Source organism: Streptomyces sp. ME02-8801-2C (assembly GCF_033793965.1).
Lineage (GTDB): Bacteria > Actinomycetota > Actinomycetes > Streptomycetales > Streptomycetaceae > Streptomyces.
On the sequence record NZ_JARAXP010000003.1, the window covers coordinates 723,553 to 838,895 of the forward strand.

86 protein-coding genes and 2 pseudogenes (2 of these 88 only partly in view) are annotated in these 115,343 nt (G+C 71.3%); 43 read left to right on the forward strand and 45 right to left on the reverse strand.

Annotated features, from left to right (window positions below; all coding sequences use genetic code 11):
* The 5 genes from PV396_RS12235 to PV396_RS12255 form a co-directional block, all read right to left on the reverse strand.
* Positions 1-179, reverse strand: the 5' portion of a protein-coding gene (locus PV396_RS12235; RefSeq protein ID WP_319203574.1) for a hypothetical protein. 130 nt of this gene lie to the left of the window's left edge; the window shows 179 of its 309 coding nt (coding positions 1-179); its start codon is at positions 177-179; its stop codon lies off the left edge, out of view.
* A 2,755-nt stretch (positions 180-2,934) separates the two neighbouring features.
* Complete coding sequence (locus PV396_RS12240) at positions 2,935-3,093, reverse strand: DUF6760 family protein (RefSeq protein WP_319203576.1); 159 nt, start codon at positions 3,091-3,093, stop codon at positions 2,935-2,937.
* Positions 3,090-3,590 carry a hypothetical protein gene (locus PV396_RS12245; protein ID WP_319203578.1) on the reverse strand — a complete coding sequence of 167 codons (501 nt, stop codon included), beginning with the start codon at positions 3,588-3,590 and terminating at the stop codon, positions 3,090-3,092. The genes PV396_RS12240 and PV396_RS12245 overlap by 4 nt, the downstream gene beginning before the upstream one ends.
* Positions 3,587-4,027: a phage tail protein gene (locus PV396_RS12250; protein ID WP_319203580.1), complete on the reverse strand. Its 441-nt coding sequence runs from the start codon at positions 4,025-4,027 to the stop codon at positions 3,587-3,589. The genes PV396_RS12245 and PV396_RS12250 overlap by 4 nt, the downstream gene beginning before the upstream one ends.
* Positions 4,028-4,097: 70 nt before the next feature.
* The gene (locus PV396_RS12255; RefSeq protein ID WP_319203581.1) at positions 4,098-5,645 is read right to left on the reverse strand and encodes a phage tail sheath family protein; all 1,548 of its coding nucleotides are present in this window, start codon (positions 5,643-5,645) and stop codon (positions 4,098-4,100) included.
* 417 nt (positions 5,646-6,062) lie between these two features.
* Here PV396_RS12255 and PV396_RS12260 point away from each other — a divergent pair, with 417 nt between their 5' ends.
* Complete coding sequence (locus PV396_RS12260) at positions 6,063-7,772, forward strand: eCIS core domain-containing protein (RefSeq protein WP_319203583.1); 1,710 nt, start codon at positions 6,063-6,065, stop codon at positions 7,770-7,772.
* Between the two features lie 7 nt (positions 7,773-7,779).
* Here PV396_RS12260 and PV396_RS12265 read toward each other — a convergent pair whose 3' ends face one another.
* The 4 genes from PV396_RS12265 to PV396_RS12280 form a co-directional block, all read right to left on the reverse strand.
* On the reverse strand, positions 7,780-9,903 hold the full coding sequence (locus PV396_RS12265) for an ATP-binding protein (RefSeq protein WP_319203585.1): 2,124 nt from the start codon (positions 9,901-9,903) through the stop codon (positions 7,780-7,782).
* On the reverse strand, positions 9,903-10,607 hold the full coding sequence (locus PV396_RS12270; RefSeq protein ID WP_319203587.1) for a DUF4255 domain-containing protein: 705 nt from the start codon (positions 10,605-10,607) through the stop codon (positions 9,903-9,905). The genes PV396_RS12265 and PV396_RS12270 overlap by 1 nt, the downstream gene beginning before the upstream one ends.
* The gene (locus tag PV396_RS12275; protein WP_319203589.1) at positions 10,604-13,765 is read right to left on the reverse strand and encodes a hypothetical protein; all 3,162 of its coding nucleotides are present in this window, start codon (positions 13,763-13,765) and stop codon (positions 10,604-10,606) included. The genes PV396_RS12270 and PV396_RS12275 overlap by 4 nt, the downstream gene beginning before the upstream one ends.
* A gap of 154 nt (positions 13,766-13,919) precedes the next feature.
* Positions 13,920-14,591 carry a helix-turn-helix transcriptional regulator gene (locus PV396_RS12280; RefSeq protein ID WP_319203591.1) on the reverse strand — a complete coding sequence of 224 codons (672 nt, stop codon included), beginning with the start codon at positions 14,589-14,591 and terminating at the stop codon, positions 13,920-13,922.
* Positions 14,592-14,884: 293 nt separating this feature from the next.
* Between PV396_RS12280 and PV396_RS12285 the strand changes: the two genes are divergently transcribed.
* Together PV396_RS12285 and PV396_RS12290 are read left to right on the forward strand one after the other, a co-directional pair.
* Positions 14,885-16,315: a hydrolytic protein gene (locus PV396_RS12285; protein ID WP_319203594.1), complete on the forward strand. Its 1,431-nt coding sequence runs from the start codon at positions 14,885-14,887 to the stop codon at positions 16,313-16,315.
* A gap of 242 nt (positions 16,316-16,557) precedes the next feature.
* A complete protein-coding gene (locus tag PV396_RS12290; RefSeq protein ID WP_319203596.1) occupies positions 16,558-18,435 on the forward strand; it encodes a DNA/RNA non-specific endonuclease in 1,878 nt (625 codons plus the stop codon).
* A gap of 27 nt (positions 18,436-18,462) precedes the next feature.
* On the opposite strand, the gene PV396_RS12295 is transcribed toward PV396_RS12290, so the two are convergent.
* The 3 genes from PV396_RS12295 to PV396_RS12305 form a co-directional block, all read right to left on the reverse strand.
* Positions 18,463-18,711: a hypothetical protein gene (locus PV396_RS12295; RefSeq protein WP_319203598.1), complete on the reverse strand. Its 249-nt coding sequence runs from the start codon at positions 18,709-18,711 to the stop codon at positions 18,463-18,465.
* Positions 18,708-20,042: a S8 family peptidase gene (locus PV396_RS12300; RefSeq protein ID WP_319203600.1), complete on the reverse strand. Its 1,335-nt coding sequence runs from the start codon at positions 20,040-20,042 to the stop codon at positions 18,708-18,710. Before PV396_RS12300 ends, PV396_RS12295 begins: the two co-directional genes overlap by 4 nt.
* A gap of 603 nt (positions 20,043-20,645) precedes the next feature.
* Positions 20,646-21,062, reverse strand: a complete 417-nt coding sequence (locus PV396_RS12305; protein ID WP_319203602.1) for an ATP-binding protein — start codon at positions 21,060-21,062, stop codon at positions 20,646-20,648.
* Positions 21,063-21,306: 244 nt separating this feature from the next.
* Between PV396_RS12305 and PV396_RS12310 the strand changes: the two genes are divergently transcribed.
* Positions 21,307-21,477 carry a hydrophobic protein gene (locus tag PV396_RS12310; protein ID WP_319203604.1) on the forward strand — a complete coding sequence of 57 codons (171 nt, stop codon included), beginning with the start codon at positions 21,307-21,309 and terminating at the stop codon, positions 21,475-21,477.
* Positions 21,478-21,554: 77 nt separating this feature from the next.
* On the opposite strand, the gene PV396_RS12315 is transcribed toward PV396_RS12310, so the two are convergent.
* Together PV396_RS12315 and PV396_RS12320 are read right to left on the reverse strand one after the other, a co-directional pair.
* Positions 21,555-24,077, reverse strand: coding sequence for a SpoIIE family protein phosphatase (locus PV396_RS12315; protein WP_416071382.1), 2,523 nt, complete (start codon positions 24,075-24,077; stop codon positions 21,555-21,557).
* A gap of 76 nt (positions 24,078-24,153) precedes the next feature.
* Positions 24,154-28,422 (reverse strand): HAMP domain-containing protein, encoded by a 4,269-nt coding sequence (locus tag PV396_RS12320; protein WP_319203606.1) that lies wholly within the window; start codon positions 28,420-28,422, stop codon positions 24,154-24,156.
* Between the two features lie 409 nt (positions 28,423-28,831).
* Between PV396_RS12320 and PV396_RS12325 the strand changes: the two genes are divergently transcribed.
* Positions 28,832-30,778: a glycoside hydrolase family 5 protein gene (locus tag PV396_RS12325; protein ID WP_319203608.1), complete on the forward strand. Its 1,947-nt coding sequence runs from the start codon at positions 28,832-28,834 to the stop codon at positions 30,776-30,778.
* Positions 30,779-30,812: 34 nt separating this feature from the next.
* Here PV396_RS12325 and PV396_RS12330 read toward each other — a convergent pair whose 3' ends face one another.
* Positions 30,813-32,030: an acyl-CoA dehydrogenase family protein gene (locus PV396_RS12330; protein WP_319203610.1), complete on the reverse strand. Its 1,218-nt coding sequence runs from the start codon at positions 32,028-32,030 to the stop codon at positions 30,813-30,815.
* Positions 32,031-32,149: 119 nt separating this feature from the next.
* On the opposite strand from PV396_RS12330, the gene PV396_RS12335 reads away from it, so the two are divergent.
* The 6 genes from PV396_RS12335 to PV396_RS12360 all read left to right on the forward strand — a co-directional run bounded on the left by PV396_RS12335 (position 32,150) and on the right by PV396_RS12360 (position 39,031).
* On the forward strand, positions 32,150-32,938 hold the full coding sequence (locus PV396_RS12335) for an enoyl-CoA hydratase/isomerase family protein (RefSeq protein ID WP_319203612.1): 789 nt from the start codon (positions 32,150-32,152) through the stop codon (positions 32,936-32,938).
* 71 nt (positions 32,939-33,009) lie between these two features.
* Positions 33,010-33,642, forward strand: a complete 633-nt coding sequence (locus PV396_RS12340; protein WP_319203614.1) for a hypothetical protein — start codon at positions 33,010-33,012, stop codon at positions 33,640-33,642.
* Complete coding sequence (locus tag PV396_RS12345) at positions 33,639-36,239, forward strand: putative PEP-binding protein (RefSeq protein WP_319203615.1); 2,601 nt, start codon at positions 33,639-33,641, stop codon at positions 36,237-36,239. The genes PV396_RS12340 and PV396_RS12345 overlap by 4 nt, the downstream gene beginning before the upstream one ends.
* Positions 36,236-37,354, forward strand: a complete 1,119-nt coding sequence (locus tag PV396_RS12350) for an acyl-CoA dehydrogenase family protein (protein ID WP_319203617.1) — start codon at positions 36,236-36,238, stop codon at positions 37,352-37,354. The genes PV396_RS12345 and PV396_RS12350 overlap by 4 nt, the downstream gene beginning before the upstream one ends.
* Before the next feature lie 46 nt (positions 37,355-37,400).
* Complete coding sequence (locus PV396_RS12355) at positions 37,401-37,880, forward strand: Zn-ribbon domain-containing OB-fold protein (protein WP_319203619.1); 480 nt, start codon at positions 37,401-37,403, stop codon at positions 37,878-37,880.
* The gene (locus PV396_RS12360) at positions 37,877-39,031 is read left to right on the forward strand and encodes a thiolase family protein (RefSeq protein WP_319203621.1); all 1,155 of its coding nucleotides are present in this window, start codon (positions 37,877-37,879) and stop codon (positions 39,029-39,031) included. The genes PV396_RS12355 and PV396_RS12360 overlap by 4 nt, the downstream gene beginning before the upstream one ends.
* Positions 39,032-39,044: 13 nt before the next feature.
* Here the strand turns inward: PV396_RS12360 and PV396_RS12365 are convergent, their stop codons facing one another.
* A complete protein-coding gene (locus PV396_RS12365; protein ID WP_319203623.1) occupies positions 39,045-39,758 on the reverse strand; it encodes a TetR/AcrR family transcriptional regulator in 714 nt (237 codons plus the stop codon).
* 141 nt (positions 39,759-39,899) lie between these two features.
* On the opposite strand from PV396_RS12365, the gene PV396_RS12370 reads away from it, so the two are divergent.
* A complete protein-coding gene (locus PV396_RS12370; protein ID WP_319203625.1) occupies positions 39,900-40,505 on the forward strand; it encodes a helix-turn-helix domain-containing protein in 606 nt (201 codons plus the stop codon).
* A gap of 20 nt (positions 40,506-40,525) precedes the next feature.
* On the opposite strand, the gene PV396_RS12375 is transcribed toward PV396_RS12370, so the two are convergent.
* The 4 genes from PV396_RS12375 to PV396_RS12390 form a co-directional block, all read right to left on the reverse strand.
* Positions 40,526-42,358, reverse strand: coding sequence for a 2-oxo acid dehydrogenase subunit E2 (locus PV396_RS12375; protein WP_319203628.1), 1,833 nt, complete (start codon positions 42,356-42,358; stop codon positions 40,526-40,528).
* A gap of 5 nt (positions 42,359-42,363) precedes the next feature.
* On the reverse strand, positions 42,364-43,404 hold the full coding sequence (locus PV396_RS12380) for an alpha-ketoacid dehydrogenase subunit beta (protein ID WP_319203630.1): 1,041 nt from the start codon (positions 43,402-43,404) through the stop codon (positions 42,364-42,366).
* A 5-nt stretch (positions 43,405-43,409) separates the two neighbouring features.
* On the reverse strand, positions 43,410-44,438 hold the full coding sequence (locus PV396_RS12385; protein WP_319203632.1) for a thiamine pyrophosphate-dependent dehydrogenase E1 component subunit alpha: 1,029 nt from the start codon (positions 44,436-44,438) through the stop codon (positions 43,410-43,412).
* A gap of 104 nt (positions 44,439-44,542) precedes the next feature.
* Positions 44,543-45,013: a VOC family protein gene (locus PV396_RS12390; protein WP_319203634.1), complete on the reverse strand. Its 471-nt coding sequence runs from the start codon at positions 45,011-45,013 to the stop codon at positions 44,543-44,545.
* A 134-nt stretch (positions 45,014-45,147) separates the two neighbouring features.
* Here PV396_RS12390 and PV396_RS12395 point away from each other — a divergent pair, with 134 nt between their 5' ends.
* From PV396_RS12395 to PV396_RS12410, 4 genes are all read left to right on the forward strand, one after another.
* Positions 45,148-46,470: an aromatic ring-hydroxylating dioxygenase subunit alpha gene (locus tag PV396_RS12395; RefSeq protein WP_319203636.1), complete on the forward strand. Its 1,323-nt coding sequence runs from the start codon at positions 45,148-45,150 to the stop codon at positions 46,468-46,470.
* Positions 46,467-47,291 carry an SDR family NAD(P)-dependent oxidoreductase gene (locus tag PV396_RS12400; RefSeq protein ID WP_319203638.1) on the forward strand — a complete coding sequence of 275 codons (825 nt, stop codon included), beginning with the start codon at positions 46,467-46,469 and terminating at the stop codon, positions 47,289-47,291. The genes PV396_RS12395 and PV396_RS12400 overlap by 4 nt, the downstream gene beginning before the upstream one ends.
* A gap of 112 nt (positions 47,292-47,403) precedes the next feature.
* A complete protein-coding gene (locus PV396_RS12405) occupies positions 47,404-49,140 on the forward strand; it encodes a PEP-utilizing enzyme (RefSeq protein ID WP_319203640.1) in 1,737 nt (578 codons plus the stop codon).
* 77 nt (positions 49,141-49,217) lie between these two features.
* The gene (locus PV396_RS12410) at positions 49,218-49,532 is read left to right on the forward strand and encodes a putative quinol monooxygenase (protein WP_319203642.1); all 315 of its coding nucleotides are present in this window, start codon (positions 49,218-49,220) and stop codon (positions 49,530-49,532) included.
* Positions 49,533-49,571: 39 nt separating this feature from the next.
* Here the strand turns inward: PV396_RS12410 and PV396_RS12415 are convergent, their stop codons facing one another.
* The 4 genes from PV396_RS12415 to PV396_RS12430 are packed head-to-tail and all read right to left on the reverse strand — an operon-like array spanning position 49,572 to position 52,572.
* Positions 49,572-50,627 carry an NADP-dependent oxidoreductase gene (locus PV396_RS12415; protein ID WP_319203644.1) on the reverse strand — a complete coding sequence of 352 codons (1,056 nt, stop codon included), beginning with the start codon at positions 50,625-50,627 and terminating at the stop codon, positions 49,572-49,574.
* A gap of 4 nt (positions 50,628-50,631) precedes the next feature.
* A complete protein-coding gene (locus tag PV396_RS12420; RefSeq protein WP_319203646.1) occupies positions 50,632-50,847 on the reverse strand; it encodes a transposase in 216 nt (71 codons plus the stop codon).
* 7 nt (positions 50,848-50,854) lie between these two features.
* Positions 50,855-51,181 (reverse strand): 2Fe-2S iron-sulfur cluster binding domain-containing protein, encoded by a 327-nt coding sequence (locus tag PV396_RS12425; RefSeq protein ID WP_319203649.1) that lies wholly within the window; start codon positions 51,179-51,181, stop codon positions 50,855-50,857.
* Positions 51,166-52,572, reverse strand: a complete 1,407-nt coding sequence (locus PV396_RS12430; RefSeq protein WP_319203651.1) for an aromatic ring-hydroxylating dioxygenase subunit alpha — start codon at positions 52,570-52,572, stop codon at positions 51,166-51,168. The genes PV396_RS12425 and PV396_RS12430 overlap by 16 nt, the downstream gene beginning before the upstream one ends.
* A 341-nt stretch (positions 52,573-52,913) precedes the next feature.
* On the opposite strand from PV396_RS12430, the gene PV396_RS12435 reads away from it, so the two are divergent.
* From PV396_RS12435 to PV396_RS12450, 4 genes are read left to right on the forward strand one after another with little or no spacing between them, the layout of a single operon-like run.
* Entirely contained in the window at positions 52,914-54,056 is a 1,143-nt protein-coding gene (locus tag PV396_RS12435; protein WP_319203654.1) for a substrate-binding domain-containing protein, read from the forward strand.
* The gene (locus tag PV396_RS12440) at positions 54,053-55,600 is read left to right on the forward strand and encodes a sugar ABC transporter ATP-binding protein (protein ID WP_319203656.1); all 1,548 of its coding nucleotides are present in this window, start codon (positions 54,053-54,055) and stop codon (positions 55,598-55,600) included. The genes PV396_RS12435 and PV396_RS12440 overlap by 4 nt, the downstream gene beginning before the upstream one ends.
* Before the next feature lies 1 nt (position 55,601).
* Positions 55,602-56,711 carry an ABC transporter permease gene (locus PV396_RS12445; protein WP_319203658.1) on the forward strand — a complete coding sequence of 370 codons (1,110 nt, stop codon included), beginning with the start codon at positions 55,602-55,604 and terminating at the stop codon, positions 56,709-56,711.
* Positions 56,708-57,751: an NAD(P)-dependent alcohol dehydrogenase gene (locus PV396_RS12450; protein ID WP_319203660.1), complete on the forward strand. Its 1,044-nt coding sequence runs from the start codon at positions 56,708-56,710 to the stop codon at positions 57,749-57,751. The genes PV396_RS12445 and PV396_RS12450 overlap by 4 nt, the downstream gene beginning before the upstream one ends.
* A 61-nt stretch (positions 57,752-57,812) precedes the next feature.
* Here PV396_RS12450 and PV396_RS45095 read toward each other — a convergent pair.
* The 4 genes and pseudogenes from PV396_RS45095 to PV396_RS12465 form a co-directional block, all read right to left on the reverse strand.
* A pseudogene (locus tag PV396_RS45095) lies at positions 57,813-57,985 on the reverse strand (cobyrinic acid a,c-diamide synthase); the annotation flags it as partial.
* Between the two features lie 87 nt (positions 57,986-58,072).
* Positions 58,073-58,735: pseudogene (locus PV396_RS12455) on the reverse strand (ThuA domain-containing protein); the annotation flags it as partial.
* A gap of 3 nt (positions 58,736-58,738) precedes the next feature.
* Complete coding sequence (locus PV396_RS12460) at positions 58,739-59,503, reverse strand: SDR family NAD(P)-dependent oxidoreductase (protein WP_319203664.1); 765 nt, start codon at positions 59,501-59,503, stop codon at positions 58,739-58,741.
* Positions 59,504-59,703: 200 nt separating this feature from the next.
* Positions 59,704-60,939 carry an acyl-CoA dehydrogenase family protein gene (locus PV396_RS12465; protein ID WP_319203667.1) on the reverse strand — a complete coding sequence of 412 codons (1,236 nt, stop codon included), beginning with the start codon at positions 60,937-60,939 and terminating at the stop codon, positions 59,704-59,706.
* Positions 60,940-61,132: 193 nt separating this feature from the next.
* Here PV396_RS12465 and PV396_RS12470 point away from each other — a divergent pair, with 193 nt between their 5' ends.
* The 4 genes from PV396_RS12470 to PV396_RS12485 are packed head-to-tail and all read left to right on the forward strand — an operon-like array spanning position 61,133 to position 65,554.
* Positions 61,133-62,671, forward strand: coding sequence for an AMP-binding protein (locus PV396_RS12470; RefSeq protein ID WP_319203669.1), 1,539 nt, complete (start codon positions 61,133-61,135; stop codon positions 62,669-62,671).
* 29 nt (positions 62,672-62,700) lie between these two features.
* Entirely contained in the window at positions 62,701-63,306 is a 606-nt protein-coding gene (locus tag PV396_RS12475; protein WP_319203671.1) for a histidine phosphatase family protein, read from the forward strand.
* A 30-nt stretch (positions 63,307-63,336) separates the two neighbouring features.
* Positions 63,337-64,527, forward strand: a complete 1,191-nt coding sequence (locus PV396_RS12480; protein WP_319203673.1) for an acetyl-CoA C-acyltransferase — start codon at positions 63,337-63,339, stop codon at positions 64,525-64,527.
* Positions 64,528-64,546: 19 nt separating this feature from the next.
* Positions 64,547-65,554 (forward strand): PDR/VanB family oxidoreductase, encoded by a 1,008-nt coding sequence (locus PV396_RS12485; protein ID WP_319203675.1) that lies wholly within the window; start codon positions 64,547-64,549, stop codon positions 65,552-65,554.
* Positions 65,555-65,575: 21 nt separating this feature from the next.
* On the opposite strand, the gene PV396_RS12490 is transcribed toward PV396_RS12485, so the two are convergent.
* A complete protein-coding gene (locus tag PV396_RS12490; protein WP_319203678.1) occupies positions 65,576-66,175 on the reverse strand; it encodes a dihydrofolate reductase family protein in 600 nt (199 codons plus the stop codon).
* Between the two features lie 39 nt (positions 66,176-66,214).
* Positions 66,215-67,057 carry a metalloregulator ArsR/SmtB family transcription factor gene (locus PV396_RS12495; RefSeq protein WP_319203680.1) on the reverse strand — a complete coding sequence of 281 codons (843 nt, stop codon included), beginning with the start codon at positions 67,055-67,057 and terminating at the stop codon, positions 66,215-66,217.
* An 86-nt stretch (positions 67,058-67,143) separates the two neighbouring features.
* On the opposite strand from PV396_RS12495, the gene PV396_RS12500 reads away from it, so the two are divergent.
* A complete protein-coding gene (locus PV396_RS12500; RefSeq protein ID WP_319203682.1) occupies positions 67,144-68,844 on the forward strand; it encodes an acyltransferase in 1,701 nt (566 codons plus the stop codon).
* 122 nt (positions 68,845-68,966) lie between these two features.
* On the opposite strand, the gene PV396_RS12505 is transcribed toward PV396_RS12500, so the two are convergent.
* From PV396_RS12505 to PV396_RS12540, 8 genes are all read right to left on the reverse strand, one after another.
* Entirely contained in the window at positions 68,967-69,911 is a 945-nt protein-coding gene (locus PV396_RS12505) for a glycosyl hydrolase (protein WP_319203684.1), read from the reverse strand.
* A 7-nt stretch (positions 69,912-69,918) separates the two neighbouring features.
* Positions 69,919-71,448: an alpha-N-arabinofuranosidase gene (locus PV396_RS12510; protein ID WP_319203686.1), complete on the reverse strand. Its 1,530-nt coding sequence runs from the start codon at positions 71,446-71,448 to the stop codon at positions 69,919-69,921.
* A 43-nt stretch (positions 71,449-71,491) separates the two neighbouring features.
* Positions 71,492-72,562 carry a lactonase family protein gene (locus PV396_RS12515; RefSeq protein ID WP_319203689.1) on the reverse strand — a complete coding sequence of 357 codons (1,071 nt, stop codon included), beginning with the start codon at positions 72,560-72,562 and terminating at the stop codon, positions 71,492-71,494.
* 53 nt (positions 72,563-72,615) lie between these two features.
* Positions 72,616-73,584 (reverse strand): sugar kinase, encoded by a 969-nt coding sequence (locus PV396_RS12520; RefSeq protein ID WP_319203691.1) that lies wholly within the window; start codon positions 73,582-73,584, stop codon positions 72,616-72,618.
* Positions 73,581-74,252 (reverse strand): bifunctional 4-hydroxy-2-oxoglutarate aldolase/2-dehydro-3-deoxy-phosphogluconate aldolase, encoded by a 672-nt coding sequence (locus PV396_RS12525; RefSeq protein ID WP_319203693.1) that lies wholly within the window; start codon positions 74,250-74,252, stop codon positions 73,581-73,583. The genes PV396_RS12520 and PV396_RS12525 overlap by 4 nt, the downstream gene beginning before the upstream one ends.
* 86 nt (positions 74,253-74,338) lie before the next feature.
* Positions 74,339-75,160, reverse strand: a complete 822-nt coding sequence (locus PV396_RS12530) for a carbohydrate ABC transporter permease (protein ID WP_319203695.1) — start codon at positions 75,158-75,160, stop codon at positions 74,339-74,341.
* On the reverse strand, positions 75,160-76,206 hold the full coding sequence (locus PV396_RS12535; RefSeq protein ID WP_319203698.1) for a sugar ABC transporter permease: 1,047 nt from the start codon (positions 76,204-76,206) through the stop codon (positions 75,160-75,162). Before PV396_RS12535 ends, PV396_RS12530 begins: the two co-directional genes overlap by 1 nt.
* Positions 76,203-77,549: an extracellular solute-binding protein gene (locus tag PV396_RS12540; protein WP_319203700.1), complete on the reverse strand. Its 1,347-nt coding sequence runs from the start codon at positions 77,547-77,549 to the stop codon at positions 76,203-76,205. Before PV396_RS12540 ends, PV396_RS12535 begins: the two co-directional genes overlap by 4 nt.
* 501 nt (positions 77,550-78,050) lie before the next feature.
* Here PV396_RS12540 and PV396_RS12545 point away from each other — a divergent pair.
* The 12 genes from PV396_RS12545 to PV396_RS12600 all read left to right on the forward strand — a co-directional run bounded on the left by PV396_RS12545 (position 78,051) and on the right by PV396_RS12600 (position 94,793).
* Positions 78,051-79,136 (forward strand): LacI family DNA-binding transcriptional regulator, encoded by a 1,086-nt coding sequence (locus PV396_RS12545; protein WP_319203702.1) that lies wholly within the window; start codon positions 78,051-78,053, stop codon positions 79,134-79,136.
* On the forward strand, positions 79,133-79,900 hold the full coding sequence (locus tag PV396_RS12550; protein WP_319203704.1) for an SDR family NAD(P)-dependent oxidoreductase: 768 nt from the start codon (positions 79,133-79,135) through the stop codon (positions 79,898-79,900). The genes PV396_RS12545 and PV396_RS12550 overlap by 4 nt, the downstream gene beginning before the upstream one ends.
* Before the next feature lie 247 nt (positions 79,901-80,147).
* Entirely contained in the window at positions 80,148-81,293 is a 1,146-nt protein-coding gene (gene dgoD, locus PV396_RS12555; protein WP_319203706.1) for a galactonate dehydratase, read from the forward strand.
* 202 nt (positions 81,294-81,495) lie between these two features.
* The gene (locus PV396_RS12560) at positions 81,496-82,431 is read left to right on the forward strand and encodes a metal ABC transporter solute-binding protein, Zn/Mn family (RefSeq protein WP_319203708.1); all 936 of its coding nucleotides are present in this window, start codon (positions 81,496-81,498) and stop codon (positions 82,429-82,431) included.
* Complete coding sequence (locus tag PV396_RS12565; RefSeq protein ID WP_319203710.1) at positions 82,428-83,270, forward strand: metal ABC transporter ATP-binding protein; 843 nt, start codon at positions 82,428-82,430, stop codon at positions 83,268-83,270. Before PV396_RS12560 ends, PV396_RS12565 begins: the two co-directional genes overlap by 4 nt.
* Positions 83,267-84,148, forward strand: coding sequence for a metal ABC transporter permease (locus PV396_RS12570; RefSeq protein WP_319203713.1), 882 nt, complete (start codon positions 83,267-83,269; stop codon positions 84,146-84,148). Before PV396_RS12565 ends, PV396_RS12570 begins: the two co-directional genes overlap by 4 nt.
* A 164-nt stretch (positions 84,149-84,312) precedes the next feature.
* Complete coding sequence (locus tag PV396_RS12575; protein ID WP_319204086.1) at positions 84,313-85,875, forward strand: acyl-CoA carboxylase subunit beta; 1,563 nt, start codon at positions 84,313-84,315, stop codon at positions 85,873-85,875.
* A gap of 60 nt (positions 85,876-85,935) precedes the next feature.
* The gene (locus PV396_RS12580; RefSeq protein ID WP_319203715.1) at positions 85,936-87,681 is read left to right on the forward strand and encodes a fatty acyl-AMP ligase; all 1,746 of its coding nucleotides are present in this window, start codon (positions 85,936-85,938) and stop codon (positions 87,679-87,681) included.
* A complete protein-coding gene (locus PV396_RS12585; RefSeq protein WP_319203717.1) occupies positions 87,678-91,712 on the forward strand; it encodes a type I polyketide synthase in 4,035 nt (1,344 codons plus the stop codon). Before PV396_RS12580 ends, PV396_RS12585 begins: the two co-directional genes overlap by 4 nt.
* A 31-nt stretch (positions 91,713-91,743) precedes the next feature.
* Positions 91,744-92,685 (forward strand): alpha/beta hydrolase family protein, encoded by a 942-nt coding sequence (locus PV396_RS12590; RefSeq protein WP_319203719.1) that lies wholly within the window; start codon positions 91,744-91,746, stop codon positions 92,683-92,685.
* A gap of 71 nt (positions 92,686-92,756) precedes the next feature.
* On the forward strand, positions 92,757-94,046 hold the full coding sequence (locus PV396_RS12595; RefSeq protein ID WP_416071383.1) for a PucR family transcriptional regulator: 1,290 nt from the start codon (positions 92,757-92,759) through the stop codon (positions 94,044-94,046).
* 81 nt (positions 94,047-94,127) lie between these two features.
* Complete coding sequence (locus tag PV396_RS12600) at positions 94,128-94,793, forward strand: cutinase family protein (RefSeq protein WP_319203721.1); 666 nt, start codon at positions 94,128-94,130, stop codon at positions 94,791-94,793.
* A gap of 68 nt (positions 94,794-94,861) precedes the next feature.
* Here PV396_RS12600 and PV396_RS12605 read toward each other — a convergent pair whose 3' ends face one another.
* Positions 94,862-96,595, reverse strand: coding sequence for a hypothetical protein (locus tag PV396_RS12605; protein ID WP_319203723.1), 1,734 nt, complete (start codon positions 96,593-96,595; stop codon positions 94,862-94,864).
* 144 nt (positions 96,596-96,739) lie between these two features.
* On the reverse strand, positions 96,740-97,366 hold the full coding sequence (locus PV396_RS12610; protein ID WP_319203725.1) for a hypothetical protein: 627 nt from the start codon (positions 97,364-97,366) through the stop codon (positions 96,740-96,742).
* A gap of 239 nt (positions 97,367-97,605) precedes the next feature.
* On the opposite strand from PV396_RS12610, the gene PV396_RS12615 reads away from it, so the two are divergent.
* Complete coding sequence (locus PV396_RS12615; protein ID WP_319203727.1) at positions 97,606-100,806, forward strand: glycoside hydrolase; 3,201 nt, start codon at positions 97,606-97,608, stop codon at positions 100,804-100,806.
* A 72-nt stretch (positions 100,807-100,878) separates the two neighbouring features.
* Here the strand turns inward: PV396_RS12615 and PV396_RS12620 are convergent, their stop codons facing one another.
* The 5 genes from PV396_RS12620 to PV396_RS12640 form a co-directional block, all read right to left on the reverse strand.
* Entirely contained in the window at positions 100,879-103,041 is a 2,163-nt protein-coding gene (locus PV396_RS12620) for a beta-L-arabinofuranosidase domain-containing protein (protein WP_319203729.1), read from the reverse strand.
* Between the two features lie 56 nt (positions 103,042-103,097).
* The gene (locus PV396_RS12625; protein WP_416071384.1) at positions 103,098-105,071 is read right to left on the reverse strand and encodes a glycoside hydrolase family 127 protein; all 1,974 of its coding nucleotides are present in this window, start codon (positions 105,069-105,071) and stop codon (positions 103,098-103,100) included.
* A 14-nt stretch (positions 105,072-105,085) separates the two neighbouring features.
* Complete coding sequence (locus PV396_RS12630) at positions 105,086-105,907, reverse strand: carbohydrate ABC transporter permease (protein WP_319203734.1); 822 nt, start codon at positions 105,905-105,907, stop codon at positions 105,086-105,088.
* Between the two features lie 58 nt (positions 105,908-105,965).
* Positions 105,966-106,931: a sugar ABC transporter permease gene (locus PV396_RS12635; protein ID WP_319203736.1), complete on the reverse strand. Its 966-nt coding sequence runs from the start codon at positions 106,929-106,931 to the stop codon at positions 105,966-105,968.
* Between the two features lie 109 nt (positions 106,932-107,040).
* Positions 107,041-108,387, reverse strand: a complete 1,347-nt coding sequence (locus PV396_RS12640; protein WP_319203738.1) for a sugar ABC transporter substrate-binding protein — start codon at positions 108,385-108,387, stop codon at positions 107,041-107,043.
* 150 nt (positions 108,388-108,537) lie between these two features.
* Between PV396_RS12640 and tnpA the strand changes: the two genes are divergently transcribed.
* The 5 genes from tnpA to PV396_RS12665 all read left to right on the forward strand — a co-directional run.
* Entirely contained in the window at positions 108,538-108,966 is a 429-nt protein-coding gene (tnpA, locus tag PV396_RS12645; RefSeq protein ID WP_416071385.1) for an IS200/IS605 family transposase, read from the forward strand.
* Complete coding sequence (locus PV396_RS12650; protein WP_319203740.1) at positions 108,963-110,171, forward strand: transposase; 1,209 nt, start codon at positions 108,963-108,965, stop codon at positions 110,169-110,171. Before tnpA ends, PV396_RS12650 begins: the two co-directional genes overlap by 4 nt.
* A 263-nt stretch (positions 110,172-110,434) precedes the next feature.
* The gene (locus tag PV396_RS12655; protein WP_319203742.1) at positions 110,435-111,463 is read left to right on the forward strand and encodes a LacI family DNA-binding transcriptional regulator; all 1,029 of its coding nucleotides are present in this window, start codon (positions 110,435-110,437) and stop codon (positions 111,461-111,463) included.
* A 177-nt stretch (positions 111,464-111,640) separates the two neighbouring features.
* On the forward strand, positions 111,641-114,940 hold the full coding sequence (locus tag PV396_RS12660; RefSeq protein WP_319203744.1) for a discoidin domain-containing protein: 3,300 nt from the start codon (positions 111,641-111,643) through the stop codon (positions 114,938-114,940).
* A 14-nt stretch (positions 114,941-114,954) separates the two neighbouring features.
* Positions 114,955-115,343, forward strand: the beginning of a protein-coding gene (locus tag PV396_RS12665) for a family 43 glycosylhydrolase (protein ID WP_319203746.1). 1,114 nt of this gene lie beyond the right edge of the window; 389 of the gene's 1,503 nt are visible here — the first part of the coding sequence; its start codon is at positions 114,955-114,957; its stop codon lies off the right edge, out of view.

The window sequence follows — 115,343 nt, forward strand, 5'->3', positions numbered from 1 at the left end:
TCCTTGCCGCTCTCGGACGCCCTGGCCGTCTTCACCTCCGGCTTCCGCTGTACGTCGGCCCGGTGCGGCGTGGCCCGTGGCGTCAGCGTGTCGCGCTGGACCGGCGTCCTGTCGGTCGCGGGCCGCGCGACCACGGGTACGGCCGGCACGGGCGCCGGGGCGGCCGGCGCCTGCTCCACCTGCGGCGCGGTCGCGGGCAGGGGCCGCGCGGGAACGATCCTCGGGGGTGTCTCCTGGCGGGGAGGAGCGGGTTGGACCAGCGGGACGCGCTGAACTGGGCTGTGTGGGGCTGGAGTTGCTGCCGCGGGGTGTGGGGTCGGGGCCCGTTGGACGTACGACGCCGAGGGGCCCGGTTCCGGTCGTGCGGGCGGTGGCGGCGGGGTGCCCTGCGAGAGGGAGCCCTGACCGGCGGGCCAGCGTGCCGCCACCACCGGTCGACGGCTCGATGCCGGGGCAGCGGACGGCGCCATGCCCTGCGCGGTACCGGTGCTGAGGGTCAGGGGGCGGGCGGGGAGCAGCGGGAGAGCGCGGGGTGAGCGGGTCGGGGCGGGATCAGCAACAACCCTGTTGATGGCCCGGCCGCCGGCCAACGGGCCTACGGGGTCTGCGGATCGACGCCGAGCGGAGCCGACACCTGGACTGGCATCCACCGCCCGGGCCACGACCACCGGGGTCGGTGCGCCCGGCGCCTGGGGTCGTCGACGTACGCTGGCAGCCTGGTCCGGAGAACGCCGCGAGCCGGGCTCCGTAACGTCCCGGGTACGTTCCTCCTGCGAACGGGAACCAACACCCTCAGCCGATGCCCGGGCCACGACCAGCGGCCCAGGCGTCCCCACTCCACCGGAATCGGCACCACCCGCAACCGGGACGACAACCGGCCCCTGCGACGGGGACGGCTCGGGCCCCGGCCCGCCCCCAGCGACATCCCGAGGACCCGTCGACCCGCCCGGAGACGACTGCGGACCACGTCCGACTGCTTCACCAGCGGTGCGAGCAGCACCAGTTGAGGCTTGAGACCGCCGCGAACCGGTACCGGAATCACCCCCCGCGCCCTCGGCCAAGGACCGGGCCACGACCACCGGTCCCGGCGCCCCCGGCCCACCGGAAACCGCACCGCCCGCAGCCGGAACGACGACCGGCCCCTGGGACGGCGACCGCCCGGCTCCCGAGCCGCCCCCAGCGACATCCCGGGCCCCGGCGGATCCCCGAGGCGCCTGCTGCCCAGAACCAGCGCCCTCAGCATCAGGCTTCACAGCACCAGTGGCACCCTGAGCCGGCCGTGAACCCTGCCCCGACTCGTCTCCTGGTCCCTCAGCCAAGGCCCGAGCGACAACCACCGGCCCCGGAACCCCCTGCGGACCGGAGTCGGCCCCGGCCGGGGTGACCACTACCGATCCCATGTCGCCCGACCCCGGATCCCCGGAACCCTGCTCCCCCTGACGGCTGGCCCCCTCAACCACCCTCCGCTGCACACCAGTTGGCTCCTGGGACCGCTCACTCCCTGAACGCGAACCGGGATCCTCCCCCGACTCCCGAGCGACAACCGGCGCCCCATCGGTCCCGGTACGAGGCTCCCCCGCGCCCGCTCCCGCCGACGCCGAGGTCCGCAACGGCACCACCAACGGCGCTGTGGCCGACGCCTTTTGCCCCTCCTCGACGGACCCCACCAGACTGCGTTGAACCGGGCCGGCCGCAGCCCCCAACAACGGTGAGTCACCCGGCCCTACCGACGCCTCAGGCCCCGAACGCCGCTGAGGACGACTCCCCGGCAACTCGGCGCTGGCGGGCAACGCCGACATCGGCGCTCCCAGCCCGCCCCGGGCACGAGCACCGGAATCCCCGCGTGACACCGAGGAGTTGCCCGGCTTACCGGGATCCACCCTCCTCGGAGCACCGTCACTGGAACCCTCGCCCCCACCATCCACCTGACGCTGCACGACAGGCAACGCCGGACCAGCCGCAGGCGCAGCCGCAACGTCGAACGTGGAGTCACTCGGCGCCAACGGCCGTGCCGTGGCGGGCAGTTCACCGAGAGGCGCTCCGAGGGGACTCTCCTCACGAGAAGCCGCGCGCTGCACGGGAACATCGGGACGTGCCGGTGCCTCGGATTCCGAGCCGGATGCGACGGTCGGTCGTACCGCGCTCACCCGTCGCACGGGCCCCACCGGACGGCGGGCCACGGTCAGCGAGGGCCCTGCCGGGCGGGTCCGGACGGGGGGCCGGGAGGACGTGCCCGCGCCGGTGTCGGGCGAGGTCTCCGCGCGCCCGCCCTCCGACGCCGCCGGGGCGGTGCGTCGACCGGCATCGTTCGCGGGTCGGCCGGCGGCGCTCGGAAGCACAGCCACCCGCCGGACCACGGGAACCGGCGAGTCGACGGGCCGCACGGCCGCGCCAGGGACCACGGCCCGCTGGACAGCCGAGGGGGACGAGGACGAGGGCGAGGGCGAGGGCGGCACGGTACGAGAGTCCCCGGAGGCAAGGCCGCGCTCCTGCGGGCCCCCCGTCTCCGAATCCCCGTCCCCATCCCCGCGCACGGACCGCAGCAGCAACGGCCCCCCGTCACCAGCGGGCGCCGGCCGAGGCCCCGAAGGCCGCGCAACCCCTCGTACCAGCCCCGCCGGAGCCGAGGCCAGCACCGCGTGGCCGAGCCGGGAGCCGAACGACGGGTTCTGCCAAGCGGCCAGCCCGGAACGGAACGTCAGCCCGTCGCTGACCCCGAGCGGCGCCCGCGAGACAGTGAGCGTCGGCGGCGCGGTACGCCGCCACCCTCCGTCCCAGTCACCGGGCAGAGAGGACGCGGAACCACCGGGCCCGCCGGAGACCGCGTCGCCGGAACCATCCGCGCCGAACCCCGCCCCGGCAGCCGGGGCACCCGAAGGAGCACCCCCCTGCGCGGCGGCCCGGCCCCGCAGCCAGTCCCGCCATCCCATCTGCTCAACCGCCTTCGTTCACCCGGGTGTTGATACGGGCGATCTCGGCCACCCACTGCCGCCGCTCCTCATGGGTCAGATCGAGGATCTCCTCGCGCTGCCAGTGGAAGTGGTAGGCGACGTACGCGATCTCCTCCCGCAGCCGGGGAAGCGCGTACGTCACGATTCCCCCAGGCGCCCACCCGAGAGGTCGACCTCGAAGCCGCCGTCGCAGTGCGGACAGGTGACCGCCGCGCGGGTGTGGCCCTCGCTGTTGACGCGGCGGTAGAAGTCCTGGAGGAAGGCGACGTCGGTGGCGTACATCCGCTCGACGACGCCCGCGTGGACGTCGCTGATGGTGCCGAGCCGGGTGATGACCTGACTCAGGAGCACCACGCTGAGGTACGCGGGGTTCTCCTTCACCCGCAGGTCGATCTGCGGGCGCAGCTCGTCGCGGGCGGTGGCGAGGCGCATCACGCCGTGCCGGTGGACGGTGCCGGCCTCGTCGACGTACCCGCGGGGCAGCTCGAACTCGAACTCGGTGCGCAGGCCACTGTCCTGGGAGCGTGCCGGAGCGGGAGCGGCGGGCGCCGCCTGCTGCTCCGGCGGCTGTGCTGTGGCGGGCGCCGTCGCCTGGAGGATCTCCTCCAGATTGCCCGCCGTGACCGTACGGCGCCTCATTCGACGATGATCTCCTCGAACACGATCGTCACGGACTCGGTCGCCGCGGCCGACTCGCCCGCCTTTAGGGAGGGGCCCTCCCACTTGGAGGCCCAGCCCTGCATGAGCTGGATCCGGCGGACGGTGTTGCCCTCGGTGTCCTTGATCTCGATGGTGAGGTTCTGCCGGGCGGAGTTGACGGCCCCGTTGTTCAGGGTCTCCTTGATCCACGTGGTGAACTCGCTGCTCTGGTCGAGTCCCCGGGTGATCGTGATCTCGCCGGCCTGCCGGGCGCCCGGCTGCTTGCGGATGATCTGCTTGCCCTCCGCGCTGACCTGGCGGACCTCGACGACCTCCTCCTCGACGGTCAGCCCGCTGATCTCCTGGATCGACTCCACGAGATAGCCGCCGAGCTGTACGCCGAAGACGTGGGTGGAAAGAGCGTCACCTGTTGCCATGGCTGTCTGTCAACCTTCCTTGCGCTCTGCTGCGCGATCTTCTGTGCGGTGGCCGCTGTTCACTCGTCGATCACTCGTCGATGAGGCTGGTGCTGTCGGAGAACTGGGCCAGCCGGAAGACCACGAACTCGGCGGGCTTGACCGGCGAGACGCCGATCTCACAGACGACCCGGCCCTGGTCGATGGACTCCTGCGGGTTGTTGTCGCGGTCGCACTTCACATAGAAGGCTTCTTCGGCGGTACGGCCGAACAGCGCGCCCCGGCGCCACTCCTCGGTGAGGAACGCGGTGACGTTGCGCCGGATGGACGACCAGAGGCGGTCGTCGTTGGGCTCGAAGACCACCCACTGGGTGCCCAACAGGATGGACTCTTCGAGATAGTTGAAGAGGCGGCGCACGTTCAGGTAGCGCCAGGCCGGGTCGGAGGAGAGGGTGCGGGCACCCCAGATCCGGATGCCCCGGCCGGGGAAGGCGCGTACGCAGTTGACGCCGATCGGGTTCAGCAGGTCCTGTTCGCCCTTGCTGAGCCGCAGTTCGAGGTCGACCGCACCCCGGATCACCTCGTTCGCGGGCGCCTTGTGAACGCCGCGCTCGGCGTCGCTGCGCGCCCACACGCCGGCGACGTGACCACTCGGCGGGACGGTCGTGTTGCGCCCGACGGCCGGGTCGAAGACCCGCACCCACGGGTAGTAGAGGGTGGCGTAGCGGGAGTCGTAACCCGCCTCGTCGTTACGCCAGTTGCGCACCTGCTGCGCGTTGAGTCCGGGGGGCGTGTCGAGGACGGCGACCCGGTCGCCCATCTGCTCGCAGTGCGAGATGACGGCGAGCTGCACGGTCCGTACGCCCTCGGCGTCGATGTCGCCGCGCTGGTAGGCGCTCATCAGGTCGGGCACCGCGACCATCGTGATCTCGTCGATGGTCTCCAGGCCGCCGAAGCCGGTACGGGCGCCCGCGTCGCCGACGTACTCGGCCGGGTCGATGCGTACAACCTCGCCGCCGCCGTTCGCGGCGGGCGCGGCCGGGGCGTCGGGCACGGCCAGGGTCTGGCTCGCGGGACGGGTCTGCGGGGCGCCGCGCTGCTCGGTGACCTCGATCAGCTTGGAGGCACGGGCCTGCGTGACCAGGTACCCCTTGACGTTCTTGCGGGACGACGCCTCGTACGTCTCGGCGACCTGGTCGCCCCGGCGCACGAGCAGCTTGAAGCGGTCCTCGGGCGGGTTCTCGCCGTCCGCGTCGGCGACCTCCACCGACACACCGGTCACCCCGGCCTTGGCGGCGACCAGGAACCCGCCGACCTCGACGGGCTCGACAGCCTTCGGCTGGGCGGGGCCGGCGGAGTCCGTGCCCGCGTCGGAGGAGCCGCCGATCCGCACGATGTACGCGGCACCGCCCCCGTTGGAGAAGTACCCGTGGACCGCGAGGGACAGATACGTGCCCTCGACGAAGCCGCCGAAGAGCTGGGTGTACTGGTCCCAGCTGGTGACCAGCGTCGGCGTGTGGAAGGGCCCCTGCCCGGCGAACCCGACGAACGCGGCGACGGCGGTGCCGACTCCCTCGATCGGTCGGGCACCGGACTGCACCTCCTCCACGTACACGCCCGGGGTGAGGTACGTCGGCATGTTGGCTCCTTCGCGTTCCTTGCGGAGCCTGTGTCACATCCCCGGTCGGATCAGCGGCCGTCGTCCGGTGCGTGCGATCGCAAGGCGCCGGAGCGTCCTCGTGGCGGAGCCACGTGGGCGGTCCGGCAACGCGGCGAGCGTGCGTGCCAGACGACGGGCGCCGGCCGGGGATGTGACACAGGCTCCCTCACACCTGTGTCCAGGCCGAGTCTGCTGGTGGGGCCGCTGGTGCGGCAGGGACGCGGGGACATGAACGGGGCAACGCCGCTGCCTTTTCGTACGGTCGCCGTGACCCGCGGGGCTCCCCCGGGGATCTGGACACCCTGCCGCCGCGTGCGGTCGACTCTGGGCACGGAGCGCTGTGCGACGAGCGGACGAGCGGTCGCTCGGCGGAGGTGGCCGACGAGGAGGTAGTGGGTGCGGACGTCCAGGGCGCACGACGAGCAGGCTGAAGGTCCACGACCGGCGGCCGCCCGCCGGGAGACACCGTCGCGCGGCGCCGCAGTTCCGCCCCCGCTCACCGCCGACGTGCTCCGGGCCGTCCAGCGCGGCGCGGGCAACGCCGCCGTGGCCGGCATGATCGCCCGCCGGGTCCGCCCCACGCCCACGCCCGAGGCGGAAGAGCACGACACCGGGGTGCGGGAGGTGTTGCGCTCGGCCGGCAAACCCTTCGCGGGGAAGGTGCGGCAGGACATGGAGGCCCGGTTCGGGACCGACTTCTCCGACGTGCGGCTGCACACCGGGGCCGCGGCCGCCCGCTCGGCCCGTGCCATCGGGGCGCGCGCCTACACCTCCGGCAGTCATGTCGTCATCGGCGCCGGGGGCGGCGACCGGCACACCCTCGCCCATGAGCTCACCCATGTCGTCCAGCAGCGCCAGGGGCCGGTGTCGGGCAGCGACACCGGGCACGGGTTCTCGGTGTCGGATCCGGGCGACCGCTTCGAGCGGGCCGCCGAGGCCAACGCGCACAGGGTCCTGTCCGGCCCGGCACCGGACGTACAGCGTGCGCCGGAGGCCGGGCACGAGGCGATCCCGGCAGCGGCGGACACGGTGCAGCGGGCCAGCACCACCACGCTGGAGAACGCGGTCGTCACCAACTACACGCCCACCAAGGCCGGCGCCCGACATGCGCAGAACCTCACCGTCCGGCGACCCAGGACGGTGACCGGACCCGTCACCCCGACGGCGACGAAGGGCCGCAAGCAGGCACCCAACCCGATCGCGGTCAAAGCTCTCCACGCGGCCTACAAGAGCCAGATGGGTGCGCGCGGGGCGCCGAACGAGACGCAGGTGTGGGCGGACCTGTTCGGCGGGGCAGGCTACGACCGCGGCCACGTGATGGGTCTGGAGGTGGGTGGCAGCGACGTCACGGAGAACATCGTCCCCCAGTGGTCACTGAACCAGGGCACCGGCATGTGGCGCCGTATCGAGAAGGCCATGGTGGGGGTGGGCTCGGGCAGTCTCCGCTTCGAGGTGCACTACGAGACGGCCCAGGGCAACCATCGCCGGGTCATGATCCCGGTCAGCATCGACATCTTCCTCGACAACGTCTCCACCACCGTCCCCCACGGTCAGTGGGAGAACGAACCGGACGTCAACGACCTGATGAGGGCGGGCCGGGACCCGAGCGACGCGGCCGACTTCTACAGCGAGGCGAAGGATGCCCTGGGCGGCAACACGACGCTGACCGAGGACCAGATGCAGAATTTCGCCCTGGCGGCGCTGTCCGAGGACAAGGCGACCTTCCTCGCGTACCAGGACTACGAGGACAGCAGCGCGCAGGGGCAGACCCCGGGTGCCGGAACCAGTACCGCCGGTACGCACCGGCAGGGCATGACCCGCTCGGACTTCCCCAAGGAGCGCCGGGACAAGCTGATCGAGTCGTACATCACCGCGGGCTGGGTGACCAGGTCCGGCTCGGGTGCCACCGCCACCTACACCCTGAACGACGTCCCCGCTCCGGCAGCGGACAGCGACACCGACTCCAGCAGCGGGTCGGACACCGACATGTTGGACGCGTCGGCGCCTGCGTCGCCGGGGCAGCCGTTCATGAGCATCGACTTCGGCTCGCAGGGCAGCAACTCCGACCCGGAGTGGGAGGAGGACCGGATGTCGACCGGCTCCTGACGCCGGATCACGCCTCGACGGCCGTCGCCAGGTGGGGGCCGAACTCGCTCTCCAGGACGAGCCGTCCGAGTTTGCGGTACTCCTGGGCGATGGCGGTCACCAACTGCCGCATGGTGAGCGGCCCTTCGGACTCCGCCGCGAGGTAGGCGGCGGTCACCGCGCAGGCCCGGATCGAGCCCCCGGCGAGTTCGAAGCGGTCCGCGCAGAACATCAGGTCGAGGTCGTCCGCCCTGGGCAGGCGCTTGCCCAGACACCGTTCCCACAGGTCGAGGCGCTGGCCGGCGTCGGGCACGGCGAAGTCTGCGACGACGTCCAGACGGCGTGTGAATGCCTCGTCCAGGTTGGCGCGCAGGTTGGTGGTCAGCACGGCGATCCCGTCGAAGGACTCCATCCGCTGGAGGAGGTACGCCGACTCGATGTTGGCGTGCCGGTCGTGCGCGTCCTTCACCTCGGAGCGCTTGCCGAAGATCGCGTCGGCCTCGTCGAAGAGGAGCACCGCGTTGACGGCCGACGCCTCGGTGAAGATGCGCTCCAGGTTCTTCTCGGTCTCCCCGATGTACTTGTCGACGACCGTGGACAGGTCGACGACATACAGATCCATGCCGAGATCGGCGGCGACGACCTCGGCGGACATCGTCTTCCCGGTCCCCGACTCCCCCGCGAACAGCGCGATCACCCCGCGCCCCCGGCCGCCCCCGGGCCGCATCCCCCACTGCCCGAGCACCTGCTCCCGGTGCCGCGCCCGCAGGGCGAGTTCCCGCAGCCGCCGATGCGTGGCCGGCGGCAGCACGAGGTCGTCCCAGCCGACGCCGGGCTCCACGCGCCGGGCCAGCCGGTCGAGGCCGGCCCCGTTCTGCGCCCGTACGGCGGCCCGCAGATCGTCGGGCCCGACCGGGCGGCGGGCGAGAGCGGCCGTACGTACCGCCACGTCGGCGGCGCGCCGTACCTGCCCGGAGTCGAGGCGATGCGCGGACACGGCGTCGGCGAGGGCCGCGACATCCGTACCGAACTCCGTGTCGGCGTCGGCGTCGCGGGGGGCGTCGATCCCGGCCGCCGCCCGCTCCAGCGCGTACCGCCACCGCTCGGCCTGTCGCTCCGCGGACGCCACCGGCACGGTCAGGACGACCGGTGTGTCCTTCGCCCACCCCGGGTCCCAGCCACCACTGCCGTACACGAACAGCGGCACCCCGCGCAGCGCCCCGCACAACTCCCGCAGGGTACGGGCCCGTTCGCCGGGTTCGTCGGGGAGTGCCTCCAGCGGGCCGAGGACGACCCCGGCGCCGGTGAGCCGTGCCTCGCGGGCGGTGACCCTGGCCAGCAGCGGTATGTCAGCGACGCGTCGGGCGAGGGCGGCCGCGTCGAGGACGAGCGCGCGCAGTCCCGCCGTACGCAGGGCGGAGACGGCCAGCCCCTCGGCGTCGCCGCCACGGGTGCGGAGTTGGACGAGTCCGGTGCCGACCGCGGTCACCGCCCGGCTCAACTGGGCGTCGTCGGCGGTCGGATCCGCACGGCCCTCGCCCAGCACCCCGGCGAGCCGGGCATCGGGAACGGTGTTCCCCAGCAGATGTCCGGTGACCCGGTCGGGCACCACCAACACCCGTGACAGCGGCGGCCGTTCGGGCTCGGTGACCTCCACGAGACCGGCGTCGACCAGTGGCGCCCCGGGGGTGAGCCGGAAACGTGCGGCCGATGCTCCGGCGAGCCCGCACAGCTCCAGGGCGAGCCCGACGGTGGGCCGGCGCCGGGTCAGGTCGTCGTTGAGGTAGCCGTAGAGCCGCTCGAACCGCGGGTCCAGGTCTGGCGCCACGGCCACCAGCAGCAGGTCCAGATCGAGCGACGACAGCCCGAACCGTCCGGCGAGCGAGCCGAGCACGGAACCGGCGTCCGGGTCCCGCGGTTCGTGCGCGGGCAGGTCGAGTCCGCCCGGCCCGTCCAGGATCCGGTCCACCGCCTCGGGGGTGAGGTACTGCCCCCGGTACGGGTCGTCCGGATCGGGGTCACCGGCCCGGCGTACCGCGACGGCGTGCCGCACCCGCTCCTCGACGAGCCGCAGCCGATCCCACAACTCCCCGTCCCTGTCGATGACTTGGGCTTCCGCGCCGACGGTCTCGCGCTCCTCGACCCCGTACATCAAGGCTGCCGATCTCCTCGCCGACGCCGAGCGGGCGCCGCTCCTCGTTCCCGTGGTCCGGAGAAGCCGTCGCCTCCCGGATCGCTCACCTCGCGATACCGCAGCCGCCGTCCCGGCAGGGCCTCGCCGTCCTCGCCCCGCGCGGCGGACCGTACGACCAGGCCCTCCGTGACCGGGGGCGCGGACGCGCGGGTCGCTCCGGCGAGCGGCGCCCGTACCCGCAGTCCGAGCGAGGCCTTCAGCTCGCCCCCGAGCGCCGACCACACGTCGGACGCGGCGGGGCCGTCGAGCCCGGTGCCTCCGGTGTCAAGCCCGACGGTCAGGCCGAGTTCGGCGAGTGTGCCGGTCAACAGCCGTGCGGGCAGCGTGTCGTGGGCGACCAGGGTGGTCAACACCTGTGACAGCAGCCGGTGTTCGTCTTGTGGACGGTTGGCCCATGCCGTGACCAGGTACGTCAGGTCGAACCAGCGCGGCGGGGAGCGCCGTGCGACCAGGTGTCCGTCCTCGTCGTAGACCTCGCCCGAGCCGCTCCCGCGCCGGGTGGCGTCCTCGCGGATGTCGTGGAGGAAGACGCAGACGGTGGGTGCGCTGCGCCGCGCGGCCCAGTCGCGGGTGGGCGCGTCGAAGACGACCTCGACGCCCGACGCCTCGAGACCGGACTCGGCGAGCAGACGGCGCAGCCCTTCGTCGACTTCGTGGATCACCGGCGGGTCACCTCGTCGGGCGGCTGGATGGTCCCGGAGACCACGAGGAAGTCGGTCGTCACCGGGGAGAACCCGGGGCCGCGGGCGGTGATGATCCGGGGTCCGGTCTGGTCCTTGGCGAGGATCAGGAGCTGCCCGATGAAGGTGCCGTCGCGCAGCGGCACGGTCGGTGCGGCGGCCGCGGTGATCCCCGGCTTCCAGGTGAACCGCACGGGCACTCCCGGCGGGAAGTCCTTGCCGCGCACCGAGGTCACGAACCCGGGCTTGCCGATCTCCGGCACCGCGACGATCCGTGGCTGGAGGATCCGCAGCCGCTGCCGCGCGGTGTTGTCACGCCGGTCGGCGTCGGTCCCGGTGGTGGTCAGCGTCCCGGTGAGCTGGGCGGTGAGCGCCTTGTCCGGGCTCAGGACGACGCGTACGACGGTGCTGGCGCCCGGTGTCAGGTCGGGCAGCGCGCACACGAAGCTCGCGTCGCAGCCCGCCGGGGGCCCGTTGGCCGGGATGTTCGCGGGCAGGCCGATCCGCAGCCGCAGCCCGGTGGCGAGGGCGTTGCGGCCGTTGCGGACGGTGTACGTCACCACGACCCGCCCGCCGACGTACCCGGGGTTGGGCTGGGCGGTGAGACGCAGGCCGGGCCCTGCCTTGGGGGCGGGCGGTGCCGGAGGCGCGGGAGGCGCGGGAGGCGCCGGGGGCGCGGGCGGCGGTGTGGGCCTGGGGGTGGGTGAGGTGGGCGGTGTGGAGGGTGTGGGGCTGGGCGAAGGCGACGGGGGCGGCTCCTCGCCGACCGGCACCACGGTCCGCCCGGTGTTGTCGCTGGGCTGCGGATCGAGGACGGTCCCGGTGACCGACCAGTCGATGGGCGCGTCCCCGACGACGACCCCGGTGACGGTGACGGTCACCGGCACGGTCTCGCCAGGCGGTACGACACCGACATTGCACTGGAGGGAGGCGGCGTCACAGGTCCCCCCTGGATACGTCAGGCCGGTGATCTGGACGCCGGTCGGCGGTGCCACGGTCAGGGTCGTGCCGGGTGAGGCGGCGGGCCCGTTGTTGACGAGGTCGACGCGGATCGTCGTGGACTCGCCCACGACGACGGTCGGGACGGTGCCGGGCGCCCTGACCGTGAGGTCCACGGACTGCTGGACGCTGGGTTCCTTCTGGCGGCCCGCCAACTGCGAGGTGAGGGAGGTGAGTTCACCGGTGGCGATGTCGAGCGTCCGCAGCTTCTCGGGGCTGTTGGGGGCGACCGTCTCGCGGGACGAGAGCACCAGGGAGGTGCCGTCGGCCGACCAGGCGGCGTCGCGCGGCTGGAACGGGCCGGTGAGGGAGGTGTCCGGGAGTTGGGTGCTGCAGTCCCCGGCACCGGCGGGCAGCAGGACCCGGCACTCGCCGTCGGACAGCGAGGTCAGCAGGATGCCGGTGCGCTCGTCGACGGCGCCGCCGCCGCTCTTGCGGTTGAAGGCGACGCTGAGCCCGTCCGGGGAGAACGCGGGGCTGTCGTCGATGACCTGGCAGGTGCCGGGGCAGATCGTGGCACTCAGGTCGCGCTGCCGGGCCAGGTCGTTCACGGGCACGGTCCAGATGTGCTTGTTGCCGCCGTTGTCCTCGATCACCTCGCTGCGGGTGAAGGCGAGGGTGGTGCCGTCGGAGGACCAGGTCGGCTGGGCGTCGCGGCCGGTCTCCTCGCCCTCCGGAGGGACGATCTGCCCGGTGATCGCGCCGGTCGTCGCGTCCGCGACCAGGATGCGGCTGGGCTGTCCGACGCCGCCGGGAGCGCGGGTGAAGGCGAGGAACCTGCCGTCCGGGGAGAACGTGGGGTCGGTGTCCCAGTCCGTGGGTTCCCGTCCGGCGAGCGGCATGGGCTGGGCGTTCGAGCCGTCAGCGTCGGCGATCCAGATCCGTTCGACACGGCCCTGCGGGGTGTCCTCGAACCGGGTCACCACGATGCGGCGGCCGTCCGGCGTGTAGTTCTGCCGTTCCGTCCACGGGTCGAAGCCGTCGCCCGGCTGGAACAGGGGGTCCTTGGTGGGGTCGGTGTTGGTGTCGGCCGCCGGGTCCTCCTTGAGGATCGTCAGGCCGAGGTCCCGCGGGTCGACGCCGTCCGCGCGGACGTCCTGGAGCGTCACGATGTGCGGGGTGGCCGCCGTGGTGCGCTCGACGACCGCGTGACCGCCGTCCACGGACCCGACCCAGGTCGGCGAGCGGACCTCGCGGTCCTCGTTGAGCACCAGGGAGGGCACCTGGTCGGAGTGCGCCTGGGAGCGGAACACATGGTCCCAGTCGCCCTCGCACTCACAGGTGATCTCGGGGCTGAGGAAGATCACCCCGTTCCCGTCGGGCTGCCAGGCCACCGAGTGGGCCCGCCACTGCGCCCGGTCTCCCGCCAGCAGTGTCTCGTCGCCGGTCCCGTCCGCGTTGACCACCCGCAGTCGGCCCACGCCCTCCGACGTCGCGGTGTACGCGATCCAGTCCCGGTTCGCGTCGTCGTTCACCGGGTTCCACGCGGGCTCGCTCGCCGTCCCGTTGGCCGGGGAGGTGACCCTGGTCGCGGGGCCGCCGCTCAGCTGACGTGCGTAGATCTGCGTGCCGGACAGCGGGTCGGCGTCGCTGGTGTACGCGATGCGCTGCCCGTCAGGGGAGACCGTCGGGGCCGTCTCGTCGGCGGGGGTGTCCGTGAGCCGCGTCAGCCCGGTGCCGTCCGTCCGTACGAGCCACAGGTCGCGCTGCGCCGTCCCCGCGTCGAAGACCACGGACGCGCCGTCCGGCGTCAGCCGGGGACGCGCCGCGTCCATGCCGCTGGTGAGCCGTTGTACGGTGCCGTCCGCCGCACGCAGATAGATCTGCGGCGTCTTCTCGTCCCGTCGACTCGCGAAGACCAACTGGTCGCCGAGCGCGGCCGGTTGGGTGTCGTAGTGGGTCGCGCCCGTGCCGAACAGCGGTGTGCTGGAGGTGGTGGTCGCGACCTCGCCGAGGCTGCGGTGCCCGGTCCCCGCGTAGGCGACCCGGGTGTCCCCGGCGGCCCGTACCGCCGGCTGCCCGGGCTCGGCGCTGCCCTGGCCCGAGGCCCCCGTCAACGCGAGCAGCGGCGCCAGTAACAGCAACGACGCCCCGATCCTGCCCAGGCGGTACCGCCCACCCCCGTCAGCGGTACTCGTCACGCTCCACCTCACTATTCGGTACGGCACACAGCTCTCCCCCGGCCAGCCTGCGCCCGCCCCGTCCCCCGCGACAGGGCGCCGAAGCCGTACCCGGGGGAAGCCCGCACTGCGCTTTCGGGCAGCACGGCTCCCCGCCGCGGCATGCTGCGTACGGTCAGATGAGCCCGTTGCGCAGCGCGTACCCGACCGCGTGGGCCCGGTTGCGCAGTTGCAGACGGGTGGTGATCTCGTGCAGGACGTTCTTGACGGTGCGTTCGGAGTACGACGTCTTGCGGGCGATCTCGGCGGTGTCGAGGCCCTCGGAGACCAGGCGCAGCATGTCCGCCTCACGGGTGGTGAGCGTGGACAGGGAGACGCCCCGGGGGTCGAGCGCGGCGCGTTGCAGGCTGCCGACGTGGGTGAGGAGTTCCCCGAGCAGATCCCCGGGGAGTACGCCCTCGCCGTTGGCCAGCGCCACGACGAGGTGGACGAGCCGGTCCTGCTCGGCCTCGGTGCGGCGCAGCACCGCCGTCACCCCGCACTCGACGACCCGTTGCAGGGCGCCCGAACCGAGCCTGCCGACCACCAGGCCGGTGCGGGTGGCGGAGTTGTGGCGCAGTCGCTGGAGCAGCGCGGCCACGTCGTCGTCGACGTTGTCCACGACCACCAGCGAGACACGGGCCGAGTCCGCGTCCGCGTCGTCGACGAGGGTGGTTTCGGGGCGTTGGCGTAACTGCTGGACGACACCGACACGCAGGACGGGGTCGGCGGCGTAGACGGCCACGGTGACCGGCTCCGGACGGCCGCTTCTCATGGCCGGGTAGTCGTGGGTGACGGGGGATGACATGGCGGGGCTGTTCTCCTCTGCGCGGAGCATGTGGGGCGGTGTGTGGTCCCTGGCGCGCGGTCACTGCTCTGTGGCCGCGCACTCGCGGTAACTGGTCAGCGGGAACCGGGGGTTGAGAATGGACGTTGACATGGGGGGTACGCCTCCGGAAGGCGGCGCACCGTAGTCCGAGGGAGGCGTCGATGGCTCCCGTCGGTGGACGGGCCGGCGGTCACCGCGCGGGCATCACGACTGCCCGGACACTGCCCTCGTGCCCCTCGCGATTGCCGCCCACCCGTCCCTAGCGTGGTCGTGTGACGCTTTCCGCAGCCTCTTCCGGCCCCGCTCCGGGCCTCGACATCCCGGTCGTGACGGTGGCCCCCGGTTCCTCGGCCACCACCACTCTGACCGTCCGCAACGACAGCGACATCGTCGAGGCGTACAGCCTGGAAGTCGTCGGGGAGTGCGCCGCCTGGAGCACCGTGGAGCCCGCGCGCGTCTCCCTGTACCCGGGCACCTCCGAGACGGTGACGATCACTCTGTCGCCGCCGCGCTCCCCCGAGATCCGGGCCGGTGAACGGCCGTTCGCGGTACGGGTGCTGCCGGCCGAGCATCCCGAGTCGGTACGGGTCCCCGAAGGGTCCGTACGGATCGAGGAGTTCCACGAGCTGAAGACCGAGCTGGCGCCCAGGCGTCGGCGCGGCTGGCTGCGTGGGCGCTACCGGCTGGCGGTGCTCAACCAGGGCAACACGCCCGTGCGGGTGGAGTTCACGCCAGGTCAGGCCGGCGAGGAGCTGGGGTTCACCTTCGATCCGCAGCGGCCGAAACTGGAGCCCGGCGAGTCGGTGGAGGTCGGCCTGCGGGTCCGTACCGGCAAGCCGGTGTGGTTCGGCTCGCCGGTGGTGTGGCCGTTCACGCTGACGACGAGCGAGGTCGCTGAGGCGGGCGACGCCGGGGAGACCGGTGCGGCCCGGGAGACCGGCGCCTCCGGGGACTCGACCGCGCCGGACCTGCCGCGCCCCGAGGAGCTTCTCTCCCCGACGCCGCTGGACGCGGAGTTCGTCCAGATACCGATCTTCCCGAAGTGGCTGCTGGCCGTGCTCGCGGCGCTGCTCGCACTGTTGCTGGCCTGGTTCACGCTGGTCCGCCCCGCGGTGCGCAGCGCGGCCAAGGACGCGGCGAGGCAGGCGGTCCAGCCGCGCCCCGCGCCGTCGTCCGGCACGCCCGACGGGCAGAACCCGCAGGCCGGGGCAGGGGGTCCCTCGACCGCGCCAGGAGGCGGCGGACAGGCGACGCCGGGGCAGGGCACCGGGAACGGGACGGGCACGGGTACGGGAACCGGCACGGGCACGGGCACGGGTACCGGCGCCGGGGGCGTCGGCGGCGGCCAGCAGAGCTCGCAGACCATCGAGGTCAAGTCGAACGCCGGGGAGACCAAGCCGGGTGTCTACACGGTGCCGGCCGACAGCGTCTTCGAGGTCACGGACGTCGTCATCGCCAACTTCCAGGGCGACGAGGGGTTGTTGACGTTCTCGTTCGGTGACCGCAAGATCACCACGATCGCGCTGGAGACCTTCCGCAACCAGGACTACCACTGGGTCACCCCCATCAAGATCCCCGCGAACGACACCGTGACCGTCGAGGTGACCTGTTCGAAGCCGGGCACACCGGCCACCGGCCGGCGCGCGCAGGGGTGCAACGAGGTCCTGAACGTCAGTGGTGTGCTCAGCCTTACGACGCCGTAACCGGAGCCAACCCCTCCGAGCCAAGCCAATACCGATGCTAGCCATTGTCGATCGGTACAGACCAAATCCGTAAGTCCGGTTTCGCGTTCAGTCCGGAAATCAACAACCCTGGTCCGAAAAGTGACGGCCGATGATCACTGGGACCAGTGGGATGACGATCAGGGCACGCCCGGACGGCATGGAGGGCGCCTTTCGGGCGATCAAATCAGGCATATACCACATATGCCTGATTTGCTGATTTCATGGTGACCAACAGCAAGAAGAAGACAGCCACGCCGCCCCGCAGGTCGGCCCCCGCCCAGGACAGGATGATCGAGTCCCTCCGGCACTACATCCGCGCACACGGCCAGGACCTGCTGAAGGATCCCAACGTGTCGTCCGTCGGCATCGGACAGAAGGTCAGGAACGGGACGCGCGGGAAGCAGATAGTCCTGCAGTTCACGGTCAGCAGCAAGGTCGCACCTGAGGCGATGGAGGCGCTGGGCACGAATCGAATACCGCAGACCATCACGGTGGACGGTTTCGAGGTGCCCACCGACGTTGTCGAGCGTAGCTACACGCCGCACTTCCGCGTGGTGGCCGAGGTCAGGAAGCCGGAGCGCAAGACTCGCCTCAACCCGGTCGTTCCCGGCGCGAGTGTCGGGGGTGTCAGCGTCTCGGCCGGCACGATCGGCTGCATCGTGTTCGACAAGGCCGACGGCACCCCGTACGTGCTCAGCAACTGGCACGTCCTGCAGGGGCCGGACGGCGACCTCGGCGAGGCCGTCGTGCAGCCGGGCAAGTTCGACGACAACCGCGTCTCACTGAACCGCCTCGGCGTCCTGAGGCGGTCCCACCTCGGTGCCGCCGGCGACTGTGCGGTGGCGACCCTCGACCCGAGCCGCGACTTCGACCGGAAGATCTGCGAACTCGACGTAGTGCCCGAGGAGTTGGGCGAGCCGGAACTCGGGGACAAGGTGATCAAGAGCGGCCGTACCACCGGGGTGACCCATGGCGTGGTCCGCCGCATCGACACCATGGTCAAGATCGACTACGGGGGCGATGTCGGCGAGCGGATCATCGGCTGCTTCGAGATCGGACCCGACGCCGACAACCCGGCGGTGGACGGCGAGATCAGCAGCGGGGGCGACTCCGGCGCGGTATGGCTGTTCAAGCAGAGCAACGGCAGACCGAGCGGGATCATCGCCGGGGTGCACTTCGGCGGGGAGGACGACAGCGACTCCGACGAACACGCGCTGGCCTGTCTGTCGAGCTCGGTCTTCGAGAAGCTCGACATCAGCCTGCAACGGCCGGCGCCGGAAGAGGTCACAGCGGTGCGGGGCTACGACCCGGGCTTCCTGGGCGAGCAGATAGATCTCCCGCAGCTCACCACGGAGGTCAGCGGCGACGCCGTGCGGCTCGAAGGCTCCGAGGTCATCCCCTACACGCACTTCTCGCTGGCGCTCAGCAAGAAGCGCCGCTTCCCGTTCTGGGTCGGGTGGAACATCGACGGCGGCTCCCTCAAGCGGCTGAGCCGGTCCGGTATCCCCTTCACCAAGGACCCCCGGCTCCCGGCCAACGTGCAGGTGGGCAACGAGCTGTACGAGGCCAACCGGCTCGACCGCGGCCACATAGCGCGCCGCGCCGATCTGCTGTGGGGCAGCCTCCCGGAGGCGGAGAAGGCCAACATCGACTCGTTCTTCTACACCAACATCACCCCGCAGATGGACGACTTCAACCAGAGCGCCAGGAACGGGCTGTGGGGGAAGCTGGAGGACGCCGTCTTCGCCGATGTCGACGTCGACGACCTGAAGGTCAGCGTCTTCGGGGGTCCGGTCTTCCAGGACGACGACCACGTCTTCCGTGGCGTCAAAATCCCTCGGGAGTTCTGGAAGGTCATCACGTACACCGAACGGGGCGAGCTGAAGGCCAAGGCGTTCGTGCTCACCCAGAACCTGGTCCAGATCGAGTCCCTGGACCTCGAGGAGTTCCGCGTCTTCCAGGTCACGCTGGACGAGATCGAGGAACGTGCCCGCGTCCGCTTCCCTTCCACCCTCCACAAGGGAGACAAGCTGCTCGTGTCCAAGGCCCCGGCCGAACGGACCCCGCTGGAGACTCTGGCGGACATCCACTGGGACTGATCACCGCACGCCCGCGTGCTACTGGATCTACTGGATCGGGGAGTCCGGTGGCGGAAGGCCGACGGTTCGGTCCCGGTCGACGGATTCGACGCCGGCGACCGCCCTCAGGGCCGGTATCCGGTCCTCGGCGATCGTTCCGGAGAGCGCGCCGAGGGTCGGCTGCTCACCCGTGACCGTCAACCCGGCCTGGCGCGCGGCCTCGATCACGTCCGCGAACCGGTCGGGGTCGACCGCGAGGACGACTCCGACCGGTTCGGACTGCGGGGGCCTGCTCATGGGGCCTGGAGCAGACCGGAGCCGACCTCCTCGACCCCTTGCGACAGCGGGAACGCGCCGGACAGGAGAAGGGACTTGAGGTCGGCCGTGGTGGCGTCGGGGTTGGCCTCGGCGAGCAGCGCGACGACACCCGCGACATGCGGCGTGGCCATGCTGGTACCCGACATCGCCTGATACCCGCCACCCGGGGCGGCCGAGTGCACGTCCCTGCCGGGCGCGGCGATGTTGATCTCGCCGCCCTCGCCGTTGATGGCGCCGCAGGAGAAGAACGACGTCGTGAGCGCCTGGTCCACCGAGGCCACCGCGAGGATGGAGGGGCAGTTGGCGGGTCGGCCGACGGGCTCGACGCGCTGGGGACGTCGGCTTTCGTTGCCCGCGGCGGCGACGATCAGCGTCCCGCGCGCGAGCGCGCGCTGGGCCAGCTTCTCGTACGTCTGGGGGAACAGCTCTCCCGGCCGGACCCGAGCGCCGAGTGACATGGAGATCACTCGTGCACCGCGGGCGACAGCCCAGTCCATGCCCGCCAGGATCTGTCCGTCGCTGCCGCTGCCCGCGTTGCTGAGCACCTTGCCGGCGAGTATCCGGGCCTCGGTCGCCACGCCGTAGCGGGGCCCCTGCTGGGGGTTGGCCGGACCGGCGGCGGTGCCGATGCAGTGCGTGCCGTGGCCGTGGCCGTCCTCGACGCTTTCGCCGGGCACGAAGGAGGCCGTCGCCTCGATGCGGTCGACGAGGTCGGGGTGGTCGGTGTCCACACCGGTGTCGAGTACGGCGATCCTCACGCCGCGTCCGGTCAGGCTGGAGAGGCTGGCCCGGATCGCCTGGAGGCCCCAGGTCCACTTCTCCTCGTCGAGGGCCGGTCCCTGTGCCGCCGCGATCTCGGCGTTGGTGTGGCGTTCAACCACTCTCTCGTCGCTGCGGTAGGCCGGGAAGAAATCGGTCGGTGCCTGCTGCGGGGCGGTGATCACCGAGGTGTAGACCATGCGCTCCGGCTCGGCCGCGATGATCGAGGGGTCGGCCTCGGCCATGGTCACCAGTGCGTGGCGCTGGTCGGCCCGCACCTCGACGACGGCGGCGCCGAGTTCTTCGAACTGCACCGAGACGTCGGGGTTCTCGAGGAGTTCGGCGACGTTGGCGGTCTCGGCTCCCCGGACGCGCTCCACGGGCGCGATGTCGGCGGCGGAACGCAGCGCGCTCAGTCCGCTCTCCTGATTACCCTGGTCGAGCAGGATCACATACCGACCGGTGTACTCCGCGCCCCGGCCCCCCGGGGAGCCGTTGGGCCGGTCCGGCTGCCCGCCGAAGGCGCGCCTGTCCAAGGGTCCGTTCGCCATGGCATTTCCCGCTTTCTGTGTGCTTCCGCCAGTCGGTGGAGGGCGCGCCGCTGGTGCCGAGGCCCGCGGCAGCGCCATCGGGCACCAGGTGTCGGCGCACGGATGATGGGGGCACGGATGAATGGGGCCACGAATAAGGGGGCGCCGCTTCGGCGCTCGTCGACGGGCGCCCCGTCGCCCGTGGAACTGTCCCTGCCGGGCACTGTCCCGACAGCACCCTTTCCACCGTCGCACCGGGTACGGGGGCCCGCAACACGGCGCTGCCGCAGCTGATCCCAAGACGCCGACCGCCGGTTGTGGCAACGGAGTTGCCGGTTGAACGAACCCTGTTGTGACTGTGCGCGTCGACTACCGGCCGTCCGCCACGCTCATCGAGGCCGCCGGCCCTTCCCCGCACGGACACCGTCGGTAGCGGCTACGGACTCGCCGGCCTGCCCGAACGGGTCACCGCCCCCGGCGGCCGTCCGGACGCCGGGGGCGGTGGGCGCGGGCGCCTGGCGGTTGACCGGCCGTGTCCCCCATCCCGCCGGCCTCAAACGGAACGGCGCCCGCACATGATCCGCACGCGCCTGCCCGCGACACCGGCTTCCAGCGGAGCGGGGCTCACCTTCCGCGCGGGCGGTCGATGCCGGTGGGACGGAAGCATGCCGACACCGTCTTTCCGTGTCGCTGACACTTCGTCTGCAACCCGTCCGCCAGCGTCTGCACGATGCTCACTCCGCGCCCCGAGGTCTCACCCGGCTGCGGGTCACGCCGGCGTGGCAGTGTCGGGTCCTCGTCATGGACGCTCACATGGAGGCATTCGCCGTCCCACGTGAGGATCAGACGTGCGTCGCTGTGTGCGTGGATGTGGGCGTTGGTGAGCAGTTCGGACACCGTCAGGACGACAGCGTCCACGGTCTCGGGCTCGGCGGCGGTCCAGGGCAGGGACTCCAACTGCCTTCGCGTCCACCGCCGACCGGCGCGCACACCTCCCGAAATGGGAAACGAATGCGCCCAGCCCATCGCCTTGATCGTCACCGGCCTCCCCTTCCTGCCGTTTTCCTGCCGTTCGAACCCGCCTCATACCCGTCGTGTGCCCGTCGGCCTCGATCGCAGACCTCCCGGCGACCGGATTCCTGCCCTGCGAGGTCGCTTCCAAGGCCCCGCGAGCCGACTGGGGGAAATCCCGTCGGTTGCCCCGAACGGCGGATAAGAAACAGTTAAATTTTCAGGGTGTGCGCAGGTCACGACGGGGCACACGGCGGGACGGAGGTTGATAACCATGATTCCGCTGATACTCGTTCTGCTTCTCGCCCTGATCCTCTTCGGCGCCGGGTTCGCCCTCAAGGCCCTGTGGTGGATCGCCCTGATCGTCCTGGTGATCTGGCTGGTCGGATTCCTCGCTCGCTCCACCGGAGCAGGCGGGCAGCGAGGCCGCTGGTATCGCTGGTAGAACACTCCGCAACGCCTAGGAAGGGGTGGGGGCACACCGAACGCCGGTGTGCCCCCACCCCTTTTGGTGATGTGCGGTCAGGTCACCCGGACGCCCACGATGCAGGTGTCGTCGTCCGTGTCGGACTTGCTGTAGGTGAGCAGGCGGTCCAACTGCTGGTCGAGCGTGGGCGACACCGTGCGCGCGGCCAGCAGCAGCTGGGCCAGTGATTCCTCGACGGACCGGTCCCGGCGTTCGATCAGGCCGTCCGTGTACATCAACAGGGTGTCGTCGACGGCCAGTTGGACCTCTTGTTCCTCGTACGTCGCCTCGGGTACGGCACCGAGCAGCAGGCCCTTGATCAAGGGCAGCGGCGCAGCTTCGCCGGCGCGTACCAGGACGGGTGACAGATGGCCCGCCCTCGCCCAGCGCAGGGTGTGGCGGTCGGGGTCGTACAGGCCGCAGACTGCCGTGGCGGTGACCGATCCCGTCAGATGGTGGGCCACCATGTTCAGCCAGGACAGCAACTGGCCCGGCCCCGCGCCGGTCACGGCGAGCCCGCGCAGCGCGTTGCGCAGGACGACCATGCTGGTGGCTGCCTCTATCCCGTGTCCGGCGACGTCCCCGACACACAGCAGCACCAGCCCGGACGGCAGCACGACCGCGTCGTACCAGTCGCCGCCGACCAGGTGCTGGGTCTCCGCGGGCCGGTAGCGAACGGCGACCCGCAGTCCCGGGGCCTCCAGCGGGGCCTGCGCCGGGGGCATGATCGCGTGCTGGAGCTGGAGGGTGAGCCGGTTGCGTTCGCTGGCCTGCTGCTCGGAGTGGGCGAGTTGGTCGCGGGTGGCGGCGAGGGCGACCTCCGTCCAGTGGTGGGCGGAGATGTCCTGGTAGGCGCCCCGGACGACGAACAGCCGACCGTCGGAGTCGAGGACCGGCTCGGCCACGACGCGGATGTGCCGGGTCACACCGTCGGGCCGCTGGAGCCGGAAGGCGGCGGACGCGGGACGACGCTGGTGCAGAAGGGTGCGCAGGAACCGTCCGATGACGACGGCGTCGTCCGGGTGGGCATGGGCGGGCAGCTCCTCCAGCGGGACCGGGCCGCTGACGGACGGCTTGCCGTAGAGGCTGTAGAGCTGGCCGTTCCAGGTGATCTCACCGGTGCGGAGGTTCTCCTCGAAACCGCCGATGCGGCCGAGGCGTTGGGCGTGCTGGAGCAGGTTCGCCAGCCGTGCGGTCTCGTCCTCCATGCGCCAGACGAGAAGGACGCTGCCGCCGTGCCGGCTGACGCTCATGTCGGCGACAGCGGCCAGCGGGACGTCGTCCACCAGGGCCGTGAGCCGCATCCGGCGGGCTCGGAACGGCTCGCCCGTCGCATAGACCCGTTCGATCTGCTCGAACAGCTCGCTCTCGCCGGCGGCCATCGGATACGCCTCCAGGAACAGGGCTCCGTTGACGGCGCCGCGCGGCCGGCCGGCCGGGTCGAGGAAGTGGGTGTTGACGTGGTGGATGCGGAAGTCGGCCAGGTCCCCGGTGGCGTCCAGGTGCGGTACGAGGACCAGCGCGGGGTCGTGGAGGCCGTCGGCCAGGTCCATCAGCTCGGTGAGGTCCGGCCGGGGCCAGGGCCGGGTGTCGGCTTCGGGGCGGGGCGGGGCGCAGGTCCCCAGCGTGTGGGCGCACAGCTCGGCCAGGGCCTCGATCTGACGGACGATCTGCGGGGGCTGGGCTCCCAGCGGCGTGGGCCAGACGATCTCCAGCACTCCGTGGATCCGGCCGCCGGTGCCCGCGGGTACGGCGACCCGGCCGCCGTCGGGGTGATGGTGCCGGCCGATGGAGGGCAGGCCGGTCTCGGACAGGCAGCCGATCCACTGGCCCGTTCGCTCACCGAGTCCGCGCCGGGCCACCGTCACCACGCCCGGCGGTACGTACCGCCAGCGGGCCGCCTCGGCGGCCGGGAATCCGGCGCTGCCCGCCAGCGTGAGGGAGCCGTCGGCGCCCAGCGCCCAGATGGCGACGGCCTCCGCGCCGATCGGCGTCAGGGCGTGTTCCAGCAGGGAGTCGGCCACGGCCTGGGCGTCGTGGGCGGCCAGCGCACCGCTCTCGGCGGTCCGCAGCCGTACGGCGAAGGAGTCCCTCCCCGGAGGGTCGGTGGTGTCGTTGTGGTCCGCAGTGGTCGCGAGGAGGGCGGTCGTCACGTCGGAGAGCCGGTCGCGGGCTGCCTGGTTGATGACGTCGACGGCGAACTCGAGGGGTGTCACACCGGCCTGTTCGGTCAGCTCGGCGAGCTGCCGTGCCGCCTGCGACGGTCCGCAGCCGAGCCGCTCGACGAGGATGCCCTTGGCCAGCTCGATCAGGGCACGTCCGTCCGCTTCCGCGTGAGCGGTCCGCACCTCGCGGCGCAGTCGCTCCACGGTCGCCGCGAGTCTGCCGACGCGGGAAGGCGCTGCCGCTCCCCTCGGGTCCTCCTCGTCGCCCTCGTACACCTCTGTCCCAGCGGTGGCGGCGGCCTGAGCGTCGGCGCGGGCGGCGGGCATCGAAACCGGCGGGTTGTCGGACAGCGGGCCGGGGTCCTCCGCCGGATCCTCGGCGGGTGGTTCGGCCGGCGGACGGGGATTGCTCACGGTTGACCTGTTCCTCGGCTCGGGCGTCCTGCGACACCACATGTTCGGCCGGTGCGCGCGGCGGTGTGCCGGACCGTCATTCGGACAGCCATCGCCGGACGCGGCCGATGAGGTCGTCGGTGTCGACCGGCTTGGTGACGTAGTCGTTCGCGCCCGACGCGAGGCTCTTCTCCTGGTCGCCGGGCATGGCCTTCGCGGTGACGGCGATGATGGGCAGATCGGCGTACTGGGGCATCGCCCGGATCTCCGCGGTGGCGGTGTAGCCGTCCATCTCGGGCATCATCACGTCCATCAGAACCACCGAGACGTCCGGATGGGCGAGCAGCATCTCGATGCCCTTGCGTCCGTTGTCGGCGTGCAGGACGTGGAACCCGTGCAGCTCCAGCATCCCGCTCAGCGCGAAGAGGTTGCGCGCGTCGTCGTCGACCACGAGCACCGTACGGCCGTGGAAGGCGCCCTCGACGACCTGCGCGGCCGGGCGCTGGGACTCCTCGGCGCGGACCAGTGACAGGACGTCGCCGGGTTCCTCGGCGGACAGGTGCAGGGTGATGCGTTCGCGCAGTTCGTCGAGGCTGGAGAGAAAGGCGAGCGGACGGCCGGCTGCGCGGGAGCGCAACGTCTGTTCCTGCGCCAGGTCCACGCGATGGCCGGTGTGCACCAGCACGGGCACGCCGGCCAGCGCCGAGTCACCCTCTATGGCCTCCAGCAGACGTGTGCCCTCGTCGTCGGACATGCCGAGTTCCAGGACGACGCAGTGGCAGGGCTCGGCGGCCAGGGTGCTCGCCGCCTCCTGTGCGCCGATCGCCGTGATGATGTCGATCGCCCCGAGCTGGTCGGCGTCGGGCTCGAGGTCGGCGACCGCTCGTTCGGCGACGAGCGTCAGCAGTCCGCGCGGACGGTCCTCGACGACCAGGAGGCGGCGCCGGCGCTGCTCGGGATGCGCGGTGGAGGGGGTGTCCGGTCGACGGGCCGGGGTCAACTCCCCGTCGGTGGGGTGCGGTTGCTCCGTCGGCATGCCGCCGCCGTCGAGCACCTCCTCGAAGTCGGCGCGTGCCACGGGGAGATAGAGGGTGAAGGTGCTGCCCTGACCGGGTGTGCTGTCGACGGTGACGGCGCCGCCCAGCAGATGGGCGATCTCCCGGGTAATGGACAGGCCGAGGCCGGTGCCGCCGTACTTGCGGCTGGTGGTGCCGTCCGCCTGCTGGAAGGCTCCGAAGATCGTCTCCAACTGCTGCTGGGGGATGCCGATGCCGGTGTCCTTCACCCTGAAGGCCACGACGGGACCGCCTCGGAGGACACCGATGGGCACCTCCCGGTCCCCGGCGGGTTCGATGTGCAGTGCGACGCCGCCGTGTTCGGTGAACTTCACGGCGTTCGACAGGAGGTTGCGCAGGATCTGGCGCAGCCGGGAGTCGTCGGTGAGCAGGTCGGCGGGGGTGCCCGGGGCGGTGGCCACCGTGAAGTCCAGGCTCTTCTGCGTCGTCATCGGGCGGAACGTCGCCTCGACGTACTCCAGCAGCTTGCGCAGCGGGACGCGCTCGGGGGCGACGTCCATCTTGCCGGCCTCGACCTTCGACAGGTCGAGGATGTCGTTGATGAGCTGCAGCAGGTCCGAGCCCGCCGAGTGGATGATGCCCGCGTACTCGACCTGCTTGGGCGTCAGGTTGCGCGAGGGGTTCTGTGCCAGCAACTGGGCCAGGATCAGCAGGCTGTTGAGCGGGGTGCGCAGTTCGTGGCTCATGTTCGCCAGGAACTCCGACTTGTACTTCGAGGCCAGGGCCAACTGCTGTGCGCGGGTCTCCAGTTCCTGCCGGGCCTGTTCGATCTCCAGGTTCTTGGCCTCGATGTCGCTGTTCTGGGAGGCCAGCAGGGAGGCCTTCTCCTCCAGTTCGGCGTTGGAGCGCTGGAGTTCGTCCTGCTGGACCTGCAACTCCTCGGAGCGGGCCTGGAGTTCGGCGGTCAGCCGCTGGGACTCCCCGAGCAGTTCGTCGGTGCGGGCGTTGGCGACGATGGTGTTGAGGTTGACGCCGATGGTCGGCATCAGCTGGGCGAGGAAGTCCTGGTGGATCTGGGTGAAGGCGGTGACGGAGCCCAGCTCGATGACACCGAGGACCTGGTCCTCGACCACGATGGGCAGCACCATCAGGGCGCTGGGCACGGCCTGTCCGAGACCGGAGGAGATGGTCACATAGCCCGGCGGCAGCTCCTCCACGCTGATGGGCCGGCGGTTGCGCGCCGCCTGCCCGACCAGCGAGCGCCCGACGGGGATCCGCTCGGGCCGGTCGGTCTCGGCGGGATAGCCGTACGAGCCCACCAGCCGCAGTTCGGGGCCGCGCTCGGTGTCCTCGGCGAGGTAGAAGGCGCCGTACTGCGCGGAGGCCAGCGGCGCGAGTTCGTCCATGATGAGTTCGGCCACGACGGGCAGCTCGCGGTGGCCCTGCATCAGGCCGGAGATCCGGGCGAGGTTGGTCTTGAGCCAGTCCTGCTCCTGGTTGGCCCGGGTGGTCTCCCGCAGGGACTCCACCATGGAGTTGATGTTGTCCTTGAGGTCGGCGACCTCCCCGGAGGCCTCGACGGTGATCGAGCGGGTCAGGTCGCCCTCGGCGACGGCGCTGGTGACCTCGGCGATGGCTCGGACCTGTCGGGTGAGGTTCCCGGCGAGTTCGTTGACGTTCTCGGTGAGCCGTTTCCAGGTGCCCTCGACGCCCTCGACCTCGGCCTGTCCGCCGAGCCGGCCCTCGCTGCCGACCTCCCGGGCCACACGGGTGACCTCGGCGGCGAACGACGACAGCTGGTCGACCATCGTGTTGATGGTGGTCTTCAGCTCGAGGATCTCGCCCCGGGCGTCGACGTCGATCTTCTTCGACAGGTCACCGCCGGCGACCGCGGTCGTGACCAGGGCGATGTTGCGGACCTGGCCGGTGAGGTTGTTGGCCATCGAGTTGACGTTGTCGGTGAGGTCCTTCCAGGTGCCGGCGACGTTCGGGACGTGGGCCTGGCCTCCGAGGCGTCCCTCGGTGCCGACCTCGCGGGCGACGCGGGTGACCTCGTCGGCGAACGCGGAGAGCGTGTCGACCATGGTGTTGATGACGTCCGCCAGGGCCGCGACCTCGCCCTTGGCCTCGACGGTGATCTTCTGGGAGAGGTCGCCGCGTGCGACGGCGGTGGCGACCTGGGCGATCGAACGGACCTGGCCGGTCAGGTTCGACGCCATCACGTTGACGTTGTCGGTCAGGTCCTTCCAGGTTCCCGACGCGCCCCGGACGATGGCCTGGCCGCCCAGGTTGCCCTCGGTGCCGACCTCGCGGGCCACGCGGGTGACCTCGTCGGCGAAGCCGGACAGCTGGTCCACCATCGTGTTGATGGTGTCCTTGAGCTGCAGGATCTCACCACGGGCGTCCACGGTGATCTTCTGGGAAAGGTCGCCCTGAGCCACCGCCGTGGCCACCTGGGCGATGTTGCGGACCTGGCCGGTGAGGTTGGCCCCCATGAAGTTCACGGAGTCCGTGAGGTCCCGCCAGGTGCCCTTCACGCCCTTGACGTCCGCCTGTCCGCCGAGACGTCCCTCGGTGCCGACCTCGCGGGCCACGCGGGTGACCTCGTCCGCGAACCCGGAGAGCTGGTCCACCATCGTGTTGATGGTGTTCTTCAGCTCCAGGATCTCCCCCCGGGCATCCACCGTGATCTTCTGCGAGAGATCGCCCTCGGCCACCGCCGTGGTCACCTGGGCGATGTTGCGGACCTGCGAAGTGAGGTTCCCCGCCATGAAGTTGACCGAGTCGGTCAGGTCGCGCCAGACACCGCCGACACCGGGCACCTGGGCCTGTCCGCCGAGCCGGCCCTCGCTGCCGACCTCCCGGGCCACCCGGGTGACCTCGGCCGCGAACGACGACAGCTGGTCGACCATCGTGTTGACGGTCTCCTTCAGCTGCAGGATCTCGCCACGCGCCGGGACGTCGATCTTCTGCGACAGGTCGCCCCTGGCGACCGCGGTCGCCACCTGCGCGATGTCGCGCACCTGAGTGGTCAGATTCCCCGCCATGGCGTTGACCGAGTCGGTCAGGTCGGCCCAGGTGCCCGAGACCCCCGGCACCTCCGCCTGCCCGCCGAGCGTGCCCTCGGTGCCCACCTCGCGCGCCACCCGGGTGACTTCGGAGGTGAACACGGACAGCTGGTCCACCATGCCGTTGAAGACCGTCGCGATGTCGCCGAGCAGTCCGTCGCCGTCGGAGGGCAGCCGGGTGCCGAAGTCGCCGTCCCGTACGGCGGTCAGTCCGGCCAGGAGTTGCCGCAGCTCCTGCTCGCCCGGGGCCCGGTCGGCGACCTCGGTCGTCCTGCTGTTCATGCGCACCCTCGTTCCGCTCCCCAAGAGCCCTCACTCCGAGGACTCGGAACCCGCGCCGGGCCCGTGAAAGGCCCTCTCAGCGACCGTGTTTCCGCAGTTCACGGATCGGCCGGATGAGAAAAATCCGGTGAAGATTAACGCAGTTGCCGTCAGACAACCAAAGCCTGACGTGAAGCTTTTGGCCGCGCGGAAAAGACCCGCGAACGAGGGACTGAATGGGCGAACGGGGGGCACTCGAGACGGTTTCGCTCCGCTCGAACCGCCGGTGTCCGAGGGCATGGCTTCCGGCCAGGTCACGATCGGCCAGGGCGACGAAGGCGAGTTCCTCCGCCCTCCCCCCGCAGGAAGGCCTGGACCAATGCCGAACGATCCATCATGATGACGTCGCCATGACAATGTGCGCCTCAGGATGGTGACCGTGCGCGGAATCCTCGTCAGGTCAAAGGCCGCACTGGCCGCCGTACTCCTCGTCGTTGCCCTGGCGCCCGGCGCGGAGGCGGCAGTCGGACGAGCACCCGTCCCCGAGGCCGGTGACCCACCCGAGATCGCCGCGAGCGCGGCGAACTGGACGCCGCCGCTCAGCACGCGCGGCCGGTGGATCGTCGACGCGAACGGCGACCGTTTCAAGCTGCGGTCCGGCAACTGGCACGGCGCCAGCGGCACCTGGAACGGATCGGGAAGCCCGGACGCGGACACCGACCATCACGCCGGGGAGAACTCCGGCCGAATGCCGCTCGGCCTGGACCGGGCCCCCGTGGCCGAAATCATCGCCGGTTTCCAGGAAATCGGAATCAACAGCATCCGGCTGCCCTTCTCCAACGAGATAATCCACGACAGCCGTCCCGTCACGGACGCATCCGTGGCCGCCAATCCCGCTTTGCGCGGCAGGACCCCACTGCAGGTGTACGACGTCGTGGTGCGGGAACTCACCGCCGCCGGGCTCGCGGTGATCCTGAACAACCACACCAACACCACCCGCTGGTGTTGCGGAGTCGACGGCAACGAACGCTGGAACACGGGCCAGTCCGCCTCGGCCTGGGAGAACGACTGGCTCTTCATGGCCCGGCGCTACCGTGACAACCAGCGTGTCGTCGGCGCCGACCTCTACAACGAGGTCCGTCGCAACATCCTGGACGACCCCAACTGGGGCGTGGGCGACGACCACGACTGGTTCGCCGCCTCCCAGCGCCTGGGCGACCGCATCCTGACGGAGGCCGACCCCGACCTCCTGATCATCGTCGAGGGCATCAACTGGACCGGCATCCCGGTCGACGGCCTCGCCCACGAACGCCCCACCCTGGAGCCCGTACACCGTCTCTCGCACACCCTCGTCGACTCCGGCAAGCTCGTGTACTCGGCCCACTTCTACGACTACACCGGCCCGAACCACAGCGGCGCCACCGGAACCGGTGAGACCAGCGACCCCCGCTACCGCGACTTCAGCCCGACCGAACTGATCGACGTACTGAACCGGCAGGCCTTCTTCGTCACCGCCGAACAGGACCGGCACTTCACCGCCCCGCTCTGGATCAGCGAGTTCGGCGTCGGCGGCCGCGAGGAGACCGGCGCGAAGCAGCGCGCCTGGTTCGAGAACTTCGTCAGCCAACTGATCCGCGCCGACGCGGACTTCGCCTACTGGCCGCTCGTGGGATGGCACGAGAACCGCAGAGGCAACGGCTGGGCCCTGCTGCACTGGGACTCGGCGGGCCACCGGATGGGGCTGTACGACGGCGACGACTGGCGGGCCGCCGCCTGGACCCGGCTCGTCGGAGCCCCCGGCCGGACCGGTCGGGTCGCCCCCGTGACGGAGTGGTCGATGCTCAGTCCCGACCACGGCGACTTCGTCGCTTCGCGGCGCATGCGCGCGCTCCCCGACTGGGACTCCGGTGCCCGCAAGGCCGCGTGCCCCAACGGGCAGCGCCTCCTCGGCCTCAGCCACACGGGCAACCGGGGCCTGTGCTCCGACGTGACCGCCGGACCGCTGCGGGACCCGGCCGGGGGACACGAAGTGGTCACCGACGAGCGCCATGTCGCACCGGGCGGCGACTGGGCGTCCGGGTACACCAAACTCCAGTGCCCCGACGGCCAGTTCCTCACCGGTTACAGCGTCCGCGGCTCCGCCGTCTCGGCCGCCCTGTGCGCGGCCGCTCCGGCGAACAGGCTCGGCGGGGGCGGCCGTACGGTCTGGTTCGACCGGGGTGACAACAGGGGCACGGCCCCCAAGGGCGGCGACTTCGCGAGCGGCCACTACAAGGGCCAGTGCGCGGACGACGAGTACGCGGCCGGGATCGCGTACACGGGCCGGGTGGGCTCGGCACGGACTCCGGACGCGCTGTACTGCCGGAAACTGGGCTGACGGGCCGTCATTCCTCCTGGTTCATCCCCTTGGTTCATCCCCCCTGGTTCACCTGTCGCGGCTGTCGGTACGGCCGCACTGCTCGGCGGGCGATGGCGAAACGGTGGGTCTCCGACGGGCCGTCGTAGATCCGGAACGGCCGGACCTCCCGGTACAGGCGGGCCAGCGGGGCGTCGGCGGCCGAGATGCCGAGGGCTCCGCAGATCTGGACCGCCCGGTCGACCACCCGGTTCACCGCCTCCGCCACGAAGGTCTTCGACACGGAGGTGAGCTGCGAGGCGGCGGCGGAGCCGGTGTCCAGCTCCCACGCGGTACGCAGGATCAGGGCGCGGCTCGCCTCGATGTCGATCTCGGAGTCGGCCAGCATCTGCTGGACCATGCCGAGGTCACCCAGGGTGGAGCCGAACGCCATCCGCCTCCCGGCCCGCTCCAGCGCGACGTCCTGGGCGCGGCGAGCGGCCCCCAGCCAGCGCATGCAGTGCGTCATCCGGGCGGGGCCGAGCCGTACCTGGGCGCCCTCGAAGCCGTGGTCCACAGCGCCGAGCACCTGCTCCTCCCCCACCACGCACTCCTCGAAGACGAGCTCGCTGTGCCCGGCGAAGAGCGACTCGTCGAGGGTCTCGATGTCCCGGACGACGCGCATACCGGGGGTGCCGGCGTCGACCAGGAACATGGTGGCGCCGCCCGGGTCGCCGGGGCTGCCGGAGGTGCGGGCCATGACGATGGCGAAGCCCGCTCCATGGGCGCCGGTGATGAACCACTTGCGGCCGTCGATGCGCCAGCCGCCGGGCACCCGGGTCGCGGTGGTGCGCAGGGACCGGGGGTCGGCGCCCGCTCCCGGGGCGGGTTCGGTCATGGCGAAGCAGGAGCGGGTGTCGCCCGCGGCCAGCGGGCGCAGGTATTTCTCCCGCTGTTCCTCGGTCGCCACCTTCTCCAGGAGGTGCATGTTGCCCTCGTCCGGGGCGGCGCAGTTCAGGGCCAGCGGGCCGAGCAGCGAGTAGCCCGCCGCTTCGAACACCACCGCCTGTCCCCGCAGGTCGAGCCCGTGTCCGCCCCAGCGGGCCGGTACGTGGGGGGCGAACACGCCCGCCTCACGGGCGGCTTTCTGCAGAGTCTGACGCAGGTCCTCGGGGGCGTCGTGCACGGACCCGCCGCACTCACGCTCGGCCGGGATGACCACCTCGCGGACGAACTCGGCCGTGGACACGGCGAGTTGGGCGACAGCCGGATCGACATCGAACTGAATGGGCACGGGGCCTCCCGCCGACGGGCGTACGGGCATCGACTCCCGTCGCGTTCTAGAAACTGTATAGCGTCTTCAGTATCTTGCCGGAAAGCACCCGGCGACGGGAAGACGACAGGAGCAAGACCATGACCCTCCCCCGGAGCAGCGACCCGGTCCGGATCGTCCGCCACGACGACGGGGTCGTCGAGGTGAGACTTGACGCCCCCGGGCGGGGCAACGCCCTGGATCTCGGGACGGCCGACGCGCTGCGTGACGCGACCGCCGAGGTGGCCGCCGATCCGGGCGGCGCGGTGCTCCTGCGGTCGGCGGGCGGCAGTTTCTGCGTGGGCGGTGACCTGCGCGCATTCGCCGGCCTCGGCGCGGAGACCGGCGGCTATGTGCACGCGGTGGCGAGCGCCGCGCACGCCGCGATACAGGCCCTGTACGAGCTGCCGGTGCCGTTGGTGACCGCCGTGCGCGGCGCGGCCGCCGGCGGCGGGATCGGCCTGGCACTCGTGGGTGACATCGTCCTGGCGGCCCGGTCCGCGCGGTTCCGGCTGGCGTACACGGCGATCGGGCTCACACCGGACTGCGGGGCCTCGTGGTTCCTGCCGCGCCTGGTGGGCCCCCGCCGGGCGGCGGACCTGATCCTGACCAACCGGGTCCTGACCGGCGACGACGCCGAACAATGGGGCCTGGTCTCCCGGTGCGTGGAGGACGAGGAACTGGACCGGGCAGCACACCGGACCGCGGCCGACCTGGCAGCCGGCGCCGGTGACGCGCTGCGCGCCGCGAAGGGGCTGCTGCGCGCCGGCGGCGGTGCGGAACTGCGCTTCCACCTCGCCGAGGAAGCACGCCTGATCGCCTCCCTCGCGGGCGGCACGGCGGCACAGGAGCGCATGACGTCGTTCCTCGCCGCCAAAAGTGTTTCTTGAGACCCTCTTCACTAACCTGCCCGCCGGGGCGTAACCTCCGGGCAACACAGAACCGAGCAAAAGGTGTGGCGATGCAATCTGCTGCCGTGGACCTTCCGGACGCGTCCGACGAGCCCCTCACCGAAGCGGTCGTCGACCTCGTGCTGCGGGGTATGTGGCGCGGCCGGCCGGAGTCCGAGCACCGTCCGCTGGTCGACGCCGGCCTGGCAATGGTGAAGGGGCCGGTGGTGCTGCCGACCGAGCGGGCCAAGGAAGCCGCCGCGCGGCTCCTGCGGGTGCCCGCCGGTTCCGAGCGGGAGGAGCGGATCACCGCGGCCTACGAGGCGTTCCTGCCGGTCAACCGGAAGATCCGCGATGTGTGCACGGCCTGGCAGTGCCGTCCCGACGGCTCCGTCAACGACCACTCCGACGACGTCTACGACGCCGGGGTACGGGAGTCGCTGGAGGACGTGCACGAGGCCATCCAGCCCGTGCTGCGCCGACTGGGCCCGGTGCTCGCGGGCAGCGGCCAGTATCTGACGGCCCTGGAGGAGGCCCTCGACCGGTTCGACGAGGGCGCGCCGGCCTGGCTCGCCTCGCCGCTGTGCGACTCGTACCACACGGTGTGGATGCGGCTGCACCAGGAACTGCTGCTCGTCCTGGGCATCAGCCGGGCCGAGGACGAGGCCCGCGAAGAGGAGCTGGTCACCAGGAGCCGGGGTTGAGCGTCACCGACCGCGAGGCGGGCCCCCTCGCACACTCCGAGACGGCCTTCACGGCACCCGGCCGGATCCTGGTGCCCTACGGGCAGGGGCGCAGTCGGGGCCTGGACGCCGACGAGCTGGGCGCGCACGGCGCGGCGATGGACGGGCTGGTGGCCCTCGGGCTGCCGGTCGTACCGGGACTCACCGTGCCCGCCGGCGCAGCCGCCTCGCTGTGCGGGACCGACACCGCCGAAGCCGCCGTGGAACTGGTCGAACAGCTGTCGGGACGCCACATCGGTGACCCGGCCCGGCCGCTGCTGCTCCGGCTGTCGGCGAGCGCTCCCACCGAGATCGCCGGACTGCCGCCGGACCTGGCCTGCCTGGGCCTCGCCCCCGCCGGTGCCGACGCCCTGTGCGCCGTCATCGGGCGCGCGGACGCGCTGTACGAGGTGTGGGCCGCCACCGTGCGGATGATCGCCGAGTACGCCCTCGACGTACCGGGCGCGCTGCTCGACGACGCCGTCCTGGACACGCCCGGACCACGGGAACGGGTGGAGGTGCTGCTGTCCCTGACGGCGGAGCACGGCTCCCGGCCCTTCCCCGACGACCCGGCGCAGCAGCTCGCGCTGGCCGCCCGCGCCCTCCTCGCCCGGTGGGACTCTCCACGGGCGAGAAGGTCCCGCCGCTCCCAGCGGCTGCCCGCCGAACTGGCGCTCGCCCTGCATGTGCAGGCCCTGCGCATCGGCCCGGCTGACCACTCGGGGTACGGCACGGCCGTCAGCCGCGATCCCGAGACCGGGCGTCTCGCCCCGCAGGGGTCCTTCTTCCGGGGGGTGCGCCGCAGCGCCCCGCCACCGCACACCGGGGAGCCGCTGGACCGGCTCGCGGGCGGTACCGCTCTGCTCGAGCACTCCCTGCTCACCCTGGAGCGTCATCTGCGGGCGCCGGTGTCGGTCGACTTCGAGGTGCGCGACGACGAGATCTCCCTGCTCGCCGCCTCCGCGCAGCCCCGCCCGCCGCTGCGGGCCTCGGTGTGCCTGGCCGCCGACCTGGCCCGGGACGGCGCCATCGGCCGCGAGGAGGCCGTACGGCGGATCACACCCGCGCAGGTGCAGGAACTCCTGCATCCCCAGCTCCGGCTGTCCGGCGGGGAGGAACTCCTGGTGAAGGGGCTCCCCGCCTCCCCGGGGGCCGCGACCGGAGTGGTCGTCCTCTCCAGTGAACGTGCCCTGGAGCTGGCTGCGGACGGTACGCGGGTCGTGCTTGTGGCCGCCGAGACGACCCCGGCGGACGTCCCGGGAATGCTGGCCTCCGCCGCCGTACTGACCGGCAGCGGCGGCATCGCCTCGCACGCCGCCGTGGTGGCCCGGGGCGCCGGCAAGCCCGCCGTGTGCGGCGCCGAGGGGCTGCGCGTGGACGTGGCCACTGGGACGGTCCGCTTCGGGGAGCGGCTGGTGCGCGAGGGCGATCCGGTCTCGCTGGACGGCCGTACCGGCGCCGTCTACGCCGGGACGCTCAGCGTCAGTGTGGCCGGACCGCCGCCCGAGCTGTCCACCCTGCTGGAGTGGGCCGACGGCGCGCGCCGCCTGGGGGTTCGCGTCAACGCCGACACGGCCGCCGAGGTGGACACGGCTCTCGCGCTGGGCGCGGAGGGCGTCGGGCTGTGCCGTACGGAGCACCAGTTCCTCGGGGAGCGGCTGCCGCTGATCCGCAGGGTGCTCCTGGCCGCCGACCCGGCCGCACGCGACGAAGCGATGTCGGGACTGGAACGGGCCCAGCACGAGGACTTTCGCGCGCTGCTGGCCGCCGTCGGAGACCGCCCGGTGACCGTGCGCCTGCTGGACGCCCCGCTGCACGAGTTCCTGCCCGCCCCCGGGCACGCCCTGGACGCGGCCGAGGAGCAGCGGGCCGCCGAACTGCGCGAGGCGAACCCGATGCTCGGGCTGCGCGGGGTACGGCTGGCGCTGCTGCACGAGCGGCTCTACCCGGCGCAGGCCGAGGCCCTCTTCACTGCCTGGACGGAGGTCGCCGCGACGGGCGTGCGCCCGGCGCTGGAGGTGATGATCCCGCTGGTCAGCCTGCCGGAGGAGCTCGCCGCAGCGGCCGCGTACGTACGGGGTGCCGCCGACGCGGTCGCCGCCCGCACCGGGGTGGAGGTCCCCTACCGGCTCGGCACGATGATCGAGACCCCCCGGGCCGCGCTGCTGGCCGGGGAACTCGCCGAGCACGCCGAGTTCTTCTCCTTCGGCACCAACGACCTCACCCAGCTGACCTACGGGTTCTCCCGGGACGACGTCGAGCGCCAGGTGCTCGCCGACTACCAGGAACGCGGTTTTCTGACCGCCAGTCCGTTCGCGCGGCTCGATCCGCACGGCGTCGGCGCGCTGATCGCCCTGGCGGTCGAGCGGGCCCGGCAGGTGCGGCCCGGCATCAAGCTGGGTGTGTGCGGTGAGCACGGCGGCGACCCCGAGTCGATCGCGTTCTGCGACGACCTCGGCCTCGACTACGTCTCCTGTTCCGCGCACCGCGTGCCGGTGGCCCGGATGGCGGCCGCGCACAGCGCGCTGCGGAAGCGGGAGCGGCCGGAGCAGTACGACGACAGCGGGAGCACGCGATGACCAGCACCGTCACCGAAGGCACAGCCCTGTCGGACACCGAGCTGGAGGACCTCCGCGAGACAGTACGGTCGGTGTGCGCTGACGCCGGCGGCACCGCCGCCGTACGCCGCCTCTCCGAAGCGGCCCCAGGCATCGACGCCGGCCTGTGGGACGCCCTCGGCCGGCAGGTCGGGCTCGCGGGCCTGGGGCTGCCCGAGGCGGCCGGAGGCATCGGCGGTCTCGCCGAGATCGCCATGGTCTGCGAGGAACTGGGCAGAACACTGGCCCCGGTGCCGCTGCTGTCCTCCACCGTGCTGGCCGGGCAGGTGCTGGCCGGCTGCGGTACGGCCGACAAGGCGCTGGCCGGACTGGCCGAGGGCGCCGTGCACGCTCTGGCGGTGGCATCGCCCGACGGGACATGGCGGGCCGACGCCGTGCCGGTGGCCGTCTCCTGGCACGGCGGCACCCCGCTGCTGGACGGCACCGCGCCGTTCGTCCTCGACGGCGCGGACGCGGAGGGTCTGGTGGTGGCCGCGGCCGGGACCGACGGCGTCGACCTCTTCCTCGCCGACCCGCGCGAGCCAGGGGTCACCGTGCGCCGGGTGCCCACCCTGGACCTCAGCCGGGGCCAGGCGGTGGTCACCTTCTCCGGCGCCCGGGCACGGGCGCTGACCGCCGGCGGCGAGGGGGCGGACATCGTCTCCCGCGCGCTGGACGTGGCCCTGGTGGCGCTGGCCGCCGAGCAACTGGGCGGCGCGCAGGCCGCGTTGGACATGACGGTGGCCCATGTGCGCGACCGTACCCAGTTCGGCAGGGCGATCGGCGGCTTCCAGGCCGTCAAGCACGCCTGCGCCGACATGCTGCTCAAGGTCGAGGCCGCACGGTCGGCCGTGGTGCGCGCGGTCCTCACGGACGGCTCCCCGCAGGCGCTGGCCGAGGCGGCGGCGGTGGCCCAGACGTGGTGCGGCGAGGCGTTCGTCTCCGTCGCCGCCGAGTGCGTACAGCTGCACGGCGGGATGGGCTTCACCTGGGAGCACGACGCGCACCTGTACTTCCGGCGCGCCCAGTCCGACGCGGTGCTGCTGGGCGGCGCCGCACACCATCGGGAACGGCTGGCCGGTCTGCTGGGCTGGTGACACCGAAGGACTGGTGACACCTGTGAAAAGGAAGGGAGGGACGGACATGTCCACCAGGCTCATCGACGAGTCGCTGTTCGAGAACCCGAGGAACCCCGGGACGGGTGACGGGGAGCCACCGCGTCTCGCGGGCGCCCGCTGCTCGGGGTGCGACACCGTCGTCTTCCCCTGGCAGGGCTCCTGCCCCCGGTGTTCGGACGGGGTGATGTCCGCACAGGTACTGCCGGTGCGTGGGCGCGTGTGGTCGTGGACGCGCCAGGCGTTCCCGCCGAAACCGCCGTACCGGACGCCCGCCGACGGCCACCGGCCCTATCACGTGGGCTATGTGGACCTCGGCGAGGTGCTGGTCGAGGCGCTGCTGACCGTTCCGCGTACGGAGATCCGGATCGGTCTGCCGGTACGACTGACCACGGTTCCCGCGTATCGGGACGACGACGGGACCGACGTGGTGACCTTCGCGTTCCGCGCGGAGCGGGACGGGGAGCGGGACGGGGAGCGGGACGGGGAGCGGGACGGGGAGCGATGAGCGGGCGCGACGATGTGTACGTGGTCGGCTGCGGGATGCGTCCCTTCGGCCGCGACGAGAGCGTCACCGGCATGGACATGGCCGAGGGCGCGATACGCGAGGCGCTGGCCGACGCCGGCGTGGCCTGGGAGGACATCGGCTTCGCGGCCGGCGGCTCCGACGTGTCCGGCAAGCCCGACACCCTGGTGGGCCGACTGGGTCTGACCGGTGTGCCCTTCGTCAACGTACAGAACGGTTGCGCGACCGGTGCCTCCACCGTGCTCGCGGTCGCCAACGCGCTGCGCGCGGGCGAGGCGTCCGTGGGACTGGCGGTGGGGTTCGACAAGCACGAGCGGGGCGCGTTCCATGTCTCCGCGGCCCGTTACGGCCTGGGCGACTGGTATGCCGAGACCGGGATGATGCTGACCACCCAGTTCTTCGCGCTGAAGACCCAGCGCTACCTGTACGAGCACGGGATCTCGGAGCGTGCGTTGGCGATGGTCGCCGCGCGTGCCTTCCGCAACGGCTCGCGGCATCCCCTGGCCTGGCGGCGCAAGCCGCTGACGGAACAGGAGATCCTCGACTCCGCCGAGGTCAGTCCCCCGCTCACCCAGTACATGTTCTGTTCTCCCGGTCAGGGCGCGGCGGCCCTGGTGCTGGCACTTGGAGACCGTGCGTTCGACCTGTGCGAACGACCCGTGAAACTGGCGTCGTTGGCGTTCCGTACCCGGCGGTTCGGTTCGTTCGAGGTGTTCTCGCCCTGGCTGCCGCCAGGACCGCATCACAGCCCCAGCGTCGACGCCGCCGAGGCGGCCTTCCAGGCGGCGGGAGTACGACCGGCCGATGTCCAGGTCGCCCAACTCCAGGACACCGACAGCGGCTCGGAACTGATCCACCTCGCGGAGACCGGCCTGTGCGCACACGGCGAGCAGGAGGAACTGCTGGCCGCCGGGGCCACGGATCCCACGGGCCGGATACCGGTCAACACCGACGGCGGCTGTCTGGCGGGCGGGGAGCCGGTCGGCGCCTCCGGGCTGCGCCAGTTCCACGAGGTCGTACGGCAGTTGCAGGGCCGGGCGCCCGGTCTCCAGGTGCCCGGCGCGCCCCGGGTGGGCTTCACCCATGTGTACGGGGCGCCCGGAATCAGCGCCTGCTCGGTCCTGACGGTGTGAGAGGCGGAGGGAGTCAGGTCAGGTCAGTGGCGCCGGCGACGGCCGGCTTCTTCCGCTGGGGGCCCCGAGTGGGCGGTGTGGGCGGCGTCGGCTCCTGTTCGGTGGCGACGATGCGCAGCGCGAGCTCCCTGACCGCCTCGAGCACGGACTGTGAGGGAAGTTGGGACAGCGGTCCGCCCTCCGCCCGCAGCGCGGTGACCAGCATGGTCGTGCTGATCAGTGTGCGGACCGCGAGCGCCTGCGCCGCGTGCCTCGCCTTCGCCGCCCGGGGGCTGCGGGTGGTGCTCTCGGGCAGGTAGTCGTAGCCGCGCTGGATGTGCCGCTGCTCGAACTCGTCCCGCAGGACCTTGACGCTGCCGTTGGCCGAGGCGACCTGTACCTGGTAGAGGCGGGCCTCGTCCGGGTTCTTCTCCACCCACTCCCACACCGCGTCGATGACGCGGACCAGGCCCTCCGCGTCACCCGGCTCGGACTCCGGCCGGGCCGCCTCCACGACCGCGTTGAGCTGGTCGAAGACACGGCGCATGGCGAGTTCGAGCAGTTCCTCCTTGCCGTCGAAGTGGTAGTAGACAGCGGTGGGGACCACCTGTGCCTCGTCGGCGATGTCCTGGATGCTGGTCTCCGCGAAGCCTCTGCGGCCGAACACCCGCACGGCGGCGGTGATGATGTGCAGCCGTCTCGAGGGTCGGTGGGCAGGCTGCTTGCCGTTGTTCGTCGTGGCCATCATGCTCCTGCCGGCTTGGCGTGTCCCCCGCGTCCGTGGGCCCTGCGTACTGACCAGTGTATCCAGTAACTAAGATCGCCCATCCGCATAATTCCCGCTGCACATTGGCCTCCGGGGCGCCGGGATCCCGGCATACTTGACAGTATGACGACATCCGGAACCCGCGCCGCCCACCGCCCGTCGCGGAAGCAGTGGGTGATCGAGGCGGCCACGGAGCTGTTCGCGACGCAGCCGCCGGACGAGGTGACGGTGGCCGACATCGCCGCGCGCGCCGAGATGACCTCCGCGGCGGTGTACTACCACTTCTCCTCCAAGGACCAGGTCCTGGCGGAGGCCATGCGGGCGTTCGCCGCCGCGCTGCGCGAGCAGTTGCAGGCGGTCACGGAGGGCCATGAGCCCGGCTCGGACATCGCCGCTTCCGTCACCACGCTGCTGGCCTGGATGGGCGAGCACCGGTCCGCCGCCACCGTGTTCTTCGTGTCGTCGGCCGGGATGAGCCAGGACGCGGAGGCGCTGCGCCAGCAGAGCCGTACGGAGCTGCTGGAGGAACTGGTGCGGCTGATCCGTAAGGCCCGCGCGTCCGTCTCCGACGCCGAGGCGGCGGTGATCGGCCTGGGACTGCTGGCGCTGCTGGAGACCTCGGCGATCTCGCAGGTGCGGGGCGACGACGTCTACCGGTCGCTGGGGCACCGCTCGTTCGTCCGCGAGGTCGGCGAGCTCGCGGAACGGATCGCCGACCCTGCCGTGTAGCACTCCGCGCGGTACTCCGCTCACACCAGCAGGCGGAGCGGTGTGCGCAGCAACTCCCCGACCGTGCGCAGGTATTCGGCGGCGGGTGCCCCGTCGACGGCACGGTGGTCGAAGGTGAGGCTCAGGGTGAGCACGCGGGTCCGCGAGGGCCGGTCGTCCACCCACTCGACTCCGTCCCTGAGCCGGCCCACCCCGAGGATCGCGACATTGCCGGGGTTGATCACCGGGGTGAAGAAGTCGACGCCGTACCCGCCGAGTGAGGTGACGGTGAAGGTGGCTCCTTCCAGTTGGGCCGGGGAGATCCGCCCCTCCCGGGCGGCCTGGGCGAGATCCTTCGACCGGCGGGCGATCTCGGGCAGCGGCAGTGTCACCGCGTCCTCGATCACGGGGACCATGAGGCCGCCCGGAACGGCCACCGCGAAGCCCAGGTGGATGCCTTCGAGCAGATGGACACCGTCCTCGCGCACGGTCGCGTTGAGCAGGGGGTGCGCACGCAGGGCCAGGGCAGCGGCCTTCATCAGGAAGTCGCCCAGGCTGGGCACCGGCAGTTCGCTGTCGGCCCACTCCTCCTTGAGCCGGTCCCGCAGGGACACCACGGCGTCCATCCGCACCTCGTAGCCGTGCGTCAGCTGGGCCATCTCCTGGAGGCTGGCGTGCATCCTGCGGGCGATGGTGCCGCGCATGCCGGTGAGCGGGAGGACGTCGCCGGGCTGAGGGGCCGCCGCCGCGTTACGGCGAACTGGCGCCGGGGTGACGGTCGCGGCGTCGAGGTCGGAGCGGCGGATTCGGCCGCCGGGCCCGGTGCCGTTGACGCCGGCGAGGTCGATGCCCCGTTCCCTGGCCAGCTTGCGGACCAGCGGCGAGGTGCCGCCCGGCTGCACCGGCAGCACCACGGGGTCGCCGGGGAGGTCGTCGGGCATGGCGGCGCGGAACTCCTCCACGTCCTCGGAGACGATCCGGCCACCTGGTCCCGTACCCCGTACGGCGGTGAGGTCGACACCACCGGCCACGGCGACGCGCCGAGCGTTCGGCGAGGCCAGCAGGCGCCCACCGACGCCGGGGGCCGCACCGGTGCCGGCGGGGGCCGCACCCGCGACGCCACCGGGACCAGGCACACCACTCGCAGCGGCACCACCGCCGAGGACGCCCGACACACCCGACACAGCGGGCCCGCCGCCCAACCCAGACCCGTCGAGCGCGGCCCGGGCAGGCATACCCACACCGCCACCGCCGAGAAGGGACCCGTCGAACGGGCCCGCGCCGGATCCGGCGGGCGTACGCGGTCCACCGCCGGAGCCAGGCAGCACACCCGGACCCACAGGACCACCGCCCAAAGCGGCCCCGGCGAACGGACCACCATCAGACCCGGCCCCAGCGGACCTCCCCGCACCGCCGCCGGAGGCCGACAGCACACCCGGACCCGCAGGGCCAACGGCCCAGGCCGACCCGGCAGACATGTCCGCGCCAGCCCCCGCCCCGGCGGAGGCCCCGCCCACACCGCCACCACCCAAGGGGGACCCGGCGAACGGACCACCGTCAGACCCGGCCCCGGCGGGCCGCCCCGCACCGCCGCCGGAGGCGGGCGTCGGCGTGTCCGCCGTCCCCGGGGGCTGTTCGCCCTCGGCCAGGAGCCAGCCGATGAGGGCGCCGGCCGGGACGGTGGCACCCGCCGGGACCGCCGGGTGGAACAGGCCCCCGGCCTCCGCCTCGACATCGACGTCCACCTTGTCGGTGGCCAGCCGCAGCAACGCGTCGCCCTCCGCGACGGCCGCGCCGGTGGGCACGAGCCATTCGTCGATCGTGCCTTCCTGCATGGTCAGGCCGATCTTCGGCAGCAGAACCTCGACCGCCATGTCGGTCACGACCTTTCGAGGAGACGCCGGCAGCCCTGGGCGATGCGGGCGCGATCGGGCACGTACGCCTTCTCCAGCGCAGGAGAGAAGGGCACCGGAGCGAAGGGAGCGCCGATGCGCAGGACCGGCGCGTCCAGGTAGTCGAAGACCACGTCCTGGATCTGGGCGGCGATCTCCGCCCCGAGCCCGCCGAAGGTGACCGCCTCGTGCACCACGAGCACCCGGTTGGTGCGGCGGACGGAGGCGAACATCGTCTCGGTGTCCAGCGGCTGCACGGTACGCGGGTCGATCACCTCGATCTCCACGCCCTCGGCGGCGAGATCGTCGGCCGCCGCGAGGGCTTCCCCGACCATGCGGCCCAGGGCGACCACGGTGACGTCCGAGCCGTGCCGCGCGGTGTGCGCCTGGCCCAGCGGGATGCCGTAGATCCCCTCGGGCACCTCGCTGGCGCTGCCGAGGAGGACCTTGTTGAGCATGACGACGACCGGGTTGTCGTCCCGGATGGCCGAGACGGTCAGGCCCTTGGCGGTGTACGCGTCGCTCGGCATCACCACCTTGAGGCCCGGCACATGGGCCAGCCACGCCTCCAGGCTCTGGCTGTGCTGCGCGGCGGCGCCGAGGCCCGCGCCGGAGGCGGTGGTGATGGTGAGCGGCACGGACAGCCCGCCGCCGAACATGTACTTCATCTTCGCGGCCTGGTTGACGATCTGGTCGAGGCAGACGCCGATGAAGTCCATGAACATCAGGTCGACGACGGGGCGCAGGCCCCGGGCGGCCGCTCCCACGCCGAGTCCGACCAGGGCGGCCTCGGAGATCGGGGTGTCGATCATGCGGCGGGGGCCGAACTCGTCGAGCAGGTTGTCGAACATCCGGAACACGCCGCCGTAACCGGCGACGTCCTCACCGGCGACGAAGACGTTCTCGTCCTCGCGCATGGCCTGTGCGAGGCCCTCGTTGAAGGCCTTGACGTAGCTGAGTTTGCGGCCGTCGGCATTCGGGGTGAGGGCCGGCGCTTCGGTGGGCGTGGGCGTGGTCGTCACGGTCATGGCGGTCATCCCGAGTAGACGTTGAGCAGCAGGTCGGCAGGGTCGGGCAGCGGGCTCGACTCGGCGTAGGCGATGGCCTCGGCGATCTCGTCGCGTGTGCGCTGCCATACGTCGTCCAGCTCCGCGCGGGTCGCGGTGCCGTCGGCGATCGCCCGGGCCTCGATGACGTCGATGGGGTCGCGGGTCTTCCACTCGGCGACCTCCTCGTCCGAGCGGTAGGGGTGCCGCAGGCCCTTGACTCCCTGGTGGTCGAAGAAGCGGTAGGTCTTGGCCTCGATCATCATCGGGCCCTCGCCCCGCCGGGCTCGTTCGACGGCTTCGGTGGCGGCGCGGTGGACGGCGACCGCGTCCATGCCGTCGACGATGACGCTGGGCATGCCGTAGGCGGCCGCCCGGTCGGCGACATCGGTGAGCAGCATGTGTCCGGACTGCGGGGTGAACTCGGCGTAGCCGTTGTTCTCGCAGACGAAGACCACGGGCAGACCGAGGATCGCGGCCATGTTGGCGCCCTCGTGCCAGGCGCCGATGTTGGTGGCACCGTCACCGAAGAAGGTCACGGCGACGCTGTCCTCGCCCTTGTAGCGGGCGGCGAAAGCGGCCCCTACGGCGATCGGGACGCCGGCCCCGACTATGCCGTTGGCGCCGAGCATGCCGCGGGTGAGGTCGTTGATGTGCATGCTGCCGCCGCGGCCGAGGCAGGCGCCGGTGACCCTGCCGTACAGCTCGGAGTACATCGCGCGGAAGCCGACGCCCTTGGCGACGGCGTGCCCGTGGCCTCGGTGCGTGGAGGTGATCTGGTCGTCGTCGCGCAGGGCCGTCATCACTCCGGCGGCCACGGCTTCCTGGCCGACATAGAGGTGCAGAAAGCCGGGCAGTTTGCCCGCCTCCATGAGTTTGCCCGCCTCGGTCTCGAACAGCCGGATGCGCACCATTCGCTCGTGCAGGTCCTTGACCACGCGCGGGCCGACCTGCGGGGTGACCTGGGGGTTTACCTGCGTGGATTTCTTCGATGCCGTCGACGCTCGTTGAGCCATCGTCCGCCCCTTCGTCCGAGGGAGGTTGCCAAGCGATCGGACTTACTTATGCCGGTCTACAGTAACCAGCACGTGGGCACCTTACTGAACAGAGTCTCTAATTACTATGCCCCGGGCCCCTGGGTGCCGCCCCGCCCGTCCACCAGCTCCACGACATTGCCCTCCGGATCCGCCCAGAAGCTGATCCGCCTGCCGCGCGCGAGGACGACGACCGGGTCCGACAGGGGGCGGGCGTCGGCGGTCCGCAGCCCCTCCACCACCGGATCCAAGTCGCCCACGTGGAAGGTGAGATACGACAGTCCGGGGCGTCCGGTCGACCAGGGCACCGCATGCCCCGACACCACGCCCGACCGGGGACGGATCAACTTGACGCACCCTCCGGAGGGCACCCGCAGCCAGACGACCGTCAGCTCGCCGCCGAGCCCGGCGGGACCGCCGATCGACTCCGGTACGCGCGAGCGGTGCTCGACCCGGCAGCCGATGACGTCACGATAGAAGCGCTCCATCGACTCGAGATCCCGCACCACCACGCCCACCTCGAACGGCAGGGCCATGACCATCACACCCACCCCCACGCAACACCGAGCGGCTTCTTCGACACTTTCTATTGACAGAGCACACTAAGTCCTGTTGTCGTTTCGGACACAACCCAGTTGGCGCATTCGGAAGCCGGTCACCGGCTCGCGGCTGGGGAGATTGTGAGGACATCGTGGTCCAGCTCAGTTCGCCGGAGATCCTGGAAGCAGGCGCCGGGCGCGGGACGCCGGTCCCGGCCCCCTCCGTCCCGTCCGCGCCCTCGACCCCCGAATACGCGTCGTGGATCAGCCAGGACCGGTCCACCGACGCGTCGTCGGAGGCGATGCGGCGCGAGGCGGCGGAACTCGTCGAGCGGGTGATGGCGCATTACCGCGCCAACACGACGCACGAGGCGGACGGCCAGTGGACGGAACCCGTGGCCAACTACCTCGACGCCGACCGCTGGCAGCGCGAGACGGACGCCGTGCACCGCAGCGTCCCGCTGCCGCTCGCCATGTCCTGCGAGCTGCCCGGGCCGAACACCTACAAGGCGATCGACGTGCTCGGCATCCCCGTACTGATCACCCGTGACCGGCAGGGTGCCGTGCACGCGATGATCAACGCCTGCCGGCACCGGGGCGCCAAGCTCATCGAACCCGGCTGCGGGGTGTCGAAGCGGCTCACCTGCCCGTACCACTCCTGGTCCTACGACCTGGCCGGCGAGCTGCGGGGCGTGTACGCGGAGAAGACCTTCGGCGAGGTTCCGCGCGAGGGCCGCAGCCTGGTCCGGCTCCCGGCCGGGGAGCGCGCGGGGATCGTCTTCGTCTCGCTCGACCCGGCGGCCGAACCCGACCTGGACGGCTGGCTGGGCGATCTGCTGCCGCTCCTGGAGGGCCTGCGGCTGGCGGAGTGCCACCACTACTCCACCGGCGAGCTGACCAGCCCCAACTGGAAGGTCACCCTCGACGGGTACCTGGAGACGTACCACTTCGCCTCGCTGCACCCGAAGACGGTGTTCGAGACGAACCTCTCCAACATGATGGCCCACGACACCTGGGGCCCCCACCAGCGCATCGCACCGGCCCTGCGCCCCATCGCGCAGGCCGCCGAACTGCCGCCGGACCAGCGGGACCCCGGTGACTGCGTCGGACCCATCTACTGGCTCTTCCCGGGCCTGGCGATCGCCGGCGGCTGGCGCCAGAAGATCGCTGTGTCCCTCGTACTCCCCCGCACGGCGACCGAGTCGGTGACCCAGCAGATCATCCTGCTGCGCGAACCGGCGGTCACCGACGAGGAACGCCACGCCGCCGACCGGTTCGGCGAGTGGTTCCACGAGGTGGTCCGCGACGAGGACTACGCGACCACCTACGGAGTTCAGCAGGGCCTCAAGGCCCTGGCCTCGGCCGGGACCGACTTCGTCTTCGGACGCAACGAACCCGGACTCCAGCACTTCCACCGCACCATTCACCAGCACCTGGACCAGAGCCCCACCGGGGCCTCCAGAGCCGCCAGGTGAGCAACCAACAAGACTCGCGGGAGAACACCATGGTGGCTAAGGGCAGCCTCGACGGACGTGTAGCGGTGATCACGGGCAGCACGCGCAGCATCGGCCGCGCCATCGCCGAGGCCTTCCTCGCCGACGGCGCCACGGTCGTGGTCAGCGGCCGCAGCGAGGTCAAGGGCAAGCAGGCCCTGGAGGAGATGGGCGCCGGGGACCGGGCCGTCTTCCACCCCTGCGACGCCAACAGCCAGCAGGACATCGAGGGCCTCGCCGACTTCGCCGCCGAGCGCTTCGGCAGGCTCGACATCTGGGTCAACAACGTGGGCGGCAGCTCCGGCTTCGCCCCGATCCACCAGCTCAGCGACGAGGCGTGGCACGACGCCCTCAACCTGAACGTCAACGGCTACTTCTACGGCACCCGCCGGGCGCTGCCGAAGATGCTGGCAGGCGGCTGGGGCCGCATCATCAACATCTCGTCGGTGGAGGGCAAGCAGGCCAACAAGCCCGCGATCAGCCACTACATCACCAACAAGCACGCCATCCACGGCCTGACCAAGGCGACCGCCTTCGAGTACGGCACCCAGGGCATCACCTGCAACGCGATCTGCCCCGGCGCCGTCGACACCGACCTCATGCGGGCCGCCGGTCCCGCCGCGGCCGAGGCCGAGGGCATCAGTTACGAGGAGTGGCTCGGCCGGTTCGCCGAGCACGCCGCCACCAAGCAGATCACCACCGTGGAGCAGGTCGCCGCGGTCGCCTCGCTGCTCGCGAGCGACGCAGGCGCGGGTATCACCGGCACGCTGATCAGCGTCGACGGCGGAACGGCGCAGTGGTAGGCGGCGGACGGGCCGGGTCGGGCGCCGGTACGGACATGGCCACGGACACCGGTACGAGCAGGGCTACGGGGACGGCTACGGGTACGGGTACGGACAGCGGGAGATCTCGGTCATGAAGAGCTGGATCACGGACTGGCAGCGCAGTGAGCGGCTGCCGCACTACACCCGGGCCAACGCGGGCGAGACCCTGCCGGACCCCGCGAGCCCGCTGGGCTGGACCCTGGTCTGGGGACGCGGCCTGCAGGGCTGGCGCAACGGCTTCGTCGGCTTCGGCATCTACCGCGAGGAGGAGGTCGCCGGGGACCGGCCCCCGTTCGTCGGCATGTTCGGCGGCCACTTCTACCTGAACCTGTCCCACATGCGGCTGTTCGGCATCCGGATGGGCCAGACCGCGGACCAGATCGACGCGGCCTTCGTCGGACAGCGCTCGGACACCCCGGCGTACGTGGCGCACCCGGACGACCAGGACGAGGAGCTCACCGGCAAGGCGGGCGCGACGCTCGGTCGGATGCTCGGCCAGGCCGGCTTCCCCGAGGCCGACGCCGACCGGCAACGGCTGCGCGCCCTGCGCCGTACGCGCCCCGACCCGGCCCAGTTGTCCGACGCCGAACTGGTCGCACACGCACGGTCGTTGCTGGACGAGGTGGAGACGACCTTCCAGCGGCACGTCGAGTCGTCGCTGCCCGCGTCCGTGGGACCGGCGATCCTCGGCCCGCTCTGCGCGAGCGTGGACCGCCCCGGCGCCATGCTCGACCTGATCGGCGGTCTCGGTGACGTCGACTCCGCCTCCCCCTCGACCGGGCTGTGGACGCTGTCCCGCCAGGTGGCCGCCTCGGCGGAGCTGACCGCGCTGTTCGACCGGGGTACGGCCGCGGTGGAGGAGGCGCTCGACACCGCGACCGGGGACGTGAAGTCGTTCCGGGACTCCTTCGAGGAGTTCCTGGCGGAGTCCGGCGACCGGGGCCCCAACGAGTGGGACATCCACGCGTTGTCCTGGGAGGCGGCCCCCGTCCAGGCATTGGCCCTGGTCGACCGGATCCGGCACAGCCCCCACGACGACTCCCCGGCCGCCCGCCGAACCCGGCTGACCGAGGGGCGTGAGCGGACGGCGCGGGAGATCCGGGCCGCACTGCCCGAGGAGACGCAGCCCGTGTTCGACGCCGGCATGCACGCCTCCCAGGTGTGGATCCCGGCCCGCGAGCGCACCAAGGCGAACTGCGTCATCGTCGTCAACGAGATCCGGATGGCCGTACGGGAGCTGGGCCGCAGGGGCGTCGAGGCGGGGCTGTTCGGCCGGCCCGAGGACGTGATGATGCTGCTGGACACCGAGCTGGACGACTATGTCGCCGCCCCGGAGTCCTTCGGCGCCGTCATCGCGCAGCGGCTGGAGGAGTACGCGGGGCTGCACGAGCTTGAGCCGCCGTTCTTCGTCGCCGACAACGCGCAGACCGAGATCGACACCTGGCCTCGGCGTGCCGAGGAGCGGACCCCGGCGGCCGTCGAGGGCGATGTGCTCGGCGGCGTGGGCGGCAGCCACGGCACGTACACGGGCACCGTACGGGTGGTCACCGACCCGGCCTCGTGCGAGGCGCTGGAGCCCGGCGAGGTGCTGGTCGCGCCGATCACGGACGCGGCCTGGACCCCGCTGTTCCTGGTCGCCGGTGCGGCCGTCGTGGACGTGGGCGCGCTCAACAGCCACGCCGTGGTGGTCTGCCGTGAGCTGGGCATCCCGGCCGTGATCTCCGTCGAGAACGGGACGCGACGGCTGCGCGACGGCATGGTGATCACGGTCGACGGCGAGCGGGGCACGGTCACCGTGGACAGTGTCCCGGCGGCGCTCGGCAGCTGAGTACGCCGTGGGCCCGTCACCGACTCCCCATCGGCGACGGGCCCACGGTCACGACCGTGGAGGGACGTGTGACTGACATGACTGAGGCAATTGTCGTCGCCGGCTGGATGGACTACGAACCCGGCGACCGTGACGTGATGCTGGGGCATCTCGTCGCACTGGGACACCGGACCCGGGAGGAGGAGCCGGGTTGCCTCGACTACGCCATGACGGCGGACCCCGGCGACGAGCGACGTATCCGCGTGTACGAACGGTGGGTCTCGCAACAGGCCCTCGACGAGCACTTCGACACTCCGCACATCAAGGAGTTCAGGGTGGCGTCGGCCGGACTGACCCGAGTCGGCGTCTCGTTGGATGTCCACACGGTCTCGGAGTCCCGGCCCATGCGCTGAAGACGAGACGGCGCCCCCGGTGGGGGCGCCGTCTCCGTTTCAGTCACCCAGCCGCACCAGCATCTTGCCGACGTTGCCACCGCCGAGCAGGGACAACAGCGCCCCCGGGGCGTTCTCCAGGCCGTCCACGACCGTCTCGCGCGCGGTGATCCGGCCCTCGGTGAGCCAGCCCGCGACCCGCCGCTCGAACTCCGCGCGCAGGTCGTCGTGGTCGCGGACGATGAAGCCGCGCAGCGTCAGCCGCTTGAGGACCGCCTGGATCAACTGGTTGATGTCGGCGGACCGTTGGTTCTCGTGGTTCTCGTGGTTCCCGCCGAACTGCGACATCATGCCGCACAGGGCGACCCGGCCGCCGGTCCGCAGCGCGTGGAGGGCGGCGGCGAGCTGCTCACCGCCGACGTTGTCGAAGTAGACGTCGATGCCGTCGGGTGCCAGCCGGGCCAGCGCGTCGCGCACCGGTTCGGCACGGTAGTCGGCGGCGGCGTCGTAGCCGAACTCCTTCACCAGCAGGGCGCACTTGTCCGGCCCTCCGGCGGTCCCGACGACGCGGTCCGCGCCCAGCAGACGCGCGAACTGGCCGGCTGCCGTACCGACGGCGCCGGCCGCCGCCGAGACGAGGACGGTGTCGCCGGGGCGCAGTCGCGCGATCCGCGTCAGTCCCACGTACGCGGTGAACCCGGTCTGGCCGAGCAGGCCCAGCCAGGTGGGCAGCGGGGCGAGTGCGGGGTCGATGCGTCCCGCGCCGTCGGTGTCGGCGGCGTCCACAACGGCCCGCTCGCGCCAGCCGAGTTGGTGACGTACGTACGTGCCCGGCGGCACCGCCTCGCTGCGGCTCTCCTCCACGACTCCGAGAGCACGGCCGTCCAGCGGCGAGCCCGGCGTGAAGTTGTGCGTGTAGTGCTTCTCCGTGCTCTCCAGGCGCCCTCGCATGGACGGGTCGACGCTCATGTAGAGGTTGCGGACGAGCAGTTGCCCCTCTTCCAGGGACGGCAGCGGGCATTCCTCGACGGCGAAGTCGGTGGGGAGCGGCTCCCCGACAGGCCGGCGGACCAGACACACCACCCGGGTCGTACGAGGTGGCGTCACGGGTGTCACGGGTTCACTGCTCCGGCTGCTGGGGCGTACGCCGCTGGGCGAGGCGGCCCACCCAGCCGGCCATCTGGAGGTCGGCGTGGCGCAGTTCGCCCGACTGCCAGCGGGCCTGGAAGTCGAAGACGCCCCGTGCCCCGGTCCTGGGGTCGGTCACCTCGACCAGTCCGTCCTCGGTGAGCCGGTACACATGCCCGGTCAGTGGGTGGGTCACTTGCTTGGACATGGCGGTCTCACTCCTGCACTCGGCGGCGCACGCCGCGCTTGGTCACGGTCACCGGGCCCTCGACCCGGAGCCGGCAGGCGAGCCGGGTCAGGCCGTCCACCGGCCTGCGCAGGGACTCGATGCCCTCGCGTTCCAGCGGGCCCACCGGGGAACAGTTCTCGGCGCCCTCCTCCACCTGGACGAAGCAGGTACGGCAGGTGCCCTGGCCGCCGCAGACGGTGGGCCAGCGGTAGCCGAGCCGCCGCGCGGCGGTGAACAGGTCCTCGCCGTCCAGGACTTCGAGCTCGACACCGGAGGGTCTGACCGCCACCCGGTGGGTCACTTCTCCATCCACCGGTCGAGCGTCCGGTTGAAGTGGCGGATGCGGCTCTCCTGGTAGTTGGCCAGGGTGATGCCCGGCTTGCGCATCGCCTTCAGACCTTGCTGGACGTACGGCAGGTTCTCGCAGTCCTGGTCGAAGACGGGTCCGAGCACGCCCAGTTCGGGGATGTCGGCGAAGAGCATGTCCTCGGGCACCCAGCGGATCTTCGCCGGGGGCGGGAGCTCACCGGGCTGCTTCGGGGACGACATGAAGATGATCTCGGCGGTGCAGGAGTCGGGGTCGAGCCCGTTCGGCCGGAACCGGTAGATGATGTTCGACTTGGCGCCGCCCCAGGGGTTGAAGTTGGGGAACAGCAGGTAGTTGATGGCGTCCAGCAGTTCGGTGTCCGGGGTCTTCGAGAAGTCCTGCGTCGAGGTGGCCGCCAGTTGGGCGCGCATCCGCTCGGCGAGGACCTGGCGGGCGGTGCCGCCCGGCGGGATGGCCGGCAGCTCGTCGCCCTCCTGCATCACCAGGTCGCGGCCCTGGGCCGCGGCGTAGAAGGAGCGCGAGTCGTAGAAGGTCTCGAGGACGTCCTCCTCCGTGACGGAGTCGGCCACGTGCGGGCTGGGCGCGCCCTGGATGTTGATCATCCGGTTCCAGTTGGGCTGGTCCGCCATGACGTCGTACTGCGAGTTGGCGTCGGCGAGCCACGGCAGCATCTGCGGGTGGGTGGCGATCACATGGAAGGACTCGATGAACGCGTCCTGGGCGATCTTCCAGTTGCAGGGCAGCACCTTGCCGATGTGCAGTGACTTGTACCGGTTCTCCAGCGGCCAGATGTAGTAGTCGTCGAAGGTGCCGCGGTAGCTGTCGAAGGACTCGGCGTACGGGTCCATGTTGATGAAGACGAAGCCGCGCCAGGTGGCCACCCGGGCCTCGGGGAGGGCGAACTTCTCCGGGGTGACGTGCGGGAAGTCCCAGGCGCAGGGCGGGGTCCGCATCGTGCCGTCGAGGTTCCAGGCGAAGCCGTGGAACGAGCAGCGGAACTCGCCGACGTTGCCGCCGCTCGTGCGCAGTTTGCGTCCCCGGTGCAGACAGACGTTGACGTAGGCGCGGATCTCGTCGGGCGCCGTGCGGACGACGATGAGGGAGTCGTCGCCGATCTCGTAGACCTCGTGGTCGCCGACCTCGGGTATCTCGCTCTCCAGGCAGGCGAACTGCCACACGCGTCGCCACACCTGCCGCATCTCGCGTTCGGCCCACTCGCGGGAGGTGAAGCGGGCGTGGTCGATGTCCTCGCTGCCGAGGTGGTCGTTGCGCTCGAACCGCAGGGCGGGGGGAACGGGCCGGCTGTCCTGGTCGAGGTAGTCCTGGACGCTGGGCCCGGGGCACCGCGCAGTGGCCGGCTCCGATGTTTCGTCCATCTTTTCTCCTCCGGCAGAAACTTTAGAGTGAGTGTAGTTACCTGTTACGGCCGGGAGCAACACTCGAGCCGGTGACGGATCCCGCTTCTCCCGAGGTCACCACGCCAATTCAGCGCAATCCCGCAAATTATTGCGGTGACCCTCTCCCCAAGCCCGCCGGGGCATGTCACACTCCGACCCACTTGAGGCTGTAGTGCCTCATAAGTTTCTGGTTCCGGGACGATCTCTGTCCGTCCCGGCCCGCACCGTGGCGTTCCCGCCCGGGCACCACAGATTCGGTCCGCCTGGCCGAGCCGTACCGTCTCGGCGGCGCAGGCGACACACCTCGGGAGTACTCAACGATGAGTTCCAGACCCCGTCGCGCGGTCCGCCGCGCCCTCACCGCGATCGTCCCCGTCACCGCACTGCTCACCCTGGCGGGATGCGGCTCCGGCACCACGCCCGCCGCCGACTCGACGCAGGCGGCGGCGCCCGGCTCCCCCGGCCTGTCGGCGGCCCGCGCGGCCCTGGCGAAGTACTCCGAGCGCCCGGCCGCGATCCCCGTGACCCAGCCCGTGGGCAAGCCCGTCCCCAAGGGCAAGAAGATCGACTTCATCCTCTGCGGTGTCCAGTCCTGCAAGGACCTGGCCGACTTCTTCACCGAGGCCGCGGGGGAACTCGGCTGGCAGGTGAAGCAGATCGCCACCCAGGGCACCCCGGAGTCCGTCCAGGCCGCCTACGAGCAGGTTCTGCGCGACAAGCCGGACGCCGTCATCGCCTCCGGTTTCCCCCGTGCCGTCTACGCCAAGCAGCTCGCGCAGTTGAAGGCGGCCGGCATCCCCGTCCTCCAGTCGAACGCAGACGACGTGGCGGGCGACGGCATCTCGCTGCTGAAGAACGGGCCCATGGACGTGGCCGTCCAGGGCGAGATGCTCGCCTCATGGGTGGTGTCGAACAGTGACGCGAAGGCGGACACCGTCTACTTCGATCTGCCGGCCTACACGATCCTGAAGCCCGTCAAGGACGCCTTCGCCGCCAAGTACAAGGAGTGGTGCGACGGTTGTGCGCTGGACAACGTCGACGTGCCGATCACCTCGGTGGGCAAGGACATGCCGGACCGCGTGGTGTCCTACCTCCGGTCGCACCCGAAGGTGACGCATGTCGTGTTCTCCCTCGGACTGCTCAACGTGGGCGTGCCGGCCGCTCTGAAGACCGCCGGCCTCACCGGCAAGCACATCGTCGTCAACGTCGGTGACGCGCAGAACTACCAGTACATCCAAAGTGGTCTCACCGACGGCGCGATGGCGCTGAACTCCCACGAGACGGCCTGGCTCCAGGCCGACGCGCTGGCACGGCAGTTCACCGGCCAGTCCATGGACGTGGACCAGCAGGCCGTACTGCCCAACATGCTCGTCACCAAGGACAACCTGCCCTCGGCCGACGGCGACTTCCCGATCGTGGAGGACTACCAGGCGCAGTTCAAGGCGCTGTGGGGGCTGAGTTGACCGGGACGTCGGTGCCGGCCGGGCCGGTACTTCGGGTGGCCGCCCTGTCGAAGAGATTCGGCGGCACCCTGGCCCTCGACGACGTCGACCTCGAGGTGGCGCCGGGCGAGATCCACGCCCTGATCGGGCCCAACGGCTCCGGCAAGTCCACCCTCATCAAGATCCTCGCCGGGTACCACCACGCGGAACCCGGCGCGGTGGCCGAGCTCGACGGCGAGCCCTTCGGCCTCGGCCAGGTCACCGCCTCCCGCCATGACCGGCTGCGCTTCGTCCACCAGGAGCTCGGGCTGGTGGGCGAGTTGAGCGCCATCGACAACCTGGCCCTCAGTCACGGCTTCGCCCGCACCGCCCTCGGCAACATCCGCTGGGCGGAGATGGAGAAGCGGACGAGCGCCCTCGTCGAACGGTTCGGCCTCGGCATCGACGTGCGCCGGCCCCTGTCGTCGGCGACCCCCGTCCAGCGCACGGTGGTGGCCATCGCCGCCGCGCTGCAGGGCTGGGAGGGCCGCCGCGGGGTCCTGGTGCTCGACGAGCCGACGGCCGTACTCCCGCCCGGCGAGGTGGCCCGCCTCTTCGACATCGTGCGGGAGGTCCGCGACGCGGGCGCCGGCGTGCTGTACGTGTCGCACCGGATGGACGAGATCTTCGCGCTCGCCGACCGGGTCACCGTGATCCGCGGCGGCCGCCGGATCGCCACCCGCCCGGTCGCCGAGCTCACTCCGCGTTCGCTGGCGGAGCTGATGGCGGGCGAGGAGATGGAGACCGACCACCGTCCGGCGCCGCCTTCGCCGCCCTCCGAACCCGCCGACCCCGTACTGGAGGTCCGCGACCTGTGGGCGGGCCCCCTACGGGGAGTCGGCTTCGACCTCGCCAGGGGCGAACGCCTGGGGATCACCGGCCTCGTCGGCTCCGGCCACGAGCTGGTGCCGTACGCGGTGTGCGGCGCCCAGGCCGGGCGGGTCAGCGGCAGACTGCGGCTGCCCGAACGCTCGGAGTCGTGGACCGATGCGCGCGACGCCCACGGCCTCGGCCTGCCCCTGGTCCCGGCGGACCGGGCGACCGAGGGCGTGATCGGTGACTTCACGGTCGGCGAGAACCTCACCCTGCCGCTTCTGGACCGGCTGCGCGCACGCTTCGGGCGGCTGCGCCGACGCGGCGAGGCCGCCCTCGCCCAGGACTGGATCCGGCGGGTCGGCGTGCGGACGACCGACCGTCATCCGGCCGGCGCCAGGATCACCACGCTGAGCGGCGGCAACCAGCAGAAGGTCGTCATGGCCCGCTGTCTCGCCCAGCGCCCACCCGTACTGACGCTGTGCGAGCCCACCGCCGGCGTGGACATCGCCACCCGCCTCCAGCTGTACGACCTGATAGAGCGCCAGGCCGACGACGGCATGGGCGTCATCGTGTCCTCCTCCGACACACAGGACCTGCTCGCGCTGTGCACCCGCGTCCTGGTGGTGCGGGACGGCCGGATCGCACGGGAGATCAGCGGCCGGGACATCACCGAGTCCGCGCTCGTGCACGCCATGGAAGGAACCGAGTGACATGACATCCACCCCGACCCGGGCCGCAGAGCTCCGGCCCACCGGACCCGCCGAGCAACCGGTCCCCTCCCCGGGGGCCCCGGGCGCGCTCGGGCGGCGGATGGTGGCGGCCCTGTCGTTCCGCAACGTCGGCGCCGTGTACGTGTGGCTGCTGATCACCGTGGTCTTCTCCGTGTGGGCGCCCGACACCTTCCCGACCGTCATCACGGTCAAGCAGGTCCTGAACGGCAACGCCGTGGCCGGACTGGTGGCGCTCAGCGTCGTACTGCCGCTGGCCGCCCGCGTGTTCGACCTGTCGGTCGCGTACACCATGTCCCTCACCAGCGTGCTGACCGCCCACTTCCTGGTCTCCACGGGCCTCGGCCCCGCCACCGCCATCGCCCTGGCGATGGGCGCGGCGCTGCTGATCGGAGTCGTCAACGGAGTCGTGGTGGTGGTGCTGCGCGTCGACTCGTTCATCGCCACCCTCGCCACCGGTGCGCTGATCCAGTCCCTGATCACCATGGTCACCAACGACAGCTCGATCACCGGTGTTCAGCTGCTCGCCAGGCCGTTCGCGGACATCGCCCAGCTGGACGCCGGCGGCATCACCCTGCCGGTGCTGTATCTGCTGCTCGCCGCCGTCGCCATCTGGTTCCTGCTGGAACACACCGCCACCGGGCGCCGGTTGTACGCGACCGGCTTCAACGCCGACGCGGCCCGGCTGCAGGGCGTACGCACGGACCGGCTGCGCTTCCTGACCCTCATGGCCTCCGCGCTGCTCTCCGGTTTCGCGGGCGTCGTCTTCGCGTCCTCGGTCGGGTCCGGATCGCCGACCGCGGGCACCCCGTATCTGCTGTCCGCCTACGCCGCCGCGTTCGTCGGGGCGACCCAGCTGCGCACCGGCCGCTTCAACGCCTGGGGCACGGTCCTCGCGGTCCTGCTGCTGGGCACAGGCATTACAGGGCTCGGGCTCGCCACCAGCGCGCAGTGGGCCACGAGCCTGTTCACCGGCTCGGTCCTCATCGTGGCGCTGGTCCTCACGGGTGGCCGGATCGCCCTCCCCGCCGTGCTGCGCCGCCGGACGGCGGCCCGGCCGGATACCACTACCGTCAAGGAGGTTCAGGAATGAAGGCTGTTCAGTACCGACGGGTGGGGCACGCCCCGGAGGTCGTGGAAGTACCGGTGCCCGAACCCGGTCCGGGCCAGGTGCTGTTGAAGGTGACGGCGGCGGGCATCTGCCACTCCGACCTGGCGGTGATGGGCTGGCCCGAGGAGCAGTTCCCCTATCCGCTGCCGATGGCCCTCGGTCACGAGGGGGTCGGGACGGTGGCGGCGCTGGGCTCCGGTGTCACCGGCGTGGCGGAGGGCGACGCGGTGGCGGTGTACGGCCCCTGGGGTTGCGGTCGCTGTCCCAAGTGCGCCGAGGGCAAGGAGAACTGCTGCCCGCACGCCGCCGGGCTCGGCATCATGCCGCCGGGGCTCGGCTCCCCCGGCGCCCTGGCGGAGTACATGCTCGTGAACTCCCCCCGCCACCTCGTTCCGCTGAACGGCCTCGACCCCGTGCAGGCCGCGCCCCTCACCGACGCCGGGCTGACCCCGTACCACGCGATCCGCAGGTCCCTTCCGAAGCTGCTGCCCGGCAGCACGGCGGTGGTGATCGGCGTCGGCGGTCTGGGGCACATCGCCGTGCAGCTGCTGCGCGCGCTGACCCCGGCGCGGGTGATCGCCCTCGACGTGAGCGAGGAGAAGCTGGAGCTGGCCGGCAAGGTCGGGGCGCACGAGACGCTGCGGTCCGACGGCGAGGCGGCGGCGCGGGTCCGGGAACTCACCGGTGGTGTCGGGGCGGAGGTGGTCCTGGACTTCGTGGGGGCCGAGCCGACGGTGGCCGTCGCTGCGGCGTCGGTGGCGATGGAGGGTGATGTCACTGTCGTGGGCCTCGGCGGGGGCACGTTGGCTGTCGGTTTCGGGGGTGGGTTGCCGTTCGAGGTGTCTGCGGCCTTCCCCTACTGGGGCAGCCGGCCCGAGCTGATGGATGTCCTGGCCCTTGCCCGGGACGGGCTGGTGTCCGCACACGTGGAGACGTTCACGCTTGACCAGGCGCCCGAGGCGTATGCGCGGCTGCACGCGGGGGACATCAACGGCCGTGCGGTGGTGCTGCCGCAGGGCTGAGTGTTCCCGCCCCCGCCGCCCCTACCCGTCCCTCCCCCAGAGGGGGGACCCCCATCGGGGGCGCTGCCCCCGAACCCCCGCTCCTCAAACGCCGGAGAGGCTGACATACCAGCCCGTCCGGCGTTTGAGGACGAGGCCCGTTCAGGGCCGAAAGCGGGGGTCTGGGGGCGCAGCCCCCAGGGATGGGACGGGTAGGGGCGGCGGGGGCGAAGAAACAACCGCCCACTCCACGCACCGCCCCAGCACCGTCACGAACTCCCGCGTCTGCCACGGGCCCCCGTCCACCCTCCCCGTGTCCTCCACGCCCAGGTCCTGCATGTCGTACCGGCCCCGGCAGTGCCCCAGGGTGAAATAGCAGACCTCCCCGAGACCGTGCCGCTTCAGATACAGCACCGGCCGGGGCGAACTGTCGAGCGCCACCGTGTCACCCTCGGCGAACCCCCTGCACGCCCCCGTGTACTCGGCATGCAGCAACACCTCCAACTCGCCGTGCAGCTCGCACACATACAGCTCGTCGGTGACCGTGAACGGCCCGATCCCGGCGACCAGCGGATGCTCCGGCCGGGTCACCCGTACCTCGTACGGGGCGATCGGCGGGTGGGCGAGGAACTGACTGCCGAGCACCTGGGCAAGCTCCCCGAGGAGCCGTGGAGTCGAGAACACCCGCGATCCCCCGCCCGTCGACGGGTCGGTCACCTCGATCACCGAGTTGGTGCCGTGCAGGGCGAGCCAACGCCCGCCCCGCGCGACGAACCGGGCCAGGGCGGCCCGCTGTTCCGGGCCCGGCCGGACGTCGCAGGTGTAGGTGACCAGCAGGTCGGCCCGGTCCAGGGCGGCGACGCAGTCGTAGTCCTGGTACACGGAGGTGCGCACCCGAGGATGCTCGCCGAGCAGCTCCAGCAGCCGTAGCCGCGCGTGGTCGAAGTCGTGCCAGCGTCCGCCGCACACGAGCACGGCGTCGAGGCGGCCTGCCGGGCCCGCCACGGCTCAGTACTGGACGCGGGTCAGCAGCCCGCCGTCCACCACGAGGTTGACCCCGACGCAGAAGGAACCGGTCCGCCCGAGCAGGAACGCCACCGCCGACGCCACGTCCTCGGCGGTGCCGTAGCGGCCGATCGGCAGCTTGGCGAGCACCTCCTCGTACACCTCGGGACGGCTGGTGCGGATGGTCTCCCAGGCGCCGCCCGGGAAGTCGATCGGGCCGGGCGAGACGGTGTTGACGCGGATGCCCTTCGGCGCGAGGGAGTGCGCGAGGGCCGAGGCGTGCTGGACGACGGCCGCCTTGAGCGCGGAGTACGAGTTCGCGCCGGCCGGGCGCGCGGTGTCGGAGGCGTTGGTGGTGCCGATGGCGACCACGGCGGCCCGGTCGGAGGCCTCCAGGTGGGGAAGGGCTGCCTCGACGAGGCCCGCGAACGGGATCAGGTCGCCGCGCAGGCTGGTCTCCCACGAGTCGGGGCCCTTCACGTTGCCCGCCGACACGTTGGACACCAGCAGGTCGAGGCCGCCAAGTTCACCGGCCGCCCGCTCCACGAAACCGGTGAGCGCCGCGGGGTCGGTGACGTCGACCGCTTCCGTGAAGACCGTCGCCCCCTCCGCCCGCAGTTCGGCGGCCGCCTTGGCCAGGCCTTCCTCTCCCCTGGCGCACAGGGCCAGCACGCAGCCCTCCGCCGCCAGCGTCGCGGCGACAGCGCGCCCGATGCCCCGGCTCGCGCCGGTCACCAGCGCCTTCGCGCCCGTCAGTCCCAGATCCATGGATGTCACTCCTTCGTGTTGCCAACTGTCACCTGGCCGGATGGCCGGATGGCCCGAACGGATACCGGTCGATCGCCGGTGGGCACCCGATCGCCCGCCCGCCCGCGTGGGCGGGGAGGGCCCCGGGAGCGCCGGGCAGGATCTCCCTCTCCGGCGAGCCCCGCGTTCCGGGGAGGGAACTCGGTCGCCGGGGAGTGAACTCAGTTGCCGGGAAGCTGTGAGAACGGCGCCCGGTCCACCCGCGGCTCCGGCGGCAGCTTCAGCACCCGCTCGCCGATGAGGTTGCGCTGGATCTGGTCGGTGCCTCCGGCCAGTCGGTAGCCGGGGGCGCCGAGCAGGTGCTGCGTCCAGGCGAAGGTGCCCGGTTCGCCGGTGTCGGCGCTGATCCGCGCCCCCATCAGCTCGGCGGCCGTTTGTCCGGTGCGGGTGAGCAGGTCGGACGCCATGAGCTTGGTCAGCGACGCCTCGGGGCCCGGTCGGCCGCCGGCGGCGCTCGTCCTGGCGACCCGGTCGACGGTGGCGGCGCGCAGGGCGGCCCGTACGTACAGGTCGGCGAGGCGCTGGCGGACCAGCGGGTCCGCTGTCCGGCCGAGGGAACGGGCGAGGGCCAGTACGTCCGTGAAGGTGCCGCCCTTGCGGCGGTTGCCACTGCCGGATGCCGTCCGTTCGAAGGCGAGGGTGGTGGTGGCGACCTCCCAGCCCTGGCCCGGGCGTCCGATCCGAAGCCGGTCCGGGATCCGTACGCCGCTGAGGAAGACCTCGTTGAAGGAGGCACCGCCACTCATCTGCCGGATGGGGCGCACCTCGACTCCGGGGGCGTCCGTCGGGACCAGGAAGGCGGTGAGGCCGGCCTGCTTGACGACATCGGGGTCGGTACGGGCGAGCAGCAGGCCGTAGTCGGCGAACTGGGCGCCCGAGGTCCACACCTTCTGACCGTCGATCACCCATTCCTCCCCCTCCTGCCTCGCGCGGGTGCGCAGGGCCGCGAGGTCGGATCCGGCACCGGGTTCGCTGAACAGCTGGCAGGCCAGCAGGTCGGTGCGCAGGAACGCGCGGGCGTGCTCGTGGAGTTGCTCGTCCGTGCCGAACAGGGAGACGGCCATCGCGACCAGGCGCACGGTGACGCTGATCAGTTCGGTGGACGGCGGCACCTCGAAAGCGGACTCCTCCTGGGCGAAGACGGCCGCATGGGCGGCGGTCAGGCCCGCGCCGCCCTTGTCCACGGGGAGGGTCAGGGCCTGGTAGCCCGCGTCGAAGCGGGCCCGGTGGTAGGCGCGGCAGCGCTCCAGCAGCAGGCGTTCCTCGTCCTCGGGGAGGTTGTGGAAGACGGCGAGGTCGGCCTCCGTGACGGCCTGCGGTCCTCGCGCCGGCTCGAGCACGGTGGCCAGCCACTGCCTGACCTGTGTGCGCCATGCGTCCGGATCGGGCTGGGACATGGCTCCTCCTCGGTCACTTACCAGACGACAGATTCAGTAACGGGGAGCGACTGTATGCGCTCATCCCGCCAGAACATGCGGGAATGCCTCCGTCTTGAACCAGAGTGTTCCGTACTTTCTTGATAAACGCTACAGTCTCCGCATCTCCTCTCCCGTCGAATCGGGAGAGGCCCGAGGAGCCGCCGGAGGAGCCATGTCGCTGCTGCCACTCGACCGTCGCGCCCAGGAGACACCCGACGAGCCCGCCCTGGCGGACGACCTGGGTGTGCTGTCCTGGTCCGCCCTCGCCGATCAGGTGGCGCGGGCGGCGGTCCGGCTGCTGGAGTTCGCGCCCGGTCCGGACGACCGGGTCGCCGTCCTCGGTGACAACGCGATTCCGACGCTGGTGGCCCATCTGGCGGGCCTGCGTGCAGGAGTGGGTACCGTGGCCGCGTCCCGGAACCTCACGTCGGGCGAGCTCGTCGACCAGATCATCGACGCGGGAGTGACCGGGATCATCGCCGGTCCTGTCGGCGCCGGCGCCGCTCTCGACGCGGCCCGGGAACTGGGGCTGCCGGTCGTGACGCACGGGACGCCGGAGGCCGGGCACGCCTTCGACTGGGACCTGTGGCTGGCCGCCGCGCCCGTCGGTCACACCCTTCCGACGGGTCGGCCCGCCCGGCCTCCGCTCGTCTACACCTCGGGAACCACCGGCCGGGCGCGCGGCACCGAGGTGCGCTGGGTCAGCGGCCCGGTCGCCGACAGCTCCGCCTATCTCGCCGCGATGTCCGCCCGGCCCGGATTCCCGCCGGGACCGCACCTGGTGTGCGGCCCCCTGCAGCACAACGCGCCCCTGACCTCACTGCGCCATCTGGCGGCCGGTCAGCCGGTGGTCGTGCTCGGCCGGTACGACGCGGAGACGTTCCTCAGCCGAGTACAGAGGTGGCGGGTCTCCTCGACGGTGATGGTGCCCACCCACTTCCAACGGCTGCTCGCCCTCCCGGACGAGGTCCGCTCCCGCTACGACGTCTCCAGCCTGCGGCAGGTGTCCCACACCGGCTCCGCGTGTCCGCCCGACGTGAAGCGAGCCATGATCGACTGGTTCGGTCCGGTGCTGACGGAGTCGTACGGCGCCAGCGAAGCGGGCACCGTCGCCCGCATCAGCAGCGACGAGTGGCTCGCGCACCCGGGCTCGGTCGGGCGGGTCCACCCCCCGTTCGAGGTCCTGGTCACCGACGAGAACGGCGGCCGACTGCCCTACGGGGAACGAGGATTGCTGGCGTTCCGGGCACCCGCCGACCAAGGCGTGCGCTACCACGCCGACCCGGACAAGACCAAGGCCGCCTATCTCTCCCCCGGCGTCTTCACGCTCGGCGACATCGGATACGTCGACGCGGACGGCTACATCTTCATCACCGACCGGGCCGCCGACGTCGTGGTCTCCGGCGGTGTGAACCTGTACCCGGCGGAGAGCGAGGCGGTCCTGCGGCAGCATCCGGCGGTCGTCGAGCTCGCGGTGATCGGCGTGCCCGACCCGGACTTCGGCGAGGCGCTGCGGGCGCTGGTCGTGGTCGCGGGCGACGAGCCGCCGGCCGACGACCTGGACCGGTTCTGCCGCGAACGCCTCGCCGCCTACAAGTGCCCCAAGTCGTACGAGTTCGTACCCGAACTCCTGCGCAACGCCATGGGCAAGCTCGACAAGCGCGCGATGCGCCGCCCCTACTGGAGCTCGGACCGGACCATCGCCGGCTGAGCCGCTCCCCCGATACGCAAGGACCACCCATGACCGAACTCCTCCTCATCCGGCACGGCCTCCCCCTGGCCGGTGTGTTCGACCCGGGGCTGTCTCCCGAGGGCACCGCCCAGGCCGAACGCCTCGCCGCCTGGCTCGTCCACGAGGGCCTCGACGCCCTGTACGTCAGCCCGTTCCGGCGGGCCCGCGAGACCGCGGCACCCCTGGAACGCCTCACCGGCATGACCGCGACCGTCCTCGACGACCTGCGCGAATGGGACACGGACGTCTCCCAGCCCTACACCCCGCCCGAGCAGATAGGCACGGGCGACCCCCGGGCGGCGGCGCTCGCCGAGGGACGCTTCGAGGACTTCGTGCCCGACCTCGACTGGGACGCCTTCCGCGGGCGGGCGGTACGCGCCATGGACACCATCCTCGACGCCCACCCCGGCGGGCGGGTCGCGGCCGTGTGCCACGGCGGCATCACCAACACCTACCTGGCGACGGTGCTCGGCCTGCCGACGATGTTCTGGTTCCACCCCGGCTACACCTCGGTCAGCAGGGTGCGGCGCATGCCGGGCGGCCGGGTCGTCCCGCACTCGGTGAACGAGACCGCCCACATGATCGCCGAGCGCGCCGCCGACCCGGTCGCCTGAACCCGCCACCACCCCCAGGAGGTCCCGGCCATGCCCGGATCCGTCATCGTCGCCGGTACCAGGACGCCCATCGGCAAGCTGACGGGCGCCTTGAGCACCCTGTCCGCCGTCGATCTCGGTGCCCATGCCATCGGCGCGGCCCTGGCCTCCGTCGGCCTGGACCCGGCTGCCGTGCAGGCCGTCGTCATGGGGCATGTCGTGCAGGCGGGGGCCGGCCCCAACTCGGCCCGGCAGGCCGCGATCCGGGCCGGCATTCCGTTCTCCGTCCCCGCGAGTACCGTCAACAAGCTGTGCCTGTCCGGTCTGCACGCCATCGCCCTGGCCGACCTGATGATCGCCTCCGGGCGGCACGAGGTGGTCGTCGCCGGTGGCATGGAGTCCATGTCGGGTGCCCCGCACCTGCTGCGCGGAGCGCGCTCGGGCTGGAAGTACGGTTCGGCCGCCGTGGAGGACGCCCTCGACCGGGACGCCCTCGTCTGTGCCTTCGACGGCGTGTCCATGGGCGCTGCCACCGAGCGCTACCAGCAGCCGTTCGCCCTGACCCGGGAGGAACAGGACGAGTACAGCGCGCTCTCCCACCAACGCGCCGCCCACGCCCAGGTGTCGGGCGCGTTGGCCGAGGAGATCACCCCAGTCACCGTCGTCGGACGGCGGGATGAGACGGTGGTCGCCGCCGACGAGGGCGTACGGCCGGGGAGCACCGCCGAGAGCCTGGGGCGGCTGAAGCCGGCCTTCTCGGGGGCGGGCACGATCACCGCCGGCAACTCCTCGCAGCTCTCCGACGGCGCCGCGGCCGTCGTCGTGATGAGTGCGGAGCGCGCCCGGCGGGAGGGCCTGACGCCGCTCGCCGAGATCGGCGCCTACGGCACCGTCGCGGGCCCCGACCCCTCGCTGCTCGTCCAGCCGGCCGGCGCGGTGCGCGACGCCCTGGCCAGGGACGGCCGGCTGAAGGCCGCCGACGTGGACCTCTTCGAGATCAACGAGGCGTTCGCCGGAGTGGCCCTGGCCTCCGTGCGGGAACTGGACATCCCCCTGGACAAGGTGAACGTCAACGGCGGAGCCATCGCGCTCGGGCATCCGGTGGGCATGACCGGAGCCAGACTGGTGCTGACTCTCGCGGCCGAGCTGGGGCGGCGCGGGGGCGGCACCGGGGCGGCGGCCCTGTGCGGGGGCGGCGGCCAGGGCGACGCGCTGTTGCTGCACGTACCGACGCAGGCCTGAACCCCGGAGCAGAACGATCATGAACGACCAGTTGACCCCGGCCCCGACGAGCCCGACGACCCTCACGGTGGCCTCCCGTACCCTCGCCGCGGACGGGGTCGTCTCCCTCGTCCTGCGCCGTCCCGACGGCGGTGCGCTGCCCGCCTGGACGCCGGGCGCCCATATCGACGTACTGCTGAACGGCGAGAACAGGGACGACGACAGCGACAGCGACAGCGGCGGGCTGATCCGTCAGTACTCCCTGTGCGGAGACCCGGCCGACCGCGAGGTCTGGCAGATCGCCGTGCTGCGCGAGCCGCAGGGCCGCGGCGGCTCGGCGTATGTCCACGACCGGCTGCGCGAAGGCGCCGCCGTGCGGGTGCGCGGGCCCCGGAACAACTTCCCGCTGCGGCCCGCCGCCCGCCATCTGTTCATCGCGGGCGGCGTCGGAATCACGCCCATCCTTCCCATGGTCGAGGCCGCCGAGGCCGCGGGCGCCGACTGGCGGCTGCTGTACGGCGGTCGTACCCGGACATCCATGGCGTTCCTGGACCGCCTCGCCCCGTACGGGGACCGGGTGCTCGTCCGGCCGCAGGACGAGTACGGTCTGCTGGACCTCGCCGCCCACCTCGGTGTGCCGCAGGAGGGCACCCTGGTGCACGCCTGCGGTCCCGAGCCCTTGCTGCAGGCGGTGCAGGAGCGGTGCGTGGGCTGGCCCCCGGGCACGCTGGGCGTGGAACGGTTCGCCCCGGTCCCGACGGCCTCGGCCGGCGCCCCCGGCGAGGCGTTCGAGGTGGAGCTCTCCCGTTCCGGGCTCACCCTCACCGTGCCGGCGGGCCGCTCGGTGCTCGAAACGGTGGAGGCGGCCGGGATCCCGGTCGACTTCTCCTGCCGGGAAGGCACCTGCGGCACCTGCGAGACGGACGTACTCGACGGCAAGCCCGACCACCGCGACTCGCTGCTGACCGAGGACGAGCGGGCCGCCGGCGACACCATGCTCATCTGCGTCTCCCGCTCGTGCGGGCCGCGTCTGGTTCTCGATCTGTGACGGCGATCCAGGGAGGAGGGCTCAGCGAACCCGGTCGTAGACGAGGGACAACGTGCCGTGCTCGCCCGCCGTCTGGCTGACGAGTGTCCACCCGCCCTCGGGGAGGCCGTCGTCGAAGAGGCGCGGCCCGGCGCCGAGGAAGACCGGAAAGACCGTCAGCGCCAGCCGGTCGACCTTGTCCTCCGCCAGCAGTGCCTTGATGACGCTCGCGCTGGCGAGCACGAGGATGTCGCCGCCCTCGGCGGCCTTGAGGTCCTCGACCACTTCGGCGGTCGGCTTGTCGACGATCGTCGTCCGCTCCCACGGGGCCTTGTCGAGGGTGGAGGAGAGGACCACCTTCTCGTTGTCGACGAGCCACTTGGCGAAGCCCTCGTCGCGCGGGTCGGCCCCCTCCATACCGATGACGGTGGGCCAGAAGCCGAGAAACCCCTCGGCGTTGACCCGGCCGAGCAGGGCCGTCGTCGCCGGTTCCCAGAGGCTGGTCAGATGGTCGCGGGCGACGTCGGTCACGGCGTACGGCATCACCCAGCCCATGTCCATCGGGTCCGGCTTGGCGTAGTGGCCGTCGAGAGAGAGGGCGATGTTGGTGACGACTCGGCGTGCGGCGGTCTGCTCGGTCATGTCGTGCTCCTTCAGTCAGTGGTGCGAGTCGGGTCGGTGTTACTGGGGGGTGCTGTCGGTGGTGTCCGTGGCGGCGGCGAAGGTCGCCGCCAGCTTGTCGAGGCTCTGGCCGAAGCCGATCTCGATGCCCGCGACGAAGTCCGGGGCGTCCACGGTGCTGTCGGTGACGCGCCAGTGGACGTCGAGGTCCGTGCCCGCTCCCCCGGGCCGAAGGCCCATGGCGACATGGGCGGTGAAGGCGAGGCTGCCGTCGGGCAGCAGCGGGGAGAGCCGGTAGGCGAGATGCTCACCGGGTCGTACGTCGACGACGACTCCCTCGGCACGTCCGACGACCGGGCCGGAGTCGTCGGCGTCCTCGCCGTCTCGGTACTCCTGGACGATCCGCCCTCCGGGCCGCGCCTCGAAGACGAGTTCGGAGACGCGAAGGTCGTCGGGTGTCCACCAGTGCGCGAGCAGAGCAGCCTCGGTCAGGTGGCGCCAGACCAGGCCTGGGCTTGCCCTGAGTGCCCGGTGGAAGTCGAACGTGCGGCCGTCCGCCCACCCCGGCTCCTGAGCGGCGAGCCGCTCCGCGTCGACGTTGCGCCCGTAGCGGTCGTACGTGGCGTACGGGCCGTCGGCCTGGTCGGCGGTGTCGGCGAGCCGTCCGAGCATGGCCGCCAGGTCCCGCAGGGGGGTGGACCGGAGTGCGTAGACACGGTGCTGGCCGGTGCGCCTGGAGGTCACGGCGCCGGCCCGCTCGAGGGTCTGCAGATGCTTGGTCGTCTGCGGCTGGCGTGCGTCGGAGAGCTGAGCGAGCACACCGACCGAGCGGGGCCGCTCGGCCAGCAGATTCACGAGCCGCCAGCGGGCCGGATCGGCCAGGGCGGCGAGGAGTGCGTCCATGACAAGCAAGTATTCCCCACAACGAATATTCGCGTCAAGGAATATCTTCTTGTTTTCGAAGATCTCTCCGATTAGCGTTTCCCTTCGTGGAGCAACACCAGCAATCTGACGACATAAGGCACTTCGACCACTGCCCCTGGCTGTTCGCCGAGGGCGCGACGGAGGAACAGCGCGCCGCCCAGCGGGAGCGGCAGCGGAGGGTCGGCGGGGACAGTGAGATCGGCGAGAACTGTTACGTCGCCGAGTCCGCCGCGGTGTTCCCGGACCGCCTGCGGCTCGGCGGCAACTCGTACATCGCCGCTCATGCCTATGTCACCGGGGAGTTGACCACCGGGACGGACTGCACGCTGAACCCGTTCGCCACCGTGCGCGGCACCGTCACCCTGGGGAACGGCGTCCGGGTCGGCGCCCACACGTCGCTGCTCGGCTTCAACCACTCCATGGAGCCCGACCGTCCGGTGTTCCAGCAGCCGCTGACCAGCAAGGGGATCACGCTCGGCGACGACGTGTGGATCGGCTCGAACGTGGTCGTGGTGGACGGCGTGACCATCGGCGACCATTGCGTGATCGGCGCCGGCGCGGTGGTCACCAAGGACCTCCCGGCCTGGACGGTGGCCGCCGGGAACCCGGCCCGTCCCCTGCGCGACCGCCGAGGCGGCGCGCCCGCCGTCGCGGCCCGCGGCGCGGACCCCCTGACGAGGTTCGCCGACACCGCCCGCGCCCAGGCCACCGACGTCATCGCCCGGTGCTGGGACGGCGATCGGTACGTCGACCGCCCCGGTGCGCCGGCGACGCTACGGGCCCACTGCGACGCCCTGGAGATCGCCGATCTGCTGCTGGGATCGGTACCCGAGCAGTTGACGGCCGAGGAGCACGGCAAGCGGCTGTGTGCCGTCCAGGACCCGGAGACAGGCCTGGCGCCGGAGCTCGACGGGCCCGTGCCGACGCCCGACGCCGACGGCTTCATCGGCGACGGACCCGCGCTGTATCACGTCCTGTCCCTCGGCTACGCCCTCGATCTGCTGGGCATCCACTTCCCCCAACCGGTGCGCGGAGTACGGGAGATGACGGCCTCCCAGCTGGTGGAGCGGCTGGAGGGGCTGCCCTGGCGGGAGGAGGCCTGGGGTGCCGGGGCGTGGATCGACGCCTGGGCGACGGCGGCGCACTGGAACCTGCGCCATCCGGCGGGCGACGGTGGGGAGGCCGGCACGCTGGAGGCGCTGTTCGGCTGGTTGCTGACCCGGGCCGACCCGTGGACGGGAATGTGGGGCAGTCCCTCGCCGGAGGCCGGACGCCTCCAGGTGGTCAACGGCTACTACCGGCTGACCCGTGGGAGCTTCGCCCAGTTCGGGGTGCCGGTCCCGCACCCCGAGCGGGTCGTGGACGCCGTCCTGGACCACGCCCGGGACCCCCGGTACTTCGGGCCGGGACGGGAGAACGCCTGCAACGTGCTGGACGTCGTCCATCCGCTGTGGCTCTGCGGCCGACAGCTCGGCGCGCTCGGCAAGGACGGCGGTTACCGTTCCGCCGAGATCCGCGCGTGGGCCGAGCGGCAGCTCGCCGCCGCCCTCCCCCGCTGGCACGACGGCAAGGGCTTCGGGTTCGGTCCCGGCACCAGCGGTCCCGGACCCGAACCCGGCCTCCAGGGCACCGAGATGTGGCTCGCCATCATCTGGTACCTCGCCGACCTCCTGGGCCGCGCCGACGCGCTCGGCTACCGGCCGCGCGGTGTCCACCGCCCCGAGCCCGCCCTGAGCCTGGGGGCAGGCGTGCGGGCCGGATCGTAGCCGGGCGGCGTCCACGCGGACGGCCTGAAAGCGAAGAGCGGGCCGTGTTCCGGTATCCACCGGAACACGGCCCGCTCTGGCAGTCGGGGCCGGCTAGCAGCCCTCGCGGCCGGCCCACCGTGTCACTGGTCAGGTCCTCCGAGCGGGAGGACGGGGGCCTCGAGGACCTCGTCGCGGTCGCACACGAGGGTGTCTCCACTCACCCGCAGGCGGGCCACCTGGATCGAGCTGCGGCGGTCGTTGTCACCGCCGGGGCCGTCACCGGATCGCCCGGGGTGGGTGAAGTAGAAGACGAAAGCGCCGAGTTCGCTCGTGACGACGTCGGCGTGGTAGCCGTAACCGCCGTCGTCCGGGCCCTGTCCGGGACGGTCGAGGACGAGTCCTCGCGGTTCCCAGGTCTCCAGGTCCCGTGAGTGAAGGACCCGCAGGCCGTGCCACTCGTCGACCAGCATCCAGTAACTGCCGTCGAGCTCGAAGACGTTCGGGCCTTCGTGCGGCGAGCACTCGACCTCGGGCCCCCGCACGGTCCACCGCGCCAGGTCGTCGCTGTCCGCCGCGTAGGTGTGCGAGTGATCGGCCTCGTCCTTGTACCACATGCGGTAACCGCCCGTGGGGAGCCGCAGGACACAGGCGTCGATCACCTTGTCGGACGACAGCGACAGGGTGGAGCGGTAGGTCCACGTGAAGAGGTCGTCGCTCGTGTAGTGCCGGATCACCCGTGCGTGGCCCGCCCACTGGGTCGGAACCCCCCGGATCACACTGACGTACATGTGGTACTCGGTTCCGTCGTCGATGATCTCGGGGGCCCAGTAGGTGTGCCGCCCGGGCTCGATGTCCAGCCCCTCGGCGGTTCCCCGGTACAGCCAGGTCGCCCCGCCGTCCGAGGAGGACGCTATGCCGAGGTCGGTCCCGTGCACCCAGCTCACGTCGTTCATCGGCGGAGCGTCGGCACGACGGCTCGTGTAGAACATCCACCATTCACCGGCGTGCCGGTTCCAGATCACGGTGGGGTCGGTCGCCCCGTCGTGCACGGGGTCGCGGAACAGGGGGCGGGCAACGGCTGTCATCGATTCCTCAGTCCTGTCGGGGCGTCAGACGGATCATGTTCCAGGACATCGGCTCGAGCCGTGCGTGCAGGACGCCGTCGGCGACGGTCGTGCCGGTGGCCGCGTGCGGGGTGACCCGGTCGGGCCGCTCGGCGGTGTTGGTGGCCTCCGGGTCGCCGTCGGCCAGGACCAGGTGCTCGGCCAGGGAGTGCGCGCCGGCGCCACTCAGGTCGATCTCCAGCGGCAGGGCGTCCGTCTGGCTGCGGTTGACGGCGAAGACGGTGATCGCGCCCGTCTCGTCGTCGGTCACCGCGGTGGCGTGCAGCAGCGGTACCTCGCCGAACCGGGCGGTGGTGTACGTCGGGCTGTCCACCTCGACGCGCAGTACCCGGCCGCGTCCGTACGTCGACGCCTGGGCGAAGGGGTAGAACGTGGTCTGCCGCCACGCCGCGCCGCCCGGCTCGGTCATGATCGGGGCGATGACGTTGACGAGCTGCGCGAGGGAGGCCGAGGTGACCCGGTCGGCGTGCCGCAGCAGGGCGATGAGCAGCGAGCCGAAGACCACGGCGTCGGTGACGGTGTAGACGTCCTCCAGCAGACGCGGCGCCTGCTGCCACTCCTCGACCGCGTGCGGGTTGGGCCGCTTCTGGTACCAGACGTTCCACTCGTCGAAGGAGAGGTTGATGCGCTTGTCCGCCTTGAGGCGGGCGCGGACGTGGTCGCAGGTGGCGACGACCGACTCGATGAAGTGCTCCATGTCCACGGCGGAGGCCAGGAAGGAGTCGCGGTCGCCGTCGATCTCCTCGTAGTAGGCGTGCAGGGAGACGTAGTCGACGAGGTCGTAGGCGGCCTCCAGGACGGTCGCCTCCCAGGACGCGAACGTCGGCATGGCGGAGCTGGAGCTGCCGCAGGCGACCAGCTCGAGGTCCGGGTCGACCTGGCGCATGGCGCGGGCGGTCTCGGCGGCGAGCCGGCCGTACTCCTCGGGGGTCTTGTGACCGGTCTGCCAGGGGCCGTCCATCTCGTTGCCCAGGCACCACATGCGGATGCCGTACGGCTCCTTGTCGCCGTTCGCCGCGCGGCGGTCGGACAGCTCGGTGCCGCCGGGGTGGTTGGCGTACTCCAGCAGCCGTACGGCGTCCTCGACGCCCCGGGTGCCGAGGTTGACGGCCATCATGGGCTCCATGCCGGTCTTCCCGCAGAAGTCCATGAACTCGCCGAGGCCGAACTCGTTGGTCTCGGTGGACTTCCAGGCCAGGTCCAGCCGGGCCGGCCGCTCCTCGCGCGGGCCCACGCTGTCCTCCCAGCGGTAGCCGGAGACGAAGTTGCCGCCGGGGTAGCGCACGGTCGAGACACCGAGCTCCCGGACCAGCGCCAGTACGTCCTGGCGCAGACCGTCCGCGTCGGCGGTGGGGTGGCCGGGCTCGTAGATGCCGGTGTAGACGCAGCGGCCCATGTGCTCGACGAACGATCCGTACACACGGGGGTTGACGCTGCCGACGGCGAAGGCCGGGTCGAGGGTGAAGCGGGCGGCTGGGGTGGCGGCGGGCTCGGACATGACTGCCTTTCAGGTGTAACAGACGTAATGAGATGTATGGAGGTCAGAGCGCCAGTGCGCAGACCACCGAAGGTGCGGAGACCGGCGGGTGGGGCTGGTCGAGGGTTCCGTCGGGCAGGATCCGCAGGGTGGCGAGCGTGCCGCTGTGCTGGTTGGCGACGAGCAGGTGACCGTCCACCAGGGTGAGACCGCGGGGCCAGGTGCCGCCGGCGGGGACCTCGCCGAGCGGTTCCAGGGTGGTGCCGGCCAGACGGAACGCGGCCACGGTGTCCGCGCCCCGGTTGGTCACCCACACGAAGCGTCCGCAGGGCGACGCGACGATTCCGCCGGGCTGGTTGTGGACGTCCTTCGCCGTGGTGGCGGGGACGGAGGAGAGGGTCTTCAGGGTGCCGTCGGTCGCGTCGTACCGATGGCAGGTGACGGTCGAGGACAGTTCGTCGGCGCTGAACACCAGGTCGCCGCCGGGGGCGAAGGCGAGGTGCCGGGGACCCGAACCCGCCCACAGCCGGTTGACCGCCAGCTGCTCCAGGCGCCCGGTGCCGGTGTCGAGCCGGTAGGTGAACACGGAGTCCGCCCCCAGGTCGGTGGCCAGCACGAAACGGGCCGCCGGGTCGACGAGCACCTGATGGGCGTGGCTGCCCTCCTGCCGTCCGACGACCGGTCCTGAGCCCTGGTGGACGACGAGATCGGTCGGCTCCAGCAGCCGTCCGTCCGCGCCGAGCCGGTGCACCGCGACCGTGCCCGGCGCGGAGTCGCTGCCGTAGTTGGCGGTCAGCAGCCACTCGCCGTCCGGGTGGACGGCGAGGTGGCACGGGTTCGCCCCGCCGCTGCTCATCGGCTCGCCCAGCGGGGACAGCGTGCCGTCGTCGGCGTGGGCGACTGCGCTGACGGTTCCCGTCTCGGTCTCGTTGGTGCTGTAGACGACGCCGAGCGACGGGTGCGCCGCCAGGAACGAGGCCCCGCTCACCGGCAACGGCTCCACCCCGTCGTACGAGAGGTGTCCGGTGGTGGGATCGAGCCGCAGGGCGGCGAGGCCGGGGCCGTCGCCGCCGGTGTCGGGGGTGTGGGAGCCGGTGAGGACGGAGATCGCGCCGGTGAGGGAGCTTGTGCGCATGGGGGGGTCCTGGGTCCTGGGAGAGTCGTCGGGCGGGGCGGGGTGAAGGGGCTTCAGCGGACGATGTCGTCGTGGTGGTCCAGCAGTCCCAGTTCGGAGCGCCGGGGCAGGCCCTCCCAGTCACCGGCGGTGCTCACCGCGAAGGCGCCGAGCAGCGCGGCCGTCCTCAGCCGCCGCTCCGGGCGCTCCCCCGCGAGCAGTTCGGCGAGGTAGCCGGCGGCGAACGCGTCTCCCGCGCCCACCGAGTCGTGCACGCGGACCGGTACGACGGGCTGCCGGTAGGGCTGTCCGTCGAGCAGGGCGTACGCCCCGTCGGCACCGAGCTTGATCACGGCCCCGCCCGGTCCCAGGGCGCAGATGCCCTTGGCGAGTTCCTCCGGTCCGTCGATGCCGGGCACCATGAGCGCGGCCTCGTGCGGTCCGGCGAAGACCAGGTCGCTCCTGCGCAGCAGGGGCAGCAGGATCGCCCGGGCCTCGGCCTCGCTCCACAGCAGCGAGCGGAAGTTGATGTCCAGCGAGATGGTGACCCCGGCGTCGGCGGCGATGTCCACGGCCCGGGTCACGGCCGCGGCGGGCCCTTCCCCGAGCGCCGGGGTGATGCCGGTGATGTGCAGGACCGCGGCTCCCGCGACGACGTCCTCGGGGATGTCGTCGGCGGTCAGCCGGGCGCCGGCGGTGTTGGTGCGGTAGTAGCGCGTACGGCTGTGGGTGGAGGTGCGGCGCTCCTTCAGCAGCACGGAGGTGGGGGCGGGCTCGCGGGTGGCGACCGTGGTGACCCCTTCCGCCCGGAGTTCGCGCAGGACGAGTTCGCCGAGTTCGTCGTCGCCCACCCGGCCGATCCAGGTGGCGGCGCCGCCGAGCCGGCTGACGCCGATCGCGACGTTCGCCTCCGCGCCGGCGATCCCCAGGCGCAGTGCCGTGCCGAGCGAGAAGGGGCCGGGTTCCCGGGCCGCCATGACGGCGAGCACGTCACCGAAGGTGACGAGGTAGGGCTCGTCGGGCGGGGGTGCGGAGGTGCTCACGCGTTCGCCTCCCCGGCCCGTGCGGTGGCCCCCACCGCGTCCAGCAGGGTGCGCGCCCGCGTGACAAGGGCGTCCAGTGCCTGGGGGGTCGGGTTCTGGTCGGCCCCGCGCAGCAGCGGGGAGCCGATTCCGACCGCGTGGGCGCCGGCGTCCAGGTAGTCCCGCGCCTCGTCGATGCCGACGCCGCCGACGGCGACGACGGGGATGTCCGGCAGTGGGGCGCGCAGTTGGCGCAGGTGGGCGGGGCCGCCCGTGCTCGCGGGGAACAGCTTGACGGCGGCGGCGCCGGCCCGCCATGCCTGGGACACCTCGGTCGGTGTCCAGGCGCCCGGGTAGCAGGCCACGCCCCGGTCCGCCGCGTACCGGACGACGGCGGTGTCCACGACGGGGGCCACCAGGAACTCCGCTCCCGCCGCCAAGGCGTCCCTGGCCTGGTCGTCGGTGACCACGGTGCCGGCGCCGACCGCGACGTCCGGGCCGAGTTCCGCCCTGATGGCGGCCAGCGCGTCGAGCGCTCCGGCCGTGGTGAGGGTGACCTCGAGGCAGGTGACACCGGCGGAGGCGAGGGCCCGGGCCACGGCGGGCAGGCCGGAGGCGTCGGCCGACCTGAGGATGGCCATGACCCGTGTCCGGTCGAGTTGCGGGGTGAGGGCGGGACGCTCCGTCATGACCCCACCGCCGCAGGGGACATGGCGGTTGCCTGGGTGTCCGTCATGCGAAGTTCCTTTGCTGCGAGGTGCGTTGGTGAAGGGGATTACTTGAGTCCGGAGGTGGCGACGCCGGCGACGAAGCCCCGCTGCATGATCAGGAACAGCGCCAGCACCGGGACGACGTACATCACCGCGCCCGCGGCGACCAGGTTCCACAGCGGCGCACCGTGCTCGTTGGTGTATCCGTAGGCGAGCTTGACCGCGAGGGTGGTGTGGTTGTCGTCGAGCAGCAGGGCGGGCGCGATGTAGTCGCCCCAGGTCCAGCTGAAGGACAGGATCAGGCTGGTGGCGATGACCGGCCAGGACTGCGGCAGGAAGATCCGCCAGAAGATACGGACCTGTCCGCAGCCGTCGACGATCGCGGCCTCCTCCAGTTCCTTGGGCATGTTCGAGAAGAACTGCCGGAAGAGGAAGATCAGGTACGGCGCTCCGCACAGGCCCCACAGCACCCACGGCACATACGTGTTGGTGAGGTGCATCTTGGCGAACAGCAGATAGGTGGGGATGAGGGTGAGGACCTGCGGCAGCATCATCGTCGACAGCAGGACGTTGAAGATGGCCCGCTTGCCCGGCGCGTTGAGACGGGCGAAACCGTAGCCCGCCCACGCCGAGGCGAGGGTGACCAGGACGGCGTAGAGGGTGGCTATCGTCAGGGAGTTGCGGGCGTAGCCGAGGTAGTCGATCTGGGTCAGCGCGTCCCGGAAGTTGTTCAGGCTGAGGTGGTGCGGCCACCAGTGGATGGGCAGCACGCGCAGCTCGGAGGGTGCCTTCAGAGCGGTGTCCAGCAGCCAGGCGAACGGGCCCAGGAAGAGGACGACGACGCCGACCAGCAGCATGTAGACGGCACTTCTGCGGGGGAACACCATCACTTGCCTCCGATCGTGCGGGGCCGGGACGGCTTGGCCGGCTCCGGGTCGACGGCGTAGAAGACCGCGCCCTTGCTGAGTTTGAAGACGAGGAAGGTCACCGCGACGATGATCAGGAACAGCACCCAGAGCATCGCGGACGCGTAGCCGTAACGGCCGTTGGCGAAGTACTGGGCGAACACGTGGATCATGAACAGGTAGTTGCCCTCGGGTACCGCGGTGACGCCCCTGGGGGTGGGGTCCAGCGAGATCAGCAGCGGCAGGAAGCTCTGCACGGCGGCGATGATGCCGGTGATGACCTGGAAGAACAGCACCGGCGAGAGCAGCGGCACGGTGATGCGGGTGAAGGTCTGCCAGGCGTTCGCGCCGTCCATGCGGGCGGCCTCGTGCATCTCCTTGGGGATGTCCTGGAGCCCCGCCAGCGAGATGATCATGACGTTGCCCGCGCCCCACAGGGTCAGGCTGATCAGGACCCAGCGGGCATAGGGGTCGGTCAGCCAGCTCACACCGTCGATGTGCAGGGCGTCCAGCGCGCCGTTGGCCGCACCCGAGTCCCGGTCGAAGATCAGCTTGAAGGTGAGGGCGGCGCCGACCGGCGGGACGACCGCCGGCAGGTACAGCAGCGTGCGGAACACACCGCGGGCCCGGATGGGCTGGTTGACCAGTATCGCCAGCAGCAGACCCGCCACGATGGTGAGCGGCACGGTGATCGCCGTGAAGACGCCGGTGCGGGCCAGGGAGGACATCGTCTCCGGGTCGGAGAAGACCTCGCGGTAGTTGGCCAGGCCCACGAAGCGGGAGTTGTTCGACAGCCCGTCGGAGTTGGTCAGGCTCAGCCAGAACGCGTAGCCGAGCGGGAACGCGGTCAGGGCCAGGAAGCCGAGCATCCAGGGGCCGGCGAACACGTAGAAGGAGAAGGCGCGGCGGGTGGTCAGCGAGCGGGATCGACGACCGGCCTGCGCGCCGGGGCGGCGGGGCCCGGGCCGGGCGGCCGTCTCCCCGGAGGGGGACGGCGCGCCCGGCGCGGTGATCTGTTCGATACTCACCCCACGAGCTCCTTGCCCTGGGCGAGCAGCTCGTTCATCCGCGAGTTGAGTTCGTCGGCGACCTTGCCCGCAGGGGTGCCGGACTTCACGGCACCCGGCAGGACCTTGGTCAGCACGCCCTCGAGGGCGGCCTGCTGGGCGTACGGGGTGAAGCTGATGACGGAGAAGTGCGGCAGTTCCTGCTGCTGCACCTGGAACGCCTGCTTCTGGAAGGCGTTGGTCTGCGGCATCTTCGCGTTCAGGGATGTCAGCGAGGGGATGCCCCAGCCGCTGGCGGCGCGGTCCTGGGCGGGCTGGCCGCCGAAGTACCACTCGAAGAACTTCCAGGCCGCGTCCTTGTTCTTGGCGTCCCTCGGGATCCAGAAGCCGGTGGCGCCGAAGCAGGAGCTGACGCGGTGGTCGCCGAGCTGCGGCGCGGGCGCGAAGCGGGAGACGCCTGCGAGCTTGGGGTCGGCGCCTATCAGCCCGCCGAACCAGTAGCCGTTGCAGCTCATCGCCATCCGGTTGGCCTGGTAGGTGGGGCCGTCCCAGCCGTCCGGGTTGGGGTTGATGACGCTGGGGCCGATGTCGGCCTTCGCGTAGTCCAGGTACCACTGCAGTGCCTTGCGGGCCTCCGGGGAGGTGAAGTCCACCGTGGCCAGGTCCTCGGCGAACACGCTGCCGCCCGCGGAGGCGGTCATGCCCATGAGCTGCGGGAAGACACCCATGCCGGTGGCGTTCAGGCCGTACACCTTGACCTTGCCGAAGCGGCGCTGGACCAGCTTCCTGCCGAGGTCCAGCCACTCGTCGTAGGAGATCGGTTCGGTCGCGCTGGGCGCGTCGAGCTTGGCGGCCTCCAACATGTCGGTGCGGTACCAGAACATGGAGTCCTGGGAGTAGTCCTTGGCCATGCCGTAGCGCGGTCCGGCGCCCTGCTTCTTGCCGTCGTAGCGCCACACGTCGTTGACCGGAGCGAGGTCGGAGTCCTTCAGCACCGAGCTCTTGGCGAAGTACGGGTCCAGGTCCGTCATCAGGCCGCGAGCGGCGAAGTACGGGGTCTCGGTGGCGCCGAAGCCGCGGACCACGTCGGGCGCGTTCTTCGCGGCCAGCATGGCGTTCAGCTTGGTGGCGTCCCAGAGGATGACGTTGATGTTCATCCCGAGCGCGTCTTCGGCGGCCTTGAGGCTCTTCTTGTCCCACTCGTTCTCGACCGTCATCACCGTGAGGGTCGTCTTGCCGCCGCCGGATCCGCTCGTGCTGGTGCCGGCCGAGCCGGCGCAGGCGGACAGACCGGTCGCGGCGAGCGCGGTGGTGGCGGAGAGGGCGAGGAAGCGCCGTCTGTCGAGGGATGTCGTCGTTGACATAGGCATGCTGATAGGCCTTTCGGGGCGGAACGTACGCGATTGCGGGACGTACGGCGGCTACGGGACATACGAGGGGGCCATCGCGACAGGAGGGGCTGCCGCGGGGGACGAGCTATGGGGAGCACGGCGGCCGGTGGAACACCGGCTCGCTCGCCGTGGTGCGAGATGTTCCTGACCGGGCGCATCCGTCTGCGTGAACGAGTGCGTGCACGGGTGGCAGGGGACCGCGGGTGCGACGGTGGTCGCGTACACGGTGAGCCCGGGGAGACTCCTCGACCGCAGTTGACGCGGAGTCAACTGTGGCCGACATCCAGCTGTATCGATATGACCGATTCCAGAGATTCCGGTAAGGCTTGTCGCTTATTCCCGTCCGAGGAAACCGGTTGACTGGAACTTTCGCGAACGTTAAGTTGCGTTTCCAGAAAGTGTCAAGAGGCCAGAACACGTCACTCCGAGTCCCGCACAGCGGACCAGGGCGACGCCCACCGAGAGGGGGAGCACGTGCCGGAACAGCCCGTCCGGGCCAAGCTCGTGGATGTGGCACACGCGGCCGGGGTCTCCAAGGCCACCGTGTCCAAGGTGCTCAACGGCCGACAGGACCTGTCCGTACGGCCGGAGACGCGCCGGCGGGTCCACGAGGCCGCGGAGGCACTCGGCTACCGGCCGCACTCCGGCGCCCGGGCTCTGGCCGGCGCCAGCACCCACGCGCTGGCCCTGCTGGTCCCCGCCCTCGCCAACCCCACGTACGTCACCATCGCCCGCGGTGCCTACCAGCGGGCCCGCGAGCTGGGCTACCTCTCCCTGCTCGCGGAGGACTTCGACGGGCAGGAGGCCGACGAGTCCTTCCACGACCTGGTGCAGGAGGGCAGGGTCGACGGACTGCTCATCGCCTCGGCCCGCCCCGGTCACCCCCTGCTGGACGCGCTGAGCCGCAGCGCGGTCCCCCATGTCTTCCTCAACCGCTCCGTCGAGGGCTCCGGGCGCAACGTCACCATGGACGTGGCGCGCTCCAGCGTGATGGCGCTCGACCATCTGTACGGCCTCGGTCACCGCGTGGTCGGCCATATCGCGGGTCCGCACGGGATAACCCCCAGTGAGGTCCGCAAGGAGGCGTTCCTGCGGCACGCCGACGTACTGGGCCTGGAGGCGGCTCCCGTCGCGTCCGGGGACTTCACCGAGGACGGCGGCGGGTCCGCGGCGCGGGAGCTGCTGCGCCCCGCCGACGGCCGGGGACCGGTCACCGCCCTCTACACCAGCTCGCTCGCACAGGCGATCGGAGCCATGGCCGCGATCAGGGAACTCGGCCTCAGGATCCCGCAGGACATCTCCGTGGTCGGCAACGACGACCTGCCCGTGGCCGGTCACCTCCACCCCCCGCTGACCACGGTGGCGATGCCCCTGTACGAGCTGGGCACCGCCGCGGTGGACGCCCTGGTGGGCGGTATCGAGGGCAGGGCGGTCGGCGATGTCGTCGTACCGACCGAGCCGGGGCTGGTGCTGCGCGCCTCCACGGCCCGACCGGCAGGAGCGGAAGCCGGAACAGGACCGGAATCTCGAACAGGAGCAGGGACAGGAGGAACCCCATGACCGTCGCCGCCGCACCGGCGCGTTTCGCCGGCCGTACGGCACTGCTCACCGCCGCCGCCTCCGGCATCGGGGCGGCCACCGCCCATCGACTGGCGGCGGAGGGAGCGTCCGTCCTGGTCACCGACGTGGACGCCGAGGGCGCCCGGCGCGTGGCCGAGGAGATCCGCGCGGCGGGCGGGGCGGCACGGGACCGGCCCCTCGACGCCACCTCGCCGGACCAGTGGACCGAGGCCGTCGCCGAGGCCGAGTCCTGGACCGGGCACCTGGACGTGCTGCACCTCAACGCCGGCCGCAACCTGCACGGACCGGCCCATGAACTGGACGACACCTCCTGGCACGACCAGCTGCGGCTCTCCCTCGACTCGGTGTTCTACGGAGTCCGGGCCGCTGTGCCCCTGCTGAGAACGGCCAGGGGCGCGGTGGTGATCACCTCGTCCGTGCACGCCGCGATCGGCTTCCGGGGCTACCCGGCGTACGCGGCGGCCAAGGGCGGCATCGACGCCCTCGTACGCCAGCTGGCCGTCGAGTACGGAGGCCAGATCAGGTTCAACGCCGTCCTGCCCGGAGCCGTGGTCACCGCCCTGTGGGCCGGGGTGCCCCAGGACTACAAGGCGCAGACCGTCACCCGGACCCCCGTCGGACGGCTCGGTGTCCCCGAGGACATCGCCGCCGCCGTGGCCTTCCTCGCATCCGAGGACGCCGCCTTCGTCACGGGCCAGAACCTGCTCGTGGACGGTGGCCGCAGTATCAGCTCCCAGGAGTAGGCCACCGGTTCCCACCCGTCGCGAACAGGGCGGCCACCCCGCCCGCTCCCCCGAGGACCGACGACCCGACGTGCCGACCGCCGCACCCCGCCCTCGCACGTCCCCCGGCAGTCCTCCCCCGCCCCGACACCACTCCGCACCCCCGAGCGGGCAGTCCCCCCTGCCCGCCGCCCCACCACCGGGCTCACCGCCCCTCCCCCGGCCCGCACCAGGCCGCACACCGCACAGGACCCGGAGGTCCATTCCCATGAAGATCACTGGATACGAACTCTTCCTCGTCGAACCCCGCTGGCTCTTCCTGCGCGTCGACACCGACGAGGGCATCTCCGGCTGGGGCGAGCCCATCGTCGAGGGCAAGGCCCACACCGTCGCCCGCTGCGTCGAGGAGATGTTCGACTACCTTCTCGGCCAGGACCCGGCCCGGATCGAGGAGCACTGGCAGTACCTCGCCAAGAGCGGCTTCTACCGTGGCGGCGTCGTCCTCAACAGCGCCCTGGCCGGCATCGACCAGGCGCTGTGGGACATCGCGGGCAAGACCCACGGGGTCCCCGTCCACCAGCTCCTCGGCGGCCATGTGCGCGACCGGGTGCGCGTCTACGGCTGGGTCGGCGGTGAAACGCCCGAGGAGCTGGCCGAATCGGCCGCCGCGCAGGTCGCCAAGGGCATGACCGCGGTCAAGCTCAACCCCTGCGGCCAGCTGGAACCGCTCGCCACGCCCGCCGCGATCAACGCCATCGTGGACGGAGTGGCCGCGGTCCGCGAGGCCATCGGACCGGAGCGCGATCTGGCGCTGGACTTCCACGGCAGGTTCAGCGGGGCGATGTCCCGCCGCGTCCTGCCCCTCCTGGAGCCGCTGCTGCCGCTCTTCGTCGAAGAGCCCGTGCTGCCCGAGTTCTCCCAGGACCTCGGCGCCGTGGTGCGCTCCACCTCCATCCCCATCGCCACCGGCGAGCGTCTCTACTCCCGCTGGGACTTCCGCTCGGTGCTCTCCGACGGCATCGCCGTGGCCCAGCCCGACATCAGCCACGCCGGCGGCATCTCCGAGAGCCGCCGGATCGCCGCGATGGCCGAGGCGTACGACGTGATGGTGGCCCCGCACTGCCCGCTCGGCCCGATCGCCCTCGCGGCCAGTCTGCAGCTCGACTTCGCGATCCCCAACTTCCTCATCCAGGAGCAGGCGCTGGGCATCGGCTACGGGGACAGCAGCGGACTGCTGGACTACCTCGCCGACACCACCCCGTTCACGTTCCGCGACGGCTACATCGACCGGCCGACCGCACCCGGTCTCGGCATCACCATCGACGAGGACGCCGTACGGGCCGCCGCCGAGCGCGGCCACCGCTGGCGCAACCCCGTCTGGCGGAACACGGACGGCTCACTCGCCTCCTGGTAGGAAGGGGCAGGTCAGGGCCGGACGGGCGCAACGCGCGGTGTCCGGTCCGGGCCGGGTGCGTCAGGTGTGTGCCGACGGGAACGACGCGTCAAGTATTGGCAATGGTTTCCATATCGATCGGATTCAGCCATGTTTTTGACATTCATTTCCATCTACTGTGGCGCATACACCCTTTCTGACCACCCCCTGTCGTGGAGGATCCATGTCCCCGTCCCCGTCCCGGCGCCTCGCCCTGATCACCGGCGCCTCACTGGCCCTCCTGGCGGGGTGCGGCAGTTCGTCGGACTCCGGCGGTGACAAGGGCGGCGCACAGGAACCGGTCGCCTCGTCCAAGGTCGCCGTGGTCGCCTCCACCAATGTCTACGGCGACATCGTCGAGCAGATAGGCGGCGCGAAGGTCGACGTCACGTCGATCATCAGCGACCCCGACCAGGACCCGCACTCCTACGAGGCCAACACCCAGAACCAGCTGGCCCTGTCCAAGGCGAAGGTCGTCGTCGAGAACGGCGGCGGCTACGACGACTTCGTCGACCGGATGCTGAAGAGCGGCGGTTCCTCCGCCGAGGTCATCAACGCCGTCGAGGTCTCCGGGAAGACCGCCCCGAAGGGCGGCGAGCTCAACGAGCACGTCTGGTACGACTTCCCCACCGTCGCAAGGATCGCCGACCGGATCGCCGCCGCCCTCGGCAAGGCCGACACCGCCGACTCCGCCCTCTTCACCAAGAACGCCGACGCCTTCAAGACGAAGCTCACGGCACTCGAGGCGAAGGAAGCCCAGATCAAGAAGGAGCACGCCGGTGAGGGCATCGCCATCACCGAGCCCGTGCCGCTCTATCTGACCACCGCGAGCGGCCTGGTCAACAAGACGCCGGCCGCGTTCAGCGAGGCCATCGAGGAGGGCGACGACGTCTCCCCCAGGGTCCTTCAGGACACGCTGGCGGTGTTCAGCGGCAAGCAGGTGAAGGCGCTGGTCTACAACGAGCAGACCTCCGGCCCGCAGACCGAGAAGTCCAAGGACGCGGCCAAGGCGGCCGGCATCCCCGTCGTACCGGTGACCGAGACCCTGCCTGCGGGCAAGGACTACCTCGGCTGGATGACCTCCAACGTCGACGCGCTCGCGAACGCGCTCGCCAAGTGAGCCGGCCCGCCCCGGCCCCCGTCGTCAGCCTGCGTGGCGCCGAACTGTCGTACGGCGCCCGTGTGGTGTGGCGGGGCCTCGACCTCGATGTGCGGCCGGGAGAGTTCCTGGCCGTGCTCGGGCCGAACGGATCCGGCAAGACCAGTTTCGTACGGGCCCTGCTGGGCCGGCAGCCCCTGTCCGCCGGGACACTGACCGTCCTCGGCGGCCCCCCGCGCGAGGCCGGACGGCATCTCGGGTACGTCCCCCAGCAGGCGGAGGTGTCCGCGCAGGCGATGCTGCGGGCCCGCGATCTCGTGCGCTTCGGTATCGACGGGCACCGTTTCGGCCCCCGGCTGCGCACGGGCGCCGTCCGCCGCCGGATCGACGAGATCCTCGCCTCGGTCGGAGCCACCGCGTACGCCGATGTCCCCCTCGGCATGCTGTCCGGCGGTGAACGGCAGCGCGTCCGCATCGGACAGGCCCTGGCGACCGACCCGCGCGTCCTGCTCTGCGACGAGCCGTTGCTCTCCCTGGACCTGAACCACCAGCGGGCCGTCACCGAACTCGTGGACGCCCGCCGCCGCTCCCACGGCACGTCCGTGGTGTTCGTGACCCACGAGATCAACCCGGTGCTCGGCCTGGTCGACCGCGTCCTGTACCTGGCGCCGGGCGGCCACCGGATCGGGACACCGGACGAGGTGCTCACCTCCGAGTCGCTGTCGCGGCTGTACGGCACCCGGGTCGACGTCATCCGCGTCCAGGGCCGGGTCGTGGTCGTCGGCGTCCCCGACGGCCCGGCCGCACCCCCGCACCACACCCAGCACACCGTTCTCCGAACCGAGGAAGTATTCCGATGACGCTCGCCGAGGGGGTCTGGCACCAGATCTTCAGCTTCGAGAACTACGGCGAGCTGCTCGCGCTGGTCCGCAACTCCCTCATCGCGGGTGTCGCGCTCGGCCTCGTCGGCGGTCTGGCCGGGGTCTTCGTCATCATGCGCGATCTGCCCTTCGCGGTGCACGGCATCAGCGAGCTGTCGTTCGCGGGCGCGTCGGCGGCCCTGCTGCTGGGGGTGAACATCGTGGCGGGCTCGATCGCGGGCTCGCTCCTCGCGGCCGGTGCGATAGGTCTCCTGGGGGCGCGGGCCCGCGACCGCAACTCGGCGATCGGCATCCTCATGCCGTTCGGTCTCGGGCTCGGTGTGCTCTTCCTCGCCCTCTACAAGGGCCGGGCGGCCAACAAGTTCGGGCTGCTCACCGGGCAGATCGTCGCCGTCGACACCCCGCAGATGGCCTGGCTCCTCGGCACCTCCGCCCTGGTACTGGTCGCCCTGGCCGTGATCTGGCGGCCGTTGACCTTCGCCAGCGCCGACCCGGATGTGGCCGCGGCCCGTGGGGTGCCGGTGCGCGGACTGTCCTTCGTCTTCATGATCGTGCTCGGCCTCGCCGTCGCCCTGTCCGTCCAGGTCGTCGGTGCGCTGCTGGTCCTGACGCTCGTCGTCACGCCCGCCGCGGCCGCCGCCCGGGTGACAGCGTCCCCGGTGCTGTTGCCGCTGCTCAGCGTGGTCTTCGCCGTGCTCTCCATCGAGGGCGGCATCCTCCTCGCGCTGGGCGGCTCCATCCCGATCAGCCCGTACGTCACCACGATCTCGTTCACGATCTACGCCCTGTGCCGGGTGGCCGGGGCCTACCGCACCCGGCGGTGGGGAGACAGGAGGGTGGTCCCGCAGCCCGCGTGACATCACCCCCCTGCACCGAACCCTGACACCACCCCTGTCACTCGCGTTGTCACGCACGGACGAACCGAGGTCCCTCGGGACTCACCTCACGCACACAGAACGGTGATTGACCCGGTCCCCTCGTCCGGCGCTGCCATATTCGAAAGCCACTTTCGGAGGTGGCTGTGACCCTAGAGGCGACAACATCCTGGGCAACGGGCCTGCCCGACCGCACCGCCGACCGCATCACCGTGCTGGAGAGCCGTCGGACACGGGCGCTGGCGGAGGGCGGGCCGAGAAGACGTGGGGAGTACGGCGCCCGGGAGCGGATCGACCTGCTGCTGGACACGGGGTCCTTCACCGAGACCGGACTGTACGTACGGGCGCGGTCCACCACGGACGGCGCGCGCCGCCCCTACGGGGACGGGGTGGTCACCGGCTACGGCACGGTCGACGGGCGTCCCGTCTGTGTCTTCGCCCAGGATTCCACGGTCTTCGGCGGGAGCATGGGCGAGGCCTTCGGCGAGAAGACGATCGCCCTGATGGACCTCGCGCTGAAGACCGGCTGTCCGGTGATCGGGCTCAACGACGGCGGCGGCGCCCGTATCCAGGAGGGCGTCGCCTCACTCGCGCTGTACGCCGAGCTGGTGCGCCGCAACGTCCAGGCGTCCGGGGTGATTCCCCAGCTCTCGGTCGTGCTGGGTCCGTGTGCCGGCGGGGCCGCCTACTCGCCCGCCATCACCGACTTCACCGTGATGGTGGACGGCGCCTCGCACATGTTCGTCACCGGCCCCGACGTCATCGAGGCGGTCACCGGGGAACGCGCGAGCGCGGAGGAACTGGGCGGCGCCCGCACCAGCAACTCCGTCAACGGCAACGCCCACTTCCTCGCGGCCGACGAGGTCGAGGCCCTCGACACCGTACGGGACCTGCTGTCGTATCTGCCCGCCAACAACCTGGAGCGACCCCCGCAGTACGCGCCCGCGGAGGCGCCCACCGACGTGTGCCTCGACGAGGTGGTGCCGGACCGGCTCGGACAGGCCTACGACATGCGGGAGATCCTGCGCGCGGTCGTCGACGGGGGTGAACTCCTCGAGGTGCAGGAGCTGTTCGCGCCGAACATCATCTGCGCGCTGGCCCTGGTGGAGGGCTCTTCGGTCGGGGTGGTCGCCAACCAGCCGCTGCACGCGGCCGGTGTCCTCGACATCGACGCCTCGGAGAAGGCCGCGCGGTTCGTGCGGTTCTGCGACGCGTTCGGCATTCCGCTGCTGACCTTCGCCGACGTCCCCGGTTATCTGTCGGGTGTCCGTCAGGAGCAGGCCGGGATCATCCGGCGCGGCGCCAAACTGCTGTACGCGTACGCCGAGGCGACCGTCCCGAAGGTCACCGTGGTGGTGCGCAAGGCGTATGGCGGTGGGTACGCGGTGATGGGCTCCAAGCATCTGGGCGCCGACATCAACCTCGCCTGGCCCACCGCCCGTATCGCCGTCATGGGCGCCGAGGGCGCGGTGGGCGTCCTGCACCGGCGCGAACTGGCCACCGCAGCCGACCCGGAGGCGCTGCGGGCCAGTCTCGTCGCCGCGTACGAGAGCACGCACGGCACGCCCTACCTGGCCGCCGAACGCGGGTACGTGGACGCCGTCATCGCCCCGCGCGACACCCGTACCCACATCGTCCGCGCCCTGCGCGCCCTGCGCGGCAAGCGCGCCCCGATGCCGTCGCGCAGGCACGGCAACATCCCCCTCTGAGCCTCTGGGCCCCTCTGAGCCTCTGGGGTCCCTTTTCCGCGATGTGAGGAGCCATCCCCGATGGACAGTCCCCTCCCCCCGCTCGCCCCCGCCCTCCGGAGTCTGCCGGAGTACGTCCGGCACTGGGCCGAAACGACCCCCGACCGCCGGGCGTTCACGTTCGTCGACCATCCCGCCCCGCACTCACGAGGCATCCATCGCACCCTGACGTGGCGCCGACTGCACCTGCGGGTACGGGCGTTGGCGACTCGGCTCGCCGAAGAGGCCGCGCCCGGAAGCAGGGTCGCGCTGCTGTGTCCGCAGGGCACGGAGTACGTCACCGCGTTCCTGGCAACGCTCACGGCCGGGCTCGTCGCCGTGCCGCTGTATCCGCCGGGTCTGCCCGGCCACGGCGACCGCCTCGCGGCGGTGCTGGACGACGCATCCCCGGCTGTCGTTCTGACGACCAGTCATGTCATGGGTGATGTGCGGGATTTCTGTGCCGGTCAGGCCGTGGGGATCGTCGCCGTGGATCAAGTACCGGACACTGTGGAGGACTTGACGCCGATCTACCTGGACGACGACGCCATCGCCTATCTCCAGTACACGTCCGGTTCGACCCGTTCTCCGGCCGGCGTGGAGATCAGTCACGGCAATGTCGTCGCCAACGCCCGTCAGGCGCTTGCCGCTTACGGTCTGGACGAGCGTCCGGCGACCTGTGTGGGCTGGCTGCCGCTGTACCACGACATGGGGCTCGTCCTGAGTGTCGCCGCTCCGGTCGTACGGGGGATGCTGTCGGTGCTCATGGATCCCGCCGCGTTCCTGCAGGAACCGGTGCGCTGGCTGCGGCTGCTCTCCGCGCATCCGCGTGCGCTGAGCGCGGCGCCCAACTTCGCCTACGACTACTGCGCTTCGGCCGTCACCGAGGCCCAGAAACGGGAGCTGCGGCTGGAGGGGGTCGCCGCGCTGCTCAACGGCAGCGAGCCGGTCCGCGCCGCCACCGCCGACCGCTTCCACGCCGCCTTCGCCGCCCAGGGGCTGGCGCCGGACGTCCACTGTCCGTCGTACGGGCTCGCCGAGGCCACCGTGTTTGTCAGTGCCGCCCGGCCCGGGGAGCCGCTGAGGCGGTTCGCGCTCGACCGTGACGCCCTCGCCGCCGGAAAGGCCCTGCCCGCGCCGGCCGGTGATCCCAGAGCCCTGACGCTGGTCGGCTGCGGTACTCCGGCCGGGCAACTGGTCCGGGTCGCCGACCCCGTGTCCCGCGCCCGGCTGGCCGAGGGAGAGATCGGCGAGATCTGGGTGCAGGGGCCCAACGTGGGGCGCGGTTACCGGAGTCGGGAGGAGGAGTCGCGGCGGGTCTTCGGCGCCGCGTTCGCCGACGGCACGGACGGCAGCGGCCACTGGCTGCGCACCGGCGACCTGGGGACCTTCCTGGACGGGCAGTTGATCGTCACCGGCCGGCTGAAGGACCTCATCGTCGTCGACGGCCGCAACCACTATCCGCAGGACGTGGAGGCCTCCGTCCAGGACGCGGACCCGGCCGTGCGACGCGACCGGCTGGCCGCGTTCGGGGTGCCGGGCGACGCGGGCGAGCGGGTGGTCGTCGTGGCCGAGCACGCGCGGAGCATCAGCCTCGCGGAGATCGACGTCGTCGGGCTGGGGCATGCCGTGCGCGCGGCCGTCTCGGCACGCCACGGGCTGCGGCTCGCCGATGTCGTCCTCGTGCCGCCGGGCACCGTACCCCGTACGTCCAGCGGAAAGGTGGCCCGGGCGCTGACCCGGCGGCGCTATCTGGAGGGTGCCTATACGCCGGAGCCGGCCGCGTGAGGGGCGCCGACGAGGCCCGGTTGCGCCGGCTGGTCGCCGAGCGGGTGGCCGCGTGGCACGGTACGGCCATTGAGGACGCGCCCATGGACCGGCCGCTGGCGGACCTCGGCATGTCGTCACGGGACGCGGTCGTGCTCGCCGGGGAGCTCTCACGGGCGACAGGCCGGGAACTGTCGGCGACGCTGCTGTGGGAGGCGCCCACCGGTGATGCCCTGGTGGCGTATCTCTGCCGCCCGGAAACGGCAGAGGGAGAAAGAACGGGACCGGAGACCGGGACCGGGGTGGCTCCGGTGGGCTCGCCGACTTCTCCCCCGGCCTCGTCCGACGAGCCCGTGGCGGTCATCGGCGTCGGGTGTCGGCTGCCCGGTGGTGTGCACGGGCCGCGCGACTACTGGCGGTTGCTCGTCGACGGCGTCGACGCCGTCCGGCGGGTGCCCGAGGACCGGTGGCGCGACTTCGGCGCGTTTCCGCCCAAGGACGCGTCCCTGTACGGCGGTTACCTCGACGACATCGCCGGGTTCGACGCGGACTTCTTCCGCGTCACCCCGCGCGAGGCCGCCGTGATGGACCCGCAGCAGCGGATCCTCCTGGAGGTCGTCCACGAGGCCCTCGACCATGCCGCCGTCCCGGCCGCTTCCCTCGCCGGCAGCGCCACCGGTGTCTTCGTCGGGGTCTCCGCCGCCGAGTACGGCTCGCTCACCGGCGCCGACGCGGCGACCGTCGACCCCTGGGCGCCCGCGGGCGGGGCGTTGAGCGTGACGGCGGGACGGCTGGCGTACGTCCTGGACACCCGGGGGCCGAGCATGGCCGTGGACACCGCCTGCTCGTCCTCGCTGGTCGCCGTGCACCACGCCTGTGTCAGCCTGCGCACGGGCGAGAGCGACACGGCGATCGCCGCCGGGGTCAACCTGCTGCTGTCGCCCACGGTCACCGTGGCGTTCCGGCGGGCCGGGGCCCTCGCACCGGACGGGCGGTGCAAGCCGTTCTCGGCGGCGGCCGACGGCATCGGGCGCGGCGAGGGATGCGCGGCCGTGCTGCTGAAACGCCTGTCGGACGCCGAGCGGGACGGCGACCGCGTCCTCGCGGTCATCCGTGCCACGGCCGTCAACTCCGACGGCCGTTCCAACGGCCTCCTCGCACCCAATCCCGCAGCCCAGAAAGCCCTGTTGGCGACCGTGTACGCCCGGGCGGGGCTCGCCCCGGCGCACATCGACCATGTCGAGGCACACGGAACCGGTACCCCGCTCGGCGACCCGATCGAGGCGGGCGCGCTCAGTGCCGTGCTCGGCGCGGGCCGCGATCCCGACCAGCCGCTGCTGCTGGGCTCCGTCAAGGGCAACCTCGCCCATCTGGAGTCGGCGGCGGGCATCGCCGGGCTGGTGAAGACGGTCCTCGCCCTGCACCACGACACCATTCCGCCGACCCTGCACTGCGCGGCCGGAAGCTCCCTGGACGAGGGCGGGCGACTGCGCGTGGTGACCGAGTGCGAGCCATGGCCGCGCTACGGCGGTACCGCCACCGCCGGGGTGTCCGGGTTCGGGTTCGGCGGCACCAACGCCCATGCGGTACTGGAGGAATGGCGGCCCGCCGACACCCTTCCGCCGTCCCGGGAGGAGGGCCCGGTCGCCCGTCTCCATCTCCTCTCCGACGTCGACACCGTCCGTCTGCGGGACACGGCGACCCGGCTCGCCGACTGGCTCGGCACCCCCGAGGGGCACACGGCTCACCCGGCCGACGTGGCACGCACCCTCGCCGGGCGCGGCGGGCGAGGGACGGTGCGTGCCGCGGTCGTGGCCCAGGACCACGCCGAACTGGCCGCAGGCTTACGGGCGTTGGGGCGGGGCCTTCCGCACGAGCGGATCGTGACCGGTGAGCGGGATCTCGTGGGGCGAGGGCCCGTGTGGTTGTTCTCCGGGTACGGCAGCCAGTGGGTCGGTATGGGGCGTCGGCTGCTCGCCGAGGAACCCGCCTTCGCCGCCGCCGTGGAGAAACTCGACGCGCAGATCGCCCCGGAGTGCGGGCTTTCCCTGTACGAGCACCTGGCGCACGGCGGCGATCTCGACCGCCTCGAGGTCGCCCAACCAGTGCTGTTCGGGCTCCAGTTGGCGCTGGCCGAGCTGTGGCGTTCGTACGGTGTCGAGCCCGCCGCCGTCATCGGCCACTCCGTGGGAGAGGTGGCCGCCGCGGTGTGCGCGGGCGCGCTGGAGGTGTCGGAGGCCGCCCGGGTGGTCACCGTGCGGGCCCGGCTGCTCAGTGGACTGCGCGGCGGCGCCATGGCTGTCGTCGACATCGGGGACGGCGAACTCGAAGCCCTGGAAAGGGAATTCCCCGGCGTCTGTGTCGCCGTGCACTCCTCACCCGGGCAGAAGGTCGTCACCGGGGAGAAGTCGGCTGTGGCCCGGCTCCTGCGACACCTGGAGCAGCGGGGCCGAACCGCTCGCGCCCTGCAGGTCGTCGGCGCCGGGCACTCACCCCAAGTCGAGCCGCTGCTGCCGGACTTGACCGACGCCCTGGCCGATCTCCGGGGCAACCGTCCCCGGGTCCCGGTCTACTCCACCGTCCTGGACGACCCGCACGACGACTCCCTGTTCGACGCCGCCCACTGGGCCGCGAACCTCCGACGTCCGGTGCGCCTGGACCGGGCGGTCGCGGCGGCTGCCGCCGACGGCCACACCGCCTTCGTCGAGATCTCGCCCCACCCGGTCCTGACCCGGGCCGTCCTCGACACCGCGCCGGGCGCCCTCGCCATCGGCACCCTGCGCCGCGACGCCGACAGTTCCGCCGGGTTCCTGGCCCAGGTGGGCGCCCTGTACTGCGCGGGTGCGCGTCTGCCGATGCCGCCGGGCCGGGTGATCGACCTGCCCGCACCGCGCTGGCGGCACGTCCGCCACTGGTGGACGGACGGACGCTCGACGACGGCAAACACGACGACCACGACAGCAGCGCCGACGCAGGAGTGCGACGCGCCGGACACGTCCGTCTCCGGCCGTCTGCGGCAGCACATCGCCGCCGTCACCGGCCATTCCGCGTCCCGCATCACGCCTTCCACGACCCTGACCGGCCTCGGCCTGGACTCCCTGATGGCCGTGCGCATCCGCACCGCCCTGGAAGGCGAGTTCGGAATCGAGCTGCCCCTGCGCGAACTGCTCGGCGGCGACTCCACCACTGTCTCGTCGGTCGCCGAGCACATCGAACAGGCCCTCGCCCAGCGGGAGTTGCCCGCTCCACACCGCATCCTCCGTGCTACCGGCTCCCTGGCCCCCCTCTTCCTCCTCCACGCCGCCGGCGGCACGACCGACGTCTACCGGGCACTCGTCCAACGGCTCGGCGGGGAGCGCCCGGTGTACGGACTCGAACGGCTCCCGGACGCCCGTACCGTGGCCGAGAAAGCGCGCCGTTACGCCGAGGTCATGACCGCCGCCCAGCCCAACGGGCCTCTCCTGCTGGCAGGTTGGTCCTTCGGCGGCTTCGTCGCCCAGGAGACCGCGCGACAACTCACCGCCGCCGGGCGTGACGTGGGGCTCGTGGCGCTCCTCGACTCCGTACGGCCGCTCCCCCGGCCCGGCGACACCCCGGCCGACCGGATCCGCGCCCACTTCACGGGCTTCGCCCGCCATGTCGCCGACACGTACGGGGTCCGACTTCGGCTCCCGTACGCCGAGTTGTCGGCGATGGACGACGACGGTGAGCGCATCGACACCGTGCTGCGAGCCCTGCGCGAGGCGGCCGACGTACCGCCCGCCGTCCTGGAGCATCAGCGCTCCTCCTATCTGGACCTGCGGATCGGCGAGGCCCACTGCCCCAAGCCCTACGACGGGCCGGTGGTCCTGTACCGGGCCACCGAGCCCGCTCCGCACACCGTGCGCGACCCGGCGTACGAACGGGACGACGAGGCGCTCGGCTGGGACGAGGTGTGCCCGCGACTGACCGTCGTACGGGTCGCCGGCCACCATCTGTCGCTGCTCGACCCGCCGTACGTCGACGAGATCGCCGCCCATCTGCGGCGCGCGCTCGACGAGCAGAGCCGCTGAAGCCGCAGGACCCGGAAGACGAGGAGCCGCCATGTCCCACCACCGCACCCCCGGAATGTCGCGCCGCACCGCCGCCAAGGCCGCGACAGCCGTCGGGCTCACCGCTCTGCTCGGCACCAGAACCGCCACCGCCCACGCCGTGACCCGGCTCTCCGCCCGCACCCTGGACGTCTCCGTGGCGTCCCCCGCCCTGGGCCGCAGCGCGCCCGTCCGGCTGATCCTGCCGTCGGGATTCGGCACGCAGCCCGGGCGGACGTACCCCGTCCTCTACCTCCTGCACGGCGCCCACGACGACTACACGTCCTGGACCCGGGAGACGGACATCGAGGCCTTCACCGAGGGCCGGAACCTGATCGTGGCGATGCCCGACGCGGGACCCACCGGCATTCCCACCGCGTGGCGCGGCGGCCCCGACTACGAGACCTTCCAGCTCACGGAGGTCCCCGCGATGCTCGCCCGTCAGTACCGGGCCTCCGGCGTCCGGGCGGTCGCCGGGGTCTCCACCGGCGGCTACGGCGCGATGGCGCACGCTTCACGCCATCCGGGCATGTTCGCGGCGGCGGCCTCGTACAGCGGCATCCTCGACACCACCGCACCCGGTGTGCCGCCGCTCGTGGACGCCATCGTGGCCCGCGAGAACCTGGCGCCCCGCTCCCTCTGGGGCAGTCCCTTCCTGGACCTCCTCACCTGGCGCGACTTCAACCCGCGGGCCCGCGCCGAGGGGCTGCGCGGCACCCCCCTGTACGTCTCCAGCGGCAGCGGGGTCGTCGGCGGAACCGGTGACTGGCTGCCCGAGGCGCTGGAGAGCGCCCTGTGGCTGTCCGCGCACGCCTTCACCGACACGCTCGCGCTGCTGCGCGTCCCGGTCACGGCCCACTACTACCCGGGAGGGGGACACAGTTGGGCCTTCTGGAAAGGGGAGTTCCGCGCGTCGTGGCCGATGCTCGCCGGTGCGCTGGGGATACCGGCGTGAGGCCGGTACCGTCGGGGCACGGAACGGAACGGAGGGGTCGCCCGTCCAACCCAGGACTCGTCCCTCACCCCATGGGTAACAGCCCACGGGTGAGCCGTCTGCGGGTGAATGGAGGGCCTTTGGCGGCGACCCCCGCCCCGCGCGGCGCACCGGACGGCCACGGCGCCGCCGCTGTGCCGCCCGAACTGGTCCAACTGCTGCGGGACGAGCTGGAGTCCGTCGCCGACGAGGTGGAGGAGGAGGTACGCAGACAGGTCCCGGAGTACGCCGCCCGGTCGGCCGACAGAACGGACCGTGCGCACCTCAGGTCGGGGGTCGTGCAGGCGCTCACCCTGTTCGTCGACCACATCGCCGATCCGCGCCACCGGGGCGAGTCGATCACCGCGATCTACCACGAGCTGGGACGCGGTGAGGCCCTGGAGGGCCACAGCCTCGAGACCCTGCAGTCCGCTTTGCGGGTCGGCGGGCTGCACGCCTGGCGGCTGCTGGGCCGCACGACGGAGGAACTGGGGCTGGACTCCTCGGTCATGGCCGCGCTCGGCGAACTGGCGTTCCGGACCGTGCACGAGGTCGCCGAGGCGGCGGCGGCCGGATACGCGGAAGGGCAGCTGCACAGCGCGGACGAGCTGGAACGCCGCCGGGCGCGGCTGCTCGGGCTGCTGCTGGGCGAGGGGCCGGTGTCCCCGGAGGCGGTGCGGGACCTGGCGCACGGCGCCCGGTGGACCGTACCGCCGTACGTCGCGGTGGTCGTCCTCGCGGCCTCGCCGGACCAGCGGGAGGAGGAACGGCCGCCCGCAGCCGCCGGAGCCCTCGTGGACCTGGAGTCCCGGCCGCCGCGGATGGTGGTGCCCGACCCGGACGGTTCGGGATGCTTCGGCGGCCGGGCGTTCCCTCTCTCGCTGCGGGGCCGGCCGGCGGCGATCGGGCCCTCCGTTCCGCTCACCGAGGCCGCCAGATCGCTGCGTTGGGCCACCCGCACCCTGTGGCTGATGGGGCGCGGGATACTCCCCCGGCAGGGGGTGGTGCGCTGCGTCGACCATCTGTCGACCCTGCTGCTGCACAGCGACGAACCCATGCTCGATCTGCTCAGGGCGCGCGTTCTGGCTCCCCTGGACGCGGTCTCGGAGCAGCAGCGCGGCAGGCTCGCGGAGACGTTGCTCGCGTGGCTGCTCAGCGGCAGCAACGTGCCCGATGTCGCCGCCCGCCTCCACGTCCATCCGCAGACGGTCCGCTATCGGCTGCGTCAGCTGGAGAAGGTCTTCGGCGAGGCGGCCCTGCACGACCCGGCCACCCGCCTCGATCTGATCCTGGCACTCACGTCGGCACAAAACGGCGAGGAATTCCTGAATTCCCGTCCATAACACCCGGTGCGGCAACACGAATACGTTCGGGAAGTCCTTTCTCATAGGCGCTTGACGCGCCCCACCCGCAAAGGATCCCCCATGCGTATCCGCTTCTGCCTCGCCGCGTTGACACTCGTCGGCGGGGCCGGACTGACCACCCTCTCGACCCCCGCGGCCACCGCCGCCGCTCCCGCCGCCGCTCCCGCCGCAGCCTGTTCGGACATCGACGTCGTCGCAGCTCGCGGCACCTTCGAACCGGGCTCGCTCGGCGCGATCGTCGGCGATCCGGTGTTCTCCGCGCTCCAGCGGAAACTGACGGGCAAAAGCCTTTCCAGCTACAAGGTGAACTATCCCGCGGACCTTTCCCTCACCTCGGCCGCACAGGGCAATTCGGATCTGGTGAACCACGTCAGGAGCCAGTCGACCGCGTGCCCGAACCAGCGTTTCGTGCTCGTCGGCTATTCGCAGGGCGCGAATGTCGTCGACAACTCCATCGGAATCAGCAGCGCCGGCGCGGTGGTCGGCAGCCCGATCGTGGCCACCATTCCGGCCGCGCTGGAGCGGAAGGTCGCCGCGGTGCTGCTGTTCGGCAACCCGATCCGGGCCATCGGCAAGAGCGTCACCGGCACCTACCAGAGCCGCACCATCGACTTCTGCGCCAAGGGTGACCCCATCTGCGAGAACGGCGGCGGCGACGTCCTGGCCCACCTCGGCTACACCGCGAACGCGGGCGCGGCGGCGGACTTCACGGCCGGCAAGGTCTGAGAAAGGGAAGGGAAAGGGCCCGGGAGAACTCTCCCGGGCCCTTCTTCCATGGGAGGAAGCTGAGGAAGCTACTGGGGATCGCGCGCGAACTCCGTGAGGCTCGTGGAGACGGGCTCCGGGCGGCCGTTGTTCTGTGTGGGCGCCGCCGTCAGGACGTCGAGGTGCTGGTAGCCGTCGGCGATCACGGGATCGAGGTCGGCGGGGACGCGGCCCGCGAGCAGTCCGTCGCCCGCGAGGACGGTGAGCGTCGGGTTGGCGGTGAGCCCTTCCGGGTGCACGACGAGCCGCTTGACCTGCGGGGAGGTGGACAGTTCGAGGTCGGTGACCAGCTTGGTCGGGAAGTACTGCTCGGTGAAGTCGAGGGGCTGCGCGGCGAGGCTGCGGGCCAGCTCCTGGATGTCGGTGACCTCCTTGCCCGCGCCGGTGAACGGCGTCCCGTCCGCCGACCGGTACCCGGGGTCGTCGGGATCGCCCACACGGTCGTAGTTGCGCCAGCCGTAGAGCGTGCCGTGCGGCCGGTCCGGGATGGCCTTGTACGCGGTGCCGAACAGCCCGGGCTGCTGGTCGCCGCCGTTGGCGACGGGGAAGGACTTGTCCACGATCGGCCCGCCGTCGAAGAACCCCACGCTGCTCTGCAGGAAGGCCAGCGGTACGGAGTTGTCGTCGAGGAGCGCGCCGAGCACCGCCTCGTTGGTGAGCCGGAAGTCCTTCACCGCCGGTGAACCCGTGAGGAAGGCGGCGGCGTCCTTGGCGAACAGGAAGCGGTTCGTCGCCTCGATGTTGACGTTGGCCGGCAGATAGGACGGCAGGTCGGCCTCGCCGCCCGGATCCCGTAGCGCGCCGACGCCCGCGATGGCCAGCAGGGTCATCGTCTCGGCGTTGAGCAGGACCGGCGCGGACAGCGAGCGCGGCAGCAGTCCGCTGTCGAGGCCCGCCTGGACGACGCCGTAACCGAGGCCGATGTCGGGCAGGTTGGTGTCGTCCGGGATGCTGCCGCTCAGGTCGGCGAGCGAGGTGGAGACGGTCGTGTCGAGGGCGAAGTAGCCCGCGCACTGGCGGTGTCCGGCGTCGGCGGTGGTGGCGGGGTTGCCGTCGAAGTCGGCGACCGCGAAGTACCCGGTGATCACACCGCCCAGGGAGTGCCCGCCGCACAGCACCTTCCGCTCGCGCAGGCCCTGGTCGGGCAGTTCGGCGGTCAGCAGCGTGTACTGGTCGCGGACGGTCTGCTCGATGCCGAGCCTCGCCATCCACCCGAGTTTGTCGTTGCCTGCGAATCCGGCGAACGTACGGCCCGCGACCTGCTTGCCCCGGTAGTAGTAGTCGACGGCCGTGTGCTGGTCGCCGGAGTCGGTTCCGGTGTGGTCCTCAAGGCAGTTGGAGCGCCGGTCCAGGGCCCAGAACTCGATGTGCCGGCCTTGCGCGGCGGCGCGCGTCACGGTGTTGCGGGCGACGCTGTCGAAGGCCCCGGCGCCTTCCAGGATGCCCGGCTGGGCGACGAGGATCCGGTCGGCGTCGGCCGAGTCGGCGGGTCCGGCCGAGGAGCGGTAGCGCAGGTACGACAGCCAGTCGCACGCGGCCGGCCTGGCCCCGAAGGAGGCCGGCAGCGGTGCCTTCACGCGGACCACCGTCTCGGTCACCCCGGCGGCGGCCGGGTTCGACGACGCCACGGGGGCCTCGGTGCGCACGTTGTCCCCGTGCGCCTCCGGGGCCACCGCGGTGAGCGTTCCGGTGGTGAGCAGCACCGCGAGCGCGGTGCCGCGCAGCCCCTTCAGGGGTGTTCCTCTGCTGCGACTCGTATCCATAGCGGGACCGTAGGACCGCCCGGCCCGTGCGATCGGGCGGTGCTCACAAGAACGCAGCTCCCGTCGGCGCCTTTGTCATCAGGCACCAACGGTTCCTGCCGCCGCTGTTCTCGCCGCCTGCAGCCCGTCGTCCACAGCCGTCGTCTACAGCCCGTCGTTCTTCATGGCGGCGACGATTCGGACGTGGCGGTCGGCCGCCGTGCCGGACCACTCGTTGTCGTAGTTCAGGCCGTAGGGCCAGAAGTGGCCGCCGCCGGTGGAGATTTTGGCGCTCGAGCCGTCGAACTGCCGTACAAGCGCGGTGGCTTGTGCGCCGGTCCAGGTGCCGCTGCCGCCGAGGGAGGACCAGCCCGAGCTGGTGCCGACACCTATGGTGTGGGCGATCTCGTGCAGAGCGGTCCGTTCGCTCATGTAGCTGCGGTTGCTGCCGAAGCGGATGGTGCCGTTGAGGTTGCCGTCGGCGGTGGGGACGCCGGGCTCGTAGCGGACGGTGATGGTCTTGCCGAGATCGCTGAGGTTGTTGTAGCGGGCCACGGCGGCGTTCATGGCGGTGGTGATGAGGTTGTATGCGGACTGCTGGTCCGCCGTGGGGTTGCTCGCGCGCACGAGGGACCAGGTGATGGTGGCCGCCGCCGCCCGTTCCCCGGCGGCCGGGACGGGCTGCGGGGCCGCCTGTGCGATGCCGGGGCCTGCCAGCATCGCGGCTGCCAGGGTGGCCACGACCGCCTTGGCACGCCAGGGCGCTCGCTGCGAGGTCGACTGTGAACTCATGGGGGCTCCTGTGGGGGGATGAGCCGTCGGGTAGGGGACGACGGCGTCCTGAAAGCGCTTTCCCAGGTTGCCCGGAGGCTAGCCACATGTTTCGGACACGTCAATGAACTGCGCAAGTCCTCTCCGCACAACGGAACTTGCGCACCATCTTGACGTGTTCATTTTTGTCATCAAGCATGCCGTCAGCTCGACTCCTTCTGTTCGGTTCTGTTCGCCTCCTCGTCGTGGAAGGGAGTGCCGTGTCCTTTCGGCACCGCCAACGCATCGCCCGGGCCCTGGCCCCAACGGTCCCCCTGGTACTCGGCGCTGGTCTTCTGGTCCCCCAGCCCGCGGCGGGTGCGGAAGCGGCGGCGCAGAGCAGCGTCACCGTGCGGATCGACCCGTCGTACCAGCAGCAGGAGTTCGAGGGCTGGGGCACGAGTCTCGTCTGGTTCGCCAACGCGACGGGCGGCTATCCGGAGCCCGTCCGCAGACGGCTGGTGGACATGCTGTTCGGCAAGGACGGGCTCGATCTCAACATCGCGCGCTACAACATCGGCGGGGGCAACGCCCCTGACGTACGCACCGACTACATGAAGGCCGGCGCGACCATGCCGGGCTTCTGGAAGGCCCCCGTGGGCACCACCCGCAAGGACATGGACTGGTGGGACCCGAACAACCCGGACCACTGGAACTGGGACGCCGACGCGAACCAGCGCTGGTGGGTGGACCAGGTCAAGGACAAGGTGACCACCTGGGAGGCGTTCAGCAACTCACCGCCCTGGTTCCAGACGGTCAGCGGCTATGTCTCCGGCGGCTTCGACGCGAACACCGACCAGATCCGGCCGGACCGGGTCGACGAGTTCGCCGCCTATCTGGTGCGGGTCACCGAGGAGATGGAGAAGCGGCACGGCATCAAGTTCGACACCATCGACCCGCTGAACGAGCCCAACACCAACTACTGGGGTACCCAGTTGGGCGCCAACGGGCAGCCCACGGGCGGCCGTCAGGAAGGCGCGCACGCCGGTCCGGCGCTCCAGCAGAAGGTCGTCCTCGCCCTCGACAAGGCACTCGCCGGGGCGAAGACCCACGCGGCGATCTCCGCGATGGACGAGACCAACCCGAGCATCTTCACCCAGAACTGGAACGCCTACGGCCCCGAGGCCCGGGCCGCCGTCGACCAGCTCAACGTGCACACCTACGGCACCGGTATGCGCACCAGCGCCCGGGACATCGCCAAGGGCGCCGACCGGAAGCTGTGGATGAGCGAGGTCGAGGGCACCTGGGGCACCGGGACCGACTTCACGAGCATGGAACCGGGGCTCGGTATCGCCACCCGGATGGTCGACGACATGCGTGAACTGGAGCCCTCCGCCTGGGTGTTCTGGCAGCCGGTCGAGGACTCGATCCCGCAGGCGGCGGCCGGCAAGAACTGGGGCAGCATCCACGTCCCGTTCAACTGCACGGCGACGGACACCCTGGAGACCTGCCCCGTCAAGGCCAACTCCAAGTTCCACACGATCCGCAACTTCACGCACTACATCCGGCCCGGCGACCACTTCGTGAAGACCGACGACCCGTCCACCGTCGCCGCCGTGAAGGCGTCCGGCCGTGCGGCGACGGCCGTGCACGTGAACAGCGGCACGACCGCCCGTTCCGTGACCCTCGATCTGTCGCGCTTCGGCAGGGTCACGGGGAAGGCCTCGGTCACGCCCGTGGTCACCAGCGCCGACGGCGCCCTCGTCCGGGGCACGCCGGTCCGGGTGACCGACCGGTCGGCGACGCTCACCGTTCCCGCGAAGTCGGTCACGAGCTTCCTCGTCGACGGTGTCAGCGGAGTGGCGAAGGACGCCGCCCTCGTCCAGCCCGGTCACGTCTACCGGCTCCAGGGCACCCAGAGCGGCAAGTCGCTGACCCCCTCGGACGACGGCACCGGCGTCGTCATCCGCACGACCGACACCGCGAACCCCGGACAGCTGTGGTCCGTACGGCAGTTGACGCCCGGCAACGACAACCGTGAACGCTACGCCCTCACCAGCGCCACCACCGGCAAGCAGCTCGCCGTGCGCGACAACGTGGCCGTACTGGAGAACCCGGACCCGGCGGCGGGTGAGCCCGACACCGGCGCCCAGTGGATCCTGTCGACGACCGGCGACGGCACCTGGACGTTCGTCAACGCCGCCACCGGCCGACTGCTCGACGTCACCGGGCAGTCCTCGACGGACGGCACGAAGGTGTCGACGTACACCCCGACCTCGGCGGCGAACCAGCGCTTCGCCGTGGTCGACGAGACCGTGCTGCGCACCGAGCCCGCCGAGGTGTTCACCGTACCGGGTCTGCGGCCCGAGCTGCCGAAGACGGTGACACCGGTGTTCCGGGACGGCGCCCGGGGCGCCCTGCCCGTGGTGTGGGACCTGCCGTCGGACCGGGTCTGGCGCAAGCACGGGACCGTGCGGGTCAGGGGCGAGGCGACCGACGCCCTCGGGCACACGATCCGAGCGAAGGCGGTCGTCACCGTCGACACGATCGCCTCGACCCTGCCCGGCCGGGCCAAGACGTACGTGGGCGGGCACCCGGAGCTGCCCCCGACCGTCGTCGGCGTCGGCGCGCACGGCGGCCGGACCGACCTTCCGGTCACCTGGGACCAGGCTCCCGAGGGGGCGTTCGGCGCGCCGGGGACAGTCACCCTGCACGGCACCGCCCGGATCGTCGGCGGCGGTACGGCCGACGCGACCGTACGCGTCCAGGTCACGGCACCGGTGACGGCGAACATCGCGCCCGACTCGGACGTCTCCGTCGCCGCCACCTTCACCGAGAGCGGCTACTCGGCGGAGAAGCTGCGCAACGGCGACCTGTCGGAGAAGGCGTGGTCCAACTGGAAGCCGGGCAACACCAAGAACGCCTCCGACACCGTCACGTTCACACTGCCGAAGGCCCGCGACCTGAGCAGGGTCGTCGCGCACTTCTACCGCGACGGGTCCAGCGCGTCCTTCCCGGAGAGCCTCAAGGTGCAGGTACGGGCGGCCGGCAGCGACATCTGGACGGACGCGAGCGCACCCGTCCCGGTGGGGACCGAGGGCACGCCGGTGATCGACGTACCGCTGACGGCGGGCCCCGCCGCCGGGGTGCGCGTGGTCATGACGGCACGTCAGGGCGGTTACCTGACCATGAGCGAGATCGAGGTGTACGCCAAGTCCCCTGGTGTCTCCGCCGATTCGGCCGCCGCGTCGATCGAGGTCGCGGGTGTGCCGGTCGCGTCCTTCGACCCCGACACGACGGACTACCGGGTCAGGACCGGCGATCCGGCGCGGGCCGAGGTCACGGTGACGGCTCGTGACCCTTATGCGAAGGTCGCGGTCGAGACGGTCCGCGAGTACGGCAGGACGCTGGCCGTCGTCACGGTGACCAGCGAGGACGGGACGATCGCGACGACGTACCGGGTCACGCTCGTACGCCGCTGAGGCACACCCTCGAGAGCCGGAGGGAGGGGAACCGCTCGGTTCCCCTCCCTCCGGCTCTCCGGCTCTCCGGCTTCAGCGCCTCAGGTTCGCCCGGACCGAGGCGGCGACGACCGCGTCCCGCTCCGCACGGCTGAACAGACCCTGGGACAGCCAGCTGTCGGCGAGGACCCGGACCGCGTCGAGGAAGGCCTGCTGGGTGGCGAAGGGAGCCCGCGCCCAGAGGACGTCGAGGAAGGTCAGGCCGTCGGCGCGGGCACGGTTCGGTACGCCGGAGGTGGCCGTGCCGAACACGACGACGGGCTCGGAGCGCTTGAAGTAGGCGTGGTAGCGGGCCGTGTCAGCGATGTGGAACGGGGCCAGGACCAGGCCGTGCGTGGTGAAGTGCTGCGGGCGCCCCTCGGGTTTGACCGAGGCGGCGAGATCGCCCTGCAGGGTGAAGTCCTTGTAGAAGGAGAAGGTCCGCAGGGTCGTGGCCGTACTCCGGGCGACCAGCAGGACCGGCCCGTGGAACAGGGACTGGACCGTGGGGTCGTCCACGGCCCGTTCGACGCGCAGACGGTAGGGGGCGGAGACGGTGATGCGGTCACCGCGCTGCCAGTTCCTGCTCAGGATGAGGTAACTGCCGGGTACGGCCCCGGCCGGCTGCGCCACCCCGTTCACGGTGACGGTGAAGCCTCCCGTGGCCCAGGACGGCACCCGCAGTCTCAGGTCGAGGGTGCCACCGCCCTCGCGGAACGTCAGGGTGCGCACGCCCTCGGCCGGGAAGTCGCTCGTCTGGTCGATGACGATGCCCCGCTCCGGCCAGCGCAGGGTGGAGGCCAGGTACAGGTTGACGTACAGCGCGTTGCCGTCGGCCGAGCGGAAGTACACCGAGTCCTGGTATTTGGTGTGGTTCTCCATGCCGGTGCCGCCGCAGCAGGTACCGGTGTTGTCGTACTGCCGCACGACTCCCGGTCCCATGCCGACGAAGTAGGTGACCTCCGGACTGGTCGTACTGCGGGCGTCCCGGCGCGAGGCGAGGATGTGGTTGGTCAGGCCCCGTTCGTAGTAGTCCATGTATGCGGGCTCGGGCGTGTGGAAGAAGAGCTGGCGGCTCAGCTTCAGCATGTTGTACGTCGCACACGTCTCGGCGTTGTTGTCGGCCAGCGTCGCCGCGATCGCGTTCCGCGCCCGGAACATCTCGCCCTGCCCCGTGCCGCCCAGACTGTACGTGCGGGGGCCGGCGACCATGCCCCAGAAGTTGCGCGCGGCGGTGGCGTAACGCGCCTCGCCCGTCTGGTCGAACAGCCTTGAGTAGCCGGTGAACTGGGGGATGTGCTGGTTGGCGTGCCGGCCGTCGAGGATGTCCTGGTTGGCGACGCAGGCGTCAACCAGCGCGGTGTTGTCGAAGCAGCGGGCGGCGGCGAGGTGTTCGGCCTTTCCGGTGAGGGCGTGCAGGTCGGCGAGCACCTCGTTCATACCGCCGTACTCTCCGGCGATGTAGATCGACCACATGCGGTCGAGCTGCGCCCGGGGCAGCCGGCTGAGCCTGCTGTGCACCCAGTCGCCCATCTTCGAGGCGATCGTCAGGGCCTGCTGGTTCCCGGTGAGGGTGTGGGCGTCGAGTAGGCCACGCATGATCTTGTGGCAGGTGTAGTAGGGCGCCCAGATGGTGGGGTACGTCGTGTAGCTCTCCAGCAGGATGAACTGCGTCTCCGGGTACGCGGCCAGGAAACCGGGGTGGCTGGGTCTGGGCGATCCGTGGTCTGCCAGCGCCTGTTGGCACTCGCCGAGTGCGGTGACCAGGTAGTCGAGCTTGGTCTTCAGCGCCGCCTCTTTGGTGTCGGCGTACGCCTGCGCCATGAGGCTCAGGAAGTGGCCGCCGAAGTGGCCGCGCAGATTCCCGTCGGCGGTCTCCCAGCCGCCGGGCGGCTGCGCGCCCCGGGTGTCGAGCCCGGCGTTGGCACGGAAGACGGCCAGGATGCGGTCGGCCGGGTAGGACCTGGCGTACTCCAGCATCAGGTCACGCTTGCGGCGGAACACCCCGTCGCCCAGGGTGACTTGGTCCAGGGGGAAGGGCTGCACGGACCAGCTGGACGGGACGGGCGCGGGGAGGGCGGCGTCCGACGAGGGTGACGCGGGGAGGGCGGCGCCCGGGGCAGCGTGGGCCGCCGGGACCGCGTACGCCAGCGGTGTGGCGGCCACGCTTCCGGCGGCGAGCCTCAACAGGTTTCGCCGGGTGGGTGGTTGGGTCATCTCGGGCTCCGATCGTGGGGTTCGGGGTGCCTGATTCGCAGAGTGCGCCTGCCCGCCTACCTTTCCGTCGTCGGCAGCCATACGCGCATCGTCGAAGGGCCGCGGTTCGCCCAGGAGTTGTAGGGGACGAGGACGATTTCCGTGCTCTCGGCGGCGGCTACGGTCGTCCGGTCCAGTGGCAGGTACGGCCATACGGAGTCGCCTGGGCCGTCCTGTCCGGCGAGTTCGCCGGGCGCGACCACGCTGCCGTCCGGCCCGTCCTCCGGCTCGGCGGACGGATCCACCCGTACGGCGTCGACGTCCCGTCCGCCGGGCAGGTCCACGGACTCGGCGCAGTACACCAGCGGGCCGCGCTGGACGGCGGCCGTGCCGCGTACGGCGTCGATGCGCGGGTCCGGGGCGATCCACCGGGGTTTCACGGGGAGTTCGAGGCGTATCTCGTCGCCGGGCCGGAAGAGCCGGGTGATTTCCGCCGTGCCCGGGGGGACCGTACGGCATGTTCCGTCCGGGTCGACCAGGTAGGCGGTGGCGCCGTCCGTCCAGGCGGGGACGCGCAGGGACAAGGTCCAGGGGTGGTCCTGGGGCGAGCGGTCGACGCGTATCGTCACGTTGCCGCCGGACGGGTAGTCGGTGCGGACAGCGAGGGCGACATCGTGGCCGCCGGTCAGGGTCGTGGAGATCTCCGCGTCGGCGTACTGGTGGAGCTGGATGCCGTGGTCGTCGGCGGTGGCCAGGTAGGCGGGGAGCTGGGCCAGGGTGCGGGCCACGTTCGTGGGGCAGCAGGAGACGGCGAACCACGGGGCGCGCAGGCTCGATTCGGCGCGCGGGCTCACCTCGTCGGCGGCGGGCACGGCCCCCCGGTGGCGCCGGTGCAGGGTGTTGGCATAAAAGAAGGACCGGCCGTCCTCGGCCGGGGAGGTGGCGACCACGTTGAACAGGGTCCGCTCGGCGAGGTCGGCGTAGCGCGGGTCTCCGGTGGCCAGCAGGAGCCGCCAGCTGAGCTGGACGGAGGCGACGCCGGCGCAGGTCTCCGAGTAGGCGCGGTCGGGCGGGAGGACGAAGTCGTCGCCGAAGGCCTCGTCGCGATGGTGGGAGCCCATACCGCCGGTCAGATAGGTGCGCCGGGCGACCGCCGCCTCCCACTGGCGTTCGACGGCCGCGAGGAGTTCCTCGTCGTCGGTCTCCACGGCCACGTCGACCGCGCCGGACGCGAGGTAGAGGGCGCGGACGGCGTGGCCGCGCAGCACCGTCGCCTCTCGTACCGGCTGGTCGTCCTGGTGGTAGGCGCGGCCGAACTCGCCGTCGGCGAGGGTACCTTGGCCTCGCCGTTCGATGAACAGGGCGGCCTGCTCGAGGTAGCGTTCCTCGCCGGTCAGCCGGGCCAGTTCCACGAGGGCCGTCTCGATCTCCGCGTGTCCACAGACGCCTTCGAGGCCACCCCGGCCGAAGGTGGCGCAGATGTGGTCGGCGGCGCGCAGGGCGACCTTCGTCAGCTCGCCCTCGCCGCGGGTCCTGGCCTGGGCGATGCCCGCCTGGATCAGGAATCCGTAGCAGTAGAGTTCGTGGCCCCATTCGAGGTCGCTGTAGCGGGGCTGCTGTCCGGGGTTGCCGAAGGCCGTATTCAGATAGCCGTCCGGCTGCTGCGCGGAGGCGACGGCCTCGGTGAGCGCGGCGATGTCCGCGTCGAGCCCGGCGCGGGTGTCCGTGCCCGTCTGCCAGGCCATCGCCTCGAGGAGCTTGTAGATCTCGGAGTCCGCGAACTCCCTTCCGCGCCGGTCCTGTTCGATGCGGCCCCCGGCGACGGCCCGGAAGTTGCCGGTCCAGCCGGTGCGTTCCATCCAGTCGCGGCAGTGATCGAGCGTGGCGGTCGCGTTGACGTGCCGGCGCCGGGCCCAGAAGCCTCCCGTGATCCGCACCTCGTCGAGGCCGAGGGGGCGTAACCGTCCCCGGGTCGGGGCCACGGGCAGCGCGGTCGACGACTCTCGGTTCTCACTCACCCATCGATGCCTTTCATCCGGTCGTCCGGTCATTCGGTCCGTCTTCGTCAGCCTTTCAGCGCGCCCGACATGAAGCCCCGTACGTAGTGCCGTTGCAGCAGCAGGAAGAGGAGGAGGCAGGGCACCGCGAGCACTACGACGCCCGCCTCCGTGGCCCCGTAGTCGACGGCGCCCATGCTCTGCTGGCGCAGGTTCGCCACGGCCAGCGGCAGGGGTGCCTTCTCGCTGTCGGAGATGAGGATCAGCGGGGCGATGAAGTCGTTCCAGGCCGCGAGGAACGCGAACAGACCGACGGTGATCAACCCCGGTCGTACGGCGGGGAGCAGGACCCGGCGCAGGGCGCCGGACGTGCCGCAGCCGTCGACGAGTGCCGACTCCTCCAGTTCGCGCGGGACCGCCTCGAAGGAGATCCGCATCATGAAGGTGGCGAACGGCAGTTGGAACATGGCCAGGACCAGGCTCAGCCCGATGAGCGAGTTCTGGAGGTGCAGCCGGCCGAGCAGCACGTAGAGGGGGATGAGGAGGGTGGCGTACGGGACCATGAGGATGGCCAGGGTGAGCAGGAACAGCAGGTTCTTGCCCGGGAAGTCGAAGCGGGCGAAGGCGTAGCCGCCCAGCAGGGACACCCCGAGGGTCAGGGCGACAGTGAGCGCGGAGACGACGGTGCTGTTGAGGAGGTACTGCCACAGGCCGGCGTCGTAGTCGAGGAGTGTCCGGTAGTTGCCGAGTCCGTGGCCGGACTCCTGTGCGGTGCCGGGTTGTCCGCTGACCGAGGCCCAGGCGTTCCACACCAGGGGGAAGAGGAAGATGACGGCCAGGCCGCCGGCGACGACGTAGTAGGGCGTACGGCCCAGGGCGCGGGTCAGCAACTCGGTCTCCCTTCCGATGACTTACGGGTCGTGACTCGTCGGCTCGTGCCTCGTCGGCTCATGACTCGTCTGCGCGGCGCAGGCCGCGGAACTGGACGGCGTTGAGCAGGAGCAGGACGCCGAGCACGAGCACCGAAAGGGCCGCCGCCGTACCGAGGTTCATCCGCTGGAAGGCCTCCCGGTAGATCAACTGGACGACGGTGACCGTGCTGTTGTCCGGTCCGCCCTTGGTGAGGACGAAGAACTGGTCGAAGGCGAGCAGCGATCCGGTCACGCAGAGCAACAGCGTGAGCGCGATGGACGGGCGCAGCAGCGGCAGCGTGATGGAGCGGAAGATCTGGCCCCGGCTCGCGCCGTCCATCCGGGCCGCCTCGAACACCTCGTGGGGGATGCGCTGGAGGCCCACGAGAAGGATCAGCATGTAGAACCCCGCGAACTTCCAGACGATGAGGAAGACCGTCGAGAGGAGGGCCGAAGTCGGGGTGCCGAGGAAGGACACCGGGTCGTCGACGAGGCCCAGGTTTTCGAGGATGCGGCTGAGGGGGCCGGTGGTGGGGCTGTACAGGCCCCAGAAGAGCAGGGACGCGGAGGCGAGGCCGAGGACGCTGGGCAGGAAGTAGACCGTACGGAAGAAACCGGCCCCCGGGCGGGACTCCTGCACCAGCAGGGCGAGGAGGAGGGCGAGGCCGAGAAGGACGACCGTGACGATCACGGTGTAGAGGAGTGTGAAGCGGACGGCCGGCCAGAAGAGGGTGGTGTCGGTGGCGTCGGTGTAGTTCTCGGGGGCGTTGTAGCCGCGGTCGCCTGCGAGGAGGGGCCAGTCGCTGAGGGACATCTGGCCGACGAGGAGCAGGGGGAGCAGGAAGAAGACGGTGACGAATACTGCGGTGGGGGTGGCGTAGGCGAGGCCCTGTGTTTTGCGGGACGTCCACCATTTTCGCCCCGGAGCGGGCCGGGGGTGGGCCTCGCGCCCCATCGCGCTCCGGTGCGCGGGCGCCGTTCGGTTGGGCGCCTTCACGGGCATGGCTCTCCTCTGCCGTGCGGGTGGGTGGGGGCTGGTCGCGCAGTTCCCCGCGCCCCTGGGGGAAGGACGGGGGCTGCGCCCCTGCCCTCCCCCCAGGAGGGGATCGCGCTCAGTCGGCCAGGGAGGCCGTGACTGCCTCGTTGTCCTTGGCCACGTTCGCGCCGTCGCCGAAGGCCGCGTCTCGCATCAGGGTCAGCCAGGGGCCGTTGGGGTCGTTGAAGGTCTGGCCGAACTTCAGGGCGTACGGGGTACGGCCGTCCGCCACCAACTGGTTGATGGTCACCAGCCTCGGGTCCGCCTTGGAGTACTTGTTGGACGCGAGGTCGGTGCGTGCCACCACGTCCTTGTGGGCGGCGACCACGTCGACCTGTGCCTGGTCGCCCAGGGACCAGGCGAGGAAGTTCCAGGCCTGGTCGGCCGACTTGCTGGTGGCGGAGATGCCGATGGCGTCACCGCCCACGAAGGTGGACTTGCCGCCGTCGGGGCCGGGTATGGGTGCGACGCCCAGGTCCAGGTCCTTGGGCATCAGGCCCAGGGTGGTCGAGGGCATCGGCATGACACCGACCTTCCCCTTCGGGAAGACGCCGGTCCAGGTGGCGCCGGTCTCGTCGCGGGCGCCGGGGGCGACGATGTCGTCCTTGACCCAGCCGCGGTAGGTGTCGTACACCTTCTTGGCCGTGGCGGAGTCCAGGGTCGCCGCTGTGCCGTCCTTGTTCAGGACGTCCTCCCCCGCCGCCCAGATGGACGGCCACCAGGTGAAGACGCCGCAGCCGCCGCAGTTGCCGCCGAAGAAGGTGCCGTCGACTCCGCCGCCGAGCTTGTCCACGGCGCGTGCCTGCTGGTCCCACTCCGCGAGGGTGGCGGGCGGCTTCTCCGGGTCGAGTTTCGCCTGCCGGTAGAGGTCCTTGTTGTAGAAGAGCACCGACAGATCGAGAGTGTGCGGGACGACGTACTTCCGGTCCTCGTACGTGCCCGCCTTGATGTGCGACTGGGCGAGACTGGCGGCGAAGGGCAGGGCGTCGATGCGTTCTGTGAGGTCGGCGAAGAGCCCGCTGGAGGTGTAGTTCGGGACGAACACCACGTCGGAGGCGAAGAGGTCGGGCAGGTCCTTGGAGCCGGCCGCCGCGCCCACCTTGGCCTGGTAGTCGTCGGTGGGGATGACGGTCAGCTCGATCCGGTTCTTGTGGCCGGCGTTGTACGCCTTGACCAGGGCCTCGCTCTGCGGCCGAGTCGCCGCCCGGGTCCACATCGTCAGGGTGGCGCCGTCGTCGGCGCCCGTGGCGCCGGCCTTTCCCCCGCCGCCGCCACCTCCGCTCCCCGAGCCCTCGTCCCCGGAGCCGCAGGCCGTGACCAGGCTCGCGGCGGCGAGAAGCGCGACAGCGCCGGTGGTGAATCTGCTCAGCCGTCCGCGTCCACGTCCACGTCCGTGTCCACGTGGTCCGGTCGTGCTCCCCATCAGGGCCTAGCCAGGGGACGCCCCGCTTTGGCGGGGTGGGGAATGGCTTCTGAGTCCTGCTCTGACCTCGACTGGGTGCACGGATCCGCACTGTTCACCGGTGCCCACCTTTCTGCCGCACTATACCTGCGGCGTGTGTATAGTGATCGCGTGGCTGTGACCAGGAAAGTTCGTCGATTCTCCGGCGGCGTGTACGACCTCGGGCTCCACATCGTGTGGTGCCCGAAGTACCGCCGTCCGGTCCTCGACGGCCGGGTCGCGGAACGACTGGACGACCTGATCCGGCAGAAGGCAGACGAACGCGGCTGGGAGATCATCGCCCTTGAGGTGATGCCCGACCACGTGCACCTGTTCGTGAAGCACGACCCGAAGTCGTCGGCCTCGTACGTGGCGAACCAGTTCAAGGGCTTCACGTCCCGCGTGCTGCGCGAGGAGTTCCCGCACCTGAAGTCGCGGATGCCCACACTGTGGTCGTCGTCGTACTTCGCGGCCTCGGCCGGCGCCGTGTCGGCGGCCACGGTCGAGAAGTACATCAACACCCAGTGGGAACGTCCGCGGAAGAAGGGGGACAGCTCGTGATCCGCGCGTACAAGTTCCTCCTGCGCCCCACGGCCCGTCAGACGGCCGCACTCGGCGAGATGCCGCGGGACCACTGCTCCCTCTGCAACGGCGCGTTGCAGGAACGCCGGGACGCCTACCGGCACACCTCGAAGACCAGTGTCCGGTACGGCGACCAGTCCGCGCAGCTCAAGGAGATCCGCGCGTTCGATCCCCAGCGGCAGGGCCGCTGGTCGTTCTCCTCCCAGCAGGCCACCCTGCGCCGTCTGGACAAGGCGTTCGCCGCGTTCTTCCGCCGCGCCAAGGCCGGGCAGACTCCCGGCTACCCCCGCTTCAAAGGCGCCGGCCACTTCGACACCGTCACCTTCCCCAAGGATCGCGACGGCTGCCGCTGGGACTCCACCCCCCACGACGCGCAGACCCGCGTCCGCCTCCAGGGCGTCGGACACGTCCGCGTGCACCAGCACCGGCCCGTACAGGGCCGCGTCAAGACGATCTCGGTGAAGCGTGAGGGCAACCGCCGGTACGTCGTCCTGTCCTGCGACAACATGCCCGCTGAGGAACTGCCGCCCACCGGGGCGATCGTCGGTATCGACATGGGCGTCGCTCACTTCCTGACCACCTCTAACGGCGAACACGTCGCCAACCCGCGCTTCCTCCAAGCGATGGCCGACGAGCTGGCCGAAGCACAGCGCCACCTCGCGACGTTCCCGAAGCGGACCCGCCGGCGCACCAAGCGCCACCGCGCCGCCGCCCGGAAGGCCGCCAGGCTGCACGGCAGGATCCGGCGGCAGCGCGCCGACTTCCAGCACAAGACCGCCCGTACGCTGATCGCCGACCACGACGTGATCGCGCACGAGCGGCTCAACACGGCGGGTATGACCAAGAGCCCCGCACCCAAGGCCGACCCGGAGCAGCCTGGCAGCTTCCTGCCGAACGGTGCTGCCGCGAAGGCCGGACTCAACCGCAGCATCCTCAACGCGGGTTGGGCGCAGTTCCTCGCAATCCTGGCGAACAAGGCTGAGAGTGCCGGTCGCCTGGTGGTTGCGGTGGACGCGCGCAACACCTCCCGCACGTGCCCCGAGTGCGGGCATGTCGCGAAGGAGAACCGCGCCACCCAAGCGAAGTTCGCATGCACGGCGTGCGGATTCGCGGCGAACGCGGACCACGTCGGCGCGACGAACGTCCTCAACAGGGCCGGGCCGGCCCTCTGCGCGGCGGCTTAGCCACCAACGCAGGAAACCCGCGCGTTCACGCGTGGGTGGAGTCACAACGATCCCCCTCGTGTGGGTTCTGCGCCGGAAAGAAACCGAAAAGGCTTTCTGAAAGTTAGGACCCGGCTCACGGCCCGTCAATCCCCTTGCACAGAAGGGAAGTCGGCGACCCTTACACGACGGCCGCCGAAACCTGTGAAACTACGCGTGACGCGCCTCGACCGAAACGACTCGCGTACGGTTTACGCAGGCAAGGCGAGAGAAGGAGTTCACCCATGGCACAGGCCACCGGCCCCTCTCGTTCGCAACCCTCCACCCTCAGCGACGTGGCCCGGCTGGCGGGTGTGTCCATCGCCACCGCGTCCAAGGCGCTCAACGGCCGGAGCCAGGTGCGCGCCGAGACCCGGCAGCGGGTGGTCGACGCGGCCGAGCGGCTGTCGTTCCGCCCCAACCAGCTGGCCCGCGGCCTGCTCGCCGGGCGCACCGGCACGGTCGGGCTGCTCACCAGCGACCTGGAGGGCCGGTTCAGCATCCCGATCCTGATGGGCGCCGAGGACGCCTTCGGGGCGGGCGAGGTCGCCGTGTTCCTCTGCGACGCCCGGGGGGACGCGATCCGTGAACAGCACCATGTCCGGGCGCTGTTGGGGCGTCGGGTCGACGGTCTGATCGTGGTGGGCAGCCGTACGGATCCGCGTCCGTCGCTGGGGCGTGAACTGCCGGTGCCGGTGGTCTACGCGTACGCCCCGTCGGACGATCCGGCCGATCTGTCCATCGTCCCCGACAGCGTCGACGCCGGCCGGCTCGCCGTGGCCCATCTGCTGGCCTGCGGCCGGACCCGGATCGCGCACATCACCGGCGATCCCGGGTATCTCGCGGCGCGGGAGCGCGCCGAGGGGGTCATGGGCGCGCTCGCCGACGCCGGTCTGACCCCGGTCGAGGAACCGCGGTTCGGGGCCTGGTCGGAGGGCTGGGGGCGGGCGGCCACCGCGCTGCTCCTGGACCGGCACCCGGAGGTCGACGCGGTGCTGTGCGGCAACGACCAGATAGCGCGCGGCGTCATGGACGTACTGCGCGAGCGTGGCCGGCGGGTGCCGGAGGACGTGTCGGTCATGGGCTTCGACGACTGGCACGTCCTGACTTCCGGCGCCCGGCCGCCACTGACCAGCGTCGACCTGAACCTCGAGGAGGTGGGCCGCGCGGCGGCGCACGCCCTGTTCAGCGCGATCGGCGGAGTACGTCGTTCCGGGATCGAGGCGCTGACCTGCCGGGTGGTCATCCGGGGTTCGACGGCACCGCTGTCCTGAACCTGGCAGATCCGCGCACTCGGCGAACTCGGGTCTCATCCAACCCTCTTGACACCTCATCAGCCCGCTCCTACGTTGCGAAAACCTTTCAGGTCCGTTTTCTGTGCTCTTCGGGTTCATGAACGTCGGCGCCATCGCGACCACACGTCTGTCAGGCAACGGGACAGGGAGCCTCCGATGAGAAGACCGCACGCCTTACTGGTACGACGTCGGCGCACGAGATATCTCCTCGTCGCCCTGCTGCTCACCCTCGCCACCGTCCTCACCGCGCCCCCGGCGGCCGCCGCGCAGACCATCGGCTTCCCCACGTTCAGCGGCCCCGCGGTCCCGGCCCCGCCCGTCGCCCAGACCACCGGCGACATGATGAAGGCGATCTACGACGCGGAGAGTTCCGGCACCGACTTCTGGATGGACCGGCTGCTGACCCGTTCCGGCGACGACCCGGCCGGCCCCTGGCTGATGAGCCGGGGCCGGGGGCTGTTCATGAAGACCCACGATCCGGGGGTCCTCGGTTTCGGCGGCCATGTCGCCTACTGGGAGAGCGTCAACGACCAGAACGCCTACAGCGTCGCGATCAGCCCGGGCACCTTCACCGAGCAGGTCTCGCAGCGCCGGCAGATGCCCAGCCACTGGAACAGCGTCCACACCAGCGGGTCGGTCACGGTCAACCAGACCAAGTTCATCACCGAGAACAACGTGGCCGTGACCAACCTGTCGATCAAGAACAACGGCAGCGCCTCGACCACCCTGCAGCTGCGGGCGACCTCGCCGTACGCCACCACGGGCTCCGGCAGCGAGCTCACCGGCCAGGCGAGCGCCTACAACAACCTGACCACCCTGCGCCCCCGCATCACCGGCGACGGTTTCACGGTCACCAGCGGGGGCCTCAACCGCTCGGTGACGATCGCGGCCGGGGCCACGGTGACCGCCAAGGTGGTGATGGGCTTCGTCACCGACGAGATCCCCCAGTCGCTCACCGAGTACAACGCCTACGCGGGCTACTCGAACGCGACCGCCTTCGCGACGCACGTCAAGGCCTACAACCTGTGGTGGGCGCAGAACGTGCCCTACATCGACGTGCCCGAACCGGCGATCAAGAAGAGCATCTACTACCGCTGGTGGCTGATGCGCTTCAACAACCTGGACGCCGACATCCCCGGGCAGACCTTCCAGTTCCCGACGTCGACGGAGGGCGTCCTCGGCTACAACAACGCCATCGCGCTGACCCAGCCGATGCACATCGACGACCTGAAGTACCTGCGCAACCCGGCCTACGCATACGGAGATTGGCTGAGCGTCGGCCAGACCTCCAAGGGTGGGCGCTTCCTCGACAATCCGGGTGACCCGGAGAACTGGTCCAACAGCTACACGCAGTACATCGCCGAGGCGGCCTGGAAGAGCTATCAGCTCCACGGCGGCCAGCCGGCCATCGCCGCGAACCTGGCGCGCTACGCGGAGGGCGACGTCAAGGGACAGCTCGCCAACTACGACCACGACAACAACAAACTGATCGAGTACGACTGGGGCGCGCTGACCGGCAACGACGCCGACGCGGTCTCGTTCCACTGGAAGCCCGGCAACATGGACCGCGCCGAGTCCGCCTACCAGTACAGCGGCGCGCTGGCCGCCGCGCAGGCCTACGACGCGATCGGCAACACGGCGAAGGCGAACGAGATGCGGACGCTCGCGACGCAGATCAAGGACGCCATCGTCAACGTGCTGTGGAATCCGAACCGGCAGTTGTTCGAGCACCGGTTGAAGTCGACGAACGAGTGGGTGCCCTGGAAGGAGATCAACAACTACTACCCGTTCTCGGTCGGCGCCGTCCCCAACACGGCGACGTACAAGCAGGCCCTACGGCTGTTCGACGACCCGGCGCAGTACCCGATCTTCCCCTTCTACACGGCCAACCAGGTCGACAAGAAAGCGGCGGCCGACGCCGGTGAGCCCGGTTCCAACAACTTCTCCACGATCAACTCGACCGTGCAGTTCCGGCTCTACTCCTCGGTGCTGCGCAACTATCCCAACTCGTGGATGAACGCCACCGACTACAAGAAGCTCCTGTACTGGAACACCTGGGCGCAGTACGTGGGCGGCAACACCCAGTGGCCGGACGCCAACGAGTTCTGGGCGGACTGGAACGGCAGCTCCATCAACTACCGGTCCTGGATCCACCACAACATCCTGGGCAGCAGCAACTGGACGGTGGTCGAGGACGTCGCGGGTCTTCGGCCGCGCAACGACGCCAAGGTCGAGCTGTCGCCGATCAACATCGGCTGGAGCCACTTCACCGTCAACAACCTCCGCTACCGCAACGCGGACCTGTCGATCGTCTGGGACGACCCGGCCGACGGTGTGGTGCGCTACCCGGGCATCCCGGAGGGCTACTCGATCTACGTCAACGGCAACCGGGCGGCGACCGTCAACTCCCTGGTGCCGTTCACCTGGGACCCGGCCACCGGTGACGTCACCACGAGCGGCACGGTCGGCTTCCACACGGCGGTCGCCGGACTCCAGGCGCCCAACCAGGTCGTCCAGAGCAGCCCCCGGATGGTCGACATGCTCGCCAAGGCGGGCGTCGACCTCACCGCCGACCTGACCAACATCGCCACCGGGGCGACCGCTTCGGCCTCCTACACCGGGTCCGGCAGCGGGGTCTCGGGCGCGATCGACGGCTACCCCACCAACGAGCCGTTCTGGGGCGCCGGCGGTTCCCCGAACAGCCAGGACTGGTACGAGCTGAACTTCGGTGCCGCGCGGACCCTCAACGAGGTGCGCCTGTACTTCAAGGACAGCCGCCCGGCGAGTACGACGTACCGGGCCCCGTCCGCCTACAACATCCAGTACTACGACGGCAGTTCATGGGTGAACGCGCCGAGTCAGACCAAGACCCCGAGTGCGCCGCGCGCCAACTACAACCTCGTGCAGTTCCCGGCGATCACCGCCCAGCGCGTCCGCGTCCTGGCCACCAACGCCTCCGGCGCCAAGACGGGCCTGACCGAGGTCAAGGTGTTCAACCGGGGCGGCGTCCAGCCACCACAACCACCGGCCAACCAGGCGGCCTCCGCGACGGCGTCCGCGTCGTACACGTCGTCCTGGGAGAGCGTCGCCGCGCTCAACGACGGCGTCGATCCGCCCTCGTCCAACGACACGGTGAACCCGCGCTGGGGCACCTGGCCGGAGACGGGCCAGCAGTGGGCCGAGCTGACCTGGCCGGCCGCGAAGACCCTCAACAAGGCCGACGTGTACTTCTTCGACGACGACCAGGGCATCGACATGCCCTCCGCGTGGAAGCTCCAGTACTGGAACGGCAGCGCGTATGTCGACGTGCCGGGCGCCGGAACGTACGCGCTCGCAAAGAACCAGTACAACTCCGTCTCCTTCACCGCCACCAGCACGACCCGGCTACGGGTGCTGCTCACCAGCACGGGCAGCAGTTCCGTCGGTCTCCTCGAAGTCAAGGCATACGGACCCTGAAGGGATGTGCTGAAGTGACCCGTTCCAGATGTACGGCCGTACTCGTCGCCGTGCTCGCCATGGTGGTCGCCCTTCTGGTGGCGACGCCGCCCGCGTCCGCCGCCGTCACGTTCACCTCGACGGGCGTGAACCAGAACGGCGGCAACTGCCTGGACCTGCCCGGCGGTTCGACGACCAACGCGGCGCAGTTGCGCGCGTTCACCTGTAGCTCCGGCGCAAACCAGAACTTCGGCTACACCCCGGTCGCCGGGACGTCCGACACGTACACGATCACCACCCAGTCCGGGCAGTGCGTCGACGTCTACGGGGCGTCGACGGCGGACAACGCCACGATCATCCAGTGGCCGTGCCACAGCGGAACGAACCAGCAGTGGCGGCTCGTTCCCGTGACGGTCTCCGGCAC

Bases quoted from the DNA above. Each gene is read 5' to 3' on its own strand.
- PV396_RS12245 (WP_319203578.1), bottom strand. From the start codon at position 3,590: ATGAGGCGCCGTACGGTCACGGCGGGCAATCTGGAGGAGATCCTCCAG.
- PV396_RS12250 (WP_319203580.1), bottom strand. From the start codon at position 4,027: ATGGCAACAGGTGACGCTCTTTCCACCCACGTCTTCGGCGTACAGCTC.
- PV396_RS12255 (WP_319203581.1), bottom strand. From the start codon at position 5,645: ATGCCGACGTACCTCACCCCGGGCGTGTACGTGGAGGAGGTGCAGTCC.
- PV396_RS12265 (WP_319203585.1), bottom strand. From the start codon at position 9,903: ATGTACGGGGTCGAGGAGCGCGAGACCGTCGGCGCGGAAGCCCAAGTC.
- PV396_RS12280 (WP_319203591.1), bottom strand. From the start codon at position 14,591: ATGTCATCCCCCGTCACCCACGACTACCCGGCCATGAGAAGCGGCCGT.
- PV396_RS12290 (WP_319203596.1), top strand. From the start codon at position 16,558: ATGGTGACCAACAGCAAGAAGAAGACAGCCACGCCGCCCCGCAGGTCG.
- PV396_RS12295 (WP_319203598.1), bottom strand. From the start codon at position 18,711: ATGAGCAGGCCCCCGCAGTCCGAACCGGTCGGAGTCGTCCTCGCGGTC.
- PV396_RS12300 (WP_319203600.1), bottom strand. From the start codon at position 20,042: ATGGCGAACGGACCCTTGGACAGGCGCGCCTTCGGCGGGCAGCCGGAC.
- PV396_RS12310 (WP_319203604.1), top strand. From the start codon at position 21,307: ATGATTCCGCTGATACTCGTTCTGCTTCTCGCCCTGATCCTCTTCGGC.
- PV396_RS12320 (WP_319203606.1), bottom strand. From the start codon at position 28,422: ATGAACAGCAGGACGACCGAGGTCGCCGACCGGGCCCCGGGCGAGCAG.
- PV396_RS12325 (WP_319203608.1), top strand. From the start codon at position 28,832: ATGGTGACCGTGCGCGGAATCCTCGTCAGGTCAAAGGCCGCACTGGCC.
- PV396_RS12335 (WP_319203612.1), top strand. From the start codon at position 32,150: ATGACCCTCCCCCGGAGCAGCGACCCGGTCCGGATCGTCCGCCACGAC.
- PV396_RS12340 (WP_319203614.1), top strand. From the start codon at position 33,010: ATGCAATCTGCTGCCGTGGACCTTCCGGACGCGTCCGACGAGCCCCTC.
- PV396_RS12350 (WP_319203617.1), top strand. From the start codon at position 36,236: ATGACCAGCACCGTCACCGAAGGCACAGCCCTGTCGGACACCGAGCTG.
- PV396_RS12355 (WP_319203619.1), top strand. From the start codon at position 37,401: ATGTCCACCAGGCTCATCGACGAGTCGCTGTTCGAGAACCCGAGGAAC.
- PV396_RS12360 (WP_319203621.1), top strand. From the start codon at position 37,877: ATGAGCGGGCGCGACGATGTGTACGTGGTCGGCTGCGGGATGCGTCCC.
- PV396_RS12365 (WP_319203623.1), bottom strand. From the start codon at position 39,758: ATGATGGCCACGACGAACAACGGCAAGCAGCCTGCCCACCGACCCTCG.
- PV396_RS12370 (WP_319203625.1), top strand. From the start codon at position 39,900: ATGACGACATCCGGAACCCGCGCCGCCCACCGCCCGTCGCGGAAGCAG.
- PV396_RS12375 (WP_319203628.1), bottom strand. From the start codon at position 42,358: ATGGCGGTCGAGGTTCTGCTGCCGAAGATCGGCCTGACCATGCAGGAA.
- PV396_RS12380 (WP_319203630.1), bottom strand. From the start codon at position 43,404: ATGACCGTGACGACCACGCCCACGCCCACCGAAGCGCCGGCCCTCACC.
- PV396_RS12385 (WP_319203632.1), bottom strand. From the start codon at position 44,438: ATGGCTCAACGAGCGTCGACGGCATCGAAGAAATCCACGCAGGTAAAC.
- PV396_RS12405 (WP_319203640.1), top strand. From the start codon at position 47,404: ATGAAGAGCTGGATCACGGACTGGCAGCGCAGTGAGCGGCTGCCGCAC.
- PV396_RS12410 (WP_319203642.1), top strand. From the start codon at position 49,218: ATGACTGAGGCAATTGTCGTCGCCGGCTGGATGGACTACGAACCCGGC.
- PV396_RS12420 (WP_319203646.1), bottom strand. From the start codon at position 50,847: ATGTCCAAGCAAGTGACCCACCCACTGACCGGGCATGTGTACCGGCTC.
- PV396_RS12430 (WP_319203651.1), bottom strand. From the start codon at position 52,572: ATGGACGAAACATCGGAGCCGGCCACTGCGCGGTGCCCCGGGCCCAGC.
- PV396_RS12435 (WP_319203654.1), top strand. From the start codon at position 52,914: ATGAGTTCCAGACCCCGTCGCGCGGTCCGCCGCGCCCTCACCGCGATC.
- PV396_RS12445 (WP_319203658.1), top strand. From the start codon at position 55,602: ATGACATCCACCCCGACCCGGGCCGCAGAGCTCCGGCCCACCGGACCC.
- PV396_RS12450 (WP_319203660.1), top strand. From the start codon at position 56,708: ATGAAGGCTGTTCAGTACCGACGGGTGGGGCACGCCCCGGAGGTCGTG.
- PV396_RS12460 (WP_319203664.1), bottom strand. From the start codon at position 59,503: ATGGATCTGGGACTGACGGGCGCGAAGGCGCTGGTGACCGGCGCGAGC.
- PV396_RS12465 (WP_319203667.1), bottom strand. From the start codon at position 60,939: ATGTCCCAGCCCGATCCGGACGCATGGCGCACACAGGTCAGGCAGTGG.
- PV396_RS12470 (WP_319203669.1), top strand. From the start codon at position 61,133: ATGTCGCTGCTGCCACTCGACCGTCGCGCCCAGGAGACACCCGACGAG.
- PV396_RS12475 (WP_319203671.1), top strand. From the start codon at position 62,701: ATGACCGAACTCCTCCTCATCCGGCACGGCCTCCCCCTGGCCGGTGTG.
- PV396_RS12480 (WP_319203673.1), top strand. From the start codon at position 63,337: ATGCCCGGATCCGTCATCGTCGCCGGTACCAGGACGCCCATCGGCAAG.
- PV396_RS12485 (WP_319203675.1), top strand. From the start codon at position 64,547: ATGAACGACCAGTTGACCCCGGCCCCGACGAGCCCGACGACCCTCACG.
- PV396_RS12490 (WP_319203678.1), bottom strand. From the start codon at position 66,175: ATGACCGAGCAGACCGCCGCACGCCGAGTCGTCACCAACATCGCCCTC.
- PV396_RS12495 (WP_319203680.1), bottom strand. From the start codon at position 67,057: ATGGACGCACTCCTCGCCGCCCTGGCCGATCCGGCCCGCTGGCGGCTC.
- PV396_RS12505 (WP_319203684.1), bottom strand. From the start codon at position 69,911: ATGACAGCCGTTGCCCGCCCCCTGTTCCGCGACCCCGTGCACGACGGG.
- PV396_RS12510 (WP_319203686.1), bottom strand. From the start codon at position 71,448: ATGTCCGAGCCCGCCGCCACCCCAGCCGCCCGCTTCACCCTCGACCCG.
- PV396_RS12515 (WP_319203689.1), bottom strand. From the start codon at position 72,562: ATGCGCACAAGCTCCCTCACCGGCGCGATCTCCGTCCTCACCGGCTCC.
- PV396_RS12525 (WP_319203693.1), bottom strand. From the start codon at position 74,252: ATGACGGAGCGTCCCGCCCTCACCCCGCAACTCGACCGGACACGGGTC.
- PV396_RS12530 (WP_319203695.1), bottom strand. From the start codon at position 75,160: ATGGTGTTCCCCCGCAGAAGTGCCGTCTACATGCTGCTGGTCGGCGTC.
- PV396_RS12540 (WP_319203700.1), bottom strand. From the start codon at position 77,549: ATGTCAACGACGACATCCCTCGACAGACGGCGCTTCCTCGCCCTCTCC.
- PV396_RS12550 (WP_319203704.1), top strand. From the start codon at position 79,133: ATGACCGTCGCCGCCGCACCGGCGCGTTTCGCCGGCCGTACGGCACTG.
- dgoD (WP_319203706.1), top strand. From the start codon at position 80,148: ATGAAGATCACTGGATACGAACTCTTCCTCGTCGAACCCCGCTGGCTC.
- PV396_RS12560 (WP_319203708.1), top strand. From the start codon at position 81,496: ATGTCCCCGTCCCCGTCCCGGCGCCTCGCCCTGATCACCGGCGCCTCA.
- PV396_RS12570 (WP_319203713.1), top strand. From the start codon at position 83,267: ATGACGCTCGCCGAGGGGGTCTGGCACCAGATCTTCAGCTTCGAGAAC.
- PV396_RS12580 (WP_319203715.1), top strand. From the start codon at position 85,936: ATGGACAGTCCCCTCCCCCCGCTCGCCCCCGCCCTCCGGAGTCTGCCG.
- PV396_RS12590 (WP_319203719.1), top strand. From the start codon at position 91,744: ATGTCCCACCACCGCACCCCCGGAATGTCGCGCCGCACCGCCGCCAAG.
- PV396_RS12595 (WP_416071383.1), top strand. From the start codon at position 92,757: ATGGGTAACAGCCCACGGGTGAGCCGTCTGCGGGTGAATGGAGGGCCT.
- PV396_RS12600 (WP_319203721.1), top strand. From the start codon at position 94,128: ATGCGTATCCGCTTCTGCCTCGCCGCGTTGACACTCGTCGGCGGGGCC.
- PV396_RS12605 (WP_319203723.1), bottom strand. From the start codon at position 96,595: ATGGATACGAGTCGCAGCAGAGGAACACCCCTGAAGGGGCTGCGCGGC.
- PV396_RS12610 (WP_319203725.1), bottom strand. From the start codon at position 97,366: ATGAGTTCACAGTCGACCTCGCAGCGAGCGCCCTGGCGTGCCAAGGCG.
- PV396_RS12620 (WP_319203729.1), bottom strand. From the start codon at position 103,041: ATGACCCAACCACCCACCCGGCGAAACCTGTTGAGGCTCGCCGCCGGA.
- PV396_RS12625 (WP_416071384.1), bottom strand. From the start codon at position 105,071: ATGACCGGACGACCGGATGAAAGGCATCGATGGGTGAGTGAGAACCGA.
- PV396_RS12635 (WP_319203736.1), bottom strand. From the start codon at position 106,931: ATGCCCGTGAAGGCGCCCAACCGAACGGCGCCCGCGCACCGGAGCGCG.
- PV396_RS12640 (WP_319203738.1), bottom strand. From the start codon at position 108,387: ATGGGGAGCACGACCGGACCACGTGGACACGGACGTGGACGTGGACGC.
- PV396_RS12655 (WP_319203742.1), top strand. From the start codon at position 110,435: ATGGCACAGGCCACCGGCCCCTCTCGTTCGCAACCCTCCACCCTCAGC.
- PV396_RS12660 (WP_319203744.1), top strand. From the start codon at position 111,641: ATGAGAAGACCGCACGCCTTACTGGTACGACGTCGGCGCACGAGATAT.